Consider the following 112327-nt stretch of genomic DNA (forward strand, 5'->3'; position numbering starts at 1 on the left):
GGGAAAGGAAGCCCCTTACCTACGCCACAACCAACTGTTGCATCTAATGGTTTGGTATATAAATCGAATCCAAAGCATACTCCAGGTCAGCCAAGTAATAGACCTAATGCAGGTATTGAACCTCAGGGTTCATTAAAGCTTTTTGAGCAATCAATTCCGAGCACAAAACAATACCCAAATAAAGAGGTTCGCTTTGCTGTTGATAGCCAGGGGAATGTACACCGTTTTGTTGGTACTACGATGCGAACACATTGCCCGGCGGAGTTCTGTCTGAAGCGATGGTGATTTCTGAAGTTATTAGTAGTGGCGTCAGATAAAGTTGATTACTTAATGGCGGCAATCATCACTCCAAAAGCGCTATTACAGCATATTGGAGCGGGGCTTTGACGGATAGACCTGGATAAATTAAAAAACTTCACATAGCATAATAAAAGGGAACAAAATGGAATGTATAAAATGTCAAAATTATGAAGCAAACAAAGAGTCTGGTTGGTGTGATTTTTGTGAAAAGAAAGAAGTGTGTAAAATTAATGGATTGTTGTACCTTCCTGCTCTGGGTCTTATCCTGGGTATTATTGGGGGAGGCATTGAGCTTTATCGTTTTATCATAACAGTATTTAATTATTTCGATGAGACAGGTTTTTTATCTTATTATGCGATGGGAGCGTTTGCGTTATTGATCTCCGGCTTTCTTTTTTCACTTTATGCCGCATGGTTATTTTTCAGACGCAAGAAAGGAACGCGCAAAGCGATGATTGTTTATTATACCACAGGGCTGATTATTGCTCTCTATATTACTGTGTTACCTGTTATTATTTTCGATATAAATCCAGGGTCGGATAGTATCAGGTTATTAATAGGTGGGGTTACAGGCGTGGTTATTTGGGTGCCTTATTTTATGTTTTCTAAAAGAATCAATATGGTTTTTTGTCGCTAGTTATCATCACTAAAAATTTAAGCGGTTGCGAGTAACCACCATAGCTTTAATGAGGCTCGCTCTTTTAATAGGGAGTTGACGTGAGCAAAGTTACTGAAAACTAAAAATTGTATAAGCGCTGGAAAGCAAAATAAGAGAGGGAAAAAGTGAACTGGATGCATGTGTTAATGGCAGGGTATGCAGGAGCTGTTATTACCATTGTTGTAAGTCTGATGCGTAAAAAGAAATGGATTGGTCGAGGGGGCGCTGTTGTACTTACTTTAGCCGCGATTGCTATATGGAATATCGTTGACATTCACTATTTAAGAAATAATTCTGAACGGGATGTTGAGCATAAATTGGATGCTGCAACCGAAAGCATGCCGTTTTATGGTGTGATGAAAGAACAGGAGCCGCAGTTACTGGCGGAGATACGTTCTCAAGTTTTAACAATGATTAAAGAAGGTAAAAGCGAACAGCAGGTTATCGATTTTATATAGCCACAAATTTTAGCGTTGCAAAAGAAAAGGCTGGCATTTTCACCAGACGATCATGTAATAGCAGTGATGCAGGTCAATATAGAACAAATTTCCGCAGTACAAAAATTTGGTAATGATGCCTGCTACCGCTATTTGTATCCTGAAGTGAAAGGCGGTGTAAATGCCGCTAAAATTATATCAAAAGATATTTTGACAAAGCGAATGAATGCTGACGTGGCAATGATGCGTTCCGCCTGGGGCCCTGACAAGCATCTTATTACTGATGATGAACGGCAAAGCGCACAGAGAAATCTGCGTGAGGTAATACAAAAAATGATACCAAAATATGGTCAGGACCTGGAGATTTTAGATGATCCACGCAAGGGATTAGGTAAAGAGAAAGTGGCGTGCGACATGGTAATAGATTTATGGAATAACATACTCTCATTACCGAAAAGCCAGGCTGCTGGCATTATTCGCATGGTGATGGCTGCCGAAAGCGACTAATTAAGGCAATAGCTATAACCTGCCCTCAGCGGCTTGCTATCTACCTGTTTGCTTTAGCGCGAGCCAACGTTTAACGGGGCCATTTTGGCCCCGTTAAACGTTATTTTCCACTCAGCTCGCTAGCGTATGCGCTTGCATCTGCTCCATTAACTCCCGGATCCATGCCATCCGCAGTTTACGCTCGGCTAATTCACGGGTAAATTTCAGGCGGGTTGGCCCTTCCAGCCGCCACTGCTGCGGATCTTTTTGCAGCAGTCCAATCAACCAGGTGGGATCGACGCAGTTTTTCTCGGCAAATTCGATAAAACCACCTTTTTCGCTGGCCTCGATGCGTTTGACGCCCAGCTGCCGTGCCTCCAGCCGTAGCGCGGCAATATCCAGCAGGTGGCGAGCCGCATCGGGAAGGTTGCCAAAGCGATCGATCAACTCCACCTTCAGATCGTCCAGCTCGCGGCGATCGCCAGCGCTGGCGATACGCTTGTAAAAAGAGAGCCGGGTACTGACATCAGGAATAAAATCATCAGGCAGCAGCGCTGGCATACGCAGTTCGATATCGGTCTGATTGCTGGTCAGATCTTCCAGCGAAGGCTCGCGACCCTCTTTCAACGCATCCACGGCATTTTCCAGCAGCTCCATATAGAGGGAGAAGCCGATAGTTTCCATCTGGCCGCTCTGATCCTCCCCCAGCAGCTCGCCTGCGCCACGGATTTCTAAATCGTGGGTGGCCAGCGCGAAGCCTGCGCCCAGATCCTCCAGCGAGGCGATCGCCTCCAGGCGTTTATGCGCATCGGTAGTCATCGCTTTCGGCGGCGGCGTCAGCAGCCATGCATAGGCCTGGTGATGTGAACGGCCTACGCGTCCGCGTAGCTGGTGCAGCTGCGCCAGGCCAAAGTGATCGGCGCGCTCAATGATAATGGTATTGGCGGTAGGGATATCGATACCGGTTTCGATAATGGTGGTACAGACCAGTACGTTAAAGCGTTGATGATGGAAATCATTCATCACCCGCTCCAGATCGCGCTCGCGCATCTGCCCGTGACCAATGGCGATGCGCGCTTCCGGCACTAAATCTGCCAGCCGCTGGGCCGCTTTTTCGATATTTTCCACATCGTTATACAGGTAATAAACCTGGCCGCCGCGCAGCACTTCGCGCAGGATCGCCTCGCGCACCACCAGGCTGTCATATTCCCGAACAAATGTTTTCACCGCCAGGCGACGCGCGGGCGGCGTAGCGATAATCGACAAATCGCGCATGCCGCTCATCGCCATATTCAGCGTTCGCGGGATCGGCGTGGCGGTTAATGTCAGAATATCGACATCGGCACGCATCGCTTTAATACGCTCTTTATGGCGTACGCCGAAGCGGTGTTCCTCATCGACTATCAGCAGCCCCAGATCGTGCCACTTCAAATCGCTCATCAGCAGCTTATGGGTGCCGATTAAAATATCTATTTTACCGTCGCTGGCCTGCTCCAGTATCTGCGCCTGTTCTTTGGCGCTGCGGAAGCGGGAAAGCATTTCGATGCGCACCGGCCAGTTTGCGAAACGGTCGCGGAAATTATCATAGTGCTGCTGGGCAAGCAGGGTAGTCGGCACCAGCACCGCCACCTGTTTGTTATTCTCTACCGCCAGAAACGCCGCGCGCATCGCCACTTCGGTTTTACCAAAGCCCACATCACCGCACACCAGACGATCCATCGCCAGCGGCTGACACATATCGCTCAATACAGCATGGATTGCCTGGGCCTGGTCCGGCGTGGTTTCAAATGGGAAGCTGTCGCAGAACAGTTGGTACTGCTCACGATCGTATTTAAAGGCGTAGCCCGCCTTAGCGGCGCGCTGTGCATAAATATCTAATAGCTCTGCCGCCACATCGCGCACTTTCTCTGCCGCCTTCTGACGTGCCCGTGACCAGGCATCGCTGCCCAGCTTATGCAGCGGCGCATTTTCATCAGCACCGCCAGCGTAACGGCTGATCAGATGCAGCGAAGAGACCGGCACGTACAGCTTGGCGTCATTGGCGTAGGCCAGCATCAGGTACTCCGCCTTGATGCCGCCCGCTTCCAGCGTGGTCATGCCGATATAGCGCCCTACGCCATGCTCCAGATGTACCACCGGCTGGCCGGGATGCAGCTCTGCCAGGTTGCGGATCAGCACATCGGGATTAATGGTGCGGCGGGTATCCTGACGACGACGCGTCACGCGCTCACCCAGCAAATCGCCTTCGCAGATCAGGGCGCGCTGGCGCAGATTATCAACAAAGCCGCGCTCGCTGGCGCCGATGATCAGATAACGGCCCGGGGCAACGGCTTCGCTCAGGCGCTGAATCACCTTCGGCTGTAGCTTGATGCGTGCCAGCAGCTCCTGTAACGCCTCGCGGCGACCTTCGCTTTCCACCGAGAAGATCACCGCACCATCGAACGCCTCAAGGAAATGGCGCAGGTTATCCAGCGGCGCTTTGGCCTGAGGCTCTATCGCCAGCGGCGGCAGCGGCTGATAATCCAGGTTGGTGTTGGCCGCTTTATCGGGCAACGCCTCGCTGCTCATACGAATGCGCGGCCACTGTTTTAATTCTGCAAACAGGCCATCAGTACGCAACCACAGCGATTCCGGCGGCAGTAATGGGCGCATCGGGTCTACGCGGCGGTTTTCAAAACGCGCCATAATGTCCTGCCAGAAGCGTTCCGCGCTGGCTTCCAGATCGCCGGTGCTGACCACCAGCGTATCGCGCGGCAGATAGCTGAACAGCGGCACCAGCGGCTGTTCAAAAAACAGCGGCTGCCAGTATTCGATCCCGGCGGGCAGGGTGCCTTTGCTCACCTGCTGATAGATATGTTCCGGCTCGCGGCGCACATCGAAATGTTCCCGCCACTGGCTGCGGAACAGCTCAATGGCGACTTTATCCGTGGGAAACTCATGGGCGGGCAGCAGGTTAATTGCCTCCACCTCTTCCAGCGTGCGCTGGCTGTCGACGTCAAACAGCCGCAGGCTGTCGATTTCATTATCGAAAAAGTCGATGCGATAAGGCTGTTCGCTGCCCATGGGGAACAGATCGAGCAGTGCGCCGCGCGTGGCATATTCGCCATGCTCCATGACCTGATCGACATGACGATAGCCCGCCTGTTCCAGCTGATCGCGCAGCCGGTCGCGTGACAGCAGCTGTCCTTTATGCATCACCAGCGCATGACCGTGCAGGAAATCGTGCGGGCAGTAACGCTGCATCAATGTGGTCACCGGCAGGATCAGCACGCCGCGTTCCAGCGTTGGCAGGCGATAAAGCGTCGACAGACGTGCAGAGATAATATCCTGATGTGGAGAGAAGCTGTCGAAGGGCAGAGTTTCCCAGTCGGCCAGGCTCAAAACCGGCTGGTGGGTAAACTGTTGAATTTCATCCTGCAGGCGCAGCGAGGTTTGCATATCAGGCGCAATCAGCATCACCAGCCCCGGGTGACGCTCGGCGATTTCCGCACATTCAACGGCGCAGGCGGCGCCGGTTAGCTGTCCCAGCTGGCGTTGATCGTTTGCCGCAGCGGGCAGGGCATAGCGAATCTGTTCAGGCATAGTCGTTTCGACGTTCTCTCTGTTTATTTCAGGGGCATAATCATTCCACAGAACGCGGCGGGGATCATCTGCTGCGGCAGGCTTTTTGCCTGGCGGGCGCTCTTCAGCCTTAACGTTAACTGGCGGTGTTGCGCTTTAGCGCGCGCGAGGCGAGAAATCATTCACATCATTCACAACGTGACGATCGCTATTTGCCCACTCCAGCTCTTTCTCCGCATGCAGACTCCAGGTGCCGTCATCCCATTGAACATGATAGCTGGCGGGAAAATTTCCCTGTGCGAAAACCGTAACCACCTGACCGCGAATTTCACCAGACTGATGTTTGACAATATTGCCTTTTAGATACTTACTCATAAGCGGCTCCGGTGCCAGCGGCACGGCTAATTAGTTACATTAACCCTTTAAATAGCAAGGGCAAGTATAGTGCAGATTAGCGCAGGGTAATCTTCAGCGTAGGAGACTTTTTTGTGCAACAGAGCGCAGCGGAAAAATTCTGATGCATCTTTACCATTAACTCGGACGGGTAAAGGTTCCATAAAACAAGCGGCTCCTTTATCATCCTGACTACTTTTGCTTTTTGCTACGCATAAGACGGATCTCATGTATCAACCTGTCGCGTTATTTATCGGTTTGCGCTATATGCGCGGACGTGCCTCAGACCGCTTTGGTCGGTTTGTTTCCTGGCTTTCCACTATCGGCATTACCTTAGGCGTGCTGGCGCTGGTTACCGTTCTGTCGGTAATGAACGGTTTTGAGCGCGAGCTGGAAGGCAATATTCTTGGCCTGATGCCGCAGGCGCTAATCACCAGCGACAAAGGCTCAATCAACCCGCAGCAACAGCCCGCCAGCAGCCTGAATTTACAGGGCGTACAGCGTATCGCGCCATTAACCACTGGCGATGTCGTGCTGCAAAGCGCGCGTAGCGTGGCGGTGGGCGTGATGCTAGGCGTGCAGCCTGATGAGAACGATCCTCTGACGCCTTATCTGGTTAATGCACAGCAGCAGGCGCTGCAGCCGGGGCAGTACAACGTGATCCTGGGCGAGCAACTGGCTGCACAGCTGGGCGTGAAGCGCGGCGAGCAGCTGCGTCTGATGGTGCCTTCCGCCAGCCAGTTTACCCCGATGGGCCGCCTGCCCAGCCAGCGCCTGTTTAATGTAATCGGCACCTTTGCCGCCAACAGCGAAGTTGACGGCTATCAGATGCTGGTAAACCAGCAGGACGCCTCGAGGTTAATGCGTTATCCGGCGGGCAATATTACCGGCTGGCGGTTGTGGCTGGATAACCCGCTGGAAGTGGACAGCGTCAGTCAGCAACCGCTGGCGGCGGGGCTGGTATGGAAAGACTGGCGCGATCGCAAAGGCGATCTGTTCCAGGCGGTGCGCATGGAAAAAAACATGATGGGGCTACTGCTGAGCCTGATTATCGCCGTAGCGGCGTTTAACATCATTACCTCGCTCGGCCTGCTGATCATGGAGAAGCAGGGCGAGGTGGCGATCCTGCAAACCCAGGGGCTGACGCGGCGGCAGATTATGCTGGTGTTTATGGTGCAGGGTGCCAGCGCCGGCATTATCGGCGCGCTGCTCGGCACGCTGCTGGGCGTGCTGCTGGCCAGTCAGCTTAATAATTTGATGCCGGTTATCGGTATGTTTCTTGATGGCGCGGCATTGCCGGTGGATATCTCTTTCTGGCAGGTGATTGCCATTGCGCTGACGGCGATGGCGCTGGCGCTGTTGTCGACGCTTTATCCATCCTGGCGCGCTGCCGCCGTACAACCTGCTGAGGCTTTACGCTATGAGTGATTTGAATCTGTTACAGTGTAACCAACTGTGCAAACGCTATCAGGAAGGGAGCGTGCAGACAGACGTGTTACGCGACGTCAGTTTCACCATGCGGCCCGGCGAAATGATGGCCATTGTCGGTAGCTCCGGCTCCGGCAAAAGTACGCTGCTGCATCTGCTGGGTGGTCTGGATGCGCCTACCTCCGGCGATGTGCTGTTCAACGGCCGCGCGCTTAGCAGTATGTCTTCGGCGCAAAAAGCTGAGCTGCGTAACCGCGAGCTGGGCTTTATCTATCAGTTTCACCATCTTCTGCCCGATTTTACCGCGCTGGAAAACGTGGCGATGCCGCTGCTGATTGGCAAAAAAAGCAAGCAGGAGGCGCAGGATCGTGCGCTGGAAATGCTGCGTGCGGTGGGCCTGGAAAAGCGTGCAGCGCATCGTCCTGCTGAACTTTCCGGCGGTGAACGTCAGCGCGTGGCCATTGCGCGTGCGTTGGTCAACAACCCGCGCCTGGTGATGGCCGATGAGCCGACCGGCAACCTGGATGCCCGTAATGCCGATGCGATCTTCGATCTGCTGGGCGAGCTGAACGTGCGTCAGGGCACCGCTTTTCTGGTGGTGACGCACGATCTGCACCTGGCGAAACGGCTGCCCGCGCAGCGCGAAATGCGTGACGGTCAGCTCAGCGAGCAGGTCACGCTGGCAGGAGCGCTGTAATGGCTTCATTATCCTTACTGTTAGCGACGCGCTTCAGCAGCGGACGGCGGCGTGGGGGCATGGTTTCGCTGATTTCGGTGATCTCCACGCTGGGCATTGCGCTGGGTGTGGCAGTGTTAATCGTTGGCCTGAGCGCGATGAATGGCTTTGAACGCGAGCTGAATAATCGCATTCTGGCGGTGGTGCCGCACGGTGAAATCGAACCGGTTAACGACCCGCTTTCCGGCTGGCAGTCGCTGTTGCCGCGTATGGAGCAGGTGCCGGGCATCGCCGCCGCCGCGCCGTACATCAACTTTACCGGTCTGATTGAAAGCGGTGCGAAGCTACAGGCGATTCAGGTGAAAGGGGTCGACCCCGCGCAGGAAAAGCGCCTGAGCGCGCTACCGCAGTTTGTGCAGAATAATGCCTGGGCCAGCTTTAGCGCCGGTAAACAGCAAATCATCATCGGCAGCGGTGCGGCGAAATCGTTAGGTGTCAGGCAGGGCGACTGGCTGACGGTGATGATCCCCAACAGCGACGGGCAAAATAAGCTGCTGCAGCCCAAGCGTATCCGCTTACAGGTCAGCGGCATCCTGCAGCTCAGCGGGATGCTCGATCATAGCCTGGCGCTGGTGCCGCTGGCCGATGCGCAAAAATATCTCGATATGACGGACAAGGTAACCGGCATTGCGCTGAAAATGAACGATCCTTTTAACGCCGTTAAGCTGGTGCGTGATGCGGGCGAGGTAACGAAGGCCTACGTTTATATCCGCAGCTGGATCGGCACCTACGGTTATATGTATCGTGATATTCAGATGATCCGCGCCATTATGTATCTGGCGATGGTGCTGGTGATTGGCGTTGCCTGCTTTAATATTGTGTCCACGCTGGTAATGGCGGTGAAAGATAAAAGCAGCGATATCGCCGTGCTGCGCACGCTGGGGGCGAAGGATGGTCTGATCCGCGCGATCTTTGTCTGGTACGGGCTGCGTGCCGGTTTGTTGGGCAGCGTAAGCGGCGCGGTGGCAGGCGTGCTGGCCGCGCTGTATCTGACGCCGCTGATGCGCGGAATTGAACATCTGACCGGACATCATTTTCTCTCCGGCGATATCTACTTTATTGATTTCCTGCCTTCAGAACTGCACTGGCTGGATGTGGCTTCGGTGCTGGCGACCGCTATCGTTTTGAGCCTGGTGGCCAGCTGGTATCCGGCGCGGCGTGCCAGCCGTATCGATCCGGCACGCGTGTTAAGCGGGCAGTAGGTTTATCGTGGCGGATAAAGCGATGTTTTACGGTTTCGATATGGGCGGCAGCAAAATCGCCCTCGGCGTTTACGATGCGCAGCGCCAGCTGGTATGGAGCAAGCGCGTCCCGACGCCGCGTGACGACTACGCGCAGCTGCTGGAGAGTTTTACCCGCCTGACGGCGGAGGCGGATGCCATTACCGGCCAGCGCGGCAGCGTTGGCGTAGGCGTGCCGGGCCTGCCCAATCCCGACGATGGCACGCTCTTCACCGCCAACGTGCCGGCGGCGCAGGGGCAACGCTTTGGCCGCGATCTCAGCGAGCGGCTGGGACGTGAAGTGCGCATCGATAACGACGCTAACTGTTTCGCGCTCTCCGAGGCCTGGGATGAGGAGTTTCGCGCTTATCCGGTCGTGCTGGGGCTGATCCTCGGCACCGGCGTCGGCGGCGGGCTGGTGGTTGACGGCAAGCCGGTCTCAGGGCGCAGCTTTATCACCGGTGAAGCGGGGCATATGCGCCTGCCGGTGGATGCGCTGGCGCTGCTGGGACAGGATATTCCGCTGCGACAGTGCGGCTGCGGTAAACGCGGCTGCATTGAAACCTTGCTTTCCGGTCAGGGTTTCTCCTGGCTGTTTCACCACTTTTATCAGCAGACGCTCAGTGCGCCCGTGATTATTGAACGCTATTATCAGGGCGATCCACAGGCGCAGGCGCATACCGAGCGCTTTCGTGCGCTGCTGGCGGTTTGTCTCGGCAATCTGCTTACCCTGCTCGATCCGCATTTAGTGGTGCTGGGTGGCGGATTGTCTAATTTCGCAGCGCTCTATGACGGGCTGGCAGAGCAGGTGCAGCCGCACCTGCTGCCGCGGGCGAAGCCGCCGCGCTTTGCACAGGCGCGTCATGGCGATGCGGGCGGAATGCGCGGTGCCGCATTCCTGCATCTCAGGTAATTAAGGAGTTTTTATGCGCACACCCCGTCGCCGTTTACGTATTGCGCGCTTTCGTAAAACCAGGCGCAAGATGCATCAGCGTTTCCGGCAGCGTATTTTTGAACGGGATCGTAACGCTGAGCTGGCGGCACATCCGCAGCCTCGGGTGGTGGTGTTGACCGGTGCAGGCATTTCCGCCGAATCGGGCATTCGTACTTTTCGCGCCGATGATGGCCTCTGGGAAGAGCATCGTATTGAAGATGTCGCTACGCCGGAGGGCTTCAGGCGCGATCCGGCGCTGGTGCAGGCATTTTACAATGCGCGCCGCCGCCAGCTGCAGCAGCCGGAAATCCAGCCTAATGCCGCGCATCTGGCGCTGGCGGAGCTGGAATCGGTGCTGGGTGACAACTTCCTGCTGGTTACGCAGAATATTGATAACCTGCACGAGCGCGCCGGTAGCCAGCGCGTGCTGCATATGCACGGCGAGCTGCTTAAGGTGCGCTGTGAAATGAGCGGGCAGGTGCTGGAGTGGACCGGTGATTTAAGCGCCGATGATCGTTGCCACTGCTGTCAGTTTCCTGCCCGTCTGCGCCCGCACGTAGTCTGGTTTGGTGAAATGCCGCTGGGAATGGATGACATCTATCAGGCGCTCTCTGAGGCGGACTATTTTCTGGCGATCGGCACCTCCGGTCATGTCTATCCGGCCGCAGGTTTCGTACATGAAGCGAAACAGCAGGGCGTCCATACCGTTGAGCTAAATCTGGAGCCGAGCCAGGTGGGTAATCAGTTTGCTGAAAAGCACTACGGGCTGGCGAGCGAAGTGGTGCCTGCCTGGGTAGAGAAGTTTCAGAAAGGGCTTTATCGGCTGGTATGACCCTGCCTCAGGCCGTTGTCAGTAGCTGATTTCAGCGGCAGGGTGATGCGGCCTGATAACTATTCAGGGCATGCGGGAGCTTCTCCCGCATGCCCTTTTACTTTTGCATGCCAGCTGGGTGTTCCGCCAGCTGTTGTTAACGTCCCGCCTTCAGCTTTTGGAACAGCATCTCATACTGGACGCTGGCGTCGCCAACGTCATCCTGCCACTCGCCATTTTTGATCACCTCTGCAGACGGATAGAGTGACGGATCGTTAGCCACGCTGGCCGGTAGCAGCTTTTTCGCCGCCAGGTTCGGTGTCGGATAACCGATGGTTTCCGCCACCTGCGCGGCAACATCCGGACGCAGCAGGAAGTTAATCAGCTTCAGTGCGCCTTCTTTGTTTTTCGCATTTGCCGGTATCGCCAGGCTATCCATCCAGAAAATGCCGCCTTCTTTCGGCCAGACCACTTCCAGCGGGGTGCCTGCCTGACGTGCGACATAAGCCGAACCGTTCCAGATCATGCCCAGATTTACTTCGCCTTCCATAAAGGGATTGCCGGGATTATCGGAATTAAATGCCAGCACATTTGGCATCAGCTTTTTCAGCTCTTCATATGCGGCATTGATCTCTTTAGCATCGCGGGTATTACCGGAATAACCCAGCTTACGCAGCGCCACCTGGAAAACTTCACGCGCATCGTCGGTTAACAGCAGGCTCTGCTTATATTCCGGCTTCCACAGATCGGCCCAGCCGGTAACGCTTTTTGCATCCATCGCATCGGTATTAATGCCGATGGCCGTTGCGCCCCAAATGTACGGGATCGAATAATCATTGTTGGGATCGAACGGCTTGTTCAGCAGGCTCGGATCGAGATTGCTGAAATTGCTCAGCTTGCTTTTGTCGATTTTCTGGATCATGCCTTCGTTGCGCATTTTCGCCACAAAATAGGTGGAAGGCACCACCAGGTCATACGCGCCATCTTTATAAGTTTTCAGCTTGGCGTACATGCTTTCATTGGATTCGTAGGTGGAATAGATCACCTTAATGCCGGTCTCTTTGGTGAACTGCTCCAGCAGCCCCGGCGGGACATATTCAGTCCAGTTATAGAAATAAAGCGTTTTGCCGTCATCAGCGGCCTGCGCGCTCTGTAAGCCCAGCGCCAGCGCCCCAGCCGCCAGCCAGTAACCCCATTTCTTCATGACTTTTCCTCTTATTTTGTTTTATCACGCAGCAACAGCTGACTCGCGGCGACCAGCAGCAGCGACAGCACCATCAGGATGGTCGCCAGTGCGTTCACCTCCGGCGAAACGCCGACTTTTACCATTGAGTAAATTTTCAGCGGCAGGATCTCAAAGCCTGGCCCGGTCACAAACGAGGAGACCACCACGTCATCCATCGACAGGGTAAAGCTCAGCAGCCAGCCTGCGGCAACGGCTGGCATCGCCAGCGGCAGAATAATTTTACGCAGGATGGTTGCTTCGCTGGCCCCCAAATCGCGTGCCGCCTCCAGCATCCTGACATCGAAGCCTTTCAGGCGTGAGTAGACGGTAATCACCACAAACGGCAGGCAAAAGGTAATATGCGAAACCAGCAGCGACCAGAAGCCCAGCGAAATCCCCAGCAGCATAAACAGAACCAGCAGGGAGATCGCCATAACAATATCGGGCGACATCATCACCACAAACAGCATACCGCTGACAAACGGCTTGCCGCGAAAGCGGTAGCGGTAGAGCGCCACCGCCGTCAGCGCGCCGATCAGCGTGGCGAAACTGGCTGAGAGCACGCCCATGATCAGCGAATGCTGCGCCGCCTGGATCAGGCTATCGTTGTTCATTAACAATGCATACCACTGGGTGCTGAAGCCCTGCCAGTTAATGCCGAAACGCGAGGCGTTGAAAGAGTTAACGATCAGGATAACGATCGGAATATACAGCCAGGCATAAATAAGAAACATAAAGCCGCTGCGTAATGTTTTAACCATTATTCCAGCTCCACTTTCTTGTTCAGCATGCGCGCTGCACGCCAGTAGAACAGCAGCATCAGGCCCATCACCAGCGTCAAAACAATGCTGGTGGCCGCGCCAAACGGCCAGTCGCGAATATTCAGGAACTGACTCTTAATCACGTTGCCGATCAGCAGGTTTTTCGCGCCGCCCATCAGGTCAGCGACAAAAAACAGCCCCATCGCCGGCAGCAACACCAGCAGACAACCCGCAACAATGCCCGGCATCGTCAGCGGTAAAATAATGCGCCAAAATGTTTGCAGCTTGCTGGCACCGAGATCGCGCGCCGCCTCCAGACAGGGCTTATCCAGCTTTTCCAGGCTGGAGTAGAGAGGCATCACCATAAACGGCAGCAGGATATAGACCAGCCCCAGCACCACCGCTTCGGAGGTATACATAATGCGAAAAGGCTTATCAATTAGCCCCAGCCATAGCAGAAACTCATTGAGCCAGCCGCGCGTGCTGAGAAAAATTTTCAGGCCATAAATGCGGATCAGCGAGTTGGTCCAGAATGGCACAATCAGCAGAAACAACATCACCGGACGGATACGCGCCGGCAGCTTTGTCAGGCACCAGGCGAAAGGATAGCCGAGCAGCAAACAGCAAAGCGTGGCGATCAACGCCATATTGAGCGAATGCAGCAGTACCGAGGCGTAAAGCGGATCGAGCAGCCGGGTATAGTTATCGAAGGTCAGCGCCAGGCGGACAAAACTGGCGTCATCACGCGTCAGAAAACTGGTGGCGATAATCATCAGGTTGGGCAAAAACACAAACAGCACCAGCCAGCCGACGATCAGCGTGATAATGGTTTTCTGAAAGCGGTTACGCATCATTTTCATCAGGCAGCACCACCTCCCAGCTTTCAACCCAGGTAATCGCCATCTTTTGATCCAGCGAATGGTCAAAATCGGGATCGTCCTCGTTAAAGAATTCGCTGACGGTCACCAGCTTGCCGTTTTCCAGCTCAACGGTGGATTCCAGCGTCATGCCTTTGTAATTGCGTTCGCGCACAAAGCCCACCAGACCTTCTGCACCTTCGTTATCACTAATTTCTTCAACGCGCAGATCTTCCGGACGCAGCAGGACATGAAGATGCTGACCGGCAACCACCGGAAAGGGCACCAGAATATCGCATTCGCGCCCTTCAACGCGGGCGCGGACGCGCTGATTATCCAGCGGCGCAATAACCACCGCGTCGAACACGTTGATCTCGCCGATAAAACGCGCCACAAACAGGTTGGCGGGTTCTTCATAAATTTCACGCGGCGAGCCGTCCTGCTCAATACGCCCGTCGCGCAGCACCACGATGCGATCCGACATGCTGAGCGCCTCTTCCTGATCGTGGGTAACGAACACAAAGGTAATGCCCAGCTTACGCTGCAACGCTTTCAGTTCATTCTGCATCTGTTTGCGCAGCTTGTAATCCAGCGCCGACAGCGATTCATCCAGCAGCAGGACTTTAGGACGATTCACTACCGCGCGCGCAATGGCGACGCGCTGCTGCTGGCCGCCGCTGAGCTGGTGCGGACGGCGATCGGCAAAACTGTCCAGCTGCACCATCGCCAGCGCCTCGTTAACGCGCGCGGTAATTTCTGCCGCTGGCGTTTTTTGCATGCGCAGGCCAAAAGCGACATTCTCAAACACCGACATATGCGGAAACAGAGCATAGCTCTGGAAAACGGTATTAACGTGGCGGTGTTCGGCGGGCGTGGCGGTAATGGTTTCACCGTCGAGAACGATCTCCCCGCTGTCGGTCTCTTCCAGGCCCGCGATCAGGCGCAGAATAGTGGTTTTACCGCAGCCTGAAGGGCCCAGCAAGGTAATAAACTCGCCGTGGTGTATGGTCAGGTTAAAGTCGGCAATAATTTCTTTGCCGTCAAAAGCTTTACTGATGCCAGAAAGCGTAACCAGCGCCGTTTGCGCGCGTGTTTGCGTCATTTTAGTCACTCAGCCCGAAGTTATCGGCAGTCAGGGCTGCCTGTATGTGTGTAGAGCCGGTCGCTACGGTCAACCAGCCAACAAAGTCAGGGGCGCGATGATACCCTAAAAACGCGCTAATTCCATGCTTGCAGGCCAATAACCGCTATTTACCTGGATAAAAAAGCGATTTACCTTTTTGCACACTACGCTTTAACACTATGACCTGACGCAATATGTTGGCAACGCAGGCTTTCCATAATAGCTCACTGCCATTGAGAGAGAAGAAAGATGACAACGCTACTCGACCGGTTTTTACACTATGTTTCGTTTGATACGCAGTCGCGTCCGCATGCGCGCCAGGTTCCCAGCACGGAAGGGCAGTGGCAGCTGGCCAGGGAACTGCAGAAAGAGCTAACCGAGCTGGGGCTGAAAGATGTAACCCTCAGCGAGCACTGCTGCGTGATGGCGACCTTACCGGCAAATGTGGATTATCCCACGCCGGTGATCGGCTTTATTTCTCACGTTGATACCTCGCCCGATTTCAGCGGCAAGCATGTTAATCCGCAAATTGTTGAGAACTATCGCGGCGGGGATATTGCCCTTGGCATCGGTGAAGAGATCCTGTCTCCGGTGATGTTCCCGATACTGCATCAGCTGACCGGCCATACGCTGATCACAACCGACGGTAAAACCCTGCTTGGCGCAGATGATAAGGCGGGCGTGGCGGAGATCATGACTGCGGTGGCGCAGCTGGCGCAGGGAGATATTCCGCATGGCGAGCTTCGCATCGCCTTTACGCCAGATGAAGAGGTTGGGCGCGGCACCGAACATTTTGATGTCGCCGCCTTTGGCGCGGACTGGGCTTATACCGTTGATGGCAGCGGGCTGGGCGAGTTCCAGTTTGAAAACTTTAATGCCGCCTCGGTGACGGTAAAAATCGTTGGCAATAATGTCCATCCCGGTACGGCAAAGGGCGTAATGGTAAATGCGCTGGATCTGGCGATGCGCTTTCATGCCGAGGTCCCGGCCACTGAGAAACCGCAGTTTACCAGCGGCTATGAAGGGTTTTACCATCTGCATGGCGTTAAAGGCAGCGTAGAGCGTGCAGAGCTAAGCTATATCGTGCGCGATTTCGATCGCGACAGCTTTGAAGCGCGTAAGCAGAAGCTGATTGATATTGCCCGACGTGTCGGTAAAGGGCTGAATCCCGACTGCTATATCGACGTAACGGTAGAAGACAGCTATTACAATATGCGGGAGATCATCGAGGCGCATCCACACAGCATTGAGCTGGCGTTGCAGGCGATGCGCAACTGCGGGGTAGAACCCGATGTGAAGCCGATTCGCGGCGGCACCGACGGGGCCTGGCTCTCTTTTAAAGGCTTGCCCTGCCCAAATATTTTTACCGGCGGCTATAACTATCATGGCAAGCATGAGTTTGCCTCGTTAGATATTATGCAAAAAACGGTAGAGGTGATTGTCGGTATCGCCCGACTGGCAGCTGAGAAAAAATAATAAAAAGGCGGCTGGATCTCTCCAGCCGCCGCAGGCGTTGCTCACCGGCAGCTGCCGGCGCTGTTTTTCGCAGAGTCAGTTACCCTTCGTTGAAATACCAGTAACCGTTATTGACCAGTCCGGCCAGCTGCGCCAGAAATGCCGGATCGTCCAGCGCGTCGGCAAAATCCTGCAGGCCCAGCGTCTGTTTGGCCGCCAGCGCATTTAAGGCTGCAGGCCAGGCGGATTCCAGCTGCTCGCCGTTAATAAACACCGCGTCGCCGATTTTCAGCACCCGCAGCCCGCCAAGACGTGACAGCTTATCGCCCTGCTGCAGGGCATCATAAATTTCATCGGGCTGATAGGGCGGCTCCGGCGGCGCAATATCCAGCTCATGACGCGACTGTGAAATAAATTCGCCAAACCACTGACGGAACTGCTCCGGCTGATCGATAACCTCCATCATGAGCTGACGGATGCCGTCGATCTCCTGCGGCAGGATCTCTGCCGGGCAGTCACGCGGCACGATCTCCGGATCGTTGTAGCGGCGGCTGCCCAGCTCGCGAGCCAGTACAAAATCAGCGAAGCCGCTGATCAGCTCGCGTCCGCTCGGCGCACGGAATCCCACGGAGTAGTTCAGCGCATTTTCCAGCGAGTAGCCTTCATGCGGGAATCCCGGCGGAATATAGAGGATATCGCCCGGTTCCATCTCTTCATCGATAATGGCGTCAAACGGTTCAACCTGTAGCAGGTCAGGATGGGGGCAGTGCTGCTTCAGCGGCACCTTTTCGCCAACGCGCCAGCGACGGCGGCCGGTGCCCTGAATAATAAACACGTCATACTGATCCAGATGCGGGCCAACGCCGCCGCCGGGCACCGAAAAGGAGATCATCAGATCGTCGATACGCCAGTCCGGTAAAAAGCGGAACGGGCGCATCAGCGCAGCGGCAGGCTCATGCCAGTGGTTAACCGCCTGAACCAGCAACGACCAGTTATGTTCACCCAGATGATCGTAACTTTCGAACGGGCCGTGGCTCACCTGCCATTTACCGTCCTGCTGACTTACCAGGCGACTGTCTACTTCGTTCTCCATCGCCAGTCCCGCCAGCTCATCCGGAGAGATAGGATCGATAAAGTTTTTAAAGCCGCGTTTCAGGATGACCGGGCGTTTTTGCCAATAATTTTGTAAAAAATCGGTCCAGTTAAGATCGAGCTGATAATCCATAAGGTTTTCCAGTACAGGCGAGAAAGGATAGCAAGTATATACTTGTTATCCTTGAGGTTGCATGTGCGTTGGCGCGCTTTGTTCACTCCGCTAACTTACCTGGCCGGAGAGCGCTGCGCTGCGGCCTTTATGCAACATGAATTATCCAGAGTATAACAGCGGCGACGCGGTTCTACTCAAGGTTATGTTCGACTTCCTGTCGCCGGAAAATCACTTTCATGCGCGCGCCGCCCAGCGTACTGGCTCCGGCTTCAATATCGCCTGCGTACTGCTCCAGAATATCGCGCGCTACCGCCAGCCCTAATCCCTGTCCCGGACGCAGCGTGTCCGCACGCTGGCCGCGCAGAAAGATCATCTCACGTTTGCTTTCCGGAATGCCCGGGCCATCATCTTCCACAATCAGCTGAAGGGTGGAGTCGGTCTGGCGCGCGCTGATTTCCACAAACTCCAGGCAATATTTACAGGCGTTATCCAGCACGTTGCCCATCACTTCCATAAAATCATTCTGATCGCCGACAAAGGTGATTTCCGGGGAAATATCCAGCGTCAGCGAGACGCCTTTACGCTGATAGACTTTATTCAGCGCTGAACAGAGGCTGTCGAGTTGCGCAGAAACCGAATGCAGTTCGCGTTTTAAGGGGTTGTGATCTGCCTGCATGCTGGCGCGATGCAGATAGTAACCAATCTGCTGCGAGATGCGGCTGATCTGCTCCAGCATAATTGGCTCAGCCTGCTCAACAGAGAAGTTTTTACCGCTGCGCAGTGAGCGTAGCGTGCTTTGCAGCACTGCCAGCGGAGTTTTCAGGCTATGGGTCAAATCGGAGAGCGTGGTGCGGTAGCGCGTATAGCGCTGGCGTTCATTGTCCAGCAGCAGATTCAGGTTGCGCACCAGGCTGCGTAACTCCTGCGGCGGATTGGGATCCAGCGCGTCACGCTGGCTGCTCTCCAGCTCGCGAATTTGGCTGGCCAGCGTGCCGATAGGACGCAGGCTCCAGTGCGCTGCCAGCCACAGCAGCGGGATCACCAGCAGCAGGTTAACCAACAGCACATAGCTGAACCATGACCAGACCACGTCGGAGTGTTGCAATTCCTGCGGAATCGAGTCGACCACCACGACTGTCAGCGCGGGCAGGCTGGTGGTGGCGTCATAACGATTTATCGCCACCGAGTGGGTAAAGGTGCCGTCGCCGTTATCATCATAGGCGTGCAGCTTGATTTTGGCCGCCTGATCATCGCCCAGCGCTTTGTCACTGGTCTGATTGCTGGTATCGATTTCGTAAAAGTCGGGCTTTTTCAGCCAGTCAGGACGGATTTTACGGCGAATTTCCGGCACGTCACGCTGCTGCCACAGCAGTCTGCCGCGCTCGTCGTAAATAAAAACCAGCGTAGGCGAGTTTAGCGTCATCTGCTTCGGCTGGGCTATGGTTAGCTGGTTATTCTTCCATTGCGCGAGGGTGTAAAACAGATTGCTTTCACCGCGCATAACGCGATAGGTGGTTTTGTCAAAGCTGACGATATAGCCAACAACCGCAACCATGCCATAGGAAAGAGAGAGGATCAGCACCACGGCAGCCGTCGCCAGCAGAAAGCGGGCGCGGAGCGAAAAAGGGCGTTTGCCCTGTAGGATTTTCATTGATGGTTAAATATCGAAGCGGTAGCCCTGTAGGATTTTCATTGATGGTTAAATATCGAAGCGGTAGCCCTGACCGCGAACCGTAGTGATCACTTCCTGCGGATAAGCCGCCTGTATTTTTTTACGCAGCCGACCCATTAGCACATCAATCGTGTGGCTTTCGCGCAGCTCTGCATCAGGGTAGAGCTGCAACATCAGCGAATCTTTACTGACCACCTTGCCTACGTTACGGATCAGCGTTTCGATAATGGTGTATTCAAAGGCGGTTAGTTTGATTGACTGATCGTTTACCGTCAGTTCACGGCGTGAGAGATCGATATGAAAAGGGGCGAGGTTGATAATTTGCGAGGCCAGCCCGCTGTTGCGCCGCATCAGCGCCTGCATGCGCGCCACAACTTCCTCAATATGGAAAGGCTTGGTGACATAATCATCCGCCCCGGCCTCCAGCGCTTCTACTTTCGCCTGCCAGCCTTCGCGCGCGGTCAGTACCAGGATCGGTTGTTTAACCTCCTGAGCGCGCCAGCGACGGATTAACGTCATCCCATCTTCATCGGGCAGCCCCAAATCAACCAGCGTAATATCAGGTGAATGTTCAGCCAGAAAATAATCTGCCTCTTTTGCATCTTCAGCCGCATCGACCTGATGGCCCATTTCACGCAGCTGCACAGAGAGGTGATGGCGCAGTAAACCGTTATCCTCTACAACCAAAACGCGCATATGCCTTTCCTTTACAGATAATCTTGAGTTGAGTATAGAGGGGCACGGATAAACCGAGGGTTAACACAGAGCAATCCCGGACGCCAGGCGTCCGGGAAAAGGCTTTACTTCAGATCGTCGACCATCTGCACAGCGCGACCCAGGTAGTTTGCCGGGGTCATCTGCTTCAGACGGGTTTTCTCTTCTTCCGGCAGCGCCAGGCTGTCAATAAACGTCTGCATGCCAGCCGCGTCCACGCGTTTGCCGCGCGTCAGCTCTTTCAGCTTTTCATACGGCTTTTCAATGCCGTAACGACGCATAACGGTCTGAATCGGCTCCGCCAGCACTTCCCAGTTCTGGTCCAGCTCCGCCAGCAGGCGATCGCGGTTAACTTCCAGCTTGGAGATGCCTTTCAGCGTCGCCTGATAGGCGATAAGCGCATAACCCACACCCACGCCCAGATTACGCAGCACGGTGGAATCGGTCAGATCGCGCTGCCAGCGGGAAACCGGCAGCTTGGTCGCCAGATGCTGCATAACGGCATTCGCCAGACCGAGGTTGCCTTCTGAGTTTTCAAAATCGATCGGGTTAACTTTATGCGGCATTGTCGAGGAGCCAATTTCGCCAGCGATGGTTTTCTGTTTGAAGTGATTCAGCGCGATATAACCCCAGATATCGCGATCGAAATCGATCAGGATGGTGTTGAAGCGCGCAATACAGTCAAACAGTTCAGCAATATAGTCGTGCGGCTCGATCTGGGTGGTGTAGGGGTTCCAGCTGATGCCCAGCGAGGTGACGAAAGATTCGCTCAGCTGATGCCAGTCAACTTCCGGATAGGCTGCCAGATGAGCATTATAGTTTCCGACCGCGCCGTTGATTTTGCCCAGAATCTCTACCTGCTCCAGCTGACGCAGCTGACGCGTCATACGGTAAGCGACGTTCGCCATCTCTTTGCCCAACGTCGAGGGGGTTGCAGGCTGGCCGTGAGTACGTGACAGTAGCGGAATATCGCGATACTGATGCGCCAGATCTTTTACCGCATCAATCAGCTGCGTCCAGTAAGGCAGAATCACTTCGCGGCGGGCCGTTTCCAGCATCAGCGCATGAGAGAGGTTATTGATATCCTCAGAGGTACAGGCAAAGTGGATAAATTCGGAAACGGCATGCAGCGCCGGTACATCGGCCACTTTCTCTTTCAGGAAATACTCAACCGCTTTAACGTCGTGGTTAGTGGTGCGTTCAATGGTTTTGATGCGCGCAGCATCATTTTCATTAAAATTGGCCACAATCGCATCAAGGTAAGCGTTTGCGTCAGCGTCAAAAGCAGGAACTTCCTTGATCTCTGCAGTCGCGGCCAGTTTTTGTAACCAGCGAACTTCAACCGCAACGCGGAATTTCAGCAGGCCGAACTCGCTGAAAATGCCACGCAGTGGGCTGACTTTGTCGCCGTAACGACCATCGACAGGTGAGACGGCGGTCAGAGAGGATAATTCCATCAGAGCAACTCCTGGATCGTTAACTAAAGGTCTGGTGCATTCGGCCCGATCAGGCCGAAGGCATACCGGCTAAAATACGTTTCGCCTCACGGATAAGGCGGTTTCGGTAAAACATTAACTGCAGGCGGCCACCGCCAACCTGATGCCAGAGCACAGCGGAACGAATACCCGCCAGCAGGGCGGCGCGCACTTTGTTCTGTACCTGAGAATTTTGTAGCACCGCAGGTGACCCTGTCACCTGAATGCGTGGCCCAAGCGGACTAATCACATCCACATAAATCCCGGCCATGGCGGCGATAATGGTTTCGGAATCGATATCGTAATGGCTCAGCTGGCGATCAAGCTGGGCAATGCGCTGGGCCAGCGTATCTAGGGCAGATTTATTGGCGCTAAGCTTACGCTCCAGCACCATCATACTTAGGGTATAACGCGTCAGTTCCGCTCCCAGCCCCTGACGGCTGGGGTTACTCAGCACCGCCAGCAGCGTTTCAAGACCAAAACGCAGCTGGGCTTCATCGTTACCGTAAACCGCCAGAGTGGAAGAGGGATTAAGATCGAGCAGGCTGCTCAGAGAGGTTTTTAACACCTGCGCATCGCACTGGCCCTGATGGGCCAGCTGCTGTGCCAGGTGCGCGGACTGGCAGATCCCTGCCAGCGCCAGCGTGATGTCATAATAATTTTTAGCCACGGTTACTCCTGTATACACATCGTAAGCCGCACGCGATTTATGCCGGCACCAGCGGTAAACGCTGTTCGATAATACCGCCGCCAAGGCAAATTTCGCCCAGGTAAAATACCGCGGACTGGCCTGGCGTCACAGCGGCCACCGGCTGCTCGAAGCGCACCTCAATGCGATCATCATCCAGCGGGGTGATAACGCAGGGAATATCTTCCTGACGGTAACGGGTTTTCACTACGCATTGCAACGGCTCACGCAGCGCCTGGCGATCGACCCAGTGCAGCTGTTGCGCAATCAATCCAACCGACATCAGACGCGGATGGTCGGCGCCCTGAGCGACGATCAGGCGATTACTGGCGACATCTTTGTCCACCACATACCAGGGATCGTCATTGCTCTCTTTCATGCCGCCAATGCCCAGCCCTTTCCGCTGTCCAAGCGTATGGTACATCAGACCCTGATGTTCGCCCACCGTCTGGCCATCAACGGTAACGATAGCGCCTGGCTGAGCAGGCAGATAGCGCCCAAGGAAATCGCGAAATTTACGCTCGCCGATAAAGCAGATACCGGTTGAATCTTTTTTCTTCGCGGTCACCAGCTCCAGCTGTTCAGCAATGCGGCGCACTTCCGGCTTCGACAGTTCGCCGACCGGGAACAGGCTCTGTGCAATTTGCTGGTGGCTGAGCGTATAGAGAAAGTAGCTTTGATCTTTGTTGCCGTCGAGACCGCGCAGCAGCTGGCTTTGACCATTGCTGTCCTGGCGGCGCACGTAATGACCGGTAGCAATATAGTCTGCGCCGAGATCTTCCGCCGCGAACTCGAGGAACGCTTTAAATTTGATCTCTTTGTTGCACAGAATATCGGGGTTAGGCGTACGGCCCGCCTTGTATTCTTCCAGGAAATGCTCGAAGACGTTATCCCAGTATTCGGCTGCGAAGTTAACCTTATGCAGCTTCATGCCAAGTTTGTCGCAAACGGCCTGGGCGTCGGCCAGATCATCCGCAGCGGTACAATACTCTTCGCCGTCGTCCTCTTCCCAGTTTTTCATAAATAACCCTTCCACCTGATAACCCTGCTGCTGCAGTAACCAGGCGGAAACGGAAGAATCGACGCCGCCGGACATTCCGACGATCACTTTTTTCTGGCTGTTGTCAGACATGACACACTCACGACAAGGAACAAAAACAGGCGGCGTATTCTAGCACGCGTGCGTCAGTGACGCATCCCCGGCGCGGACGTTGCCTGACCGGAAAGCCATTATCGATAAAACTGCACCATCGACAGCGGATAACGTACGCCGCTCTGCCAGATGCGTACGCTCTCCGCTACCAGCGGCGAACGCAGATGGTTAGCGGTTAAAATCTGCTGCGGCGGCAGCCACCAGCAACGGTCGATATCACTGTCCTGCGGATGGGTTTCCAGACGTTCCGGTAGATCGAGGGCAAACAGAAAACGGATAAAAGGCGTTTTATCCGGCGCGGTCCACTGTTGCACGCCGAGAAAACTGTTCATCTCCGCCTGAATGCCGGTTTCCTCATAAAGTTCACGGCTGGCAGCCTGCAGCAGGCTTTCCTCTGCTTCCAGATGACCGGCTGGCTGATTCCAGGTTGCTTTACCGTTAATGGTTTCTTCTACCACCAGCAGTTCGTCTTCCGCCTGCACAATGCAGGCCACGGTAACGTGCGGTTTGTACATAGGCTGCTCCGGTTAAAAACGATCGGTAATGTCACGCCATTCGCCAGGCGCGAGATCATCCAGCGTTAACGATGCCATACCATAACGAATCAGACGCAAAACAGGAAAGCCAACGTGTGCAGCCATGCGGCGAACCTGGCGGTTACGTCCTTCATAAAGGGTTATTTTAAGCCAGCTGACGGGAATCGATTTACGTTCACGAATGGGCGGCTGACGCGGCCAGAGCCAGGCGGGTTCATCGACGCTTTCTACTTCGGCGGGCAGGGTGGGGCCATCTTTCAGAATAATGCCACTGCGCAGCGCCTGCAGCGCGCTTTCATCCGGCTCGCCTTCAACCTGAACGTAATAAATTTTTCCGGTACGCTTGCCCGGCTGGGTCAGCTTTGCCTGTAGCGCGCCATCGTTGGTCAGCACCATCAGGCCTTCGCTGTCGCGGTCCAGGCGGCCTGCCGCATAAACGCCGCTAACCGGAACAAAATCTTTTAGGGTGGAACGTCCCGCCTCATCGGTAAACTGCGGCAGAACATCATAAGGTTTGTTAAAAACGATCACACGTCGCGGCCCCTTGTGCTGCGGCTTTGCAGGAGCAGGGCGGCTGAATCGTTTAACTCGGTGATTATTAACAACTGTTTTACGCATAAGCTTTGCACTTGACTTGAATGAGCGCATTATAACGCGAAATTGAGATGATTGGCGCGACGGCAATATTCAAGTAGTATTGACGCGCATCTTACAAATCATTAACAAAAAAGCGCTCGAAGGAGAGGTTAATGGAAAGCAAAGTAGTTGTTCCGGCGGAAGGTCAGAAAATCACTCTCGACGATCAGGGAAAACTGGTTGTTCCCGCTAATCCGATCATCCCTTATATCGAGGGTGATGGCATTGGCGTAGACGTTTCTCCCGTCATGATCAAAGTGGTTGATGCCGCTGTGAAAAAAGCCTACAACGGCGAGCGAAAAATTTCCTGGATGGAAATTTACACCGGTGAGAAATCAACTCAGGTGTATGGTCAGGATGTCTGGCTGCCGGAGGAAACCCTTGACCTGATTAAGGATTACCGCGTTGCCATCAAAGGTCCGTTAACCACGCCGGTTGGCGGCGGTATTCGCTCTCTGAACGTTGCGCTGCGTCAGCAGCTGGACCTGTATATCTGTCTGCGTCCGGTTCGTTACTATCAGGGCACTCCAAGCCCGGTTAAGCGTCCGCAGGATACGGATATGGTGATCTTCCGTGAAAACAGTGAAGACATCTATGCCGGTATCGAGTGGAAAGCGGGCACGCCGGAAGCGGATAAAGTCATCAAGTTCCTGCAGGATGAGATGGGTGTAACCAAAATCCGTTTCCCGGAGCAGTGCGGCATCGGCGTGAAGCCTTGCTCTGAAGAAGGCACCAAACGTCTGGTGCGTGCGGCGATTGAATATGCCATTACCAACGATCGCGATTCTGTGACGCTGGTACATAAAGGCAACATCATGAAATTCACCGAAGGTGCCTTTAAAGATTGGGGCTACCAGCTGGCGCGTGAAGAGTTCGGCGGTGAGCTGATCGATGGCGGCCCGTGGGTGAAAATCAAGAACCCGAACAGCGGCAAAGAGATCGTGATCAAAGACGTGATCGCTGACGCCTTCCTGCAGCAGATCCTGCTGCGTCCGGCTGAATATGATGTTATCGCCTGTATGAACCTCAACGGTGACTACATTTCTGACGCCCTGGCGGCGCAGGTTGGCGGTATCGGTATCGCTCCGGGCGCAAACATCGGTGACGAGTGCGCGCTGTTTGAAGCCACCCACGGTACCGCGCCGAAATATGCGGGCCAGGATAAAGTAAACCCGGGTTCCGTGATCCTTTCCGCTGAGATGATGCTGCGCCACATGCAGTGGTTCGAGGCCGCAGACCTGATTGTTAAAGGTATGGAAGGCGCGATTGCCGCGAAAACCGTGACCTATGACTTCGAACGTCTGATGGAAGGCGCTAAACTGCTGAAATGTTCAGAGTTTGGCGACGCGATTATCAACAATATGTAATCGCTGATTAACAAAATATAGCCAACATGGATTGTTAAATTTATGTTGGCTTTTTTGTTTGTGCTGCTTTATTGAATGTTCTTTGCTGAAACAATGAGCATGATTTTATTTTCAGTGAAATATTCACGCAGTGTTTTCGCCGGCCTTCCGAGGATATAGGGGATATCATTCTGAATCATTGACATATATGACATCCTGCTATCCAGCATCTGTGTCACGAAATCAATGTTTGCACTGGCATACCGGTTAGCAGCACTTTTTTCCAGTCCGATGCGGCCTCTTCTGCCGGGCGAAGGGCATTACTGCCCTTAAAGGCTCTCCTGGCAGCCATCAGCCCGTAAGCCGCCAGAAAAGCTGCCCCGCCAAAGCGCAGCACCTGAAGCGCCGCTGGCCATGCCTGAACCAGCTTTCCCGTACCGGCCACGCCGGCCATGATGAGCACAATATCACTGAGTGAGAAAGCTATGACGACAAGAGCAACATACCGTTGCTGCAGCCCCTGACGCAGCGCAAAGGCGTTCTGTGCGCCGATAGCCATGATAAGACCCAGCCCGGTCATAAAACCGGCCGGTATTGCGGACAGGTACATAATTGATCTCTGGTGTTACGCTAAAAGGGAGCCGTCCCGGCACGCGCCGGGAGAGCAAAAGTTATTTCGCATCAGACGACGCGTTGCTGATGAGAACGGTCTGACAGCGTGCGCCGGGCATCATTTTTTCAAGGCCGTCTGTCAGCATTCTGCCGGCCGCATACAGCTCTTCCAGCGGCATTTCCGGCAGGCTCTCAAGGATGAACCACATGCTGCTGTCTGCCACGCTCAGCCGGGTCCGTACGCCCTGCCGCCAGTTCCATCGGCGACAGGTCACGCCGGTATCATCGCGCCAGACAACTTCTCCTGCTTCCGGTGACTCGCTTCCCGGCTGACCGTCCTTCATGGTGTCAAAAATTTCGGTTCCGTCAGCTACAACCAGCTGCGGCATCCCGACGTAAGCCGCAAAGTTTTCACCGCCAACCGGAACGGCATATCGGATGCTGACGGCGTTATACAAATCCACCACCGGATCGAGAGCGGCCATCGTGCCATCCTTTATGACGCGCTTTCTCAAAGCTTCTGCCGAACAGGGCGTGCGCCTGGGTTTTGCACCGAAGGCCCGGAAAATGTCCGCCCATGCGCTGAGGTGCGCCTCTGCCCAGGCAGGCTGCCCTGCCAGAACGGCCTTGCAGGCTTCCTCAAGCGCGACGTCACCAACCCGTTTATCAGCCACGGGGGCCGCCTCTACGCTGATACTGAGCGCACGAAAACCTGGTGCGATGCGGTAAATTTCGGGACTGATTGACGGTAACACGGCTGACATATGATAATCCTGTAATGACTGATTTATTACATGATAATGACCGATGACCAATAAAGTCAATATAACGACCGATGCCGATGCGGCCAGGGTAAACGAGGCCGTTTCCGCGCACATAAAGCTTTACCGCAGCCAGAATAAAATGTCACTTGATGAGCTTTCCCGCCGTTCAGGCGTCAGTAAGGGAATGCTGGTAGAGATAGAAGGATGCCGGGCCAACCCCAGCATTGCGCTGCTCTGCCGCCTTGCGTCTGCGATGAACGTATCCGTGGCTGACTTTGTCAACGTCGCCGGGAGGCCTGCCGTTCACCTCATCGGAGCCAGTGAAATTCCTGTGCTCTGGAAAGGAGAAAAGGGAGGCAGTGCGCGTCTGCTTGCGGGCACGAGCGGGCCGGACATGATTGAGCTATGGGAGTGGGTGCTTTACCCCGGAGAAACTTTTGAGTCTCCCGGACATCCGGAAGGCACCAGTGAACTCCTTTATGTATCCAGCGGAACCCTGACGCTCGTCGTTAGCGACACCACTTACGTGATAAGTTCCGGGGGGGCAGCCGTTGCAAGAACAGACGCACCGCATGCCTATATGAACAGTGGCACGGAGGTAACCATGTTTACCATGACGGTGCATGAGAAAGGCCGCTAAAAAGATCGCTTTGTGCTCTTCTGTGAGCCAGAACCGTAAGATACAGTCTGGTCCGGATTCCCGGGCCAGACCCTCACCGGTCAGACCGGTACGCAAATCTCCGCTTTCATGAACGTAACTGCCTTTCCTTCAATAACGACCCTGTCTTCTTTCAGCTCACAAATCAGATGTCCCCCTCTGAGGGATGCCTGCCAGGCAGACAGTTTGTTTTTACCCAGTTTTTCTGCCCAGTAAGGTACCAGGGTGGCATGTATTGAGCCGGTCACCGGATCTTCCGGAATGCCTGCACCCGGCGCAAAGTATCGTGAGACAAAATCGTACTGACTACCCGATCCCTGACCTGTCACGACCACACCGATAGGCCCCAGCCCGGCAAGCACGTGTAAATCTGGCTGACACGCCCTGACCGCGTCTTCCCCGCTCAGCACCACAAAGATGTTTTCAAAATTACGGAACCAGAATTGGGCCTGATCGTTGAACACCGGACTGATGATTTCCGGAAGCTGGGCCATTTCTTCGGGAGGTATGCACGGTAAATCGAGCAGATAGCCGTCCTCTTTCACCTCAACTCTCAACTGCCCGACGCGGGCTGAAAATGAGAGCGGTCCTGTTATGCCATATTCCGTTACCAGAACGTGGGCGGTCGCAAGCGTGGCATGACCGCAAAAATCCACTTCCACCGTTGGGGTGAACCACCGCAGGTCCCAGCCGTTATCGGCGCGTTTTACGAAAGCCGTCTCAGCCAGGTTATTTTCTGCTGCAATGGACTGCATCGTGCTGTCCGGCAGCCAGTCATTAAGCACCAGAACGGCAGCAGGATTACCGCCAAATACCCGATCGGAAAAAGCATCAACCTGAAACATCTTAAGGAACATCGTAATTACTCTCTCGTTATGTTTTAACCGTATGAATCAGGGTTATCCTATAACCCTTCAACTTAAGAAAACATGCAGTTGATTCTCTGAGCCGTTATACCGTACAGCGCGCCAGCTATGCCTGCTTCTGACATACCGCTGATTGTCTTTCCCCGAATTGGGTTCGCTTCCTGCCAGTTGTGTAAACACCTCACAAGCGGGCGCACTGAGAAAAGGGCTGGCAGACGCCTGCCAGCCCTGAGAGAGTCACGATGCCAGCTTCATCATGATGAGACCGGCCACGATTATCACCGCCGCCAGTATGCGCATCGGGGTGGCCGGCTCGCCCAGGAAGTACAGTCCGGCCAGAAATGATCCCACTGCACCTATCCCGGTCCATATTGTGTAAGCCGTCCCCAGCGGTAGTGAACGCATTATGTAGCGTGCGTATGGCAAGGTCCGTTATAGCGTAAAGTGAACATTAACTTCATACGCATATAATCATTTCGTCGAAAGCGCTCTAAAGATTAAAGGTTCAAATTACAGACGTGCTGAGATTTCAAGTGCAGCAAGAATTACGGGTTCCATTTTCTTCGGGGTAGAGAACGGTGCAAAACGCTTGAGTGGTTTGCCGTCGCGTCCGATCAGAAACTTAGTAAAGTTCCATTTGATTCGTCCTCCCAGTACGCCGGGCAATTCGTCTTTCAGGTAACGAAATACCGGGTGCGTTGAAGTGCCGTTGACCTCCACTTTCTCGAACATCGGGAAGCTCACACCATAATTAATGTGGCAGGTCTGCGCGATTTCGTCAGCACCGCCGGGTTCCTGTTTACCGAACTGGTTGCAGGGAAAACCAAGCACTACCAGACCCTGGGCGGCGTACTTCTTGTAAAGCGATTCAAGGCCTGCGTATTGTGGCGTAAATCCACAATGGCTGGCGGTATTGACCACGAGAACCAGCTTGCCAGCGTAGTCAGCCATAGGGATGAGCTGACCACTCAGACTGGTGGCAGTAAGCTGATGAAAAGTGCTCATATCAAAATCCTCAGAATTACTCATATCGCCGATTCATTGTGTAAGACAGGACAATTGTCTGTCGACAGAATTGCACAAATCCTGATGTTATAGTTTTATCAGCGGCTGGATCGCCCCGTTTAGCCTTGGGTGAGGCGCTGGCGCCAGCTGTGGCGCAATCAACTATGGTTTAACGTGCTGATGGTAAGTAAACATCTAAAAAAGGTTGTGTTGAACACACTGATATTAATAATTGCTTTGTTTGTCTTAGACTATTTTACCGTTAATGATTTCATGTCGTTTAAAAATGTATGTAGAGTAATTCTCACGGGTACGCTGGTAGGGTTAATTAACTATAAGTTTTTCAGGAATTAAAACTACGTACGGCGAGAGTTATTTCTCATTAGAAAAGCTCGCTTTGGTGAGCCTATTTCGTATTGGTGCTCTGACGCATAATTATACATTGACTGAAGTTTAATCAGGCCGGGCCACCCACTACAGGCAGCGTTACAGCAGCAACTGTAACCCACTGAGGATGGGTATCGTCTGCATTAATTGGATTAATTTCGTCCGTTGATTACTCAATAGCTTTCAGCACATTTGCTGGCAATGGCTGTTTTGACATCACAATGGCCGATGCGCTTATGATTTCCGGCAGGAGCTTTCTGCCTACCGTTCCTGGTAAGGAACTTATGAGCCAGGAACAAGATAAAAAGTGTCAGAGAACAGAGCTTTCTCTCCCGAAACACCGCGAGCCGGTGAAATGCAATCTTTCTGATACCAGACGACCTCATCAACCTTAACCTGTGCCGAGCACTTCTCGCACTGGATAGTGGCAACGGCTTCATCACTGAAAGATTTTGCCGATGAAGTGAAGCGATCGCCTCCGCACTCTGTGCATACCAATTGTATTACTGACATCGTCTCTGACCCTGTTTACGTGGAAGCTAATTAAGAATATTCCTAATTCAACCAATTGGCGATAGAGTGACCAGTTAATTTTTCGTAAAAGTGCAAACTAACTGTAAAAAACTTCGGACGTAAATGTGGATGTGGATGACAAACAGGGTTGAGGACATAGCACAGGGCACTTGACCTACCTGAGCACGCCCGTCTGCTTTTTAAGATAAAACCTATCGATTTGATAGGTGAAATTTTAGGGCCAATATTTATTTTTTGACTACGTTTTTATTACAAAAATAAATATGGAAAAAAGAGATGGCGAAGTTTTACTACCTTGAGAAACTGTCACAGCAAACTATCAAATATCAGATCCACTCTGAAGGATGCACATTACTGCCAGCATGGGGTAAACGGGATTTTTTGGGCACGTTTTACCACGAACGGGATGCCATAAAAGTGTCCCGGTTGCGGCATCTTGCAACCGCCCCCTGTTCGCAATGCTTCGAAAATCCGAGAAAATATCAAATAAAACTCTAACCGCCTTCGGGCGGTTTTTTGTATCTGATTTTATGTGCGCTAAGCACCTGCAAGCCCCATGCCGCTGGTACCGCCAGCGATCAGTATGCGTTTTCCCGGAAACCTGCCCACCGAACTTAATACACCTGGCCTTAGTAATGTCGCCGTTTTCTGCTTAGACATCCTTTTCATATTCTATTGTCTGTTTCACTGCGCTCAGGGCAAGCCGGAGCTTATCCAAAGTGACCGAGCCCAGCGCGAGGCGAATGGCGTGCGGCACGTTTTGTGAGGTGCTGAATGGCTCTGCGGTAGAAACGGAGATCTGCTGCTGCATTAAACGGTTCACAATTCGTTCAGCTCTGATCTCACAAGGTAGCGGTAGCCAGATAAAGTAGGAATTGGGATGGCTTACCCAGTCACTGTCACCCAGGATCTCGCGGGCAATAACCTGGCGCTGGCGGGCATCACGCCGTTTCAGTAACTCCAGACGCCTGATCGTACCATCCTTAATCCAGCCACAAACAATCGAGACCATGAGGGAAGGCGTATTCCACGTTGTGGCACGAATAGCACGCTCAAGCGCTCCACGCATGTGAGCTGGACAGACCACAGCACCGACACGCAGGCCGGTAGCAATATTTTTCGCAAAGCCGGTGACATAGACCGTTCTTTCCGGTGCATAGCAGGCGAGGGGGGCTGGTGGATGATGGACGAGAAAGGCATAGGCTGCGTCCTCAAGCACGAGGAGATCAAACGTTCTGGCAATGAGGGCGAGTTCCCTGCGCTGAGCATGACTCAGGACCCAGCCAAGCGGATTATGCAGCGTAGGCATTGTATAGATCGCACGAACGCGCCGGCGTTGGCAGATTTGCCTTAACGCATTCAGGTCAGGACCGTCAGAACCTGCAGGTATCGGTGCAAGTTCCAGATGATAAAGCGTGGCCAGAGCTTTAAAACCAGGATAGATGAGTGCATCTACCGCTACCACATCGCCGGGTTTCAGCAGGCCCATCACAGCTATCGTGAGGCCATGCTGCGCACCATTCACAATCAGCACGTCATCCGCAGAGGATGAAATGCCAGCGTTCCTCAGCCATGAAGCAATAGTATTCCGATCGTTTTGTCTCCCGGCGTGAGGTTGGTAACGCAGCCCTGATTCAAGATCACCGGTTGTGGCCAGTGAACGAATCGCTTCACGCAGCAGTTCAGTCTGTTCCGGCAGAGAAGGGTAATTAAAGTTGAGATCCAGAACGTCTGACGCCACGACATGCTGGTCCGTTCCAAGCCCGGCAGGCAACGAAATATCTCGCACAAAGGTCCCACGGCCAGTTTCTCCACTCACAAGGCCCATGGCTTCCAGTTCTGCATAAACGCGGGTTGCGGTTGCCAGGGAAATGCGTTTCTCGGCGGATAGCGCCCTGTGGGTCAAAAGTCGGGTACCTGCCGGAAGGCTGCCGCTTCGGATCGCGCCCGCGTATTCATCCACGATAGCTTTATAGCGCGCCTTCATAAATTGTATCCATGACAATTTTTTGATTGTAATAAATCATGAGGGCTAGCATAGGGACTGTCAATTTTTGAGGCTTGCTGTTTCAGCCATGCTTCAATGCGGGGGTATTGTGGTGACCAATAGAGAGAATAAAGCAGTTCCCGGCGCGGTGTCCGGCTGGATCAATGGCTTACTGGGCGTAATAATATTCAGCGGTTCGCTGCCAGCCACACGAATAGCGGTTCAGGATATGAACCCTTTTTTCCTGACTTTTATACGAGCCTCAATCGCCGGTATGCTGGCAATCATGCTGATCCTGTTTTTCAGTCAGAAACGTCCGCAGCGCCATCAGATAGGCTCTTTAATCATTGTTGCGCTCGGTGTAGTAATGGGTTTTCCGCTGCTGACGGCAATAGCGCTGCAGCACATAACCTCTGCTCATTCAATCGTGTTTCTGGGGCTGCTACCACTGGCTACCGCCATTTTTGGCGTAATCAGAGCAGGGGAAAGACCACGCCTGCCATTCTGGATATTTTCTATAATTGGCAGCCTGTTAGTAGGGGGATTCGCTCTGTCGCAGAGTGTGTCGGTCTCCGCGATCGGTGACTTACTGATGCTGGCCTCTGTAGTTGTCTGCGGACTGGGCTATGCCGAAGGCGCAAAGCTTTCACGTGAAATGGGCGGATGGCAGGTGATAAGTTGGGCGCTGATTATTTCTTTGCCGCTGATGCTCATGGCCACGTTTATCACTATGCCAGAAGATGCCAGTGCGATAAGCGTACGAGGATGGACTGCGCTGGCATATGTCTCCCTTTTCAGCATGCTGATAGGATTTATTTTCTGGTACAAAGGATTGGCTACAGGCGGTATTGCCGCTGTGGGGCAGCTACAGCTGCTGCAGCCTTTCTTCGGGCTGGGGCTTTCCGCCTCGCTGCTATCGGAAACTGTGACTCCTTTGATGCTTGCGGTCACGCTGGGGGTAATCCTTTGTGTCATCGGTTCGCGCAAATTTGCACGTAAAGCATCTTAATGCCGCTGCGGTAGCAACCTACGCAGGGATGGCCGTTTCTGATTCCAGGTTGTCCGCCTCTAAGGGATGCCTGATATGCTGACAGACGATTGTTGCCCAATATCACGGCCCAGTAAGGCACCAGGGTAGCATGTAAGAGCCGGTCACCGGATCTTCGGGGATCGGCGGTTATATGCAACTTTCTATACTTAACAGCGCAACACGATAGAGAGGTTAATTCTGTAAAATGGCATGGATCAGTAAATATCCAAAACGCCGCATGCCATCAGGAAAAGTGAGCAACCATAAAGTCAACGAATACGCGTACTTTGGGTGATAAGTGGCGATTTTGCGGATACATCACGACCACTGGTTTTTCTGGCGTTATAAAGTCGTCAAGCACCCTTTCCAGTTTCCCCTCTTTTACAGCATTTTCAATCATATAATCCTGGCAATAGATGACTCCTGAATCACTAATTGCAGCATCTATCATTGCTTCCCCATCATCCAGCGATAATGTCCCGGCAGGGATGTGCACAATTTTTTGATTATTCCTGAAAAAAAGCCATTCGCTAATTCTTTTTGTCTGAGGAGAAATAAATGACACGCAATTATGATTGCGCAGATCTTCCGGTTTTTCAGGGCGGGGGTGTTGTTGAAAATAATGAGGGGAAGCGGCCACAACGAAACGGGTCACCCCTAAAGAACGTGCAACCATTCGCGTGTCAGGCAAATCACCAATACGCACGATGACGTCAAAACCCTCTTCCACCACATCAACAAAGCGATCGGTTACGCTGGCATCTACCTTAACCTGCGGGTAATGCTGCATAAAGGTAGAAATTACTGGTATCACTCGCGAACGTCCAAAACCAGCAGGAATGCTGATATGAAGACGCCCCTGGGGGGCATTCTGTGCGTGAGACATCGCGAGCTTAGCGTCATCCAGATCGTTCAGAATTTGCTTACATCGCTGGTATAGCGCAGTCCCATCAGCTGTCAGGCTCAGACTACGGGTTGTGCGGTTAAATAACCTGACGTGCAGTTCATTTTCCAGCCGTGAAACCGCTTTACTCACCCCTGAAGCACTGATACCCAGCTCTGCAGCCGCCACGGTAAAATTACCGCCCTCCGCTGCAGCTACAAAAGCAGCTATCGCGCCAAGATCCATAATGTCGCCTCACTGGAATTTTAGTCATCAATGTAGTGATTTGAGGCTTATATATCAACTTTAGTTTGTTATCTAAAGTGTGCTCTCTGACTATTCATTGAAAGAAAATCATGATCTCTCTCAAAATAAGTAAGCTCGTTGGCTTTACGCTGACCTTTTGCATAACAATCGATTCAGCGATGTTGCACGCACAGGAATTTATCGGCTATGTGGAAAACACCGTCAATCCGGAAGATATGGTGGTCATTCCTGATACCCCGTGGGTGGTCACATCAACAGACAGAACACCAGGGAAATCTAAACCAGGCTATTTATATCTCATTAATTCAGTGACTGGTGTCGCTCAGTTGGCTAATGCTAAGGTCGCACTTGTCTCTTCAGCGGGCGATCCAACCTGTAAACCTCTTGAGTTAAACGACCTGGCGATGAGTGGGCTTGCCATACGAAGTGCAACTGATGGCGCTCTTCAACTGATGGCGGTAAATCGCGGGAAACGAATGTCGATTGAATTCTTCAACGTTGATCTTTCAACATCTAAACCGGCTTTGACATGGAGCGGATGTTTGATCATGCCTGAAAAAGCTTTCCCCAATGCGGTTACTCCGCTCAGTAACGACAGTCTGGCAGTGACAATTTCTTTTGAAACGGATAATAAAAAATTCATGCAGCAGCTGGAGGATAAGGTTAATACCGGTTACCTGTTAGAGTGGACTAAACAAAAAGGTTTCAAAAGGATTGCTGACAGTGAACTCCCGCTGAATAACGGTCTTAAAATCAGTGCTGATGGCAAATTTTATTACATTGCGGGCTGGGGAAGCGAGAGCATCTTGCGGTTACCTACTTCTTCAGGCAGTGGTAAGGCTCTTCAGGTGAACATTGGTATGAAGCCAGATAATTTGAGTTGGTCCAGCGATGGAAATCTCATAGTCGCAGGCCAGCTTCAGTCAGCAACCAGCATTTTTAATTGTGTTGCTTCTGATAAAGATGTCTGCCCGGTTCCTTTTAAAATTATTGAAGTTGATCCTGATACTTTGGCTATCCTTCGGGTTCTGGTTGATGGTGAAAAGATGGAGAATTACGCTGCTGCAACAACAGGGCTGGAAGTTGGTAAAGAGTTATGGGTGAGTGCTTTTCGCAACACGAAAATTGCCCGTTATCGCCTGGACAATTAACTACTTAACAATGCCGATGGCTAACTCATTACACTGGCAGCCTATTAACCCCATTTTCTTTTGAGGTCTCCTTCAGGCACTCGGAGGACAGCAACTGGACGTGCGCTGTTTGCGATAAGCGAAAAGCGCACGGAGCAAGCAACTTGAAATTCCCGGTTAAGCAGGCTAGCTTGCTTAAATTGAATGGAAAATTATCTTTTTATAACAGGTAACATCAGTAATGGCTCTGATCCCAAAAAACTATATGCGGCTGGAAAGTGGCTACCGTGAGAAAGCATTAAAAATCTATCCGTGGGTATGTGGACGCTGCTCACGGGAGTTTGTTTACTCCAATCTACGCGAGTTAACGGTTCACCACATCGACCACGACCATACCAATAACCCGGAAGACGGCAGTAACTGGGAGTTATTGTGTCTGTATTGTCATGACCACGAACACTCGAAGTACACAGAAGCTGACCAGTACGGCACAACTGTGGTGGCAGGGGAGGACGCGCAAAAAGATGTGGCGGCCGCAACCTATAATCCCTTTGCCGATTTAAAGTCGATGCTTAATAAAAAGAAATGAGGTTAGAAATGTCCGCTTCTGACACAAAGTAACCTATAGCGGCGGCGTTATGCCGCTGTGAACGAACAGCGGACATAAAAAATCGCTTCTTGAACAGTTCCGCCCAGGGTGTGTATGCTTTCCATCCATAAGAAAAATTAAAGGAAAACATATGCTCCATACATCAGGAACACCTCGGTTGTCTTATCATGCAGAGGGAAAAGGTCCCCTTGTAATAATGCTTCATGGCCTCCTGATGGATGGGAAGTTTTGGAAAGACAATGGCTTAATATCAGCCCTGAGCCCTTTTTTTCACATTGTTTGTCCGGATCTTATAGGCCATGGAAAAAGCGAAAAAACAAATGTGAAAGAATTTTATACCCAACAAAATCAGGCATTATTCATTGTTAAAATTATGGATGAGCTGGGTTATAAAAAAGCGCATGTCATCGGTTACTCCGCTGGAGCCTGGGTGGCTTTGGGCCTGCTAAATCGCTTTCCAGAACGGTTTAATTCCGTTGTGCTGGGCGGGTGGGACTTCAAAAGTGGGCTTCCAGATACACCTGAAGGTAAGCTTAGTTTTGATGTATTTATGTCTTATGCGAGATGCGTAGCGCCAGAACTTACCACCTCGCTTTCGACAGACGATGAAAAAAGTGTGAGATATTTTTTCGATGAGCTAAGGAAGTACCTGGGAAAGGAGGAAAGCTTTTTTCCTTATAGTATCCCAACACTGCTTTGGGCAGGTGCCAGCGACCCTTATTACGCATCTATGGCTGAGTTAGCAGAACTACATGCTTTACCACTTCTCACTGGTAAGGGGGATCATTTGAGTGAACTAAAGAATCTGGATAAGCGCTCAATGAATGCAATTCTTAAATTCATTCAATCTCCAGAAACCTTTATTTCGTCTGTTACCTGATCACTTAAATGCAAAGCACAGTGATTTTCCTACAGTCCGCTTTTGGCACAAAGCGGAATGACTTAGGCGCAATATCCGTTTTGAGCAAAAGCGGACCTTGTTGTCGGTGGCTGGCTGTTGTGCAAATGCATTGGCGACTCGCGGTCGAGCGCGGCGCCTGTTACTCTCATACCGCTTAGCGCTTAGCTTAAACTGGGAGGTCTGATGCATACCGCAAATATCTGTGCCATGATCGGAGCAACGCTTTTACTGATGTCACTCTGCGTCTCGGCGTCCGCAGCTCAGTCAACGTCTATAGTTTCAGAACATCCAAACTCACAGCGTATCTCTGTACAGACGCAAGGCTCGGGACCGGATGTGATATTGATTCCGGGGCTGGCCTCGCCTCGCGAAGTCTGGGCCGATTTAGCAGCAGATTTACGTAAGCACCACCGCATTCATCTGGTAGAACTGGCGGGCTTTGCCAGCACACCTGCCATTTCCAACCCAGAGGGAAAGGTCATCGCACCGGCAGTTGATGCCATCGCTGAATACATCCGCACCCATCACATCAACGCACCGGCGATTATTGGTCATTCTCTCGGAGGGGAAATTGCCCTGATGCTGGGTGCCCGTCATCCCGACCAGGTTGGTCGCCTGATGATCGCCGATGCCTTGCCGTTCTATACGTTGATGATTGACCCTGCCGCGACCAGCAAAACAGCTGTCCGGCAAGCCACTGCTACACGAGACTGGCTGCTGGCACAGTCGCCGGAGCAAAGGGTAGCGTCTCAGAAGACATCCATAGCCCGCTTAGCCAAAACCGAGGCGGTGAGGCCAGCTTTGGTGACTGCGGGGATCAATTCCGATCGTAAAACCGTTGCCGATGCCGTGTATGAATTGATGATTACCGATTTGCGTCCCGAGCTTGGTCGTATTAAAGCGCCGATTGAGATCGTCTACGCCTATGACGGCCTGTTCGGAGTGCCTCCCGCCGGCGTGGATGCGATGTACCGTCAAGCCTATGCCTCTGCACCAGATATTCATTTCACGCGGATCGATGACAGCTTTCACTTCGTCATGCTCGACCAGCCAGAACGGTTCTCCAGCGCGGTTGAGTCATTCTTAAATAAGTAAAAGCTCCAGGGGATGTTGGCATATTCACTCTCCATTAAATCAGGAGATGTGATTAGAGCTGTCCCCTGTGAGCGAAAAGCGAACCCAGTAAATTAGTAGACATTTTCTCAAACCTCTACCCACGGCATAGTTCTATAGATGGCACCTGTCAGAATTTAATGTATCCTACAAGAACTCGTGTACTAGTCTAGGGGTTCGTTTTATGTGTTTTTCCAGTATTGACGAAGTTAGAGAACGTATCGATCAAATCGATAGTGAGCTGGTTAAATTAATAGCTCAGCGTGCGGGGTGTGTTAAAGCCGCTGCTGCGTTCAAAACCGATAGTACCGCCGTTCGTGCTCCGGATCGCGTAGAGCAGGTCATCAGTAAGGCGCGTGAGAGAGCCGCGGAAATTGGACTTCCGAAAGTAATCATTGAAAAGATCTACCGGAGCATGATTGATGCATTTATTGACTATGAGCTTAAACAACATGAAAAATTGCAACAGGAAAAAGCCTGACAGCGCGCGAAATCAAAAATCGAAGTATTAGTAGTTGAGTATAAATATCTTCCGAGGTCCGCTTTTGGCACAAAGCGGACTGACATGCGGGCCAAAGTCCGCTTTGAGCAGGAAGCGGACGTTCTGACGGCACACTTAGATCGAGAGGTTTTTAATAAAGGGAAGTAAGTCAGCTTAATGCAGCTATACGAAAAAACTTCGCCTTTAAAACATTTTGCCGGCATTTCTTATCACCTGGACCAAAATAGTGGATTGCTTAGCCGATTATGTTCTGTCCTCACTATGTACACCCAAATGGCCAATAGCCCATTGCAGGTGTTCCAGAAAAGTCTTCACTTTAATTTGTAAGTATTTTCTGCCGGAATACAGCGCATATAGCACCAAATCTTCTGGTTCGCGGTTACAGTTAATTTTAACAAGGGAGCCGTTGTTAATTTCTGATTCACAGGCATGAAGAGGCAAGATGGCGAAACCAAGTCCTTTTAGTGCTGCAGCCTTGGCCATCTGTCCACTGTTCACCTTGTAGCTGGACTGCACCTGGACGGTTTGGTTCTGTTTAAATCTCCAGGGCATTCCCTGGAGTACCGACATACTAGTAATACAGGGGATTTTGGTTAGTTCATCAACCGATTGTGGTGATGGGTGACGTTCCAGAAGTTCTGGTGCTGCTACCACACAGCTCGGCCAGCGCAGAATTTCTCTGGCGACCCAGCAAGAATCCTCCAGTGGCCCACGTCCAAAGCGTAATACCAGATCGAATCCATCCAGTAGTCCCTCTGTTGGGTCCAATTGTGTGTCACAACTGAGCTGTATTTGTGGATGCCGAATGCAGAAGTCAGCGAGAATGTCTGCCATGAATGGAAGGTCTGGTGTAATGATCTTCAGGTGGCCTGATAGTGAATCACCAAACAGTGACACTTCTTCCAGGGCATGATCCAAAGCGTGCGTGAGCGGCTTAATGGATTGATACAGCAGTTTACCGGCTGCGGTTGGAATTATCTTACGCGTCGTACGCTCCAGCAGCCGCACATGAAGTTGTTGTTCAAGTAAAGTGATATGTCGACTGACATTGGACGATGGCAGCTGAAGCTGCTCTGCCGCGAGCTTAAAGCTCAACTTTTCGTAAACAGCCTGAAAACAGATCAGCCACTGTATTTCAAATTTTTCAATCATTAATTATCCCAAAAAATGAGATTAACAAAACTATAATTCCATATTTATCACTAATCAGGTGGTCATTACAATTCCCATTAAGTTTCGTAATAGGAAGGGAATGATGACCAGAACCAAGAAAATTGCCATCGTAGGCGCCGGGGTTGCTGGAATGGCACTGGCAATCCTCGCAACCAAACAGGGCCATCAAGTCAGCCTGTTTGAGCGTGGCAGCAATGTGTCTTCTATGGGAGCTGGTGTGACGCTGTGGCCCAATGCCATGTTCGTCATGCAGAAGATGGGGCTGGACAAAAAGGCCATGCAAGTGGGTGGTACACCATGCATGATGCGCCAGTTTGATCAGCATGGTCTCCTTCAGACTGAGTTCGATATTTTAGCAGTGAACTCACTTTGCGGTTTTCCCAGTGTGGCAGTTTTACGGCGTGAGCTGATGAGCTTACTGGCCGGTGCGTTAGAGAGTCTGGGTAGGGAGATCAAGTTCAATTGTTCAATCACTGCAGCGGACGTGATGAAGTTGAGCCAAGAGTTTGATCTGGTAGTCGGAGCTGACGGGCGTATGAATTCAGTCGTCCGTCAGGCAATGTATGCGGAGAAAGTCACTCCTCGTTATCATGGCTTTGTGAACGTAATAGGTGTGGGAAGACAACGAGAGGGCACCTTGAGCAACACTATTGATGACTTTCGTGGTCAAAGTGAGCGTTTTGGAATCGTCCCAGTAAATGATGGGTGGTGCTATTGGGCAGGAGCGTGGAAAGCTCCTGTTGACCATGAACTTCCTCGGGCGCATTGGCGCGATGAGTTGCATCGGCGTTTTCGGGACTGGCCTGATCCTGTGCAGAATGTGCTGCTGTCATGTGATAGTGCATCTGTGAGGGGAATTTTTGTGCATGACATTGATCCTCTTCCTTTTTGGCATAAAGACAATGTTTTACTCATCGGAGACGCGGCTCATGCTTCCTTGCCGACATCTGGGCAGGGTGCATGTCAGGCGCTGGAAGATGCATGGAGTCTTACTCGCTTACTGAAAGAGAGCGATGATCTGGAAATTGCTCTGCAAGGCTTCTACCAACAGAGACATATTAAGACCTCAGCAGCACAGTTGGTTGGAAGACAATTCGCGCAGAAAATTTTCTCTGAGCAGCCTGAGCCACTGTTGCCTGCATCCATTAATTCCGCAGCAGAACTCAGCCGGTTCTGGATGCAGGGTTTAAAGCATGTAGCCTTCTGAAACAGGTCATGAGGATGCGGTATAACTGTATGTCGGAAGAATACTAATCGGTGCGATGTTAGTGTTAAACGCTGACCTAAGAATGTCCGCTTTTGGCACAAAGTAGACGCTTGGCATGAGCTTCTGTGAATTATCAGTAAGGCCATCTTAAGATTTAGCAATCCTGCAGCCGGTGTGCTGTCCCGGCTGCTCCTCACATACTCCTCACCTGATTTTCTCAAAATCGATCTCAGCCCAGTCATATCAAGGGGCTCAGGAACTCTCCTCACTTCACCCCTCACTTTGCCGTCTGGTCATTAGCGTCATCACTTCGCCATCAACCTTAATTAGCCCTTTAGTTTCAAACTTTGTTATCCAGCTACTGAAGTTTTTAACGTCAAGCCCAGGCGCCTTCATATCATCCCTTATGACCGCACGGGTGCAGATGTCGTTGTTCATTGTCCGGCTGCGGATCAGGTTCCAGAGTGCGATATGATTTTCCGTAAGTTTTGCGATATCACTGAGTTCGGCAGCCAGTTCAGTAACATCGCGCGAAACATCCCGCACGGCCAGCGAAAGGATTTCTTCGCTCTCTTCGTCCGTAAACAGCTTTACCGGCTGCAGGTCGTATGCCCGACGTTTCGGCTTCCTGGCTAAGGGTGAGGTTAGAGCGTATATGACCCTTGGTACTTTTCTTGCGAAGATACGCTTTACCATACTCAGCCATGGCTCCGGGCATACTGTGCCGAGGCGAGTCAGAGATATCGGCTTGCTCAGCCCGTTCGCCCGCATGTAAGCCATGCAGGCGTGATAGAGATTACGACGCGGGCTGAAAGAAATCACTTCTGCGTTACCAATAAACATGCCGTCACACTGCTGTGAAGCCGTCAGGTAACCACAGAAATCCACCAGCGAATCGCACTCGCGCTTGATGGCCAGTGCCTCCTCAGACGTCTGCTGTTCAGACAGCACCTGACAAGCCTCCTGCTGGTCAACAAAGCGGGTGAGAAGATCACTGTCAGATTGAACCCACAGGATAATTTATTCGCTGACGCCCTAAAACCACCAGTTGAAAAAACGTTCAGTAAATGGTTTTATCATTCATTAATAACTATTCACTATTGCTGCATAAGGTCAGATAAGTTGTCACTAGAGTCTGCAGAGTGGTTTAGCCGGAATGGCATAGAGTGCTCACGGGTCAGGGCCCGTAATTCGGGCTTTCCGAAACATCTTCATGATGAATATGTCATCAGTGCAAACCTGACGGGGGTAGAGGAAATCTGGCTGGCAGGAAAAACCGCCTATGTTAAAAGTGGTCAGGTTACCTTATATAATCCGGGAACTATTCAGGCTTCGCGTTTTGATACTCAAGCCGTGGAATTCATCAGTGTGCACATACCCCAGACAGTGATAAAAATACTTGCAGATGAGGACAATCTCAATAGCGCTCATGAAACCCCAGTTCTGCGAGAAGGCATAATCAATAACACTCGCCTGTTTGACGCGCTGTACCGTTTTGCAACATCAGCCCGACTGGAGCGGGGCATGGATGAGGAGCAGGAATTGATTTTACTTTGTGGTGAGCTGCTTGAGACGTCAGCTCTACTTCAGAGATCTGATGAACAGAAAATCAATATTATTATCGAGTACTTGCGAGAGCACCTCAGCGTAAAACCGCAGCTGGAGATGCTCGCGCAGCTGGCGGGGATGAGCAAATATCATCTTGTTCGCTTCTTCACCCGGCATACGGGTATGCCGCCTCTGCAGTATCATATGCAGCTTCGTCTGCACCATGCCCGCGACTTGCTTCGCAGAAACGTGCATCCTCTCGATGCGGCGATAATGCTGGGATTTTACGATCAGAGTCATTTCATTAATGCATTTCGCAAAGTGATGGGAACAACACCCCATCACTATGCTTCGCAGGTCAGATCAGGTCACCATAAACTCCCGGTACCCTGACACAATCACGTAAAGCGCAAAATAGCTGAATATGATCGCTGAGGCTATATAGGAATATTTAAGCAGGCGTTGACCAAGCAGTTTGCCTCCAAAACTTCCAACCAGGCACAAGACACAGGTCCAAAACATTCCCGCAATGAAAAAGCCACTCAGAAACCAGGACGTTGCCGTAACGCTGTGCTGGCCCATCCGGGATATCAGCGCACCGCCCACTGTCGCAAACCACAGAATAGCCGTGGGGGATGACATGGCAAGCATCACGCCCCGGCTAAATTCACGCAGCAGCGGGCGATACTGATGGGTTTCGCTCACGTTAAGCTCCGAAGCCTTCCTGAAAGCGGCCATCAGCATTTTGCCGGCGAACCACAGAAGCATCGCGCCGCCGCCAATCCACAATATCCAGCGTACGGCTTCATACTGAAGCAGTACGGCCATTCCCGCCAGCGCCAGTAATGCATATGCCAGGTCACCCACACAAGTCCCTATTCCCAACCAGAAACCATGAAAATATCCGCGTTGCATGGCAAGGGTAATCATGGCGATATTGGCAATCCCGATATCAAGACACAGCGAAAGGCTCAGTAGGAAACCATTTGAAAACTCGATCATAACGTAAAGCCTTTAATCTTCTGGTCGTACTCGATCATGTCGACAGTTTTACCCAGCCGGTTCAGCAGCAGATCCGCCTCTTCACGCTGATGATGAGGTGAATAGCATTGCAGAAATGCCAGGGCTGCCTCTGTATCACCCTGCAATACAGAGTGTGTCATTGCTGTTGCCAGTGCCGTCAGAGCAGGCTTCACCGCGCTGAGGTCCACCGCATAATGCGTCCCACTCCAGTTCAGACACCGGTGTTCAGTTAGCCACTTGAGCTGTATATAGGCCGCCCCTGCATCAGGATAATCACATGGGCCGCGGCGCAAATATCTCAGCATTTCCAGCAAGAAAATTTTTAACTGCAACGTCTCATTCAGCTGCAGGGCCTGTCGGGAAGGCTCTGTCAGGCACATCAAAAGCCCAAAAACATCCGCCAGTGCTTCCTGCACAACCATTGATCCCCATCTGTCCTGTTTACTTAACTGGCCAAACATCATCTTTTCAAGAACAACGGAATGCCCCAGATCATGACCGCGGAACCAGGCAATCAGGTGGCGGGCACAAAGAGCGCTGTCCGGGATAGCGTCATGCTGCCAGTCAAGCAGGGCAGCCTGGGACCGGGCAAAGCATTCAAACAGGTTCAGATAGGTATTTGCAAACACGATGGTGCGCTTCTGTGAGGCGTATTTCACGCCTTCATCTTCAGGAAAAAAATAGGCAAAATGTTTTGGGTAGCTGTTAGCTTCGCCAGCAATGGCAAACAGGTCAACAATTTTGTATCGGCATCCAGGTAGCGCAATCAGCCGCTGGTCGATATGGTTTTGCAGCCAGCACAGGTTGTCCGGAAAGAGCTCATCCACCACATCCGAAACCTCCTGCAGTCCGCGATCGGGTAACCCAAACCAGGCGGAATAATGCTGCGTGCGGGACTTACCTACCCATGTCGACATGTAACCTATTCCCTGCACCAGCTCCTGTTCATCGAGTCCTGCTATCTGCGGGAGAATTTCTTTTGCTGTGCTGGCGTCAGTGAGGATTTCTGCGCGTAACTGCAACGCTTTGCAGGTATCCGGATCGCCAAATTCCTGCGCAAGCTTGAAACAGATAATGCTGAGCTTTTCTTCAACAGACTGAAGCAGCGAACTCCCGGTCCGAGTAGAAACCGGGTGAATATGACTGGCCGCCTCTGCAAGACGTGTAGCCTGGTGGATGAGGTCCAGCGCTGCGGGCGAAAGTGAGGCAGGCAGAGGGATATCCATCATGTGGATATGGTATGAGTCAGCAGCGGGCCAGAACGGTGTCGTAAACATGAAATTCCCTTCCATTATCAGTAACGAGAAGTCTACTTAACCATTGCATCTGTAATCGGTATTGGAAGGAATTGCGCGATGGGGCCGGAAAGAACGGTTCACTTCAAAACCATAACCGACTACTTCGTTTCATTGCCCTGCAACGCATAAATCAACAGAGTTCGGTTAGGGCAACGTCCGTTTCTGGCACAGAGCAGACCGATACGCAGGCCAGTGTCCGCTATGAGCGAAAAGCGGACATCAACTCGATGTCAGAAATGACATTTCGAAGTTGAACTATAGGGCAGGATCGTCTACCGACTCAGTCTAAACAATCTATGGTTAGAAGCTGGTTAAACGACTGATTCCGGCCAATTGATATCAGCTAGCTGTGGTCGGTATGCCGGAATTGTTTCACAACCCCGTATGGTATATCTTCATTCGCCAGCAAGCTGGTTATTCAACAGTAAGTTGAGGAGCCTCATGTATAAGTTTCGAGCAGAAAGCCAAAAAATCACTTCGTATGGTATATTTCTGAAAGAACCACCTCGGCCTCCAAGCCGGGGCGGTAATACGGGAGCACTACATTCCCACCTTTTGGAGATCGAAGGTGAAAAGTTCAGCTTCTTAGCACTCGGCTCCCAAAAATGGATATTTAAATCGGATATTGTTTTTTTTGAGTATAAAATAGAAAACGAATACAAAAACATAATCAAAGACACCATTGTCATAATTGATCGTAATGATAATGTAGTATTTAAGATAACAGAGCTTTTAAGACGCAACTCCGTTCTGCTCCTGCAAGACACCCCGGTAGCAGAAGAAAGAAAAAAGATTGATTACTCAGCCAATGCGCATGTTGATTCCATTCGCAAGGGCGATGCTACGATTGTAAATGAACTTGGCCACTTATTATGCAGAAATAAATCTTATTTACCAATTTAGGTGACTTATGAACTTTGACGCCGACCTTTCCAAACTTATGAACTTATGTTTTCTTTTAATAGAATCCAGAAATGGTGAGCAGCTGCTTCCTGGAGAAGAATGGAAAAATGATGCTCAAGTTTTGAGCGTGAAAATTTTTAGGCACATCGCAACAGCTCAACAGATTAGCGCGGGAATTGGCTTTGAATTTGGCGTAGGGCAGGTCGTTTCCCATATCGATCACTCCTCAGTGGCAGTCGTCGTAAGAGCTGCCATTGAATCGTACTTGGCCTTTAACTATATATTTGTTAATCAAGATGAAAGCTTATCTATTTATCGACATAAGCTTTGGTGTCGAGCCGGGCTTATGGATAGAAGCAACTTATTTGCAAATACATTAGAGAGCAAAAATGTTCTCTTACGAGAAGATGAGTCTATAAAAGAACTTTATAATGATATAGTTTGCAACCCGCACTATCAAAAAAGTAACCGCGAAGAAAAAAAGGAAATTAAGAATGGAAATTGGAAGCCTAAGGGAGGCTGGCACACCATTACTAAAAAGACTGACATTCACCAACGTTACTTCAGTGATATTTACAATCACTTAAGCGGTCATTCTCATGCAAGCTTTATAAGCGCCCTACAAATTAGATATGCAAGAAGTATTAATAAACAAGCCATGCTTGCGGGAGCTGCGCGTCAAATATTGTGCATGGTGATTTCTCACTTTATATTTTCCTACGTAAAGTTGTTTCCCGCAGCAAAAGCAGTAATGGCTTCAAATCCTGAACTAACTGAAATTGCAGACAGATGGCACATACATAAAGAGGAGGTGGCTTCGATTTATGGTCCTATTCAGTGAATTAAGTAGCTGACTAGCAAAAATCATCTAAGCAGCCTAGAAAAGCGACTCTGGTATCGCTCTGTGCACTGACTGCTTCTGGCACAAAGCGGACATGGGTGAAGCCAGGTTCGCTTTGTGCAAAAAGCAGATAACTTCTGGCACAAAGCGAACGCATAAGCCAATATCTGCCACGAGCGAAATGCTTACATTTACCTGTAGCGGGTATGAAATGTCGGGATTAGAAATGAGGACTGACTGCTTTCCAGTTTTCTAAGCTCATTCAGACTCGCAAAGTTGCTTCTGATGACAGGATAAGCGTACAACCGCTTGTTTAATCTGTTCGATCACCTCAGCCCTGAACTCCTGATGCCCATAGGTTGCTCTGGGATGAGCAATCCTGAAACAGGTCGCATTCCCTGACTCAAACTTCCATAATTTTTTAGGAGTGACTGATAAAGTTTTAGAGCCACCCAAATATTCATTCGATAAACACTTTATAAAACGGTCGGTTCGTGAACCACATGCAAATATCACAAAATCAGGTTTTAAATGCCCTATCTGGGTTGCCAAAAGTCTTAATGAAACAGACGCTATTTCCTGAAGTTCGTTTTCAGGGCGGAGCAGTGGGCTCTCTCGGTCATAATCCCATGCAAATAAATTTGCATACACTATCGCCTTAGGGGGTAATTCCAGCTTCCGCGCCAGCAAGAAATGATACTGCGTAAAACGGCTTCGTGATTTCGTATTAGGAGTCCACTTATCCTGATGCTCTTTGTAGCGAGTTACCGCTTCTTCAACTACCTGTTCGACAGTAATATCGGGCATCAGGCCCAGAACCCGGGCAATTTTATTTTTATGATTTCCGGTATTCCATCCCGCCGTTTCACGCCCAACCAACATGATTTTTACCGGTGAGCGCCAGTACTCTTCAGAGGGAACAGGAAGAAATACACCTGAATATTTATCTTCCATGAGTGCAAACGATTGAGCATTAAGACTTTTAAGGATTTCTATATACGTTTTGATCAGCGCTTCCATAATTTTCCCTTTAGCTAATTTCATGATGAAGTTTCTTTTGGCATCTTACTAAACTTCAGGCAATGCGATTAATGAAATGTCTGCTCCTGGCACAAAGCGGACATGTGTGCAGGCCGGGTCCGCTATTGGCAAAAAACTGTTTTACGCGGGCGCAAGGTTAGCTATGAGCGAAGAGCAGAAATTCAGACTTTGTAATTACCACCGTGGGGCAGTAGGCTGGTTAATTTCTGAGTGCGGAGGTGTTCCTCCGAAAGATGTGCTGACAGTTTTTCTGAGGGGTCATAATCACTGACAGGTAGTTCTTCTGCTAATTACCTATCTAGCGGCTTCGATGGCCGCTTTGAGCAAAAAGCAGACGTGTAGCTCATGGCGTTTGAGTATGTCCATTACATCGAACATAACACCCCGGCAACGAAATCTATCTCGAACGTTCCTGGGCATTCAGCGCCAGTCGTAGATGATGCTCTATAAAGTTCGCTTTAAGCGCGCTATAGCGATGAACATCGTTTTTACTGAGTAATGCTGCCGAGAGTTTTATCTCAGCATACTTCCCAGCAATGGCTCTGTTTTTTCTTAGGTAATCACGGAAAGCAAGATGTCTTACTACCTGCATATCTCCAACAGCAAAAGCATGCACTTGATGACTACGCTGATCACCGCCCTTAATGAAAACCTTCTCTTTCTGCTGTGCGCCGATGGTGTCCCCGCTGACCTCTTACTACAGGGAAAGAAAAGCCGAGGGTGAGAGCAAGGCGTTGTGCGTGATCCGGGTGGCTTATATGGCTACCTTCACCAGCATCATCTTTTTCGTGCTGAGTTGCGTGCTGAGTATCCCGCATAGCAGCTTTGTGCGGGCGAAGGCGGAGAACCTGAACGTGTTGTCTGTGATGAAGGGGAACGGTGGTTTCAGCCTGATTTATTACGTCGCCCCGTTCATCGCTATCATCGGTATGACGAAATCCTTTCTGGGGGTAGGTTTGTCGGTCGCAGAGATGTGCGGCCAGCTGGCCGCCAGCGTATCCGGCAAAAAGACCACTACCAACAAGCGCGTGGCCTCTCTGGTGCTGTTTCTGCTGACCTTTAGCATCGTTTACGCCAATCCGGATGTGCTCAACCTGATTGAAACCCTTTGTGGGCCACTGATTGCGGTGATCCTGTTCCTGATCCCCGTGTACCTCATTTACACCCGCACTGCGCTGGCGCAGCTACGCGGCGTGACGGTATTTCTGGTCATGCTGGGTGGAGTGGCAACGCTGTCTGCACTGCTCTGGTCGATTATTTAATAATTGACGATGGCAGAATAACGTTAAGAATATTCAGGTCCGATAGGTGATTTATTTGCCCAACATGCCTGCTTCTGGCACAACGCAGACAGCGGAGGGGCAGTCCACTGTCTGCGTTAAACATATATCGTTAATTTCGACTTTGAAAAAAGCCTTTGGCTAAGTGAGAGTGATAAGCCTGCCGGGAAAAAATGGAACAGGCTAGAGGCCCAGCTCCGACAGCCCCGGATGATCATCCGGACGACGTCCCAGCGGCCAGTGGAACTTGCGCTCGCTCTCATCGATTGGCATATCGTTGATACAGGCGAAGCGGCGGTGTATCAGGCCATCTGCTTCAAACTCCCAGTTTTCATTGCCATAAGAGCGGAACCAGTTACCCGAGTCATCATGCCATTCATAGGCATACCGTACGGCGATGCGGTTATCAGTAAACGCCCATAATTCCTTGATCAGGCGATACTCCAGCTCCTTTTTCCATTTACGGATCAGGAAACTTTTGGCTTCTTCACGATGAGTAACAAACTCGGCTCGGTTACGCCATTGAGTATCCAACGTATAAGCCAGCGATACCTTTTCAGCATCGCGGCTGTTCCAGCCATCCTCAGCGAGCCGTACCTTTTCAATCGCCGTTTCGCGAGTGAAGGGAGGAAGGGGCGGGCGAATCTGTTTTTCGGACATGGTAGCGCCTCCAGGCGATCAGGATATATCAGTAGAGTCAGTCATTTCGACGCTCAGGCCGGGTGAGAGGCCTGCTTCAACAGCAGATGCGCCACGTCTTTTGCGCTGTCGGCGGCGCTGGCATCGCCCATCACATACGACATGGTGATGGCGCCTTCTGTGAGGATCAGTAGCTGTCTTGCCAGGGCTAACGGTTGCTCAATGTTCAGCTGACGGGTGAGTTCAAGCGTATAATCCATTAGCTTTTGCTTATGAAGCTTTGCTATCTGCCGCACGGGATCGTCAGGATCACCAACTTCTCCGGCGGTGTTGATAAAGGCGCAGCCACGAAAGCCATCTGACTCAAACCAGCCTTTGAGTACAGTGAACATATTCAGGATACGTTCCTGAGGGGACGTGCCTTTATTACATTCCATTATGAACCATTGCATCCAGCGCTCATCACGCGCATTTAACGCGGCAGCGGCCACATCATCCTTGGTTGCGAAGTAGCGATAGATACTTTTTCTGGCCACGCCAGAACTCCTGACCAGAAGGTCCATGCCGGTGGCATGAATGCCGTTCTGATAAATAAGCCGCTCTGCGGTTTCCAGGATTTTTTCCTGGGTGTCGGTTGTTTTTTTGTTCATGAGGCGATGGTAGAACGATCGTTCTACCCTGTCAAGCAACAGGGTAAGCACATTTTCAGAGAACGCAGGCAATGTTTTCCAAATGTGAAAGCGCTCTGGTTCACGCAGCCTGACGCGCATTTCTGTCACCCTCAAACGGCTGTTTCCCCGTGCCGGATAACGCCCTGTTGGGATCCCGTTCCTGCCTGCCCGGCCTGTTAGGGCATGGGCATGGTTCATGAAGGAAAGGTCGCTGCTCTTGTACCGGACCACGCTCTGAGCATCCGCGCAGGCGCCGATAACGAAAGCATTCAGCATTCTGCGAATTGCTTCAGATAAGCTAAAAAAGCGCGCTAAGCCAACCTGCCGCGCAAAAACGTCATGTGTGGGCTGCTAAGGTGAAAACAGCGCCTATAATAGGTGCGCAGGTAACAAGATACCCAGGCGCATCAGAAGGGGAGCTATGAAAAAGGTATTAATGCTGGTGGTCTGTTTATATCTTACCGGTTGTTCATGGGGTATGGCGTCACTGATCCCTGCCTCGGATGTTTGTCCAAACGGGCGGGATGGTATAACAGGGCAGTGTCGCTAGCAGGGCGTTTAGCAGGTCCAGGCGACTAACCGCCATCGTTCTGTACGATGGCGGTGAGCTACATTGCCATTATTTCAGGCGTTTCCCGGTCTCATCAATGATGATTTCGCCATCTTCTTTAACAAACATTCCCTGCTGCGGATTAGGCAGAATATCCAGAACTTTTTCTGCCGGGCGGCAGAGCCGGGTACCCAACGGCGTCACTACAATCGGGCGATTAATCAGTAACGGATACTGCACCATAAAATCGATAAGCTGCTCATCGCTAAAACGATCTTCTTCCAGTCCCAGCGTGGCATAAGGCTCAACGTTTTTTCGTAATACATCACGTACGCCAATGCCCATCTTTTCAAGCAGCGCTTTCAGCTCTGCCTGCGACGGCGGCGTTTCCAGATAATAGATAATGTGTGGTTCATCGCCGCTGTTGCGAATCAGCGCCAGCGTATTGCGCGAGGTTCCGCAGTTCGGGTTGTGATAGATAGTAATGCTCATTAAAGCCTCTCAAAAATAGCCACGGACAGATTATACTGACAGCCACAGCGCCAGTGCGATAAGCGTTACCACTAAAACCGGCAGCGTCATAACCAAACCCACACGGAAGTAGTAGCCCCAACTGATACGAATATCCTTTTGCGCCAGCACATGCAGCCACAACAGCGTTGCCAGGCTACCGATCGGGGTAATTTTAGGACCAAGATCGCAGCCGATGATATTAGCGTAAATCATTGCCTCTTTTATCACGCCCTGCGCATCACTGGCGTTAATAGAGAGTGCGCCGATTAATACCGTCGGCATATTATTCATTACCGAAGAAAGCGCAGCGGTAAGCAAGCCTGTGCCAAGCGTAGCGACCCAGATACCCTGTTGCGCCAGCTGATTGAGAAGGGCAGAGAGAAAGCTGGTCAGGCCCGCGTTACGCAGTCCGTAAACCACCAGATACATGCCGAGGGAAAAAATCACAATTTGCCACGGCGCGCCGCGTAATACTTTGCCGGTATCAATAACTTTCCCCTGACGGGCAATCAGCCAGAGGATCAGCGCGGCCACTGCAGCCACCAGGCTTACCGGCACGCCAAGCGGCTCCAGCACAAAAAAGCCGATCAGCAGGATAGCCAGTACAATCCAGCCCGCCCTGAAGGTGCGTCGATCGCGAATGGCCTCCTCGGGCGCTTTAAGCCGTGCGGTATCATAGACCACAGGAATATCCCGACGGAAGAAAAGGTGCAGCATTGCCAGACTGGCGGCAATGGCAGCAAGATCCACCGGCACCATAACCCGCGCGTAATCACTAAAGCCCAGATGGAAGTAGTCCGCCGTTACGATGTTGACCAGGTTGGAAACCACCAGCGGCAGGCTGGAGGTATCGGCAATAAACCCGGCGGCCATCACGAAGGCGAGCGTTGAGGCACGACTAAAGCCCAGCGCCAGCAGCATAGCAATCACGATGGGGGTGAGAATAAGCGCGGCGCCGTCATTGGCAAACAGCGCCGCCACGCAGGCACCCAGTAGAATAATCAGGGTAAACAGCCGTTTTCCACGACCATGCCCGCCACGCGCCACATGCAGCGCTGCCCATTCAAAAAAGCCGCTCTCATCCAACAACAGACTAATAATAATAATGGCAATAAAGGTGGCCGTGGCGTTCCAGACGATTTGCCAGACAATGCTGATATCGCTGATGCTGACCGCGCCGCTAAGCAGAGCCAGCGCAGCGCCGATAGAAGCGCTCCAGCCAATCTGCAGGCCGCGCGGCTGCCAGATAACCAAAACAAGGGTAAAAATAAAAATCGCACCAGCCAACAACATGGCAACTCCGCTGTGAAAAAAAATGGTAATAACAAATACAGCAGCTAAAGACAAAAAAACAGCCCCGATCCTGTAAAACGCACCTCAGCAGCATGAGACGCGTACAGAAACGGGGCTGATACACAGGCCAGATATCAGGCTATGTCGCCTGAAAGCGAGTCGCGAGAGACAAAAATAATATGTGAAGGCGTTTCGTTACTCAGCAACATCTCTTCCACCTGGCCGCTGGCGGAAACAAAGGTCACGGTATCGCCCTGATTCAGCTCCTCAAAAGCTTCGGCAGGTTGCGTCGCCTTTAAAATTTCAAAATGGCTGCGTGGGGATGCATTTTCTCCTTCAGGCTGCTCCGTAAAATAGTTACCGGTGAATGCATATTCCGGATGGTCTTTGATGTGCAGTTGAACAGAGGGCATAACACCTCCTGATTACCGTGGTCTGAATTATCAGCCTAAACGCAGATATCCAGTTTGCCATTTAGCAAAGATGAAAGGGCGATGATTAAGATTTATCCTAAACGATCGCAGCGGCGGCACAACGCTAAGCCTGTTCGTGTAACCCTGACTGACAAATATAGATAAATATATGCAATTTTAATCAATACGGAGACTTGTTAAAGCGAAGGTTAAGCGTAGTCTTAAGGCTCGTCAGAAATGTACGAGATGTTATTTACATGAGGTGATTATGCATTCATTAAAGTTCTGTTGTCCCATTTGCGGTAGCAATAAATTCATCTTTACCTGCCAGTCCAGCACTAAAAAAACCCGGCACGGAGCGAGCTGCGCTTGCTGCCAGCGTCCTCTTACTATGGCTTCCTGTGTGACCAGCCCGGCTGAACATCCCCGGTGGGCTAAAAGCCTTTAGGCTGCTATCTTCCTTTCACACTTTTGCAACACGGGCGTGGTATAAGCGGTGATTACACCAGCCGTACCGGCTGAGGATGCGGGTTCGAGTCCTGCTGCCCGTTCCAACCCTGGCTGCCCTGGCAAACAGTTTATCTGTAATGCCTTTACGCTCCCGGCCTGATTTATTTCATAAAGATAAATATTCTGTTAATTATTTGCTGTTGGCTAATAATTTCCCCTTTATAAAATAATAAGAGCACAGATTAATAGAATAAATAGCCATATTTAAAATGACTTTCCCCGCTTTAATAGAATCTGATATTTTGTCTCATAATTATACAATTTACTGACACGCCGCCCTGTCATCTTTTTTCTGATAGAATGCGCCTCTGCAGACGTTTCTCTATCCTGACTGGTTCCCTTACCCAGAGACACAGAGTCTGTACATTTTATTTGATTCTTGATGGTTTATTTGTAGGTTTTTATGAAACAGCAGGGTTGGAAACTCCAGGATACGATCTGGACGTTAGGTTTGTATGGCACCACGGTGGGCGCAGGCACGCTTTTTTTGCCGATTGAGATTGGTACGCGTGGGCCGCTTATTTTTATTATTATGCTGCTGCTGGGGTTACCGCTCTCATTGCTGCCGCATCTGGTGCTGGCGCGCGTCTATATGAGTGAAGCCACGCCTCAGCGTCTGCCAGCCCTGAGCACCTGGTTTGGGCCGCGTGGCGACTGGCTGATGACGCTGCTCTACTGCGTCGCGTTTTACCCGGTAATGCTGGTGTATGGCATTTCGCTGGTTAATGCGCTGGATAACTTCCTGGTAGATCATCTCCACTTCGCCCGCATCAACAAAGGATTACTGACTCTGTTATGTATGGTTGTGCTGTTTGGTATTCTGAGCAAAGGCCGCAGTAAAGTCGTCAGCACGTTAGGCACTCTGGCGTTGCCTTTTGCCGTGGCCATTATTGCGATTGCCGCCGTACAGATCCCAGCATGGCGCTGGAGTAACGTGACCGATGCCCTGAATGCGCTGCCCGATGCCTCTGCTGAAACCACCTTTAAAAATATCTGGCTGACGTTGCCGCTAATCACTTTCTCTTTTTGCTGTGCGCCGATTATCTCGCCTTTGGTGGCGCACTATCAGCAATCGCAAGATAAGCTGCGGGTATATCGGGTAATAAAAGTTGCCTATCTGGCGATATTCCTCAGTATTATCTTTTTTGTTTTCAGCTGTGTATTGAGCATTCCGCACGCAACATTTGTCGAGGCAAAAGAGAAAAATCTGAACGTGCTGTCGGTTATTTCATCACCGGGCAGCGCTGGCGTGCTGTTTTATATCGCGCCCCTGATCGCCATTATCGGCATGACAAAATCCTTCCTTGGCGTCTCGCTATCGGTAGCGGAAACCTTTAGCGACTTTACCGTCAGGCTGTTTAACTGCCGTAGCGATAAAGGCCGAAAAATCAGTCAGGCGGCGGCCATGCTGGCGATGTATGGCGTCACCTCGTTGATTGTTTACGAAAACCCAAACGTCATTACGTTGATCGAAGCATTCTGCGGCCCGCTGATCGCCATTATTTTGTTTTTAATCCCCGCCTGGCTGATTTATAACAAGCCCGGCCTCGCTTTTCTGCGCGGCGGCAAAGCGTTGGTGATTTTAGCGGGCGGTATCGCCACACTTTCGGCGCTGCTCTATTCAATGATGTAACCGGCGTAGCGGGAGAGGGAGGGCCCTTTCCCGCTCAGACAGAAGCGTTGCCAGCAACAGGCGGCAGCATGCAGATTATTCACTCGCCTCGCTTATCAATGCCCGGTTGCGGCCATTATGCTTGGCCTGATAGAGCGCATGGTCAGCGCCTTCCTTAATGCGCTGCGCATCCTGTGCGTCATCACTGCCCACCAGAACAATACAGCCAGCGCTGAGTGTCACCACGCCCGCTTCTAATGTGGTGCTTTCATGCGGGATGGCCGCTTCGCGTACCGCGTCAACGGCGTTTTGTGCAATATGCAAGGTCGCGTCAGGCGAGGTATCCGGCAGCACAATCGCAAACTCTTCACCGCCGTAGCGTGCTATTAAATCTGTTTGCCGCAGGGGGAGATTTTTCAACGCCTCTCCTACGCGCCGCAGGCAGTTGTCGCCAGCAACGTGACCATAGGTATCGTTGTAAAGTTTGAAAAAATCGATATCCATCATGATTAATCCCACCCCTTTGCCGCTGAGCCCTGAACGTTTCAGGCTTTGACCCAGAAAAAGATCAAACTGGCGACGGTTCGCCAGGCCTGTCAGGCCATCCAGCAGCGCCAGCGCCTGCAGGCTTTGATTGATGGTGGTCAGCTCATCGCGCAGCGTGGTGAGCTCGACCTGGTTTTCTACATTGGTGCGTACCTGACGCAGAACCAGCGTGCCGATCAAAACGATGATCAGCAGCAGCGTACCGTTTAGCACCAAATCCGGCATGCTGTCATGCAACCACCGTGACCAGAGCGCAGATTTATCGAATCCGGCCGCCACAATCAATGGATACTGACCGGAGCGCGCATAGCCAAAAATACGCACTTTATCATCCAGCGCAGAGTTCCAGGTGCCTTTTCCCCGATCCGCACGAACCAGCTGAGTGGTAAACAACGGGCTGGCTGAGAGGCTTTGATTGATAAAAGTATCCGGGAAAGGGCGGACATAGAGAGCGGTTCCGTCATCCAGCAGCAGCGCCAGCAGGTCACCTTCGCCCAGCTCAAAATAGCTGTAAAAACGCTTAAAAGATTCAATCCGCACCGTTGCCAGCGCCACGCCGACGAAGCCGTTGCCCGCATCATTCAGGCGTATCGAAACCGGGATCACCAGTTCGCCGGTCGAACGGCTGCGGATCACCTGACCGATATGGATACCACCATGACGATTGTTACGATGGTAAGTAAAATATTCCCGATCGGCATTATTCATGCCGGTTGGCGTTTGGCCGGCGGCAGTGGCGATCCAGTTTCCCTGGGCATCATAGACAAACAGGCCATTCAACTGCGGCAGTCCGCTTTTCATCTCTGCCAGTGCGGCGTTTAGCGCTGCTTTATCCGCATGGGTTGGACCGCTAGCCGGAATCTCACGCTGGATAGCACGCAGCGTGATTTCTGTTTGTAAAAAGGTATCTTCTGCCTGGCGCGCCTGCGATACAGAAAGGTTGACCGCGCTGCTCTCGGTATCCTGCAGCTTACGCGACCAGGAGCGGTCAAGCGTCCATGCGCTAACCACCAACACTGCAGTCAGCAGCAGCAGCATAAATATCATCATTGTCCTGCCAAGCGAAGAGTGCAGAACAAACGTGCCGGAAAGTTTTTTGCTGATTTTCATGGATCTTTTCGCCGCCGGGGAAGGACTTTTAAGTAAAGCACAGCTTATGCTTTTACGGCATCAACGGATCAGCCTTAAGTCGTAGCGCTGTAATGGTCAGTCGGCAGCAGCAAAAAGACGCTGAGTTAACGCCATAAAAAAGCCCGCACGAAGCGGGCTGGACATTTCCGAAGGGCCGATAGCGATACCGGCAAGCAGCTTACAAGATTACGTCAGTGATTAGTCACCTTACGAGCAGGGCGAACCCACAGGCACAGCGCTATCTCGTCAGGTTTGATGACTATCGGCGCGCGGCGGTGGAACTTTAGCGCACGGATAAAAACGTCACTCTTCCTGTTCTGCCATTTGGGCGATCTGTTGGTTAATCAGACTATCGGATACGTGAATCGCCGCAGTAAAGCCTGCGGCTATTGCCAGTAGCCACATCAATTTTTTCAGCGTCATGACTTTCTCCATAGCGTTATTTATCTATTAATTTCCGGCTATCGTGGCGCGTTGAAGGCTCCGGTTAAAACACGCAAAATATCCTACAGACAAGGGATTTTTTTGTACAGAATGTTAATGGTTTCAACAGACATAATACGATTTTTAAGCTTTTGCCTATCTCAGGAAGAAGTACGATCAGCTGGCCTGGACTGAGCTTTATGGAAATAATCGACGCATGACTACTTATCGTATTCGCGTTGGATTCCATAATCCTTCCGCACTGACTTTTTTGCAACTGGACGAGCTGCTGGAACCGCGTCGCTTCTGCCGGCTTAGTTCGTATGGTGAGAAGTTTCGTTGTTATATTGAATATGAATATCAGTCGGAGGTGCATGACTACTGTTCTGTCTGCCAGCTTGCGTGGACCCAGGCCTGCAAAGTAAAAAGAAATCCGCTGGTACTGGTTGAAGTGAAAAATGTCTGAGACGTGTTGAGGGAAGGGAAGGCGTGCACGCCTTCCTGTGGATCTTAACGATTATTCATTTCTACTGCCCGAAGGCTGGCGGGACGGGAAAAACAGCGCTTTACATAATCTGCTAACGGTTTGCTAAGCGTCAGGCCAACCGCCTGCGCCCAGGCAAGATTATGCGCCAGGAAAATATCGGCCAGGGTAAAGTTTTCACCGGCGATCCAGCGATCCAAACGGGCCTGCGACAGCAGGCGCAGCGCTGTTTGAGCATCAGTCGCAGCGCTTTCGGCAACGGCCTTCACCCGCGCTGATTCAGGCAACAGCAGCTTGTGCTTTAATGTTAACCACACGGGCGCTTCCAGCTCGGTTATTGCAAAGCTTAACCATTGATCGATGATCGCCTGCTCCTCCGGCTGCACCGGATAGAGCACGCGTCCGGCATATTTCGTGCAGATAAATTTACAGATAGCCTGCGTTTCAGCCAGAAAAAATGAGCCATCTTCCAGCACCGGAACTTTACGCTGAGGATGAGGCGATCTTATTCCTGGCTCTCCCGGCTTCAGGGCGACCCGGACGGGCTGATAAGGGAGCTCCATTTCTTCCAGCGTCCATAACACACGCAGCGAGCGGCTTTTAGGATAGGTGTAGATTTTCAGCGTCATTCTCCTCTTATTTAGTTTCCCGTTGCGTCAGCGCAGTCTGACGCGGCAAAACATTGTTAGCAGCTTAGCGTAGCAGAAGAGGAAACCGCTCACACTGCTTAATGATTTGCACAGAGCGTTGCGGATGAGGATGCACTAAAATGAAAGCCTGGAGCCGCGCTCCAGGTTATCAGAAACTATTTAGCTACTGAAAAGCCAAAAGTGGTTTGATCGAGGTGAATATCGCAAACCGCTTTATCTTTGTAAGGCGTATCGTTAGCCGTCATCAGCAGCCATTGCCCGGCTTTCAGAATGGGCAGGCTTAATTTGCCGCTGCTGTCAGTACGATCTTTCATGGCTGCATTTTCATAAGCATAGGTATGCGCCAGGGCCGGGTGGCTCAGGTTGGCATGCACGCTGTGATGATGATGATGATGGTGGGCATGCGGTTTAGCGGCATCACGCGGAGCTGATAAATCCACCATGGCAATACCCACTTCATGATTAGCCAGCGGTTTTCCGTTAGCTAACAGCGTAAGGGTGAGCGTATCGCCGGTTTTGAGCGTAGCGGGATCGACCTCAGGCACAAATTCCAGTCGGACGCCGGTTGGCTGGGTCAGAGCGCTGTTAGTTCCCGGCGCGCCGACATAACTGACTGTTTTAGCGCTCATGGTGCTTTCCATGCAATAGCTGCCGGCCCACTGAGATTTATTGCTCTGACGCCACTGATATTTCTCACCGTCAGGCTTCAGAGACCAGAAAGCGGGCTTATAGGTGGCCGTCACCAGTACGGATCCGCTGGCGGCGTTGTTCTGACTGAATTTGTACTGTTCGCTGTTAATCGGGAACTCAGTGACTTTGCCATCGCTGCCTGTGACCCTGAGCGGAGCAAACAGCGCCTGGCGCGCGGCTGGGATCGGCTCGCCATGCGGGAAATTTTCCCCATATCCCATCTCAATTTGTAGCGGATTGCCTGCCGTGACCGGCGGTACGTTTAACCATAGCTCATGCGCCTGCAGGCCGGTAGAGGTTAGCGCCGTGATGGCAAGCGTGGCGCTCAACAGCATATTTTTCATTTTATCTCCTGAACATTCCCAAAGGTTCCAGTTGACCGGGCGCTTAACAGCGTCGAACGCTACAGTCGCCACGGGCGCGAAATGTTATATCATAACAAATTCTCACTGGGTAGCATTGTGATGGGGATTGCTGCAGATAAAACAGGTGGCCGTTGCTAAACAGAAAACTACAACTACCGTAGCGCAGGGCTGGCGGTAGTCGGGAGAGAGCAGAAAGTTAATGAAGCTGGTTAATGTGTCTCTTTTTCGCCCAAAAAATAGAATGCCAGCGGCAAAGAAAAGATAAGTGTAATTACCGTGGTGTAAACCAGCACCATCGCGCCCTGCAGGATATACATTTGCATTGACCAGGCTGAGAGCGGCAGGTTGTATTCTTCAATCACGCCGCCAATGGTAGCGCGAATAAGAATTGACAGCGCAATGATAAAAATTACCAGCACCGAAAGCAGAAACTTTTTGCCTTCAGGTTTTTTTAATTTTTCAAGCAACATACAACGCCTCTTTTGCGTTAATAACAGCGATCGTGCTAACCGCTAAGCAAGTATACCGTTTTAGCTGCTGACTATCTCGCCCCTTGAACCGATAACCGGGCTCTGGACGCTGCGCCCTGCCTGTAAGAGAGGACAGGAAAGGCCGTCCAGTACAAATAGCCCGGGCCTGCGTTAACCACTCCAGCCCAGTTGTTGGCTAATGGCACGACGATAGGGTGTATCTAACTGTTGCGGCACCTGAGCAAGGTAGTTACGTGCATGCTCACGCTTCTCGCCCTCCAGGCTACGAAGATAGGCGATGGCATCGTCAATCGTGGGAACTAATCCTTCGTTGTTCGCGCTGCGTGGCGGTAGCGCTGTCCAGATTACCGCATCAATTTGACGCTGCTGCGCCCACTCTGCCAGCGGGCCAACAGGCGAACCCTGAGCAATCAGCACGCCGACGCCATCATTTCTGTCTTGCGGGATCTGTTCGCGCTGGCGCAACGCTTTGCAAGCCTGTTCCAGTGTATCAACAGCCAACAGCGCCCAGAAAACCTGCACAGCAGGAGCATTAAGACAAACAGCGGTTGCCAGTTCACCATTATCGCCAATGCGGGAGAATTCAATCGGAAGCCAGGGACCATCAGCGTGCCACTCGCCGCTGACTGGTAACGGATCAGGCTTCCACAGCAGCGAGCCCCAACCCAGACATGCAATATTCATTTTTACTCTCCTGAATCGCTTTAATTATTTTGCCGCTGACAATTTATAGCGCTGAAAGTGCTTCTATCAGCATAGAACGAACCGTGGGGAGTACCAGCTCCGCCCCGGCCGACAGGTTAGTTTTTTTGATACGGGCCGGGTGCAGGCAAATGCATGGGGCAATAACCGGTGAGAGAAGATTTCCGGTGATTAGACCTTTCGATTTGATAGGAAACGCCTTAAATATAATCATAAGGTCCGGGCATTGCCTGTTGCCGTTTAAAGAAACATCTGGCGGTTAAAATGCATGATAATGCGCAAATATGACGGTAACTTTCATCAAGATAATCGGGCTGCAGGCCAGACGAAGCCAGACAGAATGATGCTGTATAGCATGTCTCAAATGAGAATCTTTATTATTGATATTTGATTTATGCATAAACACCTTCCAGGCTTGTTTAGGCTTTAGACGTTTCAACCTACCAGGCAAGAGAGGAGGATTGTATGTTTCACCACTCATCAAAAATGCAGTTTCCGGTACGAGTAGAAAAACCCGATCCAGAATTCGCGATGCTGCTGCAACAGGCTATCGGCGGGGTAGAAGGCGAAATTCGCGTAGCAATGCAGTATTTCTTCCAGGCAATGGGCGCGCGCGGCGATGCACGTATCAGGGATCTGCTGATGTCTACCGCCACGGAGGAGCTGGGTCATATCGAAATGCTGGCCTATGCCGTCGCGCTGAATCTTGAAGGTGCGCCGCTTTCTTATCAGGAAGCCTCAGCCAAAGATCCAGTGGTGAATGCCATTCTTGGCGGCATGAATCCACGTCATATTCTTTCTTCAGGTCTGGCGGCCATGCCGGTGAATGCTAACGGCATGCCTTTTGATATGAGCCATATCTATGCTTCAGGTAACGTTGCGGCAGATATGCTGGCAAACGTCACGGCCGAGGCGACAGGGCGTGTGCTGGCTACCCGCCTGTATAACATGACTGAAGATAAAGGCATGAAAGATTTCCTGTCCTTCCTGATCGCCCGCGATACCATGCACCAGCAGCAATGGCTGGCGGTGATAGAAGATATGGGTGGTCTGAACGCCTCTCTGCCTATTCCTAACAGCTTCCCACAGGAAAATGAGGCAACAGAGCATTCTTATTATTGTCTGAACACGTCTCTGGATAAACCGTTGCCGAAAGGTCGCTGGAGCGAAGGCCCTTCTTATGATGGCAAAGGGCAGTTTACCGCTAAAGAAAAACCTGAAATCCTCGGTGATGAGCCATTACTGGGGCCAGCCCGTCCGGGATCTGGCGCGCAGAGTGAGCAGATTTCCGGTACGGTACCGCCAGCGGGCACGGTTAAATAAGCTGAACGCTGATTAGCGCTGTTCATTTTGCAAGCTGCACAAGGCCACCCTGCGGTGGCCTTATTTTTTGCTGTAAAAAAAGAGCATGCTTCTTTTTTCTGGCTTCTGTGCCAATATTGTTACGGGTTGAAATCATCGCTGTGGAGGCGGCCATGCTGGAATTAAGACCGAATTGCGAGTGCTGTGATTGCGATCTCCCACCGGAATCACCGCTGGCAATGATCTGCTCTTTTGAATGTACTTTCTGTCGCAGCTGCGCCACAACCCGGCTTCAGGAGCGATGCCCTAACTGCGGAGGTGAGCTGGTACGTCGACCTGTCAGGCCGCGTAATAAACTACTCGCTCATCCTGCCGCTACGAAAAGGGTGGTTTCGCCCTGTTAAAGCCGTGTTCTGGCTGCGTTAATCTCACATAAATAAGCGTGTAGCCGTGGTCTGCAGGCCATGCCGTTATTTGCCCGTTACCCAGTCGGGTGGTTAGCAATAACGGCTAACGCCGTAATTTTACCTCCTTTAACATGATGCGACCTGTCTGTGGCGCAGCGCAGTATTAATTTCTGCCACCACGTAATAATAGTTCCAGCGCCTGACGATAGAATTGAAGCCTGTCGCGATCATTTTCTGTTTCAATCTTTTCTAACAGGCTGGCAATGATGTTTTTTTCACTACGTCCATGTTTTTTGGTGGCCATCTTTTCCAGCAGCGTACGCAATATCTCTTCATTAGGGCTTTCTTTTGTCGCTGACTGTTTAAAGTAGTTGACGATCTGACTTTCAATTCCCTGTTCCTGATTCACAGTGCATCTCCGGTGAATAATATATCGTTATAAAGTTAAAAAAAGGTAACGTTTCACATGCGTTTGTTATCTGAAAGTAACCTCATGAAAATCGCGACAATATACCCATGTCTATTATAAGGTTATGACATGATATTTTATCGTCCGGTGCTGAAGTTATATCGCAAAATCAATATTTATCCATTTTTTATTAAGTAATTTTCTTACTGATTTCTGATGCAGGTAACTAGTATAGCCTGCTAATAATTTCTTTCTAATCTATTTGTTAGCTTAGGATTAGTTGCCGCAAATTTATTGATTTCATTTAGGTTGTTTATTGTTAATTCAGAAAGGCTTTAAACCATGATTAAGTGGGGTTAAGATCTTTTAAAGGCTATTTCTTTTTAATAACGTGAATTTTATGAAAATAAATTATGCAGAATATGTTGCTTAGTTAATGTCAAGTAGTGTCCTTAAACGTCATTGTTTATCTACTAAAGAAAGTTAATTAGACAAACCCTGGTTTTATTGATCTCTGTTTAATTTTATTTAAATAGTAAGAATTTTCCTTTCAAACATTAGCGAAGTGAAATAGTATTTCACCCACAGTTAAACATAACTGTATAGTTACATGGAATTGCTAAGTTAGCGATATTTAATGGATTTTTACGAGTGAGAGAGGGCGGCATGCATTATAACGTCATGGATTCTCTGATGTGTCCTTTAACAGGAACGGTTTTTAGCGGCGTTATAACCAGGAAAAACCTGAAGTTAATTATCTGGTATCAGGGAGAGACAATCGTTCAGGCTGGAGATGTACTATCCTCGACTGGAAAAGAATTACTGGTCAATGGTATAGCCAGCAATGTAAAGATTATTACCGTATTTCCTTTTAATCGCGCAAACTGGGCATTACTGTCCAGCCGCACTGGATGTCCGGCAAATGGAACGCGGCCACCTTCAGCCTGTCATCGTCCCGGAACATGTCGTTTTGCATCTTGTCCATATGGATTAGAAAAGTTGGCCGCAGTGGAGGAATGAAATAATATCAGGGCAACGGCAATCTTCCTCGTTCTTTTAATTTTTAATGGCATATATTATGGAAGATGCTGTTGTTCCTAAAGTTAATTTTGGCCTCAATTTTTAGCAATTTGGCTACTCTGACTCACCTGATATAGATCTCTCCGTAGCGGATCATAAACCTTTTAACGCAGAGGCAAGGTACGCGACTTTCTCTTTGTGCCAGATGTTAAAGCGCGATCAGTGTGAAACGAAAGGGCATTTTGTTATTCGGCACTTATGCTTATAAGCACAGGTGATGTGTGATTGCTGGCTATTACCAGGGCAGTTTTTATTGTAGTCATAGAGATTTTGCCAATACACTGCCCGAAATATAGAAACGTCAAGCATAGTAAAAGGCTGAATATACCCATTAACGATCAAACCATTCTCAGTTGTTTCCAGCCTGTCGCCGGGGAAGAGGTAAGACTCTGAACCGTACCATAAAACAAACTTCAGATTATAGGGCGAACTGACAAGCGAAAAAACGGTATCTGAATCGGGGCTGACAATAGAGTCAAGTACATACCAAACCATAACTGCTCCATTAAACGACAACAAAAAAATCCTGCTTTTTGAGTGTGAGAGTCTCGACTCTACTCAAGAGATTATAGTCAGAATTTACTGTTCTTCTTGAAAATCAGTTAATTTATTGCAACTTTTAAGCAGCCAGGATTTAACTTATTGATTATTTTGCGAAATGAAATAAGTGGTTATTGTGTAAAAGTGATGCAGAAGGAAGAGTGAGATACAGGACAAAACGCCAGGCGGAAATTTTTTGGAAAGCTCTCATACCTGTACTTTAAGAGAGTTGATACATAAGTTATTTTAAAGGAATATAGACCTCGTTGATTGCGGGCAGCCTAAAGCCGTTCAGGCCGCCCGGCAACAGTAAAGCCGTTACAGCATCATTTTGCTGTTCGGCGCAAAAAGCCATACGGCTGCCGCACCAGGGAAACCTTTCTGGAAACAGCACTACGCTTTTCTGGAAAAAACTATAAAAATTAATAGATATTAAGGCCGCCTTTGGGTGGCCTTTTTAATTTCATACTCCGTCCCAGAGTGTTGAACTGCGTGGCCGCTCCTTTTCCGTTTCGCCGTGCTCGCCCGATCTGACGTTACCGGCGGACTGGGCGATAAAAATAAAAATTACCAAGCACAAGACAGCATCAAGGAAGGGTGCTAAGCTGGTGAATCACTCAATAAATATTAAGGCTTTCTTATTTTAACTATTAAATACCGATGCTCTCGTTGTCAGGGTCATCAATGTCGTATCTCGTTGTTCGACGTCTCAATGCGTAACCCCCATGGCGCCATCTGCATCTTTTGTAAATCCCCCATGCTTGTAAGTTACCTGACGTCCCAGGCTGCCTGAATCGTTTCTTTTGTTGTCCTTTCCCTGAAAAGCGGGTTCTCTGCGTTTTGCTGATGCCCGGCGACTTGAAGTGTGGGACACCTGCAACCATATTTAATCTTAATCATCAGATCAGGAGGAAATCATGGCCAGCGGTTGGGCTTCTGACGAAGCCGTAAATGAACAGATTGATAGCACCATCAATGATGGCGTAGAGCGGGTCCGTCAGGCTCTTGGACAGGGCGAAAGTGAACGTTACTGTCAGGAGTGTGGCGAGGAAATCTCTGAAGCAAGACGAAAGGCGCTTAAAGGCGTACGCTTTTGTCTTGCTTGCCAAAGTGAGATGGATAAGAAACAACAAAACCTCAGCCTTTATAATCGGCGCGGCAGTAAAGACAGCCAGCTACGCTAATCGTATGGAAGGCAAAATAAGCCACCGATAAATAATCCTTGCGGTTATTGCTTTGCCTTTACAGGGTAAACAACAACCCTTTGTCTCTTTTTCCCCTCGTAACGCCCGAACCCTTGTCAGACGCCCTTTACCGGCTATACATCTTATTTTTTAACACCTCTTATTTTCTTGGCGTCAGCAGATAATCGGGATGCTTCCCCGCCAGCAAAAGCAGCAGTTCATATTCACCCTGACTTAGTCCTCCGTTCTTGCTGGCTTCCGCTTCCGACTCTTTCTTTTGCCATACACGCAAACTGTAATCAAAGCGTTCTGCCGCTTCCGCCTGCGTCAGGCCAGCTGCCTGACGCGTGGTTTTAATGGTGGCACCGGTCGCAGGGATCATGGACAGTACTTTCAGAGGCATCGCATTCTCCACAACAATTTATAATAAGTTTTTTCCTAAGCATTAACACGGACGCTTCCGGTGTCAAGGCAAGCTAAATTGTTGTAGTTTTATAATTAATTGATATTACAGTTGTTGGCTTATTTTTAGACATTATCAAATTTTAAATTTCAGTTAATACTGAAAAAGCAGAGATTTAGCGAAGCGGTAAAATGATCTATCGCCTGTGAAAGGCGATTTTCGCCTTTACGCGCTGCGTTTGATCAAAACCACCTGTTACGTTTACTGTGATTGTATACAGTTTTTATCAGGGTTATTTGTTATGGATTTCATCAGATCTGCTGAACTGCGTGCTATTTTGCATTTGCCGCTGTTTATCGGGCGGGTAGCATGTGGTTTTCCCTCTCCGGCGCAGGATCATATTGAACAGCGTCTTGATCTCAACGATCTGTTAGTGCAGCGACCCAGCGCCACCTGTTTTGTCAGGATAAGCGGCGATTCAATGATCCAGGGCGGCATCAGTGATGATGATATGCTGGTGGTGGGTTGTTCGCTAACCTCAGAGCATGAAGATATTGTGATAGCGGCGGTAGTAGGGGAGTTTACAGCAAAAAGCTCCAGCTACGGCCGAATGTGCAACTGGTGCCGATGAATCCGGCTTATCGGCCTATTGTTTTGAATAGCGAAAAGGGGCTGCAAATTTTTGGCGTGGTGATCTTTACCATCAAAGTGGTGAAATAGACCCAGAGCAAACCACGCCTTGCCAGCCACGCAATCCCTTTGCGTCAGTTTTGCTCAGACACTAATATCACGAGCGTATCGGGTTCCCGCTTACCAGCGCCGGGATGGTGACCTCCCTGATGCGCTGTGTGAGTGTGATGTAAAGTAAGCGTAAAACCAGGCGCAGAAAATCAGCGGCGCGGAAACAGCGTTATGCTTACGCCGCCGCGCCGAAGAAAAACAGGTTAGTTTCTTTTACTTAAGCTCATGCCGTCATTATTTAAGCTGATGCCGGCATCATATTCTTTATTCAACCGACGCGCCTGATAAAAAACGGACTGCCAGTAAGGATTGTCCAGCGAGGAGCGAATCACGCCTTTGCTGGTGGAAGCATGCAGGAAATGCCGGTCGGTATCGTAAAAGCCGACATGCATTCCGCCATTGATGCGGAAGAAAACTAAATCACCGGGGCGCAATTGCGTTGGCTTAACATGCGTGCCCATATGAATAAGCTCGCGCGTAGTGAGCCGTTCAACCGGTAAATTAAAGCGGTCTTTTAACGTTCTCCAGACAAAGCCAGAGCAATCCACGCCTGATAATTTCGTGCCGCCCCATTCATAAGGCGTGCCGTGCCAGGTATGCATTTGATCGTGCAGAGCCGCAATCACTGGAATCAAATCAGCCTGATCGCCTTGCGCGCTGGCATCGGCTGAATCCTGCGCTGTTGCTGAGTTTTTACCCGGAGATGAAGAACAACCGGCAAGAGCAATAAAAGAGACAAGCAATAACGTTTGAGCCAGTTTGCGATTCATTTTTATTAGCACGCTAGATTAAGGGGAAAAGTTCTGAATATTCTGTTTTATAACTGAAAAAAGCGCTACCCAGAAACTTAACTTTTTCTTTTACGTTGATTTACCAGAAACCGGCCGGAAAGCGCCGGTTCTACAGCTTTTCTGCTGGATTAGCGCTTTGCGTTGCTAAAATTATGTTACACATTAAGCACAAACAAACTGCTCGCTACCGGACATTACGCCTGCGTTTGGCAACGGTGCGTGAGGTTAGTAAGGGCTGGCGGTAGGGCGCACAATGATTTCACTGACGTCCACTTCATCAGGCTGAGCGATGGCATATGACATTGCGCGGGCAATGCTCTCTGGTTGCAGTGCTACCTGCCGGAAGGTCTGCATCGCCTGGCGCGCTGTGTCATCGCTGATAATATCGGCCAGCTCCGACTCAACCACGCCCGGCGAGATCACTGTTACCCGAATTTTATCGGTTTCCTGCCGCAACCCGTCAGAGATGGCGCGAACGGCATATTTGCTGGCGCAATAAACGGCAGCGGTGGGCGAGACGCTGTGAGCGCCAATGGAGGCAACATTGATAATATGGCCGTACGCCTGCGCCTGCATAGCCGGAAGCACCGCTGCAATGCCATACAGCACTCCGCGCACGTTAACATCCAGCGTCAACTCCCATTCCTCTACCTTCAGCGCTGACAGCGGCGACAGCGGCATCACCCCCGCGTTATTAATCAGCACATCGATGCGGCCATATTTTTCCATAGCCAGACCGGCTAACCGCTGCAGCGCGCTACGCTCCAGCACATCACACTGTAACGCATCAATGCTTGCCCCTTCGGCGCGCAGTTCGGCGCACAGCGTTTCAAGACGATCGAGACGGCGTGCGCCTACAATCAGCATATGGCCTTCAGCCGCCAGCAGGCGGGCAGTTGCTTCACCGATACCGCTGCTGGCGCCGGTCAGAATGATGACTTTGTTGTTTCCACAAATTGTCTGGCTCATGGTTTTACGCTCCATAAAATCGTTGAGCCTTCAGCTTAAAAAAATCCCACCATCCCGGATAGCGCTATTCCTCACTAAGTATTGCCTGATTATCTCGTTATCACTGCGACCGCTATTGCTGGCAAATAGAAAGAGGCTAATATTGCCTGACCTCTTATCGTCGGGACGATAACGGAATGATGTCAGCTATACAGCAGCAAATTTGCCAGTCTCTTCAGGTGCTGGCACCGCAGGAAGGCTATACCGCTTCGCTGCTGGAGGAGGTGCGTTTTATGCGTGCGGACCAGCCCATCGAACGTACACCAGTGCTCTATGAACCCAGCATTATTATTGTTTGCCAGGGGCGTAAGCGAGGCTATCTCGCCGATCGCATCTGGCACTATGATGCGCAGCAGTTTCTGGTGCTCTCGGTGCCTTTACCTTTTTCTTCAGAAACAGAAGCCACGCCGGAAGAGCCGATGCTGGCCGTGGCGGTAAAGCTTAACCTGGCGCTGGCGACGGAGCTTCTTATGCTGGTTGGGGAGTCGGGAAAGCAGCTTGTTTCTGCACCGGAAGGGATGGTTTCAACGCCGCTTGATGCGCCTTTGCTGGATGTGTTGCATCGGCTGCTGAAGGCGCTGCAATCTCCGCTGGAGACCAGGGCGCTGGGCGCATCGTTGCTACGCGAACTCTATTTTCGTGTTCTGATGAGCGAGCAGGGTGGCGCTATCCGCGCTGCGCTAGCCTGTCAGGGGCACTTTGGCCGCATTGCGCGTGCGCTAAATCATATACATCAGCAGTGGCAAAGCCCGTTAAATGTGCCCATGCTGGCGGAAAAAGCAGGAATGAGCGTGCCGCGTTTTCATATTCATTTCAAGGCTATTACCCACACATCGCCGATACAGTACATTAAATCTGTCAGGCTACATCAGGCCCGGCTGATGATGATACGCAGCAATCTCCCCGCTGCAAAAACTGCGCTGCAGGTAGGCTATGAAAGCGCATCGCAGTTTAACCGTGAATTTCGTCGTTTCTTTGGCCGTAGCCCAGGCGACGAGACTCGTCGGATGAAACAGGCCCTTGCTTTACTACCGCCTGCCGAGTTGGAAAGGCAGGCGATTTCCCATTGATAAGCGACTGGCGGAACGTTTCTGCCATTAGCGAGTAGTGGTCAGTCTGACGCAGCGCTGAATAATGGTTTCCAGGCAGGCCCGCAGCTTGCGGGCAGACGTCTTCACTGTGCCCCGATGAGCAGGCAATGATGCGTTAGCGGCTGCGTTCGATCGTCGTGATAATCAGTGCGGTAAGCTCCTGCAATCCTTCCTGCTGACTGATATCACCACAAATCACCGCACTGGAAATGGCATCTGCCGCCCCCAGCAATCCCCACATGGTAGCCAGAGGAATGCCGGAGGGCGCAACAAAGGCTGCAAACCAGCTGCGAAACTTTTCGATAAAATTGAGCTGATACTGGCGTTTAACCTCGGCAAGTTCCGGGGTGCTGTCCAGCGAAGAGAGAACATCAGGGATTTCGCGTCCCTGCGTCAGCACACAATTCACATAACTGGCGGCCACCACCGCAGCTTTGTCCTGTAGCCTGTGGCCCGCCGCCGCCATAGCCGCATCGAAAAGCGCGTTCTGACGAATATCAAAATCTTCGTACAGCGCAGCCAGCAAGCCGTGACGCGTACTGAAGTGATCGTACACTACCGGCTTGCTGACGCCTGCTTGTTCAGCCACGCGGCCCAGCGTGAGCGCATCGGTGCCTTCCTGGCGTACCAGATCCCATGCAACGCTTAACAGCTGCAGTCGTCTGGCCTGATGAGTCATACGCTGGCGTGAAGCCTGATTCATATCTTTTCCTTCTGTTCAAACAACTGTCGGCCAAGATTATAGGCCAGGGTGTAATGCGCGTCGGGATAGTTTTCATCGGCAGGCAGCAGCAGTTCGCTGGTTATCACCGGCGCGCCGCAGTAGCCAAAAATACCCAGGTCAATTTGGGTGCGCATGCTGCTGAAATAACCGCGACGGAGATAAGTGCGTGGGGTGGCTGCGCCCAGCGCCAGAAGATGCACCTGCAGATGTCCAAGCTTGCCAGTGACCTTATCCCCGGCTTCTTCATATGCCCAGCCCTGGGTAAACACCCGGTCGATCCAGCCTTTTAGCTGTGCCGGAAATGACCACCAGTAAACGGGATAGACCAGCACCAGCGCATTAGCACGGTTTAGCCGCTGCTGTTCGGCCAGCGCATCAGCAGGTAATGGCGAGCCATGTTTAAACTGCTCGTAGTCAGCCAGGCTGAAACACGGATCGAACTGCTCCGCAGCGAGGTTGACCTGCTCAAAAGTATGTGTGCCGCTGGCGGCAACGCCCTGGGCCACCTGTGAAGCTATCGCCTGGGTATGTGACTGACTATCGGGATGGGCAGAAACGATCAGTGCGTGCATATCAATGACCTCATTTTCAGGTTACCTACCAACAGTAAGTTACTAATGGTAGGTTAATGGCGCACGTCTGGCAAGTCCGTTTCTGGCTGGCTTTAGCTTTGCAAATAGAATAAGCGCCAGCGCGATCTTTGATGGACTTCAAACAATCATAATTCCCTATGACCGGGCGTAAAATTTTTGTTGCACGCCGTTATCACTTATTTCACGATGGTAGAACGTTCTAATAAAACGTTCTACTTACAATAACAGCGCGTTTTTAGCGCAGGTAACGGCCTTAACCCGGGGAAGAAAATGAGTGTGATATCAGGGTTTGTGAAGTCGCTGTCTAAGCTTTCTATGATTGGGCGCGCATTGATGCTGCCTATCTCTCTGTTGCCCGCCGCAGGGCTGCTGCTGGCGTTCGGGGATAAGTTTCACTTACCGCTAATGATGAATGCGGGCGGGGTGATTTTCGATAACCTGCCGCTGCTGTTTGCTATTGGCTCCGCCGTGGGGCTGGCTTCTGAATCAGGGATTGCTGCACTCTCGGCTGCCGTCTCGGTGTTTATTACCAATATGACGATCGGCACCGTATTGTCGATTACCCCCGAAATGGCTGCACAGGGCGGAAAGTATGCAATGGTGGTCGGCATTCCTACGCTGCAAATGGGTGTATTCGGCGGCCTGCTGTGCGGCATTCTGGCAGCCTGGTGCTACAACCGTTTTCACACCATCCAGTTGCCGGAGTTTCTCGGCTTTTTCTCAGGCAAACGCTTTGTCGCTATTGCCACCGCGTTTCTCTCTTTCCTGCTGGGTCTGCTGTTGCCTTATATCTGGCAATATATTCAGTCCGGTATTGATGCGCTGTCGCTAGTGGTCAACGGCGATAACCAGGCAGCGTCGACGTTTATTTTCGGGCTGGTGGAACGTGCGCTGATCCCGCTTGGGCTGCATCATATCTGGTATCCCTCTTTCTGGTATTCGTTCGGGGATTACACGACCCAGGCGGGGCAAGTTATTCATGGCGACCAGACCATCTGGTTTAAAATGCTGGAAGAGGGCACGAAATCTTTTAGCAGCGATACTTACCAGAATGCCGGTAAATTCATGCAGGGCGAATTCCCGTTAATGTTGTTTGCACTGCCGGCGGCCTGCCTGGCGATGTACCATGAGGCGCAAACCAAAAACAAAAAAATCGCTGCGGGGATCCTGTTCTCCGCTGCACTGACCTGCTTCCTGACCGGGATTACCGAACCGGTTGAATTTACCTTTATTTTTGTCGCGCCGATCCTCTATGTGTTTAACGCAGTGATGGCCGGGCTCTCCTATATGTGTATGTATCTGATGCATGCGCATATCGCCAAATCTTTCTCTGCCGGGCTGATTGACTATATTTCGTTTGGCATCCTGCCCTCGTTTAACGGGTATCAGACTAACTTCCTTAATGCCATCATCATCGGGGTGCCGATGGGGCTGATTTACTACGTTACTTTCCGCTTTGTGATCCGCCGTTTTGATATCAAAACCCCGGGTCGGGCAGATGTCACTGCCGATGCCAGTGATAAAACAGACGACGAACTGGCTACGGAGATCATTGCTCTGCTGGGCGGCGCGCGCAATATTGATTCCGTGGGCGCCTGCATTACTCGTCTGCGTCTTGAAGTTGCCCAGGGCGGGAAGGTGGATAAAGATGGGCTGAACGCACTGGGGGCGCGTGGCGTGGTATTTGTCGGTGAGAGAGGCATTCAGGTGATCTTTGGCTCACGGGCGCAGTTTATCGCCCAGAAAATGTCTCTGATGCTGGGCAAATAAGCGAGGCGGGCAGTAAAAAAAGCCTCCTGACTTTTCTCAGGAGGCTTTACTCTGGCGGATAAGCCGCACCTTCAGGGAGAAAATGTGAAAAGGGTTAGCATCGTTGAGGTCGCTAAACAGGCTGGCGTGTCGGTTTCAACCGTCTCGCTGGTGCTGCGTCAGAAAGGAAAAATTTCCGCTGCCACCATAGCGCGGGTGCATGAAGCGATGAGTGCGCTGGGCTATGTGCATAATGTGGCCGCCGCCAATCTGCGCGCCAATACTTCCAACCTGATTGGCCTGATTGTGCCTGATTTCAGCGACAGCTTTGCTGTTAAAGTGATGGCGAGTATCGTGCAGGAGCTGGAACGCCAGCACTATATGGTATTTCTGCGACAGCCACAGGATGAAGGCGACGCGCTTGAGCGTTGTCTGCTCTCCTTCAAACAGCAGGGCGTCGCGGGGGTGATCTATCTGGCATCAGATGTCACTGCCGCCTTGCTGCCGGAAAAGATCCGCTGCTGTGCGCTGCCGCTGGTGGTGGTTTCGCAATCCCTGCAACAGGATGGCTGTAATTTAGTGATGCGAGATAACCGGCAGGCAGCCTCTCTGGCTACCCGCTATCTGATTGAACGCGGACACCGTAATATCGCCTATATCGGCGGCACGGAGAACGATCGGATTCGCCAGCAGCGTCTGTTGGGTTTTAGCAGCGCCCTGGCACAGTACGGGATGGCGCTTCGGGAGACATTAACGCCCGCCTGCGCTGAAAGTACCCAGGCGGCAAGCCAGGTAACGCGTCATCTGCTGGAGAATAACAACACGATTACAGCGCTGCTCTGTCATTCACCCAATGCGATGATTGGCAGTATCAGCGCCATTTATCAGGTTGGTCGTACGCCTGGCAAAGATGTGTTTCTCACGCAACAGGTGGCGCTGCTCGGCTTCGAAGATATGCTGCATGTTAACCTTACCTCGCCATCCTTCACCTATGTCTCCTCTGCCAGCGAAGAGACAGGCCGACAGGCCGCTGCCCTGATCCTGCGCAAGCTGAGCGAGCCGGATCTCCCTCCGCAACGCATCACGCTTTCCGGCCAACTGGTGGTGCGGGAATCAGCATAAAGCCAAAACAGACGGAAGGTTTCCAGGGCGTTGGCGTCAGGCGTGTTATCTCACCGATCAGCATCTCGATCTGCACGCTTTATAAGCAGTTTGGTTCGCATAAATCAGAAGCGTGGCGTTCTGACAGCACCAGAGAGAAAATGGTGTTTTTTCAGGGTGATAGTCTTTTGAACTTCACTTCAAAAGGAAGAGATCATGACCACGCTTCGTCTGCCTTATTTCAAACTCTCTAACGACGCTTATATGGGCCTTGTTTCCACTAAAAAAGCGTTAGAAAAAAGCTCTCTGGGAAAGGTGCTTATTGAGTTTATCTATCTGCGCGTTTCTCAAATGAACGGCTGTGCCTTCTGTCTTGAAATGCATGCGAAATCACTGCGGGAATCGGGAGTAGAGAACGCTAAGATTGATGCGCTTGCCGGATGGCGCGTCAGCCACCACTTCGATGATAAAGAAAAAGCCGCGTTGCAATGGGCAGAAGCGCTGGTCAGGGTTGATGAGACATTTGCCTCTGATAACGACTTTGAACCGCTCAATAAGTTTTTTACCGACGTTGAAATTTCCGATCTCACTTTCGCCGTTTCGCTTATGTCAGCCTTTAACCGGCTTGCCATAGGAATGAGACAGTAAACAAGCCTCAACGGATCAGCTTCACTTATGTGCGGCTGATCGGCACGCTATTTTTAGCGCTACACAAGGGTAAACAGGCAATAAACCGCTTTTATTCACCTGCTAAAAGCCATCCCCTCCGATGTTTTATTTCCCGCAATAGTAAGGAAAATCTGAATATTCCTGTTTTTTCTCTGCGTAATCTTTTGAAATTACTGGATATTATCTTCAGGTTTTCACCATGTGATCTGAGTAGGTTTACTTGATTTTGCTTATATTTCAATCTGTATCTTTAGATTGCGTGATGTTTTGACATGGCGGATGGCTGAAGCCTTTCAGAGGTTGCTATGACGATAAAGAAACGCTTTTTCGATATCCTTGTTGCCTCATTTTGTTTGCTCCTGCTAATGCCGTTTATGTTAATCACGGCGCTAATTCTGTGGCTAACAGGCATGAAACCCTTGTTTAGCCATCCCAGAATGGGGCAGGGCGGCAAAATCTTTTACTGCCTGAAATTTACCTCCATGCTGCCGATGGAGAAAGTTTCTGCTGCTGAACAGGCGCGTATCCGGCATGAGCTGCAGCTCTACAGCGTGGTAAAAAACGATCCGCGCGTCACCCGTTTCGGCGCCTTCATCCGTAAAACCAGCATCGATGAACTTCCGCAGTTTATTAATGTACTTCGGGGCGATATGTCGGTTATCGGACCGCGTCCCATCGCGGCCTACGAAAAAGATAAATATGGGCGCAGTTACCGCTATTACTGTTCCGTAAAACCCGGTATTACCGGCCTGTGGCAGGTATCAGGGCGAGACGATCTGCCTTATCACCGTCGCGTGGCGATTGATCGCTATTACAGCCGCCGCCGTCGCGCCCGGATGGATATCTATATTTTTCTGAAGACGTTCGGCGTGGTGGCCGGTATGAAAGGGGTGAACTGATCATGGAACAGCTTTTTTCTTACCGACGCTGGCTGATCATCAGCCCGCACGCTGATGATGCAGAGTTGGGCTGCGGTGGCAGCATCGCCAGAGCTATCGACGCCGGTATTGAGGTGCATATTGCGGTGGTGATACTGAAAGGAGAAACCCATCTGCGTGGGCAGCGTTATGTTCCTGCTTCCCAGCGCCATCAGGAGCTGGCCGCCGCTATGAACAGCGCCGGAGCGCACTATTCCGTGCTGAATTTTGTTAACGAGGGGGAGTGCTTCGATCTGGCCTCTTCAAGCCAGTCAGCCTGTGTTCAGCAGCTGGATACGCTTATTGAAGACATTCAGCCTGAGCTGCTGCTGCTGCCGGTTCCCTCGTTTCATCAGGAGCATCAGTGGGTTTATAACTGCTGCATTGCCGCTACACGCCCTACCAAAAACCAACGCTCGCTGCGCCTGATCGCTGCGTATGAGTATCCGGCTGCCGGGTGGGGCAACTCCTCATCCTGGGACAGTTCGCGTGGCGCGCTCTATATCAATATCAGCGATTATTTAGCGGCGAAACTGGCGATGCTGGCAGAACATCAGTCGCAGATGTCTGCGACAAAAAATGCGCTCATCTCACTTGATGGCGTAAAGCGACTGGCATCATTTCGGGGCGTTGAAGCGGGATACGATTATGCAGAGATGCTTTATCTTATGCGCGGATGGATTGATTGATAAATCTTTCTGACCGCAGGCTGGAAAGCGCATCGCCGCTTAACGGCTGAGGAAAAGCGGCGCGCTGGTCACTGAACAATAGGGTTTACGCCTGCTCCAGCACGGAAAGTGCGCGAGCAACTTCGCTGCGATCGCGATCAGAAAGCGAAAGCAGCAGATGTGGCCGGCAGTCATGGTCGGCCAGGCGCAGGATGCTGACGGCGGGGGTTATCATAAAAGCCGGGTGGTTCAGGCCGTTAATTGCGACCTGAGCGCCAGACGGGTCTGCCGCCTATGGCTTAATGACCCGCCATCAGTTTTTCTACCTCTTCCGGTTTATCATGTATTCCGAAACGTTCAACGAGGGCACGGGTTGCCGCGTTCATTCCCTGAATCTGCACCTTCTTTCCTTCGCGATGGAACTTCATCACCACGCGGTCCAGCGCGCTTACTGAGGTAATGTCCCAAAAGTGGGCGTGCGTTACGTCAATCACCACACGTTCAATCGCCTCGTGGAAGTCGAAGTGGTTGGTGAAGCGGTCAGATGAGGCAAAAAATACCTGCCCGCTGACGATATAGGTGCGGGTATCCTTCCTTAGCGATGAGTTAATCACCATAAAATGGGCCACTTTCGTGGCAAAGTTCAGCGCGGCAATCAGCACCCCGGCCAGAACGCCAAACGCCAGATTATGCGTAGCCACGACCACCGCTACGGTGGCCAGCATCACCACGCTGGTCGAGAGCGGATGTCGCCGCAGATCGGTAATTGAACGCCACGAAAACGTGCTGATGGAAACCATAATCATTACCGCGACCAGCGCCGCCATCGGTATCTGCGCCACCCAGTCACGTAAAAAGACAATCAGGCAGAGCAGCATCATGCCAGCGGTGAGTGTGGAAAGGCGTCCGCGCCCGCCGGATTTCACGTTGATAACGGATTGCCCAATCATTGCGCAACCCGCCATGCCGCCGATAAATGAGGTGCAGATATTGGCAATGCCCTGTGCCTTGCACTCGCGGTTCTTATCGCTTGGCGTGTCCGTCATGTCGTCCACGATAGTGGCCGTCATCATGGACTCCAGCAGTCCTACTACGGCGAGCCCCGCAGAGTAAGGCAGGATAATCAGCAGAGTATTGAGGTTAAAAGGTATATCCGGGATAAGGAATACCGGCAGGCTGTCGGGCAGTTTGCCCATGTCGCCTACGGTGCGGACATCCAGATGCAACCACAGGGAAATAGCGGTCAGCACCACGATACAAACCAGCGGCGAAGGGAGGGTTTTATTGAGACAGGGAAAGAGATAAATGATGCCAAGACCGGCGGCGGTCAGGGCATAAACGTGCCAGGTAACGTTGGTCAGTTCTGGCAACTGTGCCAGGAATATCAGAATCGCCAGCGCGTTGACAAAACCGGTCACCACCGAGCGCGACACGTAGCGCATCAGGCTACCAAGCCGCAGATAGCCGGCGGCAAGTTGCAGGACGCCGGTTAGCACCGAGGCAGCAAGTAAATATTGCAGGCCATGATCTTTCACCAGCGTCACCATCAGCAGCGCCATGGCTCCGGTTGATGATGAAATCATTGCCGGGCGACCGCCGAAGAAGGCCATAACAAGAGGAATACAGAACGCGGAGTAAAGTCCGACCTGTGGGTCTACACCCGCGATGACAGAAAAAGCGATCGCTTCAGGAATAAGCGCGAGCGCGACAACAATACCAGCCAGTACGTCGCCACGGACGTTACCCAGCCAGTCCTTACGCGTCGAGGACAGCAACATAGTCTTTTCTCAATTTTTGAATGCAGTCAGCCCGAGAGGGCAAAATTTTATGTACAAAAAAGCACATCCGCAGACGGGATGTTTTTGTGTGCGACTGAAGCTACTCAGTGCGACAGAGAGGGAGATAACTCAGGGTGGCGTAATACGCATAATGTTTTTTAAAACTCCTTTACGGCGGCGTGTGCACCTTCAGGAACCAAAATGCCTGCGGAATCGGTATGCAGGGCAGGCGATGAAAGTTAGCTGGCTGTCAAAAATCAGAAACGTCAAACCAGAACCGCGTTTAACTTTACACAAAATTTCCACAGGATCAATCAAATGATAACCCAAAATCGCTACGGGTATTCTTTTTCTCAGCGTGCTGACCCGTACAGCTATAATTATTAGCCATAATTTCAAGCACAGCCAAGATAGGCTCTAAGCATTGATGGCATGAAGTACCACCAAACCGGGAAAACGAATAGCAGGTGGCCTACCTCAGACAACTCTGCCGATAAAGACATAGCAGACTGGCAATATGACCAGTCAACTTTTTCTGTCAGGAGGGGAGCAAGTGATATTTTATTTTCCCATAATGGAATGCTCCTTAATTTATATGTCCAGGTTACATAATATTAAAGGGAAATACGCTTTTATAAAATATCACAATGATGTCGCTCTCCGTTCTCGCCAGGATGATAACCGGAGGGCGAGCATAATATAGTTAACAATGACTTCCCTGATTCCTAAGACATCTCCTCTTCAGATGCACGATATATATGGCGCGTCCATCCACCTAAAATTAAGCAGGTGGCAAGCAGAATGAAAATAGCTATGCTAAAAACCACAAAAAATGCCTTAAGAAAAGCCTCTTCTGCCAAATTACGTAATTTCTCACCCTGTGAGGAAGCCATCTCCTGAGCAAGCAGTAGGGCACCATCAATGCTGTCTTTTGCGCTAGCGGGTATAGAAGGGACCCCAGACATAAAATGCATATATACCGCAGACATAAAGCCCCCTAACAAAGCAATACCAATAGCACCACCTAATTCATAAGATACGCCCTCTACCGAAGCGGCGGTGCCAGCGCTGCTTTCCGGTGAGTTCAACATGATAGCCGTCGAGGCTGCAGTCATTGCACCTCCTAACCCTGCGCCCACGATGGAAAGCGATATGATTGACAACCACAGGCCAGCATCATAATAAAACAGATAAACTGCCGCGCCTGCTGCTGAAATGAGTAATGTGCAAAGGATTGCTCTTATTGAGCCTGTATAAGGAATAATATAGCCAATTACGGGGCCTATGAAAAAGGATGCCAGAGGTAGCGGTAAAATATACAGCCCGGCCCGTAAAGGTGACATGTCCAGAATAAGCTGAAGACGCTGCGTTATTGCCAGCTCAATGCCTGTAAGAGATGCTGAAGCAATTAAAGCTGTAATAACCCCCGCACTGAATAGACGACTTTTAAATATTGCTATGTTTAACATAGGTGCAGGGGAGATTTTTTGGCTGTGAATAAACTTAGCGGTCATTACTGCCCCGACGGCACCTGCCACAAGAAAGTGGCTCAGTTGCGGGTCGGGTTTGCTGAATTCTTTCATCGCATACACCAATCCGGTCATCCCCAGCAGAATCTGGCCAGCCGCGATAAAATCAAAAACACGGGTTGGATTGGCCGTAACAGGCGGAATGAGCTTAACGGAGAAAAGCAGTGTAATAAGGACAACAGGAACATTTATGAGAAAGACGGATCCCCACCAAAAATATTCAAGCAGTATACCGCCCACAACCGGACCCAGAGCTGCACCGCCTGATGCTACAGCGGCCCATACGCCGATGGCAAAAGAGCGTTCGGCAGGATCGTTAAATGTCTTACGTACGATAGATAAGGTGGCAGGCATCATGGCCGATGCGCCAATGCCAAGTAATACTCTGGCTATAATCAATAGCTCCGGAGAGGGAGCAAAGGCCGCTATAACTGAAGCCAGGCCAAAAATGATCAATCCGGCATTAAAAAACAGATGTGCACCGTATCGGTCGCACAACGCGCCCATACTGATAAGTAGTCCAGCCATGGTCAACGGATAAGAATTTACTATCCAAAGCTTCTGGTTAGCCGAGGCCATTAGATCGTGGGTTAAACGTGGCAGTGCCGTATAAAGTACTGTCATGTCGATAACAACAAGCAACATCGCGCCAGAAATCACAGCCAGCACTAACCAACGAAACGATGAGATCATCTTGGTTCTCCCAAAACGCTTGTGTAAATGTTTGTTGTGCGTCATAGCCTTAATGAAGAAAGGATAATGACCGTAAAATTTTCCTCCCTTTAATCATTTGCTGGTAACCCGGGAGCAAATCAGGCATTTATCTCTGTTATAGACGGCGCACCGGAACGGTGCGCCTCAAAACATTAAGCTGGCCTTTTTTTGGTAAATCTGGCGACAACGCTCATTACAGCAAAGTAAAAGAGCGGTACGAAGAAGATCGCGAGTAGAGTACCGCTGATCATGCCACCAAATACGCCGGTACCGATCGCATGCTGCGTTTCTGCGCTGGCTCCACTTGCAAGCATCAATGGCACAACGCCCAGTGTGAATGCCAATGATGTCATAAGTATCGGACGTAAACGCATTCTGGCAGCTTCCAGTGCCGCTTCGGTCAAACTTTTGCCCTCTTCATGAAGCTGTTTAGCAAATTCCACAATCAGAATGGCGTTTTTAGCTGAAAGTCCAATAATGGTAATCATACCCACTTTGAAAAAGACATCATTGGGCATGTCTCTTATCAGTACAGCCAGTACGGCACCCAGCAGACCAAGCGGTACAACCAGCATGACAGATAGTGGGACAGACCAGCTTTCATACAGTGCAGCCAGCACCAGAAATACCACCAGCATCGAAATAGCCATCAGCGCCGTGGCTTCTGACGCAGATTGTTGCTCCTGAAGCGACAATCCTGTCCATTCAATTGCGAAGCCCTCTGGCAATTGAGAGGCAAGCTGTTCCATTTCCTTAATCGCATCACCGCTTGAATATCCTTGTGCAGCATTGCCGGTGATTTTGACAGCCTGGTAGCCTTTGTAGCGCACCAGCTGCAGTGGTGAGGTTTCCCACTTGGCCTGAACAAACTCAGAAAGCGGAACCATCCCTCCACTACCATTACGGACATAGAGTTTTAAAATATCATTGAGTTGCATACGGTAAGGTGCATCAGCCTGCACAATGACCTGCTGCATCCTGTCAGCATTAGGGAAATCATTCACATAAAGTGAGCCAATCGCCCCTGATAAGGTCTGGCTGATTTCATCAAATGATACGCCTAGCGCAAAGGCCTTTTGTCGGTCAATTTGCAGATTGATTACCTGACCATCTGGCAGACCATCTACATAGACGCCCTCTACGATCTTACTTTTAGACGCCAACTCCAGCAGTTGATTTTGTGCTTCAGTTAGGGCGGCATAACCTTTCCCGGCTCTGTCTTCAAGACGGAGTGCAAAACCCGAAGAGTTGCCTAATTCATCAATAGCGGGTGGCATCAGGCTAAAGACATCGCCTTCAGGTACACCGCGCATCATATCCTGCACCCGAGCAGCCTCTGAGCCTGCTGTTGCACCGTTTCGTTGCCCCCAGTCTTTCAGGGTGGTGAACGCCATGGCGGAGTTCGGGCCCGAGCCTGCAAAGCTAAAACCCAGGATCGACAAATTCGCTTCTATTCCCGGACGTCCCAGTACACCATTTTCAAATGATTTCACTACTTCCAGAGTACGTTCGGTTGTAGCATCAGAAGGTAACTGAATAGAGGTCAGAAAATATCCCTGATCTTCCTCCGGCAGAAAAGCGGAAGGAACATTTTTCATCGTAAAGAACAGTACCAGGCATAACACCGCATAAACAGCCAGTGCACGACCGGTTCTTTTTAGCAGCCAGCCAACGCGAGACTCGTAACGATCGGTGAGCGCTGCGAATTTACGATTGAACCAGCCGAAAAAGCCTTTCTTCTCATGTGCTCCCTGCGCAACGGGCTTCAGCAGAGTGGCACATAATGCCGGGGTCAGGCTGAGCGCGAGGAAAGCAGAAAAAAGAATGGATACAGCCATGGACAGCGTGAACTGGCGATAAATTGCGCCGACAGAGCCGCTTGCCAAAGCCATCGGAATAAATACTGCGCTGAGCACCAGGGTAATACCGATCACGGCCCCGGTTATCTCTTTCATTGCTTTCTGAGTAGCTTCTTTAGGTGGCAGTCCCTCTTCAGCCATGATGCGCTCGACATTCTCAACCACAACGATAGCGTCATCGACGATGATACCAATAGCCAGCACCATGCCAAACATAGTCAGAACGTTGATGGAAAATCCTGCCATTAACATGACAGTAAAGGTTCCGAGCAATGCAATAGGGGCCACAATTGCAGGTATAAAAGTGTACCGGACATTCTGTAAAAACAGATACATCACAAGGAACACCAGTACCATCGCCTCTATAAAAGTATGCACAACTTTTTCAATGGAAATTTTAACAAAGGGCGCAGTATTAAACGGAATGGTGTAATGCATACCCGTCGGCATCGCTTTGCTCAGCTCTTCCAACCGCGCCGTGATTTGCCCGGCGGTCTGAACCGCATTAGCGCCAGGCGGTAGCTGCACGGCCGCGCCAGTAGAGACCCGACCATTCTCCCGGGTTGAATAGGCGTAGGTTTGTGGCCCCAGTTCAATCCTCGCTACGTCTGCGAGCCTCACCCTTGATCCGTCACGGTTAGAACGCAGTGTAATATTGCCGAACTCCTCTGGCGAACCAAGCTGCCCTGTTACCGTCAAAGGGTAAGATACACGTTGACCAGGTAATGCCGGAGCATCCCCTGTACGACCAGGAGAGATCTGGGCGTTCTCAGCGCTAATAGCCTGACTGATATCGCTAATGGTGAGGTTATACTGCGTCAGCTTAAACGGATCGACCCAGATACGCATTGCTTTCTCGGCACCGAAAAGTTGCACCCTGCCCACGCCGCTTACCCTGCGCAGCTCTTCAGTGATATTACGTGCAAAGTAGTCGCTCAGATCGCTTTCTGAAAATGAACCTTCATCAGAAGAGAGACCAACCACCATCAAAAAGCTGGATGAAGAAGCTTCAACGTTCAGCCCGTTCTGGCGTACCACCTGTGGCAGACGTGGTTCAACCACTTTGATGCGGTTCTGTACATCAACCTGCGCCAGTTCCGGGTCGGTACCTGGAGTAAACGTTACCGTAATGGTAGCCATACCCGAAGTATCACTTGAGGACTCAAAATAGAGCAGATTTTTGACTGAAGAAAGCTCACGTTCAATCAGGGCGACAACGTTATTGTTCATTGTCTCCGGTGTTGAACCCGGGTAGGTTGCATAAATGTTAACAGAAGGCGGTGCAACCGAAGGGTAGCGCGCAACGGGAAGTTTTGGAATCGCAATGAGCCCAAAAAGTATTATAAAAACCGCGATCACCCAGGCGAATACGGGGCGGTTAATAAAAAACTGTGGCATGAGGTATCCTGTTTAAAATAAATTCCGGTTTTAAATATGTGTCGTCTTAGTGTCGGCCTGTATCGGCATACCTTCCTGCAACCTTTCGGCACCCTGCACCACTAATCGATCTCCGGCTTGCAGCCCTTTGCGAACAAAATAATTACCTTTCAGAACTTCTCCCAGCTCTACCTCAGTTGAGCGAGCTTTACCTGCATCATCAATCCATACGCGGGTCTTACCATTTATACGTAGCACGGCTTCCTGTGGGATTAACAGACCACCAGGGCTCAACTGCCGTGATAGTTTTGCCTGCACATACATTCCGGGCAGAAGAGTTTTGTCTGAATTATTCACGCGCAACCTCATGACCACATCGCCAGTTCCGGGATCAACACTCACGCCTGTAAACAGAAGGCTGGCACTGTTAGTCAATACCTCTCCTGTTGCAGATATGACTTCTGCCTGAATCGGCAGTCCTTCTGTGGTGAGCTGGTTATGCTTAACAGGTAGCTGTGAAAGCTCCGCTGCGGGCTGGCGTACATCCACATATACGGAATCAATCTGTTGCAATGTCGCCATCGCCTGACTGTCACTGGCGCTGACCAGCGCTCCCTCGGTAACAAAGTTCTGATCGACGCGTCCATCAATAGGCGCCCTGACCGTCGCATAAGAAAGATCGAGCTTCTTACGCTCCAGAACAGCACGGGCCTCTGATACAGCCGCACTGGCCTGTGCTGTTACCGAGGCTGCATCCTCATAGTCTTGTTGACTGATAGCTCCGGTGCCACGTAGCTTTGCGAGGCGTGTGCTCCGTGACTTGAGCTGCTGGTGGCTGGCCTGCGCTTTCTCAAGTGCCGCCGCTGCACTGTTAACTTCAGCCTGGAAGGGGGCTGGGTCAATCTGGAAAAGCGGCTGGCCGGCTTTTATCTCACTTCCCTGGTTAAACAGCATGCTGGTAATAATCCCACTGACCTGAGGCCGGATTTGCGCCGTGCGCAACGCTGCGACCCGACCGGGATAAAGCTTTTCAAGAACAACAGGCTGCTCAGTTAGCACCTTTACGGCAACTACAGCCGGTGCTACTTCGGTCTCCACCTGGGATTCACTATCAGCATCACAGCCTGATAAACTGACAAGCATGAACAACAGTAATAACTTTGTAACGCTTCTGGTAAACATATCAACCCTGTTAACGTGTTTTTGATGGAGGAGAATGCTGTTAAATTCATTATAAAATCATTATATTGAGGTTTTATGGAGTTCGTGTGGAGATGGTGTGGAGCGTAAAAGAAAACAGGCCTGAAGCGAGGGAACATGAACACAATTAAATTGTTGTTGGCAGAAGATGAAGATGAGATAGCAGATATTCTTGGTGCTTATCTTCAAAAGGAAAATTTTGAAGTTATTCATGCGAAAGATGGACTTGAGGCCATTTCGTTTTTTAAAAAAGGGGACATCGCGTTCGTTATCCTGGATATCAAAATGCCCGCCATGGACGGATGGCAAGTATTGAATGAAATACGAAAAACGTCTGACGTGCCGGTCATGATGCTAACCGCGCTTGATGCCGATATTGACAAGATTCATGCTTTACGGAGCGGTGCCGATGATTATATTGTTAAGCCTTTCAACGCCGTGGAAGTGGTAGCCAGAGTTCACGTGATTCTACGCCGTATGGCTTTTTACGACATAAGTAAAAGCACAGGCCACTATAGTACCCGGAATATCATGTTAGACGTTACCAGTCATCAGGTAAAAATAAAAAAAACCAATGTTGATATCGGCGATAAACTGACTTTAACGGAATTCAAAATCCTGCAACATTTAATTCGTTATCCCAAACGTGTTTTTTCACGCCAGGAATTAATAGAATATTGTCTTCCCGAGGGAGATGTTAGTGAGCGCACCGTTGACAGTCACATCAGTAAACTCCGAAAAAAAATTGAGCAGGCTGGTTTACAGGCTGTTCCTGAAAGTATACGTGGCTTTGGCTACCGGTTAGGGGACTAATATGGCTCAGGCAGGTATTCGCTACCAACTTTTTATTCTGACTACTAAAGTAGCTTTGAGCACTATCGTTTTATTATCCGCCGTTTATAGTATTTATATTTATTTTTTTTCCGACCTGGGGGACAGGTATAGCTGGATCCCATCAACACATTATTGGGCTTTAACAGTGATTGCGGGCTTGTTCTCTTCGGCAATAGCGCTATTTTTTGCATGGCGCTTTGCAAGAAAAATTATTTTGCCCCTTAATGCGCTTGCTTATAGCGCAAGGCGTATTGCTGAAGGCCGCCTGGACGAGCGCGCCGTTCATAATATGCATGAAATAAGAGAAGCGGGCTTAATGATCGATGACTTCAACCTTATGGCAGATAAGCTTGAGGTTATGTCTAATGATATGAAAAAATGGAATGCGGCAATAGCGCATGAATTAAGAACGCCTGTTACTGTTCTCAAGGGAAGGATACAGGGGATGTCTGAAGGCATCTTTGATACAGAAAAAAAACAGTTTGATATATTACTTCGTCAGACAGAAGCTTTGTCAAGGCTCATAGACGATCTGCGTGTACTCAGTCTTTCCGACAGTGGTCAGCTTTATCTTTATAAAGAAACACTCCACCTTCAGGAAGTGATTATTTATTGTGTGGAGGCATTCAGAGATAAGCTCAGTGCACATGGGATTGAGCCGGTTATTGAAGCGGAAGAAGTTATCTGTTTTGCAGATGAAATCCGTATCCGGCAAATATTATCTGCGTTGCTCAGTAATGTCTGTAAATATGCTTCTCCTGGCGTAGTGATGGTGACTTGTCGCGCTGAGAATCATCAAATTGTTTTAACAGTTGAAGATGAAGGACCCGGTATAAGTGATAATGAGAGAGGCAGTGTTTTCGAAGCTTTTTTCCGGGCAGAGAAAGACCGAATACTTAAGCCTGATGGCACAGGTTTAGGCCTGGCGGTTGTGTACGCTATCGCCCGTGCGCATGGCGGAAAAGCGGCTTGTCGCCGAAGCAATCTGGGCGGAACCTGTATTGAAGTCGTTTTTACAGGAAACACTGAAAATTAAAGACACATATTGTAAACCAAATCCGCGATGAATTCGGAGCCGCTTTTTGAACCCGTTCCGCAAACATCTGAATAAAGATAATTGAAGCAGAACAACAAGGTTCGAGTCGGCAGCAGTGTTTCTCCGCTGAGATAACAATTAGCGTATTTGTTCAATAAAAGCATTAATATCAGTCACCGCTTCGCTGCGTTTTTCCGGTGTGAATTTGATGAGTAGATTATCAGAGTAACCATTGAGTAGGGCACTCAACTGGCGGGTGATACGAACAGTGTCAACGTCCCCAAAGGTGCCAGCGGCTTTTCCTTCATTGATTATTTTAGTGATAAATCTATCCCATTTTAGGGTGAGCGACTCTGCCAAATCAGCAAAGGCTGCATTATGCGCGGCCATTTGCCAGAGTGAGCTGTATAACTGCCAGACGGCATCAGGGGAATCGGGCAGATAGTTATCAATCAGGGCGTTGAGCTTTTCAGCAGGTGTCCTGTCTGTTATAGACGCAGAAAACGCTGCCAGATCGCTTTCAAGATAATGGCTCAACGCCGCGATACAGAGCGCCTGCCAGTCACTGAAATAATAATAAATATGACTCCGGGAAAGGCCGAGAGCCTCGGTGACATCACGCGTCGAAACTTTTTCAACCCCTCGCTCAATGAACAGGGCAATCGCGCCATTCAGAATGCGTTGCTTTAACACTTCTTTTGATTCTTTCATCATTAGTTTCCATTGACACTATGGCGTTGCTCAAATAGACTGCCGTTAAATTTTGAGCAGTCGCTCAAGGTTAATCTTACCAGAATTGCAGGATATGAAAACCTCAAAAATAGCGCCGCCCGTTTCCCGTAGTGCCGCCCAGACGCTGAAGCTGCTTGGACGTCGTCACAGCAAGAAACTTATCCTAACATTACTGCTTGTGGTCGCAGAAAATGTTACCTATCTTCTTTATCCTCTGCTGGCAGGTTTCGCCATAAATGCCATCGTTGCCGGAAAAGCATGGCATGCAGTGTTTTATGCCATGATGGTTTTTACCATGTGGGTTATCAGCGCCGCCCGGCGTACGGTAGATACGCGTACTTTTGCCAGAATCTATGCAGAACTGGCGGTGCCGATTATTCTTGCTCAGCGCCGTGAAAATCATAACCCTTCGGTGATAGCGGCTCGTGTTGCTTTATCACGCGAATTTGTTGATTTTTTTGAGAAGCATTTACCGGTATTAATTACCTCTCTGGCCTCTATCGCTGGAGCAGCTATTATGCTACTGGCTATTGAGTTTTGGACCGGCATGGCATGCCTGGCAATTTTGTTATTTTTTGCTTTTTTTCTTCCGGGGTATACCCGCAAAAATGAAGCGTTATTCGTCAGGCTTAATAACCGACTTGAGAAAGAGGTGGATTTTGTCAACAGCGCCCCCACCATTTCGCTTATCCGACATTATGGTACACTGGCTCGCTTGCGTATTCGTCTGTCCGATCGTGAAGCGCTGGGTTATCTTTCAATCGGTGCCGTGTCAGCGCTACTGTTCGCTATGACAATCCTCGCGATGTCATTTCGCGGTGGTATTGACGCAGGACATATTTATTCCGTCATAACCTATATGTGGATGTTTGCAATGAGCCTGGATGATGGTCCTCAACTGCTGGAGAAATACTCCCAGCTCAAAGATATCGGGAAAAGGGTTAATACGGATTTGGTTTAAGATCCAGACTAACGCTGTCTGGAAAATACCCTGCAGTCGCCAGCTGCTTGTAGTGAGCTGTTTTCTGGCTTAAAAGCGCTGCGATATGAAGTTATGCTTTTCAGATATAAAAGGCTCCACATTATATATCGTTTAACCGTATATAGTGTGGAGTAAGAATTAAGCGTGCCAGGTAAGTTGTACCGTGAGCAGGGCGGTCAGATTAGAAAGTAACTAAAAAATAAGGATGTACAGGCCAAGCCGTTTTTTACAGGGAATTAGTTTTTACTAAAAAAATGGGGTTTAAGCGGGTAAACCTTCCAGCCTGTAAAATCAATTGCATTTTATGTGGTTTTTAAAGGGGGTTATTTCAATGAGTACCCAGATGTTCTTTATCGCTACTTTCTAAATAAGCCTGATTAGGCGCTTTAATAACGTCGTTTTTGTCAGTAAATAGATCACTCTTTGACAATTTCAGGCTACCACTGGAAATAAGACTGCCTTTATTGAACCAGCAGCAGCGGCATTTATCCAAATGTCAGATTAGGTTTTTTCCTGTTGGGACTGCAGGAAATGTTTTACTGCCCCCAGCATGCCGGAATCATTGCCGTAGGTGGCTGTATCCACCTGCACATCAAGATCAAACCACGCCAGATGATAGCGCAGCTCTTCCAGAAAGCTTTCCCGCTCGGTAATGCCACCGCCAAGGAAAATACATTCAGGGTTGAAAACGTGCGCAAGATTGTAGATGCCACCACAAAGATCCTGATAAAAATTCATCACTAATCGACTGCAAATCGGATCGTTATTATCGTAGCGGGCGAATATCTCTTCGCCGGTGATCTCTTCCTGCTTTTGACCCGTGTGCATACTGTAGTTTTGCGTCAGCACGCGCATCGTGCAGGTGGTGTTCATGGTATAGTGGCGAACATTCTCGCTGCCTGGTCGGGTGCTGAGCAGCGAACCGAATTCACCGGCGCGACACTGCTTGCCACGGACCAGCGCATTGTTGCAGAAGATCGCGCCGCCAACGCCGGTGCCGATGGTCATCATTAAAAAGTCAGACATCTCCTGCGCTTTACCCAGCCAGCGCTCCGCCAGTAACGCACAGTTGGCATCATTTTCTACGCTGACGGGCAGCGGCGTTTTTCCCTGCAACCACTCACCAAGATGGAAATCATCAAAATCGCGGATAGCGCCGCCCATCGCAATATAACCGCTGTCCGGATCCACATAGCCGGGCGTACTCACGGCTACGCCTTCACAGTCGGCATGCCGATCCAGCCAGGTCAGCACACCATCCAGTATCTCTTCGCCGGAGTGGTTCATAATATCTTTTTTATCGCGCGCGACTATTTCGCCTTTATCGGTAACAATGCCCATTTTTAATGATGTGCCGCCGATATCAAACGCCGCTATTTTCACGTCATTTTCTCCTCTGGTTTTTAAAATATAAACATGAGTATAGGCCCGTCATGTGCAAGGCGATGTTCTGAGGTGTATGCGGCGGCGGATTCTTTTAAGATAGGCCACTATCGGTTGTTACTGGAGAAGGTTTGATGAGCGCATTTGAAACGCTGTTTAAGCAGGGGAAAAATACCGCAGAGTTTATTGCTAGCGGCACGCCGGAGCAGATCGCCGATCTGCAGCGCTGGCAGGCGATGCTGGAAAGCCAGAGTGAAGCGGTAGAAAAGGCGCTTGCGCCTGCACAACAGGCGGCAGGGCGCTTCCGGCTGCTGGTGGCGGCCGAGATGTGGTGTCCGGACTGTCATCGCAACATTCCGCCAATGGCGCTGCTGTGCCAGCGACTGCCTGACATCGAAATGGCGATTATCACTCGTGATGAGGCGCAGCCTTTTATTGAACTGCTGGGGGTGGATAAGGTGAAAATCCCGATGGCCGTGGTGCTGGATGAGGCTTTTACGCCGTTAGGCGTCTTTATCGAGCGGCCTGACTCGGTGGTGAATGGCGACGCGGAGCAGCTTGAGGCTTATCGTCGCGGCGAGCTGTTAGCAGAAACTATCAGTGATATCAGCGCTATTATCGCAGCGTAAAAACAGGACAGAGCCTCGATACATTTTCTGTGTACAGTACAGAGGCAGGCTACAATAAGCTAAGAATATAAGACAAAGCTGAACGGGGGAACACCGAGCCGGATTATCCCCCGTTTCAGTACTCGTAAATTTTGCCGTTAACGCTTTAATATCCTTTCTCCTGAAGGTGCAGATGATCAGCAGGAGATAAACAATTACTCACTGAAACTCTCTTGCTGGCAGAAATGCCTATTATTAGGTTTAATAAAAAACAATATAAAACAGTGAGTTATAACATTACAGAATTGTAATAACCTTCGTGTTTTAGCTGTGATAACTTCCAGGTAACAAAAATTAAACTTCCTGAACGGTAAGTATAACTTGTACTTGCGTTATGGAGAGACACCTTGTTTTGAGGTGACATGAATGTGCTGGAGTTGAGTCATGCAGCTTAAAAGTTCACGACGTAATTTCATTAAAGGCATTACTGCCGCCGGTATTGTCGGCGGCCTGGGGCTGCGATCCTTCGATGCGTTTTCGGCGGTAAGCCTGATGCCTTCCCGTACGCTTACCGGCAGCGATTTTGATCTTTTTATCGGTGAAACGATGCTCAATATCACCGGTAAAACCCGTTACGCAAAAACCATTAATGCCGGCCTGCCGGGGCCGCTGTTGCGCTGGAAGGAAGGCGATACTGTTACGTTACGGGTTAAAAACCACCTGTCCGAAACCACCTCTATTCACTGGCATGGCCTTATTTTGCCGGCAAATATGGATGGCGTGCCGGGGCTCAGTTTTCATGGCATTGAGCCGGACGAGACCTATGTTTACTCCTTTCAGGTAAAGCAGAACGGAACATACTGGTATCACAGCCATTCCGGCCTGCAGGAGCAGGAAGGCGTTTATGGTCCGATTATCATCGACGCGGCTCAGCCTGAGCCCTTTGTCTGGGACAGCGAACATATTGTGATGCTGACCGACTGGTCTGATGAAAAAGCCTCAGACATTCTCGCAAAACTGAAAAAGCAGTCAGATTATTACAATTTCGCCAAACCCACCGTTAGCGACTTTTTCCGCGATGCCAGGGAAAAAGGTCTCGGCAACACGTTAGCCGATCGGAAGATGTGGGCAGAGATGAAAATGAACCCGACGGATCTGGCTGATGTCAGTGGTGCCACCTATACCTATCTTATGAATGGCCAGGGGCCGGGTAAAAACTGGACTGGTCTGTTCCGCAAAGGGGAAAAAGTACGTCTGCGTTTCATTAACGGTTCAGCCATGAGCTATTTTGACGTGCGCATTCCCGGCCTGAAAATCACGGTGGTGGCTGCTGATGGACAGTATGTCACGCCTGTCTCTGTTGATGAATTCCGCATCGCCGCTGCTGAAACCTACGATGTTATTGTGGAACCGGTTGACGATGCCTACACCATTTTTGCCCAGTCCATGGACCGGAGCGGCTACGCGCGTGGCACACTCGCGGTTCGTGAAGGGCTCTCTGCACCGGTTCCGGTACCCGATCCGCGTCCCTGGCTGACCATGGACGATATGGGTATGGGCGACATGGATCATGGCAGTATGGATCACAGCCAGATGCAGAGCATGGACCACGGCAGCATGAACCCTGGCCAGATGCAGCAACATCCCGCGAGCGAAACAGATAATCCTCTGGTCGACATGCAGGCCATGATGCCGACGGCAAAATTAAGCGATCCGGGCATCGGGCTGCGTAATAACGGCAGAAAGGTACTGACGTATGCCGATCTGAAAAGCACCTTTGAGGATCCGGATGGCCGTGAACCGTCACGCACTATCGAACTGCATCTTACCGGGCATATGGAAAAATTTGCCTGGTCATTCAACGGCATTAAATTCTCAGATTCGGAACCGGTCACGCTCCGCTACGGCGAACGTGTGCGTATTGTGCTGGTTAACGACACCATGATGACGCACCCCATTCACTTGCACGGTATGTGGAGCGATCTGGAGGATGAGCAGGGCAATTTTCTGGTGCGTAAACATACCATTGATATGCCGCCGGGAAGCCGTCGCAGCTACCGTGTGACGGCGGATGCGCTCGGGCGCTGGGCTTATCACTGTCATCTTCTTTTCCATATGGAAACCGGCATGTTCCGTGAAGTCCGGGTAATTGAGTGAGGTGGTGATGATGCCAGTTTCAGGGTGGAGTGATATGACAAAGAATTTTTCACGTTCAGCGGCAGGGCTGGCGATTTGGTCGGTGATTGCCGGGACCCCCTCTGCGCCCGCTTACGCAGCCCAGACCGATCCGTCTCAGCCTATGCAGCACAACATGTCGGGAATGGACCACTCTGCGATGCAGGGCATGGACCATTCGGCGATGGAAGGAATGACGTCGATGTCGGGTATGGAAGCGATGGAATCCATGCAGCCTGCTGCACCCACGCAAAGCCGCACCCCCATTCCGCCGATTACGGAAACTGACCGGAAAGCGGCGTTCCCGGATGTTCATGGCCATGAAGTTCATGACAGTAGCGTAAATTACTTTCTGCTTGCCGATCGGCTGGAATGGCAGAAGAACAGTGATCCCGGCGGTTTCAACTGGAACCTGAGCGGTTGGGTAGGGGGAGATATTGATCGGCTTTGGATACGCAGCGAAGGCGAAACCAGCGACGGTAAAACGGAATCGGCAGAAGTTCAGGCTCTGTGGGGACATGCCGTTACGCCCTGGTGGGATGTGGTTGCCGGTGTCCGTCAGGATTTTAAGCCCGGAAAACCACAGACCTGGCTTGCAGCCGGTTTTCAGGGAATGGCGCTCTATAACTTAGAAACGGAGCTGACGGTTTTTGCCGGAGAGCAGGGGCGTACCGCGCTGAGGCTGGAGGCGGATTACGATGTTCTGCTGACTAATCGTCTTATTTTGCAGCCCTCTCTGGAAGCCAATATTTATGGCAAAGATGACGACGCGCGCGAAACCGGCAAGGGGCTGTCCAGTACCGAATTAGCATTGCGTCTTCGCTACGAAGTGAAACGTGAGTTCGCCCCTTACGTGGGGGTTTCCTGGAGCCAGCTGTACGGCAATACCGCCGATATGGCTGCCCGTGAGGGTGAAAAAGATAACGAAGTGCGTTTCCTTCTCGGGGCTCGCATGTGGTTCTGATGCCGTTAATTCAAACAAAGCAGGTATTTATTATGAAACGTACTTATGCTGGCTACTTTATCGCTGTTGCTGCTTCTGTGGTTGCTTTTGCTGCACAGGCTCATCCGGAACTGGCTTCTTCCGTACCTGCGGACAAAGCTGAGGTAACGGCACCTGCAAAAGTGGAACTCCATTTTACTGAGGATCTGGTCACTAAATTCTCCGGTGCGCGCCTTGTGATGACTGCCATGCCGGGCATGGCTTCCCATGCGCCTATGCCGGTTGCAACTAAAGTATCAGCAGGCAGCGATGCGAAAACAATGGTTATCACGCCGGTAAAACCCTTGCCTACCGGAACCTATAAAGTGGAGTGGCGGGCGGTATCCTCTGATACCCATCCCCGTACCGGGAACTACAGCTTCACTGTGAAGTAATCTCATGAACGATCAGCTTTTGATTGCTATCCGGTTTCTGCTTTATCTTGATCTCATGGTTCTTTTTGGCCTGCCCTTATTTGAGATGTACGGGGTGAAAGGCGCTCTAAAGAAACCGGTGTCTTTGTTCAGCGGCTGGTCGTTCTGCTTTACGCTCATCTCTGCGGGTATTGTTCTCTCGCTGGCGAATATGCTGCTTGTTGCCCAGTCGATGAGCGGCGTCAGTCATCCCGGTGAGTTAACCCTGCATATTATGGAAATGGTTGTCGGGGAAACCGCAGTCGGTATGAGCTGGGTGATCCGGCTCGTTGCGCTGGTCATGGCCTTTATGGGCCTCAGCCTGCGGATAAAATATACCAGGCTTTCATGTTATATGCTGGTCCTGTCTGGCGGCACGGCGCTGGCGACCCTGGCATGGGGCGGTCATGCGGCCATGAACGACGGTGTCCGCTATTACCTGCATCTGCTAAGCGATATTATCCACCTGTTCGCGGCGGGAGCCTGGGTAGGCGCGCTGGCGGCCTTTAGCCTGCTATTGTGTAACGAAAAAGCAGAAGAAGCTGACTATGCCCGGCAACTGGCCGATGCGCTAACGGGGTTCGCCCGCACGGGAACCCTCATTGTGCTGAGCATTGTGATTACCGCCGTGGTTAATGTCTTATTTATCGTTGAAAAACCCCTGACTACCTTACCAGGGAGCGACTATGGGCTGTTGTTGCTGATTAAAACCCTGCTGTTTTGCCTGCTGCTGCTGCTGGCTGCGCTTAATCGCTTTCGGCTTGCCCCGGCGCTGAAAAATGCGCTGCTTCAGGGCCACCATAAAGCAAGCATTATCCTGATGCGTAAAAGCATTATCACGGAATTTACCCTATCGATACTGATACTGGCCATCGTCGCCTGGCTCGGCACATTGTCGCCCGGTAGCGGTATGGCGTAACCCCCAAACGCAGCCCCAGGAAAACCGCATCATGACCACCATGCTGATTGTCGAGGATGAACTGAAAACCGGGACCTACCTGAAGCAGGGACTTCAGGAGGCAGGATATGAGGTGACGCTGGTGCATGACGGACGTCAGGGGCTGGAGCATATCCTGCAACAGCGTTACGATCTGATTATTCTGGATGTCATGCTGCCGTCAATGGATGGCTGGGATATTCTGCGACAAATGCGAATGGCCCGCCACGAAGAACCGGTGCTGTTTCTGACCGCCAGAGATAATGTCAGCGAGAAGATTAAAGGTCTCGATCTGGGCGCGGATGACTATCTGCTTAAACCCTTCGATTTTGCCGAGCTGTTGGCCCGTGTCCGCATGCTGCTCAGGCGCAACCGCATGCAGGCTTCCGGGACACACCGCATTGCCGATCTGTTTATGGATGTTGCTCGCCGAAGCGTGAGCCGCTCCGGCAAAAAAATTCATCTCTCCTCAAAAGAGTTTGTGCTGCTTGAGCTGCTGTTACAGCGAACCGGAGAGGTATTGCCGAGAAGCCTGATTTCTTCCCTGGTCTGGAATATTAATTTTGACAGCGATACCAATGTGATTGATGTCGCAGTCAGGCGGCTTCGCAGCAAGGTGGATGATGACTTTACGCCAAAGCTTATTCATACCGTAAGGGGAATTGGTTATGTCCTGGAGATACGCGAAGATTGAAACGTAACGGCTCCCTGACCTCACGGCTGAGCATGATATTTGCGGGCGTGATGATGTCCGTCTGGCTGCTTTCCAGCGTCCTGCTGGTGGCCGCTCTGAGCAGCTATTTTCGCCATCAGGATGCCTCGTTATTAACCGGCAAGCTTGAACTGGTCACTGAACTGCTTGAAGGGGAAGTACATGCCGGAAGGCTCGACAGCGCGTCGCTTGCGCGCAAGCTTGCGGATGCCATGGTCGGTCACAGCGGGCTCTATCTTTCCGTTAAAACCTCAGATAATCAGATACTGGCTGATTACGCCTCATCTGGTTTTCAGGTTCCGCAGCAACGCTTTGCCGACGAAGCCGCCCGTCCGGAGACGCTGCAAACCGTAGAGAAACAGGGGGGACGGTATCATGTGTTGGTCAGAAAAATCAGTGCCCGCGACGCTGGCAGACAAAGCGACGTGCTGATCACAGCCGCTTATGATACCGGTTTTCATGATGCGTTTATCGGTCAGCTTAAAAGATGGCTGGTCTGGTTTAACCTCGCCCTGATTTTTATTTCGGTATTTCTGGGCTGGCTGGTTACCCGCATGGGGCTGAGACCCCTGAATGAAATAAACCGGCTGGCCTCGGCGATCACCATTAATAACCTCAGCGAACGCCTTCCCGCGCATGATCTGCCAGCGGAGCTGAAGGCGACGGTAGCTGAATTCAACAGCATGCTTGAGCGGCTGGAAAATTCATTTCGTCGCCTCTCTGAGTTGTCATCTGATATTGCCCATGAGCTGCGCACGCCCGTCAGTAACCTGATGATGCAGACCCAGGTCGCCCTGTCCCGGGAGCGCGATGCGGAAAGTTATCGGGAGGTGCTTTTTTCAAATCTGGAAGAGCTAAGTCGGCTTGCCAGAATGAGCAGTGATATGCTTTTTCTGGCGAAATCAGAGAACGGGCTGATGCCTCTGGAAAAGCAGCGCGTTTCCCTTAACGCAGAACTGGCAGAACTTATCGACTTTTTCGAACCGCTGGCTGGCGACAGCGATAAAACCCTGTTACTGCAGGGGGAAGCCGCCGTCAAAGGCGATCGCCTGATGCTGCGTCGTGCGTTGAGCAATCTGCTGGCCAACGCCATAAAATATTCTTTACCCGCTTCAGCCATTAGCGTGCTGGTGGAACAGAAAGCGGGAGCGGTATTGGTACAGTTTTCTAACCCTACAGAAAATCTCTCTCAGGAAAACCTGGGGCGGCTTTTTGACCGGTTTTATCGTGGCGACGCCTCACGGCAGCATAATACGGATGGTGCCGGGCTGGGGCTGTCCATCACGCGCGCGATTTTACTGGCGCATGATGGCGATCTGCAGGTTGCCATGAAGGATAACGTCATTACGTTCACGGCTATTATTCCGGCGTCAGTCACCGCTCAGCAGCCATCGGATTAACTTGCAGAAAAACTAACTGACTGAAAAATAACCGTGGCATAAAGTGGAAAGTCTTTTGCTACTGCGCTTTGCTACACTCTCAGCTGGATCCCTAACGCAATCTGAGGTGAATTAGTGAAAATCAAGAGCTATGCAGCGATGGAAGCCGGTCAGGCTTTAGAACTCTATGAATATGAAGCAGCATCGCTGAGCGCCGAAGATGTTGAAGTCGAAGTGGAATACTGTGGCGTTTGTCATTCTGATTTGTCGATGATCGATAACGAGTGGGGCGTTTCTCAATATCCCGTGATCGCCGGTCATGAGGTGATTGGGCGCGTTTCCGCACTGGGCGAGGCGGCTAAAAACAAAGGCCTTTCCGTTGGTCAGCGCGTGGGCATTGGCTGGACGGCGAAAAGCTGCGAACACTGCGACGCCTGCATCACCGGCGATCAGGTCAACTGCCTGAACGGCATCGTGCCGACCATCGCTAACAAAGGCGGCTTTGCCGAGAAGCTGCGCGCTAACTGGCAATGGGTGATTCCGCTGCCGGAGAAACTGGATCCGGCATCAGCCGGTCCGCTGCTGTGTGCCGGCATCACGGTTTTCAAACCGCTGCTGATGCATAACATCACCGCCACCAGCCGCGTCGGAGTAATCGGCATCGGCGGCCTGGGCCATATTGCGATTAAAATCCTGCATGCAATGGGCGCAGAAGTGACCGCATTCAGCTCAACGCCGGAGAAAAAACAGTCGATTCTTGATATGGGTGCGGATCATGTGGTCAACAGCCGCGATCCGGCAGCGCTGGAAAAACTGGCCGGTCAGTTTGATCTGATCCTCAGCACCGTGGCGGTGGATCTCGACTGGCAGCCGTACTTTGCAGCGCTGGCACCGCGCGGTAAATTCCATACCGTGGGCGCGGTGATGAAACCTTTCGACGTACCGTCGTTCAGCCTGATTCTGGGTGACCGCGCGGTAACCGGTTCTTCCACCGGTTCGCCGGGCCAGCTGCGTACACTGCTGAAGCTGGCGTCGCGCACCGATATCGCGCCGAAAGTGGAGTTTTTCCCGATGTCGAAAATCAATGAAGCGCTGGATCACGTGCGCGCCGGTAAGGCGAATTATCGCGTGGTGCTGAAAGCAGATTTTTAATCTGCCAGCGCGCAAAAAGATAAGTCAGGCGGCGAGATCATCTCGCCGCCTTTTTTTCGATCAGGATTCAATGCTGGTTTGCCAGGACTGGCGCGCCCGCGCCTGACGACGACGCAGCGTCAGCCGCCAGAAAACGGCCAGCAGGATAAACCAGACAGGCATGGCGCAAAGCGCCGCACGCGTATCGGCATCGAAAACCATAATCACCAGTGAAAACAGGAAAAACAGCAGCGTCAACCAGCACATCGCCCGGCCGCCCGGCATTTTAAACGTTGACTGCTGATGTAACTCCGGCTGACGCCGACGGTAAACCAGATAGGCCACCAGAATCATTCCCCAGCTGTAGATCACCAGAATCGCCGCCAGCGTGGAAACAATGGTGAACAGCGTCATGACGTTGGGCGTCAGAAACAGCAGCAGCGTGCCGCTCAGCATACAGAAGCAGGAGAACAGCAGGCTGCGCACTGGTATCGCCGTAACGCGCGACAGGATGCGGAACTGGCGATGCGCATGTTTTTCCACCGACAAGCCATACAGCATGCGGGTACTGGAATAGACGCCACTGTTGGCAGAGGACATAGCTGACGTGAGCGCAACAAAGTTAATCAGCGCGGCGGCGGCGGGCAGGCCCGCTTTATCAAACAGCGTGACAAACGGGCTGGTTTCTGGCGAAACGTGCTGCCAGGAGGTGACGGCAATAATCACCACCATCGATAGCACATAAAAAATAATAATGCGTAGCGGAATGGCCCGGATGGCGCGTGGCAGGATCTTTTCCGGCGTTTTGGTTTCCGCCGTCATGGTGCCGAGCAGCTCAATGCCGGTATAAGAAAAAATAGCGATCTGAAAGCCCGCAAAGAAGCCAACCACGCCGTGCGGCATAAACACTGCCGGATCGGTCAGATTGCCCACCGAGGCTTGCACGCCGTCCGGCGATGTCCAGCCGGTGGCGATCATCCACAGGCCGGTAAGGATCAGCGCAATAATGGCGATAACCTTGATGATGGCAAACCAGAACTCCGCTTCACCAAACATTTTGACCGACAGCAGGTTAAACGCAAACAGCAGCGCCAGCGCAAACAGCGCCGGGATCCAGGGCGACAGCGTCGGTAACCAGTACTGCACATAGCCGCCGCACACCACCACATCGGCGATGCAGGTCACCACCCAGCTTAGCCAGTATGACCAGCCGAGAAAGAAGCTTGCTTTCGGCCCCAGATAATCGGATACAAAATCTGCGAATGAACGGTAATCCAGCCGGGTAAGCAGCACTTCGCCCATGGCCCGCATCACCATATACATAAAAAAGCCGACCACGATATAGGTGATCAGAATGGAGGTGCCGGAAACGGCAATGGTTTTACCTGCGCCCATAAACAGGCCGGTGCCGATCGCGCCGCCGAGAGAGATCAGCTGGATATGTCGTTCGCTCAGGCCGCGTTGTAAGGTCTGCGGGGCACTCTGTTCATTGCCCGATGGTCTCGATCGCGGTGGTTGTTTTGCGGTCATGGCTTCTCCTCTTATAACGGCTGACCATGAAGTAAATTCCGATTGCAGACAAACGCACCCCCTCCCCGTAACGACGCAGGGATCAGGCGCTCAGCGCGCCAGGAACAGGGCAGGCTTGTCTGGATAATGAACGGTATTCAGCGGACTACAGGCAGCCTCATTTTCAACATTTTGAAAACGATAGCGATTTCTGATTCGCGAAAGAATCAGCCGGTACAACAGCAGCTGGCGGGTTAATGCTGGCTGGCAAATTTTACATTGTCAACTCTGTAAAATAACGAAAATTTAACTTTTTGATCGCTTTCAACTTTCTGAAAAGTCAGGAAAAATCTTTTTTATGCACAAATAGTGCATAATAAATGCATAAAGTCCGCATCCTTATGGCAACCAATAAAAGTAACTAATTATTCATCTCTGTTGCGATTGCTTTACGCAAAAACAATTTTTTCCATCAGACTGAAAAATCTATCGCCGATAATTAATGGTAAATTCATTAACGCATAGTGATATGCAGGTCATTTCCACGGTTAAACAATATAAATAACTTTGTTCAAAAAGGTTTGTTATGGAAAAGCTATCTTACGCGTCAGAAAGCGGTACATCGGCCTGGAACACCTACCTTCAGCAAATCGATCGCGTAGCCCCTTATCTGGGCGATTTGTCGCGCTGGATCGATACGCTGCGCCATCCGAAACGTGCCCTGATCGTTGATATTCCCCTGCAGATGGATGACGGAACCATCCGCCATTTTGAAGGCTTTCGTGTTCAGCACAATCTTTCCCGGGGTCCGGGTAAGGGCGGTATTCGCTACCATCCTGACGTGGATCTGAATGAAGTCATGGCCCTCTCCGCCTGGATGACTATTAAATGTGCCGCAGTGAACCTGCCTTACGGCGGGGCGAAAGGCGGCATTCGCGTCGATCCGTTCTCGCTGTCCGAGGGAGAACTGGAACGCCTGACTCGCCGCTATACCAGTGAAATCGGTCTGATTATCGGGCCGCAGCGCGACATTCCGGCACCGGATGTGGGCACCAACGGTAAAGTGATGGCATGGATGATGGATACCTATTCCATGAACCACGGCACCACCATTACCGGCGTGGTGACCGGCAAACCGATTCATCTCGGCGGCTCGTTGGGTCGTGAAAAAGCGACCGGACGCGGCGTATTTGTTACCGGTCGTGAAGTCGCAGGGCGCGCCGGTATTGAAATCGAAGGCGCAAAAATTGCCGTGCAGGGCTTTGGTAACGTCGGCAGCGAAGCGGCTCGTCTGTTTGCGGAAGCGGGCGCGCGCGTGGTGGTGATCCAGGATCATACCGCTACGCTGTTTAATGCGGACGGAATTGATCTGCACGCGCTCAGCGAGTGGCAGCTCAGCCACAAACAGATCGCCGGTTTCCCTGGCGCCCAGAAAATCAATAGCGAAGATTTCTGGACCACCAAAATGGATATTCTGATCCCGGCGGCGCTGGAAGGGCAGATCACGCGCGAACGTGCAGAGAAGCTTAGCTGCAAACTGGTGCTGGAAGGGGCGAATGGCCCAACCTATCCTGATGCGGATGATATTCTTAAGGCGCGCGGCATTACCGTGGTGCCGGATGTTATCTGTAACGCAGGCGGGGTAACGGTCAGCTACTTTGAATGGGTGCAGGATATGGCGAGCTTCTTCTGGAGCGAAGAAGAGATCAATGCGCGTATGGACAAGATCATGACCGAAGCGATGGTGCATGTCTGGGATAAAGCGATAGAGAAAGAATGTACGCTGCGTACCGCTGCCTATATCGTTGCCTGCGAACGTATCCTGATGGCGCGTAAAGATCGCGGTATCTATCCAGGCTAAGTCGCTGGTCACGGCGTGTTGCGCTGTGAACAGAGCAGGCCCGGCGCAATACAGAGGCTACGGGCCTGCGGTTAACCTCTCGCATCAGCTGGTCTGGCTGGTGCGTTTCCGATTCTGTGTGGTGTATTTGCGTCCTGCTCTGGCGCGGCTTAACGTATGCGTAAACAGCATGACATCTTCACGCAGCCAGACGCGAACGGAAAGTGGCGCATGATTCAGCGACTCAGGCAGCGATACGCCGTCAATGGTGCCGCGATTACAGATAGCGCGAATCAGTTCGGTCTCTTTGATACCCGCATACCGGGCAAACTCCGGGGCGGTAAAATGTTGGCGTGCCATACAGTCTCCTTAAGCCTGCTTTGAATAATGGTTAATAAAATTTAGCTTAAGGTTATTTTTTATCCTTTTTTCTGGCGGAATTATTGATCCATGTCAGAAAGTACGAAACTCTAAAGTAAAGTTTTCTTACCGTTTCGCTTGTTTAATCAGAGGGTTATTAGCGGCGTAACAGCACGCGGTAATAATGTTAGCCTCTAAGCCAGGCAAAGCCTGCTTCAGGTAATCTGCAAGATTGCACCAGGGGTTTTTAACATCTGAAACAGCTGCTGCTGGCTGGCGTCTGAAACCTCCTGCGTATCCCAGCCGTGCCGCCAGGTCAGGTGATGGATATGACCCAGCTGACGCCACAGCGCAATAGCAGAAGCGGCCAGTGAGCAGCTTTCATCGCTTTGCAGGCATTCAAACGTGGTATGGCTCTCTTCATCCAGGGCGTTAATAAACACATGCGTGGCCTCGGCGGGAATCACGACCCGCAGATCCTCCAGCATATCTGCGCTGACGGAAGCGGAAAGACGCAGGATAAATGACGCTGAATTCACGGTTACCTCTCTGATAAGCATCTGGTTACCAGAATGGTACGCCAGCAGCGTGAAGCGCGCGCGGTTTTCTTGCGGGTAAATGCAGCAGAAGGCGGTCCGGAAACAGGAAAATCATCAGCCCTGACAGAGCAGGGCTGAAAGGATTATTTGGCCGCGTAGGCTTCGGTAGAGATAGTCAGCGTAACGTCATCGCTAACGGCTGGAATATACTGCTTCAGATTAAAATCGGAACGTTTTACCGTTGCCGTGGCGTCAAAGCCAATCGCCTGCTTTTTCAGCATGGGATGTTCTCCCTGCTTGTTCAGCGTGGCGTGCAGCGTGACCGGACGGGTAACGCCTTTAAGCGTCAAATCGCCCTGTACCTCATAGCGGTTGTTGCCTTTGCTGATAACGCGCGTGCTGCGGAAGGTCGCTGTGGGATAAGTGCCGGTATTAAAATATTGATCGCCTTTGAATTCGGTGGTCAGCGCCTCAACATGGGTATCAATATTGGTCAGGGGCAGCGTCACGTCGACTTTTGATTTTTCCGGATTCGCGCTGTCGAAAACCAGCGTGCCGCTGGTGCCGGAAATATCAGCGGTCGGATGAGAAAAACCAAAATGCGACCAGCTCATTACCACGGAGGTATGCTCCGGGTTCAGCTGATAGGTCTGCGCCTCAGCATGGCTGAACTGCGCCCAAAGGCCCAGGCTTAACACCAGCGGCGTGGCAATTTTTTTCATGCTCAACATAACGACAATCCTGCAATCACTAAAAAGGAATTTAAGTGTGGTCGCTGACGACAAGAACCGAAAGCAAAGATAACTGTTTTTGTTTTTCAAATAATTTGAAGAAAATCAGCGAGGCAGGCGATGCGGCATAAGAAAGACCCACCAGCGGCGGGTCTTGCACAGGGTCGAAAGCCCCATGTCTCTTGTCAGCCCTTCGGTAATTCAGGGAAGGGCGAATTAACGGCCAGGGCCGCCTTGATGGAATCCACCGCCATGACCGCCGCCCGGGCCGCCCCAGCCAGGGCCCCACCAGACACAGCCGCTTAATGATGCGGTCAGCATGACCGCCGTTAATAACATAAACACTTTTTTCATGATTACCTCCAGCAAGTGCGCGCGATTCTAAGATAAAAAAATGTGCCTTAAACCAGGCGACCCGCTGATTTTCACTTTCCTGACATTTTGCTGCGTTTTTCCTGCGACACAGGCGAAAAGGCCTTTGCTGCCAGGTTTTGCTATATTTAAAAAAAGAGACAGGAGGCAAGAATGGACGTGAATATTGAAAAACATCAGATGGCTAACGGCGAGTATGAGTATCGTGCCAGCTGTGAACAGCCGGGCTACCGCTTTACGCTTATTGGTAAAGGAAAAAACGCGACAGAAGCGGACAATAACCTGCGACAGAATCTTGAAGAGATGAAAACGCGTCTTGATGAAATTATTGAGATCAGCAAGGTTTCCGCCTGACGGTTAACCTTCCGTTTATGCAGCAACATTCGCTAACCGCAGGCCGGGCCGTATAACGCTGCCCGGCCTGTTTTGGTAATGAGCGCAGCGGAAATATTTGAGGCCGCTTTAATAATCCTGGCGATAAAAATAACTCTTATTTCGCTGAGCTATTTCTCTGAGGGACACAATGAAATCCGGTTATAATAATGCGTCCACAATTAGCGCCGCACCGGCAAAAAAAGTTCTCTAATGTTGCGCCTGTTTTGCCGATATAGCTAAAGACGGTGCTAAGGTCGTTTTAATCCAGAACCTGCAGTAAATTCGAAATGATTCGTTATTCCCTGTCAGGATGAGCGGGTAATGCTGGCTTCTCGGAACCTATTTTTCCGGAGAAAAGCCCTTGTCCACAAAGAGCATACGCACTTCCTGGTTCGACCCCGATCTGCAGGCTGCGACCAGCGCAACCAGCAGCAGTTACTATTCCAGTGCGCCCACTGTGCATTACAGCTCCAGCCAGGCTGCGGTTCAGCTCACTCGCAGCGGGCTGAGCTGGAATGTATATCAGGTCTATAACAAGCCGTTGGAAATCAGTTTCGCTTTTCCCGATAACCTTACGAGCACGCCATACGGTGATAAAGGCATTGTTACCTTTAACAGCGAACAGCAAGCGGCGGCGCTGAAATCGCTGCAGTCCTGGGCCGATGTGGCGAACATAAAATTTACGCAGGTGAGCAGCGGCGCCCGGTTAACCTTTGCCAACTATACGCAGTATGCCAATGGTCAGCAGGCGGACGATCAGGCGTATGCTTATCTGCCGGGCGGCAGCCGGGCGGCGGGTACGATGTGGTTCAATTACAATATGGCCAATAACCGCTCACCGGAACATTATGAGTATGGACGCCTGACGCTGACCCATGAACTAGGACATGCTCTTGGCCTGAGCCATCCTGGTGACTATAACAGCGGCACCGGAGAGATCTCTTATAGCGCCAGCGCTCCTTATATAGAGGATTCGCGTCAGTACACCTTAATGAGTTACTGGAGTGAAACCAACACCGGCGCTAATTTTTACGGGCACTATGCGGCTTCGCCGCTGCTGCATGACATTGCTGCTATTCAGCGTCTGTATGGCGCTAACATGACCACGCTGACGGGCAATACCGTGTATGGCTTCGGTTCGAATACCGGACGAGACTATTACACTGCACTCAGCAGCAGCGATGCGCTGATCTTTTCTGTCTGGGATGCAGGCGGCAACGATACGCTGAACTTCTCCGGCTACCGGCAGAATCAGCGGATTAACCTTAATGCAGAGACGTTTTCCAACGTGGGCGGGCTGATTGGCAACGTCTCTGTCGCGCTCGGCGTGGTAATTGAAAACGCCATTGCCGGCACCGGTCACGATACGCTGATTGGCAACGCGGTCGCTAACGGCCTGCGCGGCAACGCTGGCAACGATACGCTGTACGGTAACGATGGCAACGACACGTTGTATGGCGACAGCGGCAGCGATCGACTCTACGGCGGCAACGGCAACGATGTGCTGTATGGCGGTCTTGATATCGACACGCTGTACGGCGATAGCGGACTCGATCGTTTATACGGCAATGACGGCAACGATCTGCTGTATGGCGCGCTCGGTAACGATACGTTGTACGGGGAAAACGGTAACGATCGTCTGTTTGGCGGCGAGGGTGATGACCTGCTGTATGGCGCAAACGGCATTGATACGCTGTACGGGGAAAACGGCCATGACCGGATGTACGGCGGTGAGGGCGACGATCTGCTGTACGGCAATAACGGCAACGACCGTCTGTATGGCGAAAACGGCCACGATCGTCTGTTTGGCGGCGAGGGTGATGACCTGCTGTACGGCAACAACGGCAACGATCGGCTGTACGGGGAAAATGGTCACGATCGTCTGTATGGCGGCGAAAGCAACGATCTGCTGTACGGCGGCAGCGGCAACGATACGCTATATGGTGAAAACGGCATCGACCGGCTGGAAGGCGGAGCAGGAGCCGATCATTTATATGGCGGTGGCGGGGCGGATAAGCTCTACGGCGGCGCAGGTAACGATCGGTTTATCTTCACCAGCGCGAAAGATTCCCTGTCTGGACTGCGTGATTTAATCGGTGACTTCACCAGCGGCAGTGACAAAATCGACCTGTCAGCGCTGGACAGCCACGCATATCCGCTGCGCTTCGCCTCAAAGTTCACCGGCAGGCTGGGCGAAATGCAGATGACATGGGATGTCACTAACCATCTGACGCATTTAAAGCTGAATCTGTCAGGAGATATGCAGCCGGATATGATCATTGATATTGCGGCGCGCCCTAATATGCATATTGATTTTATTGTTTAGAAAGCAGCCAGGCCTGCGCTGCCGTTCGGGCTGAATAGCATCCATCTGCTACGCTTAGAGGAAGATAAATTTTTTTAGCGTAAAAATGGAGGATGCATGGGACTGTTAAGCTTTGTGAAAGACGCAGGAGAAAAACTGTGGGATACGGTAACGCATAACTCACAGGAACAGGATGCAAAGCTCAAAGAGCATCTACAGAAAACCGGGGTGCCGGATGCCGATAAGGTGCAGGTTGCGGTAAAAGATGGTCAGGCAACGGTAACCGGCGAAGGTTTGAGCCAGGAAGCAAAAGAGAAAATTCTGGTGGCGATCGGTAACGTAGCCGGAATCAGCGGCGTTGATGACAAGGTAGCAGTGTCACAACCCGCCACGGAAAGCCGTTTTTATACCGTGAAGAAAGGCGATACCCTGAGCGCTATCTCGAAAGAGATGTATGGCAACCCCAACGAATACAATAAGATTTTTGAGGCCAACAAGCCGATGCTGAGCAGCCCCGATAAGATCTATCCGGGTCAAACGCTGCGTATTCCGCAATAACGGTTCAGTCCCGCCTTGCGGCGGGCTACTATTGACGTTCACTTGTAGATAGCCCGGGTTTGAAACATAAACAACGGGGACCATTCGGTCCCCGTTGTTTATTCCTGGACGACTGGCCGGTCAGGGCGCAAATACCGCCCGCAGGCAGCCATCTTCCTTGTGTTTAAACATCTCATAGCCGCGTGGTGCCTCTTCCAGCGAGAAGCTGTGGGTCGCCATAAACGCGGGGTTCAGTTCACCTTTCGCCACATGATCAAGCAGCCGATGCATATAACGCTGACCATGCTGCTGTGCGGTGCGGATTGTCAGGCTTTTATTAATCATCAGTCCCAGCGGAAACTTATCCATCACGCCGTAAACGCCCAGAATCGAAATATTACCGCCTTTGCGGCAGGAGTAGAGCGCCTGGCGCAGCGCAGCGCCTACGTCCGTTTGCAAGTGCAGCAGCTGTTTAGTGCGATCGTAAACCTGCGTCAGGCCTTCACCGCGCGCCTCCATTCCTACAGCATCAATACAGCTATCCGGGCCGCGTCCGCCGGTCAGCTCCAGCAGCGCCTCATGGATATCCGCCTTGCTGTAATCCAGGGTAATGGCACCGGCATAATCGCGCGCCATCGCCAGTCGTTCCGGGAAACGGTCAATCGCGATCACCTGATGCGCGCCCATAAGCCAGGCGCTCTGCATCGCCATCAGCCCCACGCCGCCGCAGCCCCAAACCGCCACGGTATCGCCAGGATGAATATTACAGAAATCCGCGCCCATGTAGCCGGTAGGGGCAGCGTCCGATAAAAACAGCGCCTGTTCGTCGCTGACCGTCTCCGGTACCACAAAGCAGTCATTATCGGCGAAAGGAACGCGCACATATTCAGCATGAGAACCGGCATAGCCGCCGAAGGCGTGGCTGTAGGCGTAAATCCCGGCGGTTGCGTGTCCCAGTACCGGTTCGCCTTGTTCCCAGTGTGGATTAGTATTATCACAGCAGGAAGGCAGTTCATGCTGACAATACCAACAGGAGCCACAGGAGATAAAAGAGGGCACCACCACCCGATCGCCGCGCCTGATATTTTTAACCGCGCTGCCGACCTCCACCACTTCACCCATAAATTCATGACCAAGAATATCGCCTTCGCGCATGGTCGGGATCAGGCCATCAATAACGTGCAAGTCGGAACCACAGGTGGTGGTTAAGCCTACTTTGATAATCGCATCATGCGGATTCAGCAAAGCGGGATCTGCCACGCTTTCTACCCGTAAGTCATTGACGCCGTTCCAGCATAAAGCTCGCATTACGCCTCCTTATCTTTTCGTTCTGTATGACGGCCCGCTGGCTGCCCGTCAAGGCTGGGGATCTCTCCGGTTTCGGCCAGGCTCTTAAAGCGGTGCAGCGCCTTGCTGAGCTGCTCTTTGGGAAACAGATCGAGCAGCGTAGTCACTTTTTTACCCAGCGCGCCGCCCGGTGGGTTAAAGCGCAGCGTCAGCGTCAGCTCGGTGCCCCATTCGCCAGGTGCAGGGCGAAACTGCAGCATGCCTTCGTTCGGTACGTCGGCACCGTCCAGCGATTCCCAGGCGATAACCACGCCCGGCTGTTGTTCAACAATCCGGCTGCGCCAGCGAAAGCTTTTTTTCAGCGGCCCCTTAACTTCCCAGTCGGCGTCGGTATCATCGATCACCGTTATCTGGGCAAAGTGAGCCATAATTTGCGGCAGTGTGGCGGGATCGCGCCATAACGCATAGAGCTGATCGGCAGGTTTGCCGATGGTGATCCAGCGGCGCAGCTGGGTTTCGTGGGCGTCATGGGTGCCCTTAGCGTGAACTTTCTTACTCACAAAACCTCCGGTTGTTAACAGCGGTTGTGATGCAGCCAGGAAGGGGAAGGAACGGCGTCGCGTATCCCAAATAACTTGCCCCCGCGCCGAAAGCCAGCGCAGGGGCAGATATCAGAACAGATGGAAATGGTGGCGCAGGCTGAAAATGCTCCAGTAGATGGCGGAAGCAACCAGGTACGCCCAGCAGCCCCAGTAGGCTACCGGTTCGCGTTTACTTTTCTCTTTCGGCAAATTCACAAACAAATAGAACGCAGAGGCGATCAGCGCAATAAAGTAAAATATTTTCAATTTACTCTCCTTTTTCCTTGGCTACTCTGAGCATAGCGTTGTAAAAGCTATAGCACAGAAGCGCAAAGAAGGAGAAATAAACGGCAGAAATCACCCGGCAAAGATGAGGCGAAATAATGGTTTACTGTTGTAACCATCTCTCCAGCGCGGTGGCTTTCATCGGTGCCGAGCAGTAAAAACCCTGCACTTCATCACAGCCCAGCGACTGCAGCTGTTCATAGGTTTCTTTATCCTCAACGCCCTCAGCCAGTACCACGTAATCCAGATCCTTCAGCATACTTATCACGTTACGGACAATAATGCCGCTGGCGGTATCATGCTGGAGACGGCTAATCAGAGAGCGATCCAGTTTAATGACATCAATCGGAATGCGCCGCAGATAGCTGATATTGCTGTAGCCAGAGCCGAAGTCATCCAGCGAAATCTTAAAGCCGCGCAGCTTCAGCATATCGAAACCGTGCAGCGCGTTGGGGCTGGCGTGGATCTCTTCCGTTTCCAGGCATTCAATACCTAAATATTCTGGCGTCAAACCGCAGCGCAGCAGCCGCTCTTCCTGGCGATCGGCAAAGTCGGGACGGCAAATATCGGAGACGCTCACGTTAACCGACACCGGCAGATGAATGCCTTTTTGCGCCCAGCGCTGCAGCTGCCTGATGGCGCTATCCAGCACCCAGTCTGTCAGCTCCGCCATCAGGCTGGTGCCGGCCGCCAGTGGAATAAAGCGGCCGGGCGGGATCTCGCCTTCAACAGGATGATTCCAGCGCAGCAGCGCCTCCAGACCCACGGTTTTGCCGGTGTGCAGGCAAATTTTCGGTTGATAAACCAGGTAAAGGCCGTAGCGTCCGCGCACTGCCCGCGCCAGATCGTTTAGCCGCTGAAACTCCTGATTCCGTCTTTGATCGTTTTCGCTATCGAACAGCTGGAAGAGATTTTGTTGGGCGATCGCCTCATGTAACGCGCTGAGCGCACGGCGCATTGCCTCCAGCGGCGGCAGGGTTCGGGGAGAAAACTGCACTTCTCCCACACGAACCTGTAAATCGATGGTAATGGTATCGCCGAGACAGGCGTTAATGCCGCCCAGCTTTTCGCTGCAGAGTTTGCTGTCCATTCCCTCTTCGCTGTGAGTTAACAGCGCAAAGCGGCCATGATTAATCAGGTAGAGCATCGGCTCTTTGTCGTGAAGGCTCAGCCGCTGATACAGCACCCGGGTTAACTCATGCAGCAGCCCCTCAGACGCGGCAATCCCCAATGAGCGCGACACATCAAAAATGTGCTGCGGATCGATACAGTCAATCATTAACAGACGCCACTGCTGATCGGGCAGCATGTCGGCGCTTAATTCCAGATCGCGCAGTAAACGCTGACGATTGGGCAGGCCGGTAACGGTATCGATATAACCATTGGCATACCAGGCGTCGAGAAAGGCGGCGGCGAGGCGCGCTAATGTCGCCAGCGTTATCTGCTGCTCTTCGCTGAACGTGCGCGGCTGCGTATCAGTGACGCACAGCGTGCCGATGATGTCATCTTCACCGGAGATCAGCGGCGCGCCAGCGTAAAAGCGGATAAAGGGTGCGCCGCGCGTTAGCGGATGCTGCTCAAATCGCGGGTCTTGCCAGGTGTCAGGGCAAATCAGTAGGCGTTCGCACTGTATGGTATGACGGCAGAACGCATGCTGTAGCGAGGTTTCCATTAATGGAAACATCTGCGGCGCTTTAATGTACTGGCGCTCTTCATCAAGAATCGAAACGTAGCAGCTGGGAATGCCTAACAGCTGGCTGGTGAGTAACGTGAACTGACTAAGAATTTCATCCCGGCAGCGGTCATTTTTTTTCAGCAGTTCCAGTGCTGCACGCCTTTTGCTATTTAATGGTTGTAATGGGCTAAGCATGATTGTTCGCCTGGCGTCGGAACGAAAAATTAAAAGGGAATGATTATACTTAGCGAAGTATCGGCGCGTGCGGCCTTTGCTTTAGTTTTACTTTTGGGCCAGGTTCAGAAAAGAGGAGCAAGTAATGAAACGTGATGCACTAAGCGAAGATGATTATGACGAGGTTTGTCGGGTGATTGGCGATGCGGCAATCGTGTTATCGGAAAACGGCCTGAATACCGAGCGCGAAACGCTCGCCAGTTTGCTCTGGCAAACGCGCCAGCGCCGCCAGGATAGCGACCGGGACGAACAGAAAGTACTGGAGCATGCGATCCGGCTGATTAAGCCCTGAATCGCATCCGGATTATCTCTGTCGCGGCGGCAACGAGGGAAATTCTGTCACCAGGAAGTGACGCAGATGATCCAGACACCATTCGGCATCCTCGCTGTGCTGACAGCAAAAGGCGAGGGTGATTTTCTTGCTGTGTACGCCGCCCATCTCCAGTTCAGACCAGCTCCACTTTAGCGCGGAACGCGCATAGCTCACCATCGCACCATCGTTAATGTGATGATCGATCTCCTGTTTCGCCAGATACGCCCAAAAATAGTCATCCAGACTCACGGCATCCACCGTTAACGAGGCGGGTAAACCCGGGCGAAAGGTAAAATCCACATAGCCGCCGATCCCGCTTTCCAGACGTCGATAATCACAACCCAGCGTCATAAACAGTCCATCCTGCAAATTCACCTCTTCCAGCAGGCGTCGCAGGTTAGGAGAGCGTTTGGCTTCCTCAATCTCATCAATGCGCTGTGTCTCCTGCGTTAAATCGATACCGCCATAATTAATGCTGCCGTCGCTGTAATTTTCATGCGGATAGGGAAAGCTAATGAAGCGGTCGTGCTGTGTATCCTGTTCCATGCTGATATCTCATTCAGTTGAGCTTAGCGTTAGCTGTGGCGGATGACTTCCCGCAGGTCCAGGTAATCATCTGATCCTGTTGCGGATCGATCAGGCGAAACTGTTTATCGGAAATACGCTGGGCCAGATAACCCTCTTTAGTGACCGCTGCCGGGATGTAGCGGGTGCGATCGGTAGAATGGAGCGGTCCGCTTTCCACTTTGACGTCATCAGTAGCCACGCTAAACGAACTCACCAGATCGAACACGGTGCCGTGGGTAACATGACCTTCCTGACCGTAAATCGAGGCGACTTTGCCGGGACACTCAACGCCCTGCGGGCCGGAAGAGCAGGCAGCCAGCAAAAAGGGAAGCGTGAACATCATCACTCGCAGCATATGCATTGCCTTTTTATCTTATCGCTTTTCCTGCCCAATAAAACAGGACCGGCGCAGCAGTGCGCTACGCTTTCAACAGCATAGCATTCACCCGAAGAAATGATGGAATTCAGCCTTGCTGTTTCAACTGGACCAGTGAAAAAAAATGACTTAACTTGGTTTGGCGCAATAAATTTGGCAAACTGTGCGCCCTATCACGAAAGGGAAAAGCGGAATGAAAGAAGAAGAAGCCAGTCTGATGCTGATTCGCCATGCTATCGATAACC

General features: G+C 51.3%; 115 protein-coding genes, 1 tRNA gene and 4 pseudogenes (1 of these 120 cut by a window edge). 57 read left to right on the forward strand and 63 right to left on the reverse strand.

Annotation, left to right across the window (positions count from 1 at the left end; translation table 11 throughout):
• From ACQE3Y_RS09065 to ACQE3Y_RS09080, 4 genes and pseudogenes are all read left to right on the forward strand, one after another.
• Positions 1-285: pseudogene (locus tag ACQE3Y_RS09065) on the forward strand (hypothetical protein); the annotation flags it as partial.
• 157 nt (positions 286-442) lie between these two features.
• Positions 443-937, forward strand: a complete 495-nt coding sequence (locus tag ACQE3Y_RS09070; protein WP_426981470.1) for a DUF2569 domain-containing protein — start codon at positions 443-445, stop codon at positions 935-937.
• Positions 938-1083: 146 nt separating this feature from the next.
• A complete protein-coding gene (locus tag ACQE3Y_RS09075; RefSeq protein ID WP_426981471.1) occupies positions 1084-1416 on the forward strand; it encodes a hypothetical protein in 333 nt (110 codons plus the stop codon).
• Between the two features lie 63 nt (positions 1417-1479).
• Positions 1480-1902: a hypothetical protein gene (locus ACQE3Y_RS09080; protein WP_426981472.1), complete on the forward strand. Its 423-nt coding sequence runs from the start codon at positions 1480-1482 to the stop codon at positions 1900-1902.
• A 111-nt stretch (positions 1903-2013) separates the two neighbouring features.
• Here ACQE3Y_RS09080 and mfd read toward each other — a convergent pair whose 3' ends face one another.
• Both mfd and ACQE3Y_RS09090 read right to left on the reverse strand, forming a co-directional pair.
• Positions 2014-5463 carry a transcription-repair coupling factor gene (gene mfd, locus ACQE3Y_RS09085; RefSeq protein WP_426981473.1) on the reverse strand — a complete coding sequence of 1150 codons (3450 nt, stop codon included), beginning with the start codon at positions 5461-5463 and terminating at the stop codon, positions 2014-2016.
• 135 nt (positions 5464-5598) lie between these two features.
• The gene (locus tag ACQE3Y_RS09090) at positions 5599-5817 is read right to left on the reverse strand and encodes a hypothetical protein (protein ID WP_426973007.1); all 219 of its coding nucleotides are present in this window, start codon (positions 5815-5817) and stop codon (positions 5599-5601) included.
• Between the two features lie 246 nt (positions 5818-6063).
• On the opposite strand from ACQE3Y_RS09090, the gene lolC reads away from it, so the two are divergent.
• Genes lolC through cobB form a run of 5 tightly spaced genes read left to right on the forward strand, consistent with a single transcriptional unit; the run spans position 6064 to position 10985 of the window.
• Positions 6064-7263, forward strand: coding sequence for a lipoprotein-releasing ABC transporter permease subunit LolC (gene lolC, locus ACQE3Y_RS09095; RefSeq protein ID WP_426973005.1), 1200 nt, complete (start codon positions 6064-6066; stop codon positions 7261-7263).
• Complete coding sequence (gene lolD / locus ACQE3Y_RS09100; RefSeq protein ID WP_426973003.1) at positions 7256-7960, forward strand: lipoprotein-releasing ABC transporter ATP-binding protein LolD; 705 nt, start codon at positions 7256-7258, stop codon at positions 7958-7960. Before lolC ends, lolD begins: the two co-directional genes overlap by 8 nt.
• On the forward strand, positions 7960-9201 hold the full coding sequence (gene lolE / locus ACQE3Y_RS09105; RefSeq protein ID WP_426973001.1) for a lipoprotein-releasing ABC transporter permease subunit LolE: 1242 nt from the start codon (positions 7960-7962) through the stop codon (positions 9199-9201). The genes lolD and lolE overlap by 1 nt, the downstream gene beginning before the upstream one ends.
• 22 nt (positions 9202-9223) lie before the next feature.
• Positions 9224-10132: an N-acetylglucosamine kinase gene (gene nagK / locus ACQE3Y_RS09110; protein ID WP_426981665.1), complete on the forward strand. Its 909-nt coding sequence runs from the start codon at positions 9224-9226 to the stop codon at positions 10130-10132.
• Between the two features lie 13 nt (positions 10133-10145).
• Complete coding sequence (cobB, locus tag ACQE3Y_RS09115) at positions 10146-10985, forward strand: Sir2 family NAD+-dependent deacetylase (protein WP_426972999.1); 840 nt, start codon at positions 10146-10148, stop codon at positions 10983-10985.
• Positions 10986-11121: 136 nt separating this feature from the next.
• On the opposite strand, the gene potD is transcribed toward cobB, so the two are convergent.
• Genes potD through potA form a run of 4 tightly spaced genes read right to left on the reverse strand, consistent with a single transcriptional unit; the run spans position 11122 to position 14909 of the window.
• The gene (gene potD, locus ACQE3Y_RS09120) at positions 11122-12168 is read right to left on the reverse strand and encodes a spermidine/putrescine ABC transporter substrate-binding protein PotD (protein ID WP_426972998.1); all 1047 of its coding nucleotides are present in this window, start codon (positions 12166-12168) and stop codon (positions 11122-11124) included.
• 11 nt (positions 12169-12179) lie between these two features.
• Entirely contained in the window at positions 12180-12950 is a 771-nt protein-coding gene (potC, locus tag ACQE3Y_RS09125; RefSeq protein WP_426972996.1) for a spermidine/putrescine ABC transporter permease PotC, read from the reverse strand.
• Complete coding sequence (gene potB / locus ACQE3Y_RS09130; protein WP_085072077.1) at positions 12950-13810, reverse strand: spermidine/putrescine ABC transporter permease PotB; 861 nt, start codon at positions 13808-13810, stop codon at positions 12950-12952. Before potB ends, potC begins: the two co-directional genes overlap by 1 nt.
• Positions 13794-14909 carry a spermidine/putrescine ABC transporter ATP-binding protein PotA gene (potA, locus tag ACQE3Y_RS09135; RefSeq protein WP_426981474.1) on the reverse strand — a complete coding sequence of 372 codons (1116 nt, stop codon included), beginning with the start codon at positions 14907-14909 and terminating at the stop codon, positions 13794-13796. The genes potB and potA overlap by 17 nt, the downstream gene beginning before the upstream one ends.
• A gap of 270 nt (positions 14910-15179) precedes the next feature.
• On the opposite strand from potA, the gene pepT reads away from it, so the two are divergent.
• On the forward strand, positions 15180-16406 hold the full coding sequence (gene pepT, locus ACQE3Y_RS09140; protein WP_426981475.1) for a peptidase T: 1227 nt from the start codon (positions 15180-15182) through the stop codon (positions 16404-16406).
• Positions 16407-16485: 79 nt separating this feature from the next.
• Here pepT and ACQE3Y_RS09145 read toward each other — a convergent pair whose 3' ends face one another.
• The 8 genes from ACQE3Y_RS09145 to rluE all read right to left on the reverse strand — a co-directional run bounded on the left by ACQE3Y_RS09145 (position 16486) and on the right by rluE (position 24478).
• A complete protein-coding gene (locus ACQE3Y_RS09145; RefSeq protein WP_250652410.1) occupies positions 16486-17610 on the reverse strand; it encodes a cupin domain-containing protein in 1125 nt (374 codons plus the stop codon).
• 172 nt (positions 17611-17782) lie between these two features.
• Positions 17783-19243 (reverse strand): two-component system sensor histidine kinase PhoQ, encoded by a 1461-nt coding sequence (gene phoQ / locus ACQE3Y_RS09150; RefSeq protein WP_426981476.1) that lies wholly within the window; start codon positions 19241-19243, stop codon positions 17783-17785.
• A gap of 48 nt (positions 19244-19291) precedes the next feature.
• On the reverse strand, positions 19292-19960 hold the full coding sequence (gene phoP, locus ACQE3Y_RS09155; protein ID WP_085072073.1) for a two-component system response regulator PhoP: 669 nt from the start codon (positions 19958-19960) through the stop codon (positions 19292-19294).
• A 104-nt stretch (positions 19961-20064) separates the two neighbouring features.
• On the reverse strand, positions 20065-21435 hold the full coding sequence (purB, locus tag ACQE3Y_RS09160) for an adenylosuccinate lyase (RefSeq protein WP_426972990.1): 1371 nt from the start codon (positions 21433-21435) through the stop codon (positions 20065-20067).
• Positions 21436-21484: 49 nt separating this feature from the next.
• Complete coding sequence (gene hflD, locus ACQE3Y_RS09165) at positions 21485-22123, reverse strand: high frequency lysogenization protein HflD (RefSeq protein ID WP_426981477.1); 639 nt, start codon at positions 22121-22123, stop codon at positions 21485-21487.
• A gap of 37 nt (positions 22124-22160) precedes the next feature.
• Positions 22161-23273: a tRNA 2-thiouridine(34) synthase MnmA gene (gene mnmA / locus ACQE3Y_RS09170; RefSeq protein ID WP_250652413.1), complete on the reverse strand. Its 1113-nt coding sequence runs from the start codon at positions 23271-23273 to the stop codon at positions 22161-22163.
• A 98-nt stretch (positions 23274-23371) separates the two neighbouring features.
• Positions 23372-23809: an NUDIX domain-containing protein gene (locus ACQE3Y_RS09175; RefSeq protein WP_250652414.1), complete on the reverse strand. Its 438-nt coding sequence runs from the start codon at positions 23807-23809 to the stop codon at positions 23372-23374.
• A gap of 12 nt (positions 23810-23821) precedes the next feature.
• On the reverse strand, positions 23822-24478 hold the full coding sequence (gene rluE, locus ACQE3Y_RS09180) for a 23S rRNA pseudouridine(2457) synthase RluE (RefSeq protein WP_426972988.1): 657 nt from the start codon (positions 24476-24478) through the stop codon (positions 23822-23824).
• A 101-nt stretch (positions 24479-24579) separates the two neighbouring features.
• Between rluE and icd the strand changes: the two genes are divergently transcribed.
• Positions 24580-25833: an NADP-dependent isocitrate dehydrogenase gene (gene icd / locus ACQE3Y_RS09185; RefSeq protein ID WP_250652415.1), complete on the forward strand. Its 1254-nt coding sequence runs from the start codon at positions 24580-24582 to the stop codon at positions 25831-25833.
• 214 nt (positions 25834-26047) lie between these two features.
• On the opposite strand, the gene ACQE3Y_RS09190 is transcribed toward icd, so the two are convergent.
• Positions 26048-26422, reverse strand: a complete 375-nt coding sequence (locus tag ACQE3Y_RS09190) for a LysE/ArgO family amino acid transporter (RefSeq protein WP_426972987.1) — start codon at positions 26420-26422, stop codon at positions 26048-26050.
• Positions 26423-26483: 61 nt separating this feature from the next.
• Complete coding sequence (locus ACQE3Y_RS09195) at positions 26484-27188, reverse strand: B3/B4 domain-containing protein (RefSeq protein WP_426972986.1); 705 nt, start codon at positions 27186-27188, stop codon at positions 26484-26486.
• Between the two features lie 43 nt (positions 27189-27231).
• Here ACQE3Y_RS09195 and ACQE3Y_RS09200 point away from each other — a divergent pair, with 43 nt between their 5' ends.
• Positions 27232-27828, forward strand: coding sequence for a helix-turn-helix domain-containing protein (locus ACQE3Y_RS09200; RefSeq protein ID WP_426972985.1), 597 nt, complete (start codon positions 27232-27234; stop codon positions 27826-27828).
• Positions 27829-27908: 80 nt separating this feature from the next.
• On the opposite strand, the gene ACQE3Y_RS09205 is transcribed toward ACQE3Y_RS09200, so the two are convergent.
• The 4 genes from ACQE3Y_RS09205 to ACQE3Y_RS09220 all read right to left on the reverse strand — a co-directional run bounded on the left by ACQE3Y_RS09205 (position 27909) and on the right by ACQE3Y_RS09220 (position 32625).
• Positions 27909-28703, reverse strand: a complete 795-nt coding sequence (locus ACQE3Y_RS09205; RefSeq protein ID WP_426981478.1) for a PhzF family phenazine biosynthesis protein — start codon at positions 28701-28703, stop codon at positions 27909-27911.
• A 246-nt stretch (positions 28704-28949) separates the two neighbouring features.
• Positions 28950-29117 carry a DMT family transporter gene (locus tag ACQE3Y_RS09210; RefSeq protein ID WP_426972983.1) on the reverse strand — a complete coding sequence of 56 codons (168 nt, stop codon included), beginning with the start codon at positions 29115-29117 and terminating at the stop codon, positions 28950-28952.
• Positions 29118-29222: 105 nt separating this feature from the next.
• Complete coding sequence (locus ACQE3Y_RS09215) at positions 29223-29717, reverse strand: glutathione peroxidase (RefSeq protein ID WP_426972982.1); 495 nt, start codon at positions 29715-29717, stop codon at positions 29223-29225.
• Between the two features lie 1573 nt (positions 29718-31290).
• Entirely contained in the window at positions 31291-32625 is a 1335-nt protein-coding gene (locus tag ACQE3Y_RS09220) for a PLP-dependent aminotransferase family protein (protein WP_426981479.1), read from the reverse strand.
• A gap of 109 nt (positions 32626-32734) precedes the next feature.
• Between ACQE3Y_RS09220 and ACQE3Y_RS09225 the strand changes: the two genes are divergently transcribed.
• Positions 32735-33634 (forward strand): DMT family transporter, encoded by a 900-nt coding sequence (locus ACQE3Y_RS09225; RefSeq protein WP_426972980.1) that lies wholly within the window; start codon positions 32735-32737, stop codon positions 33632-33634.
• Positions 33635-33899: 265 nt separating this feature from the next.
• On the opposite strand, the gene ACQE3Y_RS09230 is transcribed toward ACQE3Y_RS09225, so the two are convergent.
• Positions 33900-34784, reverse strand: a complete 885-nt coding sequence (locus ACQE3Y_RS09230) for a LysR family transcriptional regulator (RefSeq protein WP_426981480.1) — start codon at positions 34782-34784, stop codon at positions 33900-33902.
• A 110-nt stretch (positions 34785-34894) separates the two neighbouring features.
• Between ACQE3Y_RS09230 and ACQE3Y_RS09235 the strand changes: the two genes are divergently transcribed.
• The 5 genes from ACQE3Y_RS09235 to ACQE3Y_RS09255 all read left to right on the forward strand — a co-directional run bounded on the left by ACQE3Y_RS09235 (position 34895) and on the right by ACQE3Y_RS09255 (position 39040).
• Positions 34895-35956: a hypothetical protein gene (locus ACQE3Y_RS09235; RefSeq protein WP_426981481.1), complete on the forward strand. Its 1062-nt coding sequence runs from the start codon at positions 34895-34897 to the stop codon at positions 35954-35956.
• A 220-nt stretch (positions 35957-36176) separates the two neighbouring features.
• Complete coding sequence (gene yajD, locus ACQE3Y_RS09240; RefSeq protein ID WP_426981482.1) at positions 36177-36524, forward strand: HNH nuclease YajD; 348 nt, start codon at positions 36177-36179, stop codon at positions 36522-36524.
• A gap of 151 nt (positions 36525-36675) precedes the next feature.
• Positions 36676-37425 carry an alpha/beta fold hydrolase gene (locus ACQE3Y_RS09245; protein ID WP_426981483.1) on the forward strand — a complete coding sequence of 250 codons (750 nt, stop codon included), beginning with the start codon at positions 36676-36678 and terminating at the stop codon, positions 37423-37425.
• Positions 37426-37629: 204 nt separating this feature from the next.
• On the forward strand, positions 37630-38541 hold the full coding sequence (locus tag ACQE3Y_RS09250) for an alpha/beta fold hydrolase (protein WP_426981484.1): 912 nt from the start codon (positions 37630-37632) through the stop codon (positions 38539-38541).
• 202 nt (positions 38542-38743) lie between these two features.
• Positions 38744-39040 (forward strand): chorismate mutase, encoded by a 297-nt coding sequence (locus ACQE3Y_RS09255; protein ID WP_426972963.1) that lies wholly within the window; start codon positions 38744-38746, stop codon positions 39038-39040.
• Between the two features lie 264 nt (positions 39041-39304).
• On the opposite strand, the gene ACQE3Y_RS09260 is transcribed toward ACQE3Y_RS09255, so the two are convergent.
• Positions 39305-40213 carry a LysR family transcriptional regulator gene (locus ACQE3Y_RS09260; RefSeq protein WP_426981485.1) on the reverse strand — a complete coding sequence of 303 codons (909 nt, stop codon included), beginning with the start codon at positions 40211-40213 and terminating at the stop codon, positions 39305-39307.
• Positions 40214-40313: 100 nt separating this feature from the next.
• Here ACQE3Y_RS09260 and ACQE3Y_RS09265 point away from each other — a divergent pair, with 100 nt between their 5' ends.
• Positions 40314-41441: an FAD-dependent monooxygenase gene (locus ACQE3Y_RS09265; RefSeq protein WP_426981486.1), complete on the forward strand. Its 1128-nt coding sequence runs from the start codon at positions 40314-40316 to the stop codon at positions 41439-41441.
• A gap of 517 nt (positions 41442-41958) precedes the next feature.
• Here the strand turns inward: ACQE3Y_RS09265 and ACQE3Y_RS09270 are convergent.
• Positions 41959-42431 (reverse strand): annotated as a pseudogene (locus ACQE3Y_RS09270) (primase-like DNA-binding domain-containing protein); the annotation flags it as partial.
• 132 nt (positions 42432-42563) lie between these two features.
• Here ACQE3Y_RS09270 and ACQE3Y_RS09275 point away from each other — a divergent pair.
• Positions 42564-43382: an AraC family transcriptional regulator gene (locus ACQE3Y_RS09275; RefSeq protein ID WP_426973086.1), complete on the forward strand. Its 819-nt coding sequence runs from the start codon at positions 42564-42566 to the stop codon at positions 43380-43382.
• On the opposite strand, the gene ACQE3Y_RS09280 is transcribed toward ACQE3Y_RS09275, so the two are convergent.
• On the reverse strand, positions 43353-43991 hold the full coding sequence (locus ACQE3Y_RS09280; RefSeq protein WP_426972959.1) for a LysE family transporter: 639 nt from the start codon (positions 43989-43991) through the stop codon (positions 43353-43355). The two genes, ACQE3Y_RS09275 and ACQE3Y_RS09280, sit on opposite strands and share 30 nt — an antisense overlap.
• On the reverse strand, positions 43988-45289 hold the full coding sequence (locus tag ACQE3Y_RS09285; RefSeq protein ID WP_426981487.1) for a hypothetical protein: 1302 nt from the start codon (positions 45287-45289) through the stop codon (positions 43988-43990). The genes ACQE3Y_RS09280 and ACQE3Y_RS09285 overlap by 4 nt, the downstream gene beginning before the upstream one ends.
• Positions 45290-45751: 462 nt before the next feature.
• On the opposite strand from ACQE3Y_RS09285, the gene ACQE3Y_RS09290 reads away from it, so the two are divergent.
• Positions 45752-46213 carry a hypothetical protein gene (locus ACQE3Y_RS09290; protein WP_426981488.1) on the forward strand — a complete coding sequence of 154 codons (462 nt, stop codon included), beginning with the start codon at positions 45752-45754 and terminating at the stop codon, positions 46211-46213.
• A 7-nt stretch (positions 46214-46220) separates the two neighbouring features.
• Complete coding sequence (locus ACQE3Y_RS09295) at positions 46221-47054, forward strand: DUF5677 domain-containing protein (protein WP_426981489.1); 834 nt, start codon at positions 46221-46223, stop codon at positions 47052-47054.
• A 258-nt stretch (positions 47055-47312) separates the two neighbouring features.
• On the opposite strand, the gene ACQE3Y_RS09300 is transcribed toward ACQE3Y_RS09295, so the two are convergent.
• Positions 47313-48074 (reverse strand): hypothetical protein, encoded by a 762-nt coding sequence (locus ACQE3Y_RS09300; RefSeq protein WP_426981666.1) that lies wholly within the window; start codon positions 48072-48074, stop codon positions 47313-47315.
• A gap of 196 nt (positions 48075-48270) precedes the next feature.
• Between ACQE3Y_RS09300 and ACQE3Y_RS09305 the strand changes: the two are divergent.
• Positions 48271-48366, forward strand: a pseudogene (locus ACQE3Y_RS09305) (DinB family protein); the annotation flags it as partial.
• A 126-nt stretch (positions 48367-48492) separates the two neighbouring features.
• Here ACQE3Y_RS09305 and ACQE3Y_RS09310 read toward each other — a convergent pair.
• Positions 48493-48711, reverse strand: coding sequence for a GrpB family protein (locus ACQE3Y_RS09310; RefSeq protein WP_426981490.1), 219 nt, complete (start codon positions 48709-48711; stop codon positions 48493-48495).
• On the opposite strand from ACQE3Y_RS09310, the gene ACQE3Y_RS09315 reads away from it, so the two are divergent.
• Both ACQE3Y_RS09315 and ACQE3Y_RS09320 read left to right on the forward strand, forming a co-directional pair.
• Positions 48670-48819 carry a hypothetical protein gene (locus tag ACQE3Y_RS09315; RefSeq protein ID WP_426981674.1) on the forward strand — a complete coding sequence of 50 codons (150 nt, stop codon included), beginning with the start codon at positions 48670-48672 and terminating at the stop codon, positions 48817-48819. The two genes, ACQE3Y_RS09310 and ACQE3Y_RS09315, sit on opposite strands and share 42 nt — an antisense overlap.
• Before the next feature lie 34 nt (positions 48820-48853).
• A complete protein-coding gene (locus ACQE3Y_RS09320) occupies positions 48854-49357 on the forward strand; it encodes a hypothetical protein (protein ID WP_426981491.1) in 504 nt (167 codons plus the stop codon).
• A 201-nt stretch (positions 49358-49558) separates the two neighbouring features.
• On the opposite strand, the gene ACQE3Y_RS09325 is transcribed toward ACQE3Y_RS09320, so the two are convergent.
• From ACQE3Y_RS09325 to ACQE3Y_RS09345, 5 genes are all read right to left on the reverse strand, one after another.
• Positions 49559-50035: a DUF1348 family protein gene (locus tag ACQE3Y_RS09325; protein ID WP_426981492.1), complete on the reverse strand. Its 477-nt coding sequence runs from the start codon at positions 50033-50035 to the stop codon at positions 49559-49561.
• A 53-nt stretch (positions 50036-50088) separates the two neighbouring features.
• On the reverse strand, positions 50089-50664 hold the full coding sequence (locus ACQE3Y_RS09330; protein WP_426981667.1) for a TetR/AcrR family transcriptional regulator: 576 nt from the start codon (positions 50662-50664) through the stop codon (positions 50089-50091).
• Positions 50665-51304: 640 nt separating this feature from the next.
• Positions 51305-51727: an arsenate reductase (glutaredoxin) gene (arsC, locus tag ACQE3Y_RS09335; protein ID WP_426972947.1), complete on the reverse strand. Its 423-nt coding sequence runs from the start codon at positions 51725-51727 to the stop codon at positions 51305-51307.
• A gap of 30 nt (positions 51728-51757) precedes the next feature.
• Positions 51758-53041: an arsenic transporter gene (locus tag ACQE3Y_RS09340; RefSeq protein ID WP_426981493.1), complete on the reverse strand. Its 1284-nt coding sequence runs from the start codon at positions 53039-53041 to the stop codon at positions 51758-51760.
• A 134-nt stretch (positions 53042-53175) separates the two neighbouring features.
• The gene (locus ACQE3Y_RS09345; RefSeq protein WP_426972945.1) at positions 53176-53454 is read right to left on the reverse strand and encodes a hypothetical protein; all 279 of its coding nucleotides are present in this window, start codon (positions 53452-53454) and stop codon (positions 53176-53178) included.
• Positions 53455-53932: 478 nt separating this feature from the next.
• Here ACQE3Y_RS09345 and ACQE3Y_RS09350 point away from each other — a divergent pair.
• A tRNA-Val gene (locus ACQE3Y_RS09350) sits at positions 53933-54008 on the forward strand.
• Between the two features lie 359 nt (positions 54009-54367).
• Complete coding sequence (locus ACQE3Y_RS09355; protein WP_426972943.1) at positions 54368-55597, forward strand: amino acid permease; 1230 nt, start codon at positions 54368-54370, stop codon at positions 55595-55597.
• A gap of 75 nt (positions 55598-55672) precedes the next feature.
• On the opposite strand, the gene ACQE3Y_RS09360 is transcribed toward ACQE3Y_RS09355, so the two are convergent.
• Positions 55673-57232, reverse strand: a complete 1560-nt coding sequence (locus tag ACQE3Y_RS09360) for a sensor domain-containing diguanylate cyclase (protein ID WP_426972941.1) — start codon at positions 57230-57232, stop codon at positions 55673-55675.
• Between the two features lie 661 nt (positions 57233-57893).
• Here ACQE3Y_RS09360 and ACQE3Y_RS09365 point away from each other — a divergent pair.
• Positions 57894-58142 (forward strand): hypothetical protein, encoded by a 249-nt coding sequence (locus ACQE3Y_RS09365; RefSeq protein WP_426972940.1) that lies wholly within the window; start codon positions 57894-57896, stop codon positions 58140-58142.
• Positions 58143-58186: 44 nt separating this feature from the next.
• Here ACQE3Y_RS09365 and ACQE3Y_RS09370 read toward each other — a convergent pair whose 3' ends face one another.
• The 4 genes from ACQE3Y_RS09370 to ACQE3Y_RS09385 all read right to left on the reverse strand — a co-directional run bounded on the left by ACQE3Y_RS09370 (position 58187) and on the right by ACQE3Y_RS09385 (position 61040).
• Positions 58187-58789, reverse strand: a complete 603-nt coding sequence (locus tag ACQE3Y_RS09370; protein WP_426981494.1) for a glutathione S-transferase family protein — start codon at positions 58787-58789, stop codon at positions 58187-58189.
• Between the two features lie 176 nt (positions 58790-58965).
• Entirely contained in the window at positions 58966-59844 is an 879-nt protein-coding gene (locus tag ACQE3Y_RS09375) for a DUF4198 domain-containing protein (RefSeq protein ID WP_426981495.1), read from the reverse strand.
• A 230-nt stretch (positions 59845-60074) separates the two neighbouring features.
• Entirely contained in the window at positions 60075-60335 is a 261-nt protein-coding gene (locus ACQE3Y_RS09380; protein WP_250652441.1) for a DUF2534 family protein, read from the reverse strand.
• A 171-nt stretch (positions 60336-60506) separates the two neighbouring features.
• A complete protein-coding gene (locus ACQE3Y_RS09385; protein WP_426972934.1) occupies positions 60507-61040 on the reverse strand; it encodes a hypothetical protein in 534 nt (177 codons plus the stop codon).
• A 483-nt stretch (positions 61041-61523) separates the two neighbouring features.
• Between ACQE3Y_RS09385 and ACQE3Y_RS09390 the strand changes: the two genes are divergently transcribed.
• Positions 61524-62381, forward strand: coding sequence for a manganese catalase family protein (locus ACQE3Y_RS09390; protein ID WP_426972933.1), 858 nt, complete (start codon positions 61524-61526; stop codon positions 62379-62381).
• Positions 62382-62403: 22 nt separating this feature from the next.
• On the opposite strand, the gene ACQE3Y_RS09395 is transcribed toward ACQE3Y_RS09390, so the two are convergent.
• Positions 62404-62643 carry a hypothetical protein gene (locus ACQE3Y_RS09395; protein WP_426973094.1) on the reverse strand — a complete coding sequence of 80 codons (240 nt, stop codon included), beginning with the start codon at positions 62641-62643 and terminating at the stop codon, positions 62404-62406.
• On the opposite strand from ACQE3Y_RS09395, the gene ACQE3Y_RS09400 reads away from it, so the two are divergent.
• On the forward strand, positions 62534-62764 hold the full coding sequence (locus tag ACQE3Y_RS09400; protein ID WP_250652444.1) for a DUF1272 domain-containing protein: 231 nt from the start codon (positions 62534-62536) through the stop codon (positions 62762-62764). The two genes, ACQE3Y_RS09395 and ACQE3Y_RS09400, sit on opposite strands and share 110 nt — an antisense overlap.
• Positions 62765-62930: 166 nt before the next feature.
• Here ACQE3Y_RS09400 and ACQE3Y_RS09405 read toward each other — a convergent pair whose 3' ends face one another.
• A complete protein-coding gene (locus tag ACQE3Y_RS09405) occupies positions 62931-63176 on the reverse strand; it encodes a biofilm development regulator YmgB/AriR family protein (protein ID WP_426972932.1) in 246 nt (81 codons plus the stop codon).
• Between the two features lie 666 nt (positions 63177-63842).
• On the opposite strand from ACQE3Y_RS09405, the gene ACQE3Y_RS09410 reads away from it, so the two are divergent.
• From ACQE3Y_RS09410 to ACQE3Y_RS09420, 3 genes are all read left to right on the forward strand, one after another.
• A complete protein-coding gene (locus ACQE3Y_RS09410) occupies positions 63843-64196 on the forward strand; it encodes an anti-adapter protein IraM (protein ID WP_426972931.1) in 354 nt (117 codons plus the stop codon).
• A gap of 1249 nt (positions 64197-65445) precedes the next feature.
• Positions 65446-65589: a hypothetical protein gene (locus tag ACQE3Y_RS09415; RefSeq protein WP_426981668.1), complete on the forward strand. Its 144-nt coding sequence runs from the start codon at positions 65446-65448 to the stop codon at positions 65587-65589.
• Positions 65590-65713: 124 nt separating this feature from the next.
• Entirely contained in the window at positions 65714-65980 is a 267-nt protein-coding gene (locus tag ACQE3Y_RS09420) for a DksA/TraR family C4-type zinc finger protein (protein ID WP_085072010.1), read from the forward strand.
• 160 nt (positions 65981-66140) lie between these two features.
• Here ACQE3Y_RS09420 and ACQE3Y_RS09425 read toward each other — a convergent pair whose 3' ends face one another.
• On the reverse strand, positions 66141-66383 hold the full coding sequence (locus ACQE3Y_RS09425; protein ID WP_085072009.1) for a helix-turn-helix domain-containing protein: 243 nt from the start codon (positions 66381-66383) through the stop codon (positions 66141-66143).
• A 301-nt stretch (positions 66384-66684) separates the two neighbouring features.
• Here ACQE3Y_RS09425 and umuD point away from each other — a divergent pair.
• Positions 66685-67103: pseudogene (gene umuD / locus ACQE3Y_RS09430) on the forward strand (translesion error-prone DNA polymerase V autoproteolytic subunit).
• A 224-nt stretch (positions 67104-67327) separates the two neighbouring features.
• On the opposite strand, the gene ACQE3Y_RS09435 reads toward umuD, so the two are convergent.
• Together ACQE3Y_RS09435 and ACQE3Y_RS09440 are read right to left on the reverse strand one after the other, a co-directional pair.
• Positions 67328-67894 (reverse strand): C40 family peptidase, encoded by a 567-nt coding sequence (locus tag ACQE3Y_RS09435; protein WP_426972929.1) that lies wholly within the window; start codon positions 67892-67894, stop codon positions 67328-67330.
• A gap of 246 nt (positions 67895-68140) precedes the next feature.
• The gene (locus tag ACQE3Y_RS09440) at positions 68141-68884 is read right to left on the reverse strand and encodes an SDR family oxidoreductase (protein ID WP_426981496.1); all 744 of its coding nucleotides are present in this window, start codon (positions 68882-68884) and stop codon (positions 68141-68143) included.
• A 176-nt stretch (positions 68885-69060) separates the two neighbouring features.
• On the opposite strand from ACQE3Y_RS09440, the gene ACQE3Y_RS09445 reads away from it, so the two are divergent.
• Positions 69061-69993 (forward strand): AraC family transcriptional regulator, encoded by a 933-nt coding sequence (locus ACQE3Y_RS09445; protein ID WP_426981497.1) that lies wholly within the window; start codon positions 69061-69063, stop codon positions 69991-69993.
• A 136-nt stretch (positions 69994-70129) separates the two neighbouring features.
• Here the strand turns inward: ACQE3Y_RS09445 and ACQE3Y_RS09450 are convergent, their stop codons facing one another.
• On the reverse strand, positions 70130-70717 hold the full coding sequence (locus ACQE3Y_RS09450; protein ID WP_426981498.1) for a TetR/AcrR family transcriptional regulator: 588 nt from the start codon (positions 70715-70717) through the stop codon (positions 70130-70132).
• A complete protein-coding gene (locus tag ACQE3Y_RS09455; RefSeq protein ID WP_426972919.1) occupies positions 70714-71310 on the reverse strand; it encodes an NAD(P)H-dependent oxidoreductase in 597 nt (198 codons plus the stop codon). The genes ACQE3Y_RS09450 and ACQE3Y_RS09455 overlap by 4 nt, the downstream gene beginning before the upstream one ends.
• Before the next feature lie 291 nt (positions 71311-71601).
• Here ACQE3Y_RS09455 and ACQE3Y_RS09460 point away from each other — a divergent pair, with 291 nt between their 5' ends.
• The 5 genes from ACQE3Y_RS09460 (at position 71602) to ACQE3Y_RS09480 (ending at position 76456) form a co-directional block, all read left to right on the forward strand.
• Entirely contained in the window at positions 71602-73101 is a 1500-nt protein-coding gene (locus tag ACQE3Y_RS09460) for a PTS transporter subunit EIIC (RefSeq protein ID WP_426981499.1), read from the forward strand.
• 84 nt (positions 73102-73185) lie between these two features.
• Positions 73186-74202: a substrate-binding domain-containing protein gene (locus tag ACQE3Y_RS09465; RefSeq protein ID WP_426972915.1), complete on the forward strand. Its 1017-nt coding sequence runs from the start codon at positions 73186-73188 to the stop codon at positions 74200-74202.
• Positions 74203-74397: 195 nt separating this feature from the next.
• A complete protein-coding gene (locus ACQE3Y_RS09470) occupies positions 74398-74829 on the forward strand; it encodes a carboxymuconolactone decarboxylase family protein (RefSeq protein ID WP_426972914.1) in 432 nt (143 codons plus the stop codon).
• A gap of 326 nt (positions 74830-75155) precedes the next feature.
• Complete coding sequence (locus ACQE3Y_RS09475) at positions 75156-75749, forward strand: sugar transferase (RefSeq protein WP_085071988.1); 594 nt, start codon at positions 75156-75158, stop codon at positions 75747-75749.
• Between the two features lie 2 nt (positions 75750-75751).
• Positions 75752-76456 (forward strand): PIG-L deacetylase family protein, encoded by a 705-nt coding sequence (locus tag ACQE3Y_RS09480; RefSeq protein WP_426972912.1) that lies wholly within the window; start codon positions 75752-75754, stop codon positions 76454-76456.
• Between the two features lie 85 nt (positions 76457-76541).
• On the opposite strand, the gene ACQE3Y_RS09485 is transcribed toward ACQE3Y_RS09480, so the two are convergent.
• The 6 genes from ACQE3Y_RS09485 to ACQE3Y_RS09510 all read right to left on the reverse strand — a co-directional run bounded on the left by ACQE3Y_RS09485 (position 76542) and on the right by ACQE3Y_RS09510 (position 84874).
• Positions 76542-76670: a hypothetical protein gene (locus ACQE3Y_RS09485; RefSeq protein ID WP_426972911.1), complete on the reverse strand. Its 129-nt coding sequence runs from the start codon at positions 76668-76670 to the stop codon at positions 76542-76544.
• Between the two features lie 64 nt (positions 76671-76734).
• A complete protein-coding gene (locus ACQE3Y_RS09490) occupies positions 76735-78213 on the reverse strand; it encodes a SulP family inorganic anion transporter (RefSeq protein WP_426981500.1) in 1479 nt (492 codons plus the stop codon).
• A 395-nt stretch (positions 78214-78608) separates the two neighbouring features.
• Positions 78609-78716, reverse strand: a complete 108-nt coding sequence (locus ACQE3Y_RS09495; RefSeq protein ID WP_426981501.1) for an NAD(P)H-dependent oxidoreductase — start codon at positions 78714-78716, stop codon at positions 78609-78611.
• A gap of 222 nt (positions 78717-78938) precedes the next feature.
• Positions 78939-80435, reverse strand: coding sequence for an MFS transporter (locus ACQE3Y_RS09500; protein ID WP_426972905.1), 1497 nt, complete (start codon positions 80433-80435; stop codon positions 78939-78941).
• A gap of 173 nt (positions 80436-80608) precedes the next feature.
• Positions 80609-83713 carry a multidrug efflux RND transporter permease subunit gene (locus ACQE3Y_RS09505; protein ID WP_426981502.1) on the reverse strand — a complete coding sequence of 1035 codons (3105 nt, stop codon included), beginning with the start codon at positions 83711-83713 and terminating at the stop codon, positions 80609-80611.
• 30 nt (positions 83714-83743) lie between these two features.
• Positions 83744-84874: an efflux RND transporter periplasmic adaptor subunit gene (locus ACQE3Y_RS09510; RefSeq protein WP_426981503.1), complete on the reverse strand. Its 1131-nt coding sequence runs from the start codon at positions 84872-84874 to the stop codon at positions 83744-83746.
• A 135-nt stretch (positions 84875-85009) separates the two neighbouring features.
• Between ACQE3Y_RS09510 and ACQE3Y_RS09515 the strand changes: the two genes are divergently transcribed.
• On the forward strand, positions 85010-85705 hold the full coding sequence (locus tag ACQE3Y_RS09515) for a response regulator (RefSeq protein ID WP_426972900.1): 696 nt from the start codon (positions 85010-85012) through the stop codon (positions 85703-85705).
• A gap of 1 nt (position 85706) precedes the next feature.
• A complete protein-coding gene (locus ACQE3Y_RS09520) occupies positions 85707-86762 on the forward strand; it encodes an ATP-binding protein (RefSeq protein WP_426981504.1) in 1056 nt (351 codons plus the stop codon).
• A gap of 138 nt (positions 86763-86900) precedes the next feature.
• On the opposite strand, the gene ACQE3Y_RS09525 is transcribed toward ACQE3Y_RS09520, so the two are convergent.
• Entirely contained in the window at positions 86901-87476 is a 576-nt protein-coding gene (locus ACQE3Y_RS09525; RefSeq protein ID WP_426972897.1) for a TetR/AcrR family transcriptional regulator, read from the reverse strand.
• Between the two features lie 91 nt (positions 87477-87567).
• Here ACQE3Y_RS09525 and ACQE3Y_RS09530 point away from each other — a divergent pair, with 91 nt between their 5' ends.
• A complete protein-coding gene (locus ACQE3Y_RS09530; RefSeq protein WP_426972895.1) occupies positions 87568-88455 on the forward strand; it encodes an ABC transporter six-transmembrane domain-containing protein in 888 nt (295 codons plus the stop codon).
• Positions 88456-88977: 522 nt separating this feature from the next.
• Here ACQE3Y_RS09530 and ACQE3Y_RS09535 read toward each other — a convergent pair.
• Positions 88978-89859 carry an ROK family protein gene (locus tag ACQE3Y_RS09535; RefSeq protein ID WP_426981505.1) on the reverse strand — a complete coding sequence of 294 codons (882 nt, stop codon included), beginning with the start codon at positions 89857-89859 and terminating at the stop codon, positions 88978-88980.
• Between the two features lie 134 nt (positions 89860-89993).
• On the opposite strand from ACQE3Y_RS09535, the gene ACQE3Y_RS09540 reads away from it, so the two are divergent.
• The 8 genes from ACQE3Y_RS09540 (at position 89994) to ahr (ending at position 98217) form a co-directional block, all read left to right on the forward strand.
• Positions 89994-90488 carry a thioredoxin family protein gene (locus ACQE3Y_RS09540; protein WP_426972891.1) on the forward strand — a complete coding sequence of 165 codons (495 nt, stop codon included), beginning with the start codon at positions 89994-89996 and terminating at the stop codon, positions 90486-90488.
• Between the two features lie 423 nt (positions 90489-90911).
• The gene (locus ACQE3Y_RS09545; RefSeq protein ID WP_426981506.1) at positions 90912-92624 is read left to right on the forward strand and encodes a copper resistance system multicopper oxidase; all 1713 of its coding nucleotides are present in this window, start codon (positions 90912-90914) and stop codon (positions 92622-92624) included.
• Between the two features lie 142 nt (positions 92625-92766).
• Positions 92767-93606, forward strand: coding sequence for a copper resistance protein B (locus ACQE3Y_RS09550; protein ID WP_426981669.1), 840 nt, complete (start codon positions 92767-92769; stop codon positions 93604-93606).
• Positions 93607-93638: 32 nt separating this feature from the next.
• The gene (gene copC / locus ACQE3Y_RS09555) at positions 93639-94019 is read left to right on the forward strand and encodes a copper homeostasis periplasmic binding protein CopC (protein WP_426981507.1); all 381 of its coding nucleotides are present in this window, start codon (positions 93639-93641) and stop codon (positions 94017-94019) included.
• Between the two features lie 4 nt (positions 94020-94023).
• On the forward strand, positions 94024-94956 hold the full coding sequence (gene copD, locus ACQE3Y_RS09560) for a copper homeostasis membrane protein CopD (RefSeq protein WP_426981508.1): 933 nt from the start codon (positions 94024-94026) through the stop codon (positions 94954-94956).
• 31 nt (positions 94957-94987) lie between these two features.
• A complete protein-coding gene (locus ACQE3Y_RS09565; protein WP_426981509.1) occupies positions 94988-95668 on the forward strand; it encodes a heavy metal response regulator transcription factor in 681 nt (226 codons plus the stop codon).
• Positions 95665-97086 carry a heavy metal sensor histidine kinase gene (locus tag ACQE3Y_RS09570; RefSeq protein ID WP_426972883.1) on the forward strand — a complete coding sequence of 474 codons (1422 nt, stop codon included), beginning with the start codon at positions 95665-95667 and terminating at the stop codon, positions 97084-97086. The genes ACQE3Y_RS09565 and ACQE3Y_RS09570 overlap by 4 nt, the downstream gene beginning before the upstream one ends.
• Positions 97087-97200: 114 nt before the next feature.
• Entirely contained in the window at positions 97201-98217 is a 1017-nt protein-coding gene (gene ahr / locus ACQE3Y_RS09575) for an NADPH-dependent aldehyde reductase Ahr (protein WP_426972882.1), read from the forward strand.
• Positions 98218-98277: 60 nt separating this feature from the next.
• On the opposite strand, the gene ACQE3Y_RS09580 is transcribed toward ahr, so the two are convergent.
• Positions 98278-99726 (reverse strand): amino acid permease, encoded by a 1449-nt coding sequence (locus ACQE3Y_RS09580; RefSeq protein ID WP_426981510.1) that lies wholly within the window; start codon positions 99724-99726, stop codon positions 98278-98280.
• 565 nt (positions 99727-100291) lie between these two features.
• Here ACQE3Y_RS09580 and ACQE3Y_RS09585 point away from each other — a divergent pair.
• Positions 100292-101566, forward strand: a complete 1275-nt coding sequence (locus ACQE3Y_RS09585) for a Glu/Leu/Phe/Val family dehydrogenase (RefSeq protein ID WP_426972878.1) — start codon at positions 100292-100294, stop codon at positions 101564-101566.
• An 84-nt stretch (positions 101567-101650) separates the two neighbouring features.
• On the opposite strand, the gene ACQE3Y_RS09590 is transcribed toward ACQE3Y_RS09585, so the two are convergent.
• From ACQE3Y_RS09590 to ACQE3Y_RS09605, 4 genes are all read right to left on the reverse strand, one after another.
• Complete coding sequence (locus ACQE3Y_RS09590) at positions 101651-101905, reverse strand: hypothetical protein (protein ID WP_250652478.1); 255 nt, start codon at positions 101903-101905, stop codon at positions 101651-101653.
• 215 nt (positions 101906-102120) lie between these two features.
• The gene (locus tag ACQE3Y_RS09595) at positions 102121-102393 is read right to left on the reverse strand and encodes a hypothetical protein (protein ID WP_426973078.1); all 273 of its coding nucleotides are present in this window, start codon (positions 102391-102393) and stop codon (positions 102121-102123) included.
• 194 nt (positions 102394-102587) lie between these two features.
• Positions 102588-103175: a YceI family protein gene (locus ACQE3Y_RS09600; protein ID WP_426972876.1), complete on the reverse strand. Its 588-nt coding sequence runs from the start codon at positions 103173-103175 to the stop codon at positions 102588-102590.
• A gap of 216 nt (positions 103176-103391) precedes the next feature.
• Entirely contained in the window at positions 103392-103529 is a 138-nt protein-coding gene (locus ACQE3Y_RS09605) for a hypothetical protein (RefSeq protein WP_426972873.1), read from the reverse strand.
• A gap of 171 nt (positions 103530-103700) precedes the next feature.
• Between ACQE3Y_RS09605 and ACQE3Y_RS09610 the strand changes: the two genes are divergently transcribed.
• The 3 genes from ACQE3Y_RS09610 to lysM all read left to right on the forward strand — a co-directional run bounded on the left by ACQE3Y_RS09610 (position 103701) and on the right by lysM (position 106785).
• On the forward strand, positions 103701-103901 hold the full coding sequence (locus tag ACQE3Y_RS09610) for a hypothetical protein (RefSeq protein ID WP_426972871.1): 201 nt from the start codon (positions 103701-103703) through the stop codon (positions 103899-103901).
• A 382-nt stretch (positions 103902-104283) separates the two neighbouring features.
• A complete protein-coding gene (locus ACQE3Y_RS09615) occupies positions 104284-106248 on the forward strand; it encodes a M10 family metallopeptidase C-terminal domain-containing protein (RefSeq protein WP_426981511.1) in 1965 nt (654 codons plus the stop codon).
• 96 nt (positions 106249-106344) lie between these two features.
• Positions 106345-106785: a peptidoglycan-binding protein LysM gene (lysM, locus tag ACQE3Y_RS09620; RefSeq protein WP_426972867.1), complete on the forward strand. Its 441-nt coding sequence runs from the start codon at positions 106345-106347 to the stop codon at positions 106783-106785.
• A 120-nt stretch (positions 106786-106905) separates the two neighbouring features.
• Here the strand turns inward: lysM and ACQE3Y_RS09625 are convergent, their stop codons facing one another.
• The 4 genes from ACQE3Y_RS09625 to ACQE3Y_RS09640 form a co-directional block, all read right to left on the reverse strand.
• Positions 106906-108072 (reverse strand): zinc-dependent alcohol dehydrogenase, encoded by a 1167-nt coding sequence (locus ACQE3Y_RS09625; RefSeq protein WP_426981512.1) that lies wholly within the window; start codon positions 108070-108072, stop codon positions 106906-106908.
• The gene (locus tag ACQE3Y_RS09630) at positions 108072-108611 is read right to left on the reverse strand and encodes an SRPBCC family protein (protein WP_426972864.1); all 540 of its coding nucleotides are present in this window, start codon (positions 108609-108611) and stop codon (positions 108072-108074) included. The genes ACQE3Y_RS09625 and ACQE3Y_RS09630 overlap by 1 nt, the downstream gene beginning before the upstream one ends.
• A 111-nt stretch (positions 108612-108722) precedes the next feature.
• Positions 108723-108899 (reverse strand): hypothetical protein, encoded by a 177-nt coding sequence (locus tag ACQE3Y_RS09635; RefSeq protein ID WP_167373299.1) that lies wholly within the window; start codon positions 108897-108899, stop codon positions 108723-108725.
• Between the two features lie 121 nt (positions 108900-109020).
• A complete protein-coding gene (locus ACQE3Y_RS09640) occupies positions 109021-110787 on the reverse strand; it encodes a sensor domain-containing phosphodiesterase (RefSeq protein WP_426972861.1) in 1767 nt (588 codons plus the stop codon).
• A 124-nt stretch (positions 110788-110911) separates the two neighbouring features.
• On the opposite strand from ACQE3Y_RS09640, the gene ACQE3Y_RS09645 reads away from it, so the two are divergent.
• Positions 110912-111118 carry a DUF2767 family protein gene (locus ACQE3Y_RS09645; RefSeq protein ID WP_426972859.1) on the forward strand — a complete coding sequence of 69 codons (207 nt, stop codon included), beginning with the start codon at positions 110912-110914 and terminating at the stop codon, positions 111116-111118.
• Positions 111119-111130: 12 nt separating this feature from the next.
• Here the strand turns inward: ACQE3Y_RS09645 and ACQE3Y_RS09650 are convergent, their stop codons facing one another.
• Both ACQE3Y_RS09650 and ACQE3Y_RS09655 read right to left on the reverse strand, forming a co-directional pair.
• Positions 111131-111685 (reverse strand): hypothetical protein, encoded by a 555-nt coding sequence (locus ACQE3Y_RS09650; protein WP_426972858.1) that lies wholly within the window; start codon positions 111683-111685, stop codon positions 111131-111133.
• A gap of 13 nt (positions 111686-111698) precedes the next feature.
• Positions 111699-112061, reverse strand: a complete 363-nt coding sequence (locus ACQE3Y_RS09655; RefSeq protein WP_426972856.1) for a hypothetical protein — start codon at positions 112059-112061, stop codon at positions 111699-111701.
• Between the two features lie 214 nt (positions 112062-112275).
• On the opposite strand from ACQE3Y_RS09655, the gene ACQE3Y_RS09660 reads away from it, so the two are divergent.
• Positions 112276-112327: the 5' end (the start) of a hypothetical protein gene (locus ACQE3Y_RS09660; RefSeq protein ID WP_085071945.1), read on the forward strand. 128 nt of this gene lie beyond the right edge of the window; only the first 52 of its 180 coding nucleotides appear in the window; its start codon is at positions 112276-112278; its stop codon lies beyond the right edge, outside the window.

Origin of the sequence: Pantoea sp. FN0305 (assembly GCF_050113845.1) — a bacterium.
GTDB lineage: Bacteria > Pseudomonadota > Gammaproteobacteria > Enterobacterales > Enterobacteriaceae > Mixta > Mixta alhagi.

Bases quoted from the DNA above. Each gene is read 5' to 3' on its own strand.
- ACQE3Y_RS09070 (WP_426981470.1), top strand. From the start codon at position 443: ATGGAATGTATAAAATGTCAAAATTATGAAGCAAACAAAGAGTCTGGT.
- mfd (WP_426981473.1), bottom strand. From the start codon at position 5,463: ATGCCTGAACAGATTCGCTATGCCCTGCCCGCTGCGGCAAACGATCAA.
- ACQE3Y_RS09090 (WP_426973007.1), bottom strand. From the start codon at position 5,817: ATGAGTAAGTATCTAAAAGGCAATATTGTCAAACATCAGTCTGGTGAA.
- lolC (WP_426973005.1), top strand. From the start codon at position 6,064: ATGTATCAACCTGTCGCGTTATTTATCGGTTTGCGCTATATGCGCGGA.
- lolD (WP_426973003.1), top strand. From the start codon at position 7,256: ATGAGTGATTTGAATCTGTTACAGTGTAACCAACTGTGCAAACGCTAT.
- lolE (WP_426973001.1), top strand. From the start codon at position 7,960: ATGGCTTCATTATCCTTACTGTTAGCGACGCGCTTCAGCAGCGGACGG.
- nagK (WP_426981665.1), top strand. From the start codon at position 9,224: ATGTTTTACGGTTTCGATATGGGCGGCAGCAAAATCGCCCTCGGCGTT.
- cobB (WP_426972999.1), top strand. From the start codon at position 10,146: ATGCGCACACCCCGTCGCCGTTTACGTATTGCGCGCTTTCGTAAAACC.
- potD (WP_426972998.1), bottom strand. From the start codon at position 12,168: ATGAAGAAATGGGGTTACTGGCTGGCGGCTGGGGCGCTGGCGCTGGGC.
- potC (WP_426972996.1), bottom strand. From the start codon at position 12,950: ATGGTTAAAACATTACGCAGCGGCTTTATGTTTCTTATTTATGCCTGG.
- potB (WP_085072077.1), bottom strand. From the start codon at position 13,810: ATGAAAATGATGCGTAACCGCTTTCAGAAAACCATTATCACGCTGATC.
- potA (WP_426981474.1), bottom strand. From the start codon at position 14,909: ATGACGCAAACACGCGCGCAAACGGCGCTGGTTACGCTTTCTGGCATC.
- pepT (WP_426981475.1), top strand. From the start codon at position 15,180: ATGACAACGCTACTCGACCGGTTTTTACACTATGTTTCGTTTGATACG.
- ACQE3Y_RS09145 (WP_250652410.1), bottom strand. From the start codon at position 17,610: ATGGATTATCAGCTCGATCTTAACTGGACCGATTTTTTACAAAATTAT.
- phoQ (WP_426981476.1), bottom strand. From the start codon at position 19,243: ATGAAAATCCTACAGGGCAAACGCCCTTTTTCGCTCCGCGCCCGCTTT.
- phoP (WP_085072073.1), bottom strand. From the start codon at position 19,960: ATGCGCGTTTTGGTTGTAGAGGATAACGGTTTACTGCGCCATCACCTC.
- purB (WP_426972990.1), bottom strand. From the start codon at position 21,435: ATGGAATTATCCTCTCTGACCGCCGTCTCACCTGTCGATGGTCGTTAC.
- mnmA (WP_250652413.1), bottom strand. From the start codon at position 23,273: ATGTCTGACAACAGCCAGAAAAAAGTGATCGTCGGAATGTCCGGCGGC.
- ACQE3Y_RS09175 (WP_250652414.1), bottom strand. From the start codon at position 23,809: ATGTACAAACCGCACGTTACCGTGGCCTGCATTGTGCAGGCGGAAGAC.
- rluE (WP_426972988.1), bottom strand. From the start codon at position 24,478: ATGCGCTCATTCAAGTCAAGTGCAAAGCTTATGCGTAAAACAGTTGTT.
- icd (WP_250652415.1), top strand. From the start codon at position 24,580: ATGGAAAGCAAAGTAGTTGTTCCGGCGGAAGGTCAGAAAATCACTCTC.
- ACQE3Y_RS09190 (WP_426972987.1), bottom strand. From the start codon at position 26,422: ATGTACCTGTCCGCAATACCGGCCGGTTTTATGACCGGGCTGGGTCTT.
- ACQE3Y_RS09195 (WP_426972986.1), bottom strand. From the start codon at position 27,188: ATGTCAGCCGTGTTACCGTCAATCAGTCCCGAAATTTACCGCATCGCA.
- ACQE3Y_RS09200 (WP_426972985.1), top strand. From the start codon at position 27,232: ATGACCAATAAAGTCAATATAACGACCGATGCCGATGCGGCCAGGGTA.
- ACQE3Y_RS09205 (WP_426981478.1), bottom strand. From the start codon at position 28,703: ATGTTCCTTAAGATGTTTCAGGTTGATGCTTTTTCCGATCGGGTATTT.
- ACQE3Y_RS09210 (WP_426972983.1), bottom strand. From the start codon at position 29,117: ATGCGTTCACTACCGCTGGGGACGGCTTACACAATATGGACCGGGATA.
- ACQE3Y_RS09215 (WP_426972982.1), bottom strand. From the start codon at position 29,717: ATGAGCACTTTTCATCAGCTTACTGCCACCAGTCTGAGTGGTCAGCTC.
- ACQE3Y_RS09220 (WP_426981479.1), bottom strand. From the start codon at position 32,625: ATGAAGGCGCGCTATAAAGCTATCGTGGATGAATACGCGGGCGCGATC.
- ACQE3Y_RS09230 (WP_426981480.1), bottom strand. From the start codon at position 34,784: ATGGATCTTGGCGCGATAGCTGCTTTTGTAGCTGCAGCGGAGGGCGGT.
- ACQE3Y_RS09235 (WP_426981481.1), top strand. From the start codon at position 34,895: ATGATCTCTCTCAAAATAAGTAAGCTCGTTGGCTTTACGCTGACCTTT.
- yajD (WP_426981482.1), top strand. From the start codon at position 36,177: ATGGCTCTGATCCCAAAAAACTATATGCGGCTGGAAAGTGGCTACCGT.
- ACQE3Y_RS09245 (WP_426981483.1), top strand. From the start codon at position 36,676: ATGCTCCATACATCAGGAACACCTCGGTTGTCTTATCATGCAGAGGGA.
- ACQE3Y_RS09250 (WP_426981484.1), top strand. From the start codon at position 37,630: ATGCATACCGCAAATATCTGTGCCATGATCGGAGCAACGCTTTTACTG.
- ACQE3Y_RS09255 (WP_426972963.1), top strand. From the start codon at position 38,744: ATGTGTTTTTCCAGTATTGACGAAGTTAGAGAACGTATCGATCAAATC.
- ACQE3Y_RS09260 (WP_426981485.1), bottom strand. From the start codon at position 40,213: ATGATTGAAAAATTTGAAATACAGTGGCTGATCTGTTTTCAGGCTGTT.
- ACQE3Y_RS09265 (WP_426981486.1), top strand. From the start codon at position 40,314: ATGATGACCAGAACCAAGAAAATTGCCATCGTAGGCGCCGGGGTTGCT.
- ACQE3Y_RS09280 (WP_426972959.1), bottom strand. From the start codon at position 43,991: ATGATCGAGTTTTCAAATGGTTTCCTACTGAGCCTTTCGCTGTGTCTT.
- ACQE3Y_RS09285 (WP_426981487.1), bottom strand. From the start codon at position 45,289: ATGTTTACGACACCGTTCTGGCCCGCTGCTGACTCATACCATATCCAC.
- ACQE3Y_RS09290 (WP_426981488.1), top strand. From the start codon at position 45,752: ATGTATAAGTTTCGAGCAGAAAGCCAAAAAATCACTTCGTATGGTATA.
- ACQE3Y_RS09295 (WP_426981489.1), top strand. From the start codon at position 46,221: ATGAACTTTGACGCCGACCTTTCCAAACTTATGAACTTATGTTTTCTT.
- ACQE3Y_RS09300 (WP_426981666.1), bottom strand. From the start codon at position 48,074: ATGGAAGCGCTGATCAAAACGTATATAGAAATCCTTAAAAGTCTTAAT.
- ACQE3Y_RS09315 (WP_426981674.1), top strand. From the start codon at position 48,670: ATGTCTTACTACCTGCATATCTCCAACAGCAAAAGCATGCACTTGATG.
- ACQE3Y_RS09320 (WP_426981491.1), top strand. From the start codon at position 48,854: ATGGCTACCTTCACCAGCATCATCTTTTTCGTGCTGAGTTGCGTGCTG.
- ACQE3Y_RS09325 (WP_426981492.1), bottom strand. From the start codon at position 50,035: ATGTCCGAAAAACAGATTCGCCCGCCCCTTCCTCCCTTCACTCGCGAA.
- ACQE3Y_RS09330 (WP_426981667.1), bottom strand. From the start codon at position 50,664: ATGAACAAAAAAACAACCGACACCCAGGAAAAAATCCTGGAAACCGCA.
- arsC (WP_426972947.1), bottom strand. From the start codon at position 51,727: ATGAGCATTACTATCTATCACAACCCGAACTGCGGAACCTCGCGCAAT.
- ACQE3Y_RS09340 (WP_426981493.1), bottom strand. From the start codon at position 53,041: ATGTTGTTGGCTGGTGCGATTTTTATTTTTACCCTTGTTTTGGTTATC.
- ACQE3Y_RS09345 (WP_426972945.1), bottom strand. From the start codon at position 53,454: ATGCCCTCTGTTCAACTGCACATCAAAGACCATCCGGAATATGCATTC.
- ACQE3Y_RS09355 (WP_426972943.1), top strand. From the start codon at position 54,368: ATGAAACAGCAGGGTTGGAAACTCCAGGATACGATCTGGACGTTAGGT.
- ACQE3Y_RS09360 (WP_426972941.1), bottom strand. From the start codon at position 57,232: ATGAAAATCAGCAAAAAACTTTCCGGCACGTTTGTTCTGCACTCTTCG.
- ACQE3Y_RS09365 (WP_426972940.1), top strand. From the start codon at position 57,894: ATGACTACTTATCGTATTCGCGTTGGATTCCATAATCCTTCCGCACTG.
- ACQE3Y_RS09370 (WP_426981494.1), bottom strand. From the start codon at position 58,789: ATGACGCTGAAAATCTACACCTATCCTAAAAGCCGCTCGCTGCGTGTG.
- ACQE3Y_RS09375 (WP_426981495.1), bottom strand. From the start codon at position 59,844: ATGAAAAATATGCTGTTGAGCGCCACGCTTGCCATCACGGCGCTAACC.
- ACQE3Y_RS09380 (WP_250652441.1), bottom strand. From the start codon at position 60,335: ATGTTGCTTGAAAAATTAAAAAAACCTGAAGGCAAAAAGTTTCTGCTT.
- ACQE3Y_RS09385 (WP_426972934.1), bottom strand. From the start codon at position 61,040: ATGAATATTGCATGTCTGGGTTGGGGCTCGCTGCTGTGGAAGCCTGAT.
- ACQE3Y_RS09390 (WP_426972933.1), top strand. From the start codon at position 61,524: ATGTTTCACCACTCATCAAAAATGCAGTTTCCGGTACGAGTAGAAAAA.
- ACQE3Y_RS09400 (WP_250652444.1), top strand. From the start codon at position 62,534: ATGCTGGAATTAAGACCGAATTGCGAGTGCTGTGATTGCGATCTCCCA.
- ACQE3Y_RS09410 (WP_426972931.1), top strand. From the start codon at position 63,843: ATGCATTATAACGTCATGGATTCTCTGATGTGTCCTTTAACAGGAACG.
- ACQE3Y_RS09420 (WP_085072010.1), top strand. From the start codon at position 65,714: ATGGCCAGCGGTTGGGCTTCTGACGAAGCCGTAAATGAACAGATTGAT.
- ACQE3Y_RS09425 (WP_085072009.1), bottom strand. From the start codon at position 66,383: ATGCCTCTGAAAGTACTGTCCATGATCCCTGCGACCGGTGCCACCATT.
- ACQE3Y_RS09435 (WP_426972929.1), bottom strand. From the start codon at position 67,894: ATGAATCGCAAACTGGCTCAAACGTTATTGCTTGTCTCTTTTATTGCT.
- ACQE3Y_RS09440 (WP_426981496.1), bottom strand. From the start codon at position 68,884: ATGAGCCAGACAATTTGTGGAAACAACAAAGTCATCATTCTGACCGGC.
- ACQE3Y_RS09445 (WP_426981497.1), top strand. From the start codon at position 69,061: ATGATGTCAGCTATACAGCAGCAAATTTGCCAGTCTCTTCAGGTGCTG.
- ACQE3Y_RS09450 (WP_426981498.1), bottom strand. From the start codon at position 70,717: ATGAATCAGGCTTCACGCCAGCGTATGACTCATCAGGCCAGACGACTG.
- ACQE3Y_RS09455 (WP_426972919.1), bottom strand. From the start codon at position 71,310: ATGCACGCACTGATCGTTTCTGCCCATCCCGATAGTCAGTCACATACC.
- ACQE3Y_RS09460 (WP_426981499.1), top strand. From the start codon at position 71,602: ATGAGTGTGATATCAGGGTTTGTGAAGTCGCTGTCTAAGCTTTCTATG.
- ACQE3Y_RS09470 (WP_426972914.1), top strand. From the start codon at position 74,398: ATGACCACGCTTCGTCTGCCTTATTTCAAACTCTCTAACGACGCTTAT.
- ACQE3Y_RS09475 (WP_085071988.1), top strand. From the start codon at position 75,156: ATGACGATAAAGAAACGCTTTTTCGATATCCTTGTTGCCTCATTTTGT.
- ACQE3Y_RS09480 (WP_426972912.1), top strand. From the start codon at position 75,752: ATGGAACAGCTTTTTTCTTACCGACGCTGGCTGATCATCAGCCCGCAC.
- ACQE3Y_RS09485 (WP_426972911.1), bottom strand. From the start codon at position 76,670: ATGATAACCCCCGCCGTCAGCATCCTGCGCCTGGCCGACCATGACTGC.
- ACQE3Y_RS09490 (WP_426981500.1), bottom strand. From the start codon at position 78,213: ATGTTGCTGTCCTCGACGCGTAAGGACTGGCTGGGTAACGTCCGTGGC.
- ACQE3Y_RS09495 (WP_426981501.1), bottom strand. From the start codon at position 78,716: ATGTCTTTATCGGCAGAGTTGTCTGAGGTAGGCCACCTGCTATTCGTT.
- ACQE3Y_RS09500 (WP_426972905.1), bottom strand. From the start codon at position 80,435: ATGATCTCATCGTTTCGTTGGTTAGTGCTGGCTGTGATTTCTGGCGCG.
- ACQE3Y_RS09505 (WP_426981502.1), bottom strand. From the start codon at position 83,713: ATGCCACAGTTTTTTATTAACCGCCCCGTATTCGCCTGGGTGATCGCG.
- ACQE3Y_RS09510 (WP_426981503.1), bottom strand. From the start codon at position 84,874: ATGTTTACCAGAAGCGTTACAAAGTTATTACTGTTGTTCATGCTTGTC.
- ACQE3Y_RS09515 (WP_426972900.1), top strand. From the start codon at position 85,010: ATGAACACAATTAAATTGTTGTTGGCAGAAGATGAAGATGAGATAGCA.
- ACQE3Y_RS09520 (WP_426981504.1), top strand. From the start codon at position 85,707: ATGGCTCAGGCAGGTATTCGCTACCAACTTTTTATTCTGACTACTAAA.
- ACQE3Y_RS09525 (WP_426972897.1), bottom strand. From the start codon at position 87,476: ATGATGAAAGAATCAAAAGAAGTGTTAAAGCAACGCATTCTGAATGGC.
- ACQE3Y_RS09530 (WP_426972895.1), top strand. From the start codon at position 87,568: ATGAAAACCTCAAAAATAGCGCCGCCCGTTTCCCGTAGTGCCGCCCAG.
- ACQE3Y_RS09540 (WP_426972891.1), top strand. From the start codon at position 89,994: ATGAGCGCATTTGAAACGCTGTTTAAGCAGGGGAAAAATACCGCAGAG.
- ACQE3Y_RS09545 (WP_426981506.1), top strand. From the start codon at position 90,912: ATGCAGCTTAAAAGTTCACGACGTAATTTCATTAAAGGCATTACTGCC.
- ACQE3Y_RS09550 (WP_426981669.1), top strand. From the start codon at position 92,767: ATGCAGCACAACATGTCGGGAATGGACCACTCTGCGATGCAGGGCATG.
- copC (WP_426981507.1), top strand. From the start codon at position 93,639: ATGAAACGTACTTATGCTGGCTACTTTATCGCTGTTGCTGCTTCTGTG.
- copD (WP_426981508.1), top strand. From the start codon at position 94,024: ATGAACGATCAGCTTTTGATTGCTATCCGGTTTCTGCTTTATCTTGAT.
- ACQE3Y_RS09565 (WP_426981509.1), top strand. From the start codon at position 94,988: ATGACCACCATGCTGATTGTCGAGGATGAACTGAAAACCGGGACCTAC.
- ACQE3Y_RS09580 (WP_426981510.1), bottom strand. From the start codon at position 99,726: ATGACCGCAAAACAACCACCGCGATCGAGACCATCGGGCAATGAACAG.
- ACQE3Y_RS09585 (WP_426972878.1), top strand. From the start codon at position 100,292: ATGGAAAAGCTATCTTACGCGTCAGAAAGCGGTACATCGGCCTGGAAC.
- ACQE3Y_RS09590 (WP_250652478.1), bottom strand. From the start codon at position 101,905: ATGGCACGCCAACATTTTACCGCCCCGGAGTTTGCCCGGTATGCGGGT.
- ACQE3Y_RS09595 (WP_426973078.1), bottom strand. From the start codon at position 102,393: ATGCTGGAGGATCTGCGGGTCGTGATTCCCGCCGAGGCCACGCATGTG.
- ACQE3Y_RS09600 (WP_426972876.1), bottom strand. From the start codon at position 103,175: ATGTTGAGCATGAAAAAAATTGCCACGCCGCTGGTGTTAAGCCTGGGC.
- ACQE3Y_RS09605 (WP_426972873.1), bottom strand. From the start codon at position 103,529: ATGAAAAAAGTGTTTATGTTATTAACGGCGGTCATGCTGACCGCATCA.
- ACQE3Y_RS09610 (WP_426972871.1), top strand. From the start codon at position 103,701: ATGGACGTGAATATTGAAAAACATCAGATGGCTAACGGCGAGTATGAG.
- lysM (WP_426972867.1), top strand. From the start codon at position 106,345: ATGGGACTGTTAAGCTTTGTGAAAGACGCAGGAGAAAAACTGTGGGAT.
- ACQE3Y_RS09625 (WP_426981512.1), bottom strand. From the start codon at position 108,072: ATGCGAGCTTTATGCTGGAACGGCGTCAATGACTTACGGGTAGAAAGC.
- ACQE3Y_RS09640 (WP_426972861.1), bottom strand. From the start codon at position 110,787: ATGCTTAGCCCATTACAACCATTAAATAGCAAAAGGCGTGCAGCACTG.
- ACQE3Y_RS09645 (WP_426972859.1), top strand. From the start codon at position 110,912: ATGAAACGTGATGCACTAAGCGAAGATGATTATGACGAGGTTTGTCGG.
- ACQE3Y_RS09650 (WP_426972858.1), bottom strand. From the start codon at position 111,685: ATGGAACAGGATACACAGCACGACCGCTTCATTAGCTTTCCCTATCCG.
- ACQE3Y_RS09655 (WP_426972856.1), bottom strand. From the start codon at position 112,061: ATGCTGCGAGTGATGATGTTCACGCTTCCCTTTTTGCTGGCTGCCTGC.